This is a genomic window from Nitrospirillum amazonense, assembly GCF_029594735.1.
GTDB lineage: Bacteria > Pseudomonadota > Alphaproteobacteria > Azospirillales > Azospirillaceae > Nitrospirillum > Nitrospirillum amazonense.
Genome location: NZ_JARPAF010000002.1, coordinates 676,009 through 769,044, shown reverse-complemented (window position 1 = coordinate 769,044; position 93,036 = coordinate 676,009). Strand labels below are relative to the sequence as shown.

At 69.7% G+C, this 93,036-nt stretch carries 90 protein-coding genes (1 of these 90 only partly in view); 51 read left to right on the top strand and 39 right to left on the bottom strand.

Translation table 11 applies throughout. The annotated features are described in order from the left end of the window. The 3 genes from P5F91_RS09730 to P5F91_RS09720 all read left to right on the top strand — a co-directional run. Positions 1-312 (top strand): electron transfer flavoprotein subunit beta/FixA family protein (locus P5F91_RS09730; protein ID WP_422394461.1); only part of this gene is annotated, 312 nt, incomplete at its 5' end. 2 nt (positions 313-314) lie between these two features. Continuing rightward, positions 315-1,262, top strand: coding sequence for an electron transfer flavoprotein subunit alpha/FixB family protein (locus tag P5F91_RS09725; RefSeq protein WP_277907103.1), 948 nt, complete (start codon positions 315-317; stop codon positions 1,260-1,262). A 95-nt stretch (positions 1,263-1,357) separates the two neighbouring features. Then, positions 1,358-2,230 carry a 3-hydroxybutyryl-CoA dehydrogenase gene (locus P5F91_RS09720; RefSeq protein ID WP_145610478.1) on the top strand — a complete coding sequence of 291 codons (873 nt, stop codon included), beginning with the start codon at positions 1,358-1,360 and terminating at the stop codon, positions 2,228-2,230. Between the two features lie 69 nt (positions 2,231-2,299). Here the strand turns inward: P5F91_RS09720 and P5F91_RS09715 are convergent, their stop codons facing one another. Beyond that, a complete protein-coding gene (locus P5F91_RS09715; protein WP_246134364.1) occupies positions 2,300-2,839 on the bottom strand; it encodes a TlpA family protein disulfide reductase in 540 nt (179 codons plus the stop codon). A 99-nt stretch (positions 2,840-2,938) separates the two neighbouring features. Here P5F91_RS09715 and argH point away from each other — a divergent pair, with 99 nt between their 5' ends. Genes argH through P5F91_RS09695 form a run of 4 tightly spaced genes read left to right on the top strand, consistent with a single transcriptional unit; the run spans position 2,939 to position 8,853 of the window. Next, positions 2,939-4,381, top strand: coding sequence for an argininosuccinate lyase (gene argH, locus P5F91_RS09710; protein WP_277907102.1), 1,443 nt, complete (start codon positions 2,939-2,941; stop codon positions 4,379-4,381). Between the two features lie 11 nt (positions 4,382-4,392). After that, the gene (locus tag P5F91_RS09705) at positions 4,393-4,713 is read left to right on the top strand and encodes a hypothetical protein (protein WP_145610481.1); all 321 of its coding nucleotides are present in this window, start codon (positions 4,393-4,395) and stop codon (positions 4,711-4,713) included. A 33-nt stretch (positions 4,714-4,746) separates the two neighbouring features. Beyond that, positions 4,747-6,009, top strand: coding sequence for a diaminopimelate decarboxylase (gene lysA, locus P5F91_RS09700; protein ID WP_277907101.1), 1,263 nt, complete (start codon positions 4,747-4,749; stop codon positions 6,007-6,009). A gap of 57 nt (positions 6,010-6,066) precedes the next feature. Continuing rightward, positions 6,067-8,853, top strand: a complete 2,787-nt coding sequence (locus P5F91_RS09695; RefSeq protein WP_277907100.1) for a TIGR02302 family protein — start codon at positions 6,067-6,069, stop codon at positions 8,851-8,853. Positions 8,854-8,862: 9 nt separating this feature from the next. Here P5F91_RS09695 and P5F91_RS09690 read toward each other — a convergent pair whose 3' ends face one another. After that, complete coding sequence (locus P5F91_RS09690) at positions 8,863-9,654, bottom strand: zinc-ribbon domain-containing protein (protein ID WP_277907099.1); 792 nt, start codon at positions 9,652-9,654, stop codon at positions 8,863-8,865. A gap of 243 nt (positions 9,655-9,897) precedes the next feature. On the opposite strand from P5F91_RS09690, the gene P5F91_RS09685 reads away from it, so the two are divergent. From P5F91_RS09685 to P5F91_RS09665, 5 genes are all read left to right on the top strand, one after another. Then, positions 9,898-10,797: a cell division protein FtsX gene (locus tag P5F91_RS09685; RefSeq protein WP_145610485.1), complete on the top strand. Its 900-nt coding sequence runs from the start codon at positions 9,898-9,900 to the stop codon at positions 10,795-10,797. Next, the gene (locus tag P5F91_RS09680; RefSeq protein ID WP_246134365.1) at positions 10,794-11,444 is read left to right on the top strand and encodes a YdcF family protein; all 651 of its coding nucleotides are present in this window, start codon (positions 10,794-10,796) and stop codon (positions 11,442-11,444) included. The genes P5F91_RS09685 and P5F91_RS09680 overlap by 4 nt, the downstream gene beginning before the upstream one ends. A gap of 105 nt (positions 11,445-11,549) precedes the next feature. Next, positions 11,550-12,326 (top strand): lysophospholipid acyltransferase family protein, encoded by a 777-nt coding sequence (locus P5F91_RS09675; RefSeq protein WP_145610486.1) that lies wholly within the window; start codon positions 11,550-11,552, stop codon positions 12,324-12,326. Between the two features lie 230 nt (positions 12,327-12,556). Then, positions 12,557-14,824: an adenosylcobalamin-dependent ribonucleoside-diphosphate reductase gene (locus P5F91_RS09670; RefSeq protein ID WP_246134409.1), complete on the top strand. Its 2,268-nt coding sequence runs from the start codon at positions 12,557-12,559 to the stop codon at positions 14,822-14,824. Positions 14,825-15,539: 715 nt separating this feature from the next. After that, on the top strand, positions 15,540-16,424 hold the full coding sequence (locus tag P5F91_RS09665; protein WP_145610487.1) for an RNA polymerase factor sigma-32: 885 nt from the start codon (positions 15,540-15,542) through the stop codon (positions 16,422-16,424). A gap of 284 nt (positions 16,425-16,708) precedes the next feature. Here P5F91_RS09665 and P5F91_RS09660 read toward each other — a convergent pair whose 3' ends face one another. The 5 genes from P5F91_RS09660 to P5F91_RS09640 all read right to left on the bottom strand — a co-directional run bounded on the left by P5F91_RS09660 (position 16,709) and on the right by P5F91_RS09640 (position 24,723). Continuing rightward, the gene (locus P5F91_RS09660) at positions 16,709-18,025 is read right to left on the bottom strand and encodes an aminotransferase class V-fold PLP-dependent enzyme (RefSeq protein ID WP_145610488.1); all 1,317 of its coding nucleotides are present in this window, start codon (positions 18,023-18,025) and stop codon (positions 16,709-16,711) included. 73 nt (positions 18,026-18,098) lie between these two features. Continuing rightward, complete coding sequence (locus P5F91_RS09655) at positions 18,099-20,798, bottom strand: TonB-dependent receptor (protein ID WP_277907097.1); 2,700 nt, start codon at positions 20,796-20,798, stop codon at positions 18,099-18,101. Between the two features lie 166 nt (positions 20,799-20,964). Continuing rightward, positions 20,965-21,996, bottom strand: a complete 1,032-nt coding sequence (locus tag P5F91_RS09650) for a FecR family protein (protein WP_186454719.1) — start codon at positions 21,994-21,996, stop codon at positions 20,965-20,967. Positions 21,997-22,021: 25 nt separating this feature from the next. After that, complete coding sequence (locus P5F91_RS09645) at positions 22,022-22,639, bottom strand: RNA polymerase sigma factor (protein ID WP_186454720.1); 618 nt, start codon at positions 22,637-22,639, stop codon at positions 22,022-22,024. A gap of 101 nt (positions 22,640-22,740) precedes the next feature. Further along, positions 22,741-24,723, bottom strand: a complete 1,983-nt coding sequence (locus P5F91_RS09640) for an adenylate/guanylate cyclase domain-containing protein (protein WP_277907096.1) — start codon at positions 24,721-24,723, stop codon at positions 22,741-22,743. 580 nt (positions 24,724-25,303) lie between these two features. Here P5F91_RS09640 and P5F91_RS09635 point away from each other — a divergent pair. After that, positions 25,304-26,272, top strand: coding sequence for a thermonuclease family protein (locus P5F91_RS09635; RefSeq protein WP_277907095.1), 969 nt, complete (start codon positions 25,304-25,306; stop codon positions 26,270-26,272). 47 nt (positions 26,273-26,319) lie between these two features. On the opposite strand, the gene P5F91_RS09630 is transcribed toward P5F91_RS09635, so the two are convergent. Beyond that, complete coding sequence (locus tag P5F91_RS09630) at positions 26,320-26,730, bottom strand: group III truncated hemoglobin (protein WP_145610494.1); 411 nt, start codon at positions 26,728-26,730, stop codon at positions 26,320-26,322. Between the two features lie 121 nt (positions 26,731-26,851). Between P5F91_RS09630 and pip the strand changes: the two genes are divergently transcribed. Continuing rightward, a complete protein-coding gene (gene pip, locus P5F91_RS09625) occupies positions 26,852-27,799 on the top strand; it encodes a prolyl aminopeptidase (protein ID WP_277907094.1) in 948 nt (315 codons plus the stop codon). A 35-nt stretch (positions 27,800-27,834) separates the two neighbouring features. Here the strand turns inward: pip and P5F91_RS09620 are convergent, their stop codons facing one another. Then, positions 27,835-28,086: a DUF1674 domain-containing protein gene (locus P5F91_RS09620; RefSeq protein ID WP_422394460.1), complete on the bottom strand. Its 252-nt coding sequence runs from the start codon at positions 28,084-28,086 to the stop codon at positions 27,835-27,837. Between the two features lie 148 nt (positions 28,087-28,234). Here P5F91_RS09620 and P5F91_RS09615 point away from each other — a divergent pair, with 148 nt between their 5' ends. The 6 genes from P5F91_RS09615 (at position 28,235) to P5F91_RS09590 (ending at position 35,878) form a co-directional block, all read left to right on the top strand. Next, entirely contained in the window at positions 28,235-29,551 is a 1,317-nt protein-coding gene (locus P5F91_RS09615) for an RsmB/NOP family class I SAM-dependent RNA methyltransferase (RefSeq protein ID WP_145610496.1), read from the top strand. Between the two features lie 43 nt (positions 29,552-29,594). Continuing rightward, positions 29,595-30,275 carry a ribulose-phosphate 3-epimerase gene (gene rpe / locus P5F91_RS09610; RefSeq protein ID WP_277907093.1) on the top strand — a complete coding sequence of 227 codons (681 nt, stop codon included), beginning with the start codon at positions 29,595-29,597 and terminating at the stop codon, positions 30,273-30,275. A 15-nt stretch (positions 30,276-30,290) separates the two neighbouring features. After that, on the top strand, positions 30,291-31,943 hold the full coding sequence (locus P5F91_RS09605; RefSeq protein WP_277907092.1) for a heparinase II/III family protein: 1,653 nt from the start codon (positions 30,291-30,293) through the stop codon (positions 31,941-31,943). Positions 31,944-32,028: 85 nt separating this feature from the next. Then, complete coding sequence (gene purH, locus P5F91_RS09600; protein WP_145610498.1) at positions 32,029-33,615, top strand: bifunctional phosphoribosylaminoimidazolecarboxamide formyltransferase/IMP cyclohydrolase; 1,587 nt, start codon at positions 32,029-32,031, stop codon at positions 33,613-33,615. Between the two features lie 165 nt (positions 33,616-33,780). Next, entirely contained in the window at positions 33,781-35,529 is a 1,749-nt protein-coding gene (locus P5F91_RS09595; RefSeq protein WP_277907091.1) for a sensor histidine kinase, read from the top strand. A 70-nt stretch (positions 35,530-35,599) separates the two neighbouring features. Then, entirely contained in the window at positions 35,600-35,878 is a 279-nt protein-coding gene (locus P5F91_RS09590; protein ID WP_145610500.1) for a type II toxin-antitoxin system ParD family antitoxin, read from the top strand. A gap of 166 nt (positions 35,879-36,044) precedes the next feature. Here P5F91_RS09590 and lepA read toward each other — a convergent pair whose 3' ends face one another. Then, complete coding sequence (gene lepA, locus P5F91_RS09585) at positions 36,045-37,847, bottom strand: translation elongation factor 4 (protein ID WP_145610501.1); 1,803 nt, start codon at positions 37,845-37,847, stop codon at positions 36,045-36,047. A gap of 95 nt (positions 37,848-37,942) precedes the next feature. Beyond that, positions 37,943-38,614, bottom strand: coding sequence for a haloacid dehalogenase type II (locus tag P5F91_RS09580; RefSeq protein WP_277907090.1), 672 nt, complete (start codon positions 38,612-38,614; stop codon positions 37,943-37,945). A 166-nt stretch (positions 38,615-38,780) separates the two neighbouring features. Between P5F91_RS09580 and P5F91_RS09575 the strand changes: the two genes are divergently transcribed. Then, positions 38,781-39,503, top strand: a complete 723-nt coding sequence (locus P5F91_RS09575; protein ID WP_277907089.1) for a DUF1223 domain-containing protein — start codon at positions 38,781-38,783, stop codon at positions 39,501-39,503. A gap of 7 nt (positions 39,504-39,510) precedes the next feature. On the opposite strand, the gene P5F91_RS09570 is transcribed toward P5F91_RS09575, so the two are convergent. The 5 genes from P5F91_RS09570 to rpmI all read right to left on the bottom strand — a co-directional run bounded on the left by P5F91_RS09570 (position 39,511) and on the right by rpmI (position 45,772). Beyond that, the gene (locus P5F91_RS09570) at positions 39,511-41,199 is read right to left on the bottom strand and encodes a methyl-accepting chemotaxis protein (RefSeq protein WP_145610504.1); all 1,689 of its coding nucleotides are present in this window, start codon (positions 41,197-41,199) and stop codon (positions 39,511-39,513) included. A 200-nt stretch (positions 41,200-41,399) separates the two neighbouring features. After that, positions 41,400-43,793: a phenylalanine--tRNA ligase subunit beta gene (gene pheT / locus P5F91_RS09565; protein ID WP_277907088.1), complete on the bottom strand. Its 2,394-nt coding sequence runs from the start codon at positions 43,791-43,793 to the stop codon at positions 41,400-41,402. A 76-nt stretch (positions 43,794-43,869) separates the two neighbouring features. Further along, on the bottom strand, positions 43,870-44,946 hold the full coding sequence (pheS, locus tag P5F91_RS09560; protein WP_186455789.1) for a phenylalanine--tRNA ligase subunit alpha: 1,077 nt from the start codon (positions 44,944-44,946) through the stop codon (positions 43,870-43,872). 249 nt (positions 44,947-45,195) lie between these two features. Beyond that, complete coding sequence (gene rplT / locus P5F91_RS09555; protein WP_040843389.1) at positions 45,196-45,558, bottom strand: 50S ribosomal protein L20; 363 nt, start codon at positions 45,556-45,558, stop codon at positions 45,196-45,198. 13 nt (positions 45,559-45,571) lie between these two features. Beyond that, positions 45,572-45,772, bottom strand: coding sequence for a 50S ribosomal protein L35 (gene rpmI, locus P5F91_RS09550; RefSeq protein WP_004271784.1), 201 nt, complete (start codon positions 45,770-45,772; stop codon positions 45,572-45,574). 268 nt (positions 45,773-46,040) lie between these two features. On the opposite strand from rpmI, the gene P5F91_RS09545 reads away from it, so the two are divergent. Together P5F91_RS09545 and P5F91_RS09540 are read left to right on the top strand one after the other, a co-directional pair. Next, complete coding sequence (locus P5F91_RS09545) at positions 46,041-46,496, top strand: DUF488 domain-containing protein (RefSeq protein ID WP_145610506.1); 456 nt, start codon at positions 46,041-46,043, stop codon at positions 46,494-46,496. A gap of 216 nt (positions 46,497-46,712) precedes the next feature. After that, positions 46,713-48,467 (top strand): potassium/proton antiporter, encoded by a 1,755-nt coding sequence (locus tag P5F91_RS09540; protein ID WP_277907087.1) that lies wholly within the window; start codon positions 46,713-46,715, stop codon positions 48,465-48,467. 48 nt (positions 48,468-48,515) lie between these two features. Here the strand turns inward: P5F91_RS09540 and P5F91_RS09535 are convergent, their stop codons facing one another. Together P5F91_RS09535 and P5F91_RS09530 are read right to left on the bottom strand one after the other, a co-directional pair. Then, positions 48,516-49,097, bottom strand: a complete 582-nt coding sequence (locus tag P5F91_RS09535; protein WP_322954632.1) for an ActR/PrrA/RegA family redox response regulator transcription factor — start codon at positions 49,095-49,097, stop codon at positions 48,516-48,518. 250 nt (positions 49,098-49,347) lie between these two features. Continuing rightward, entirely contained in the window at positions 49,348-50,724 is a 1,377-nt protein-coding gene (locus P5F91_RS09530; RefSeq protein WP_277907086.1) for an ActS/PrrB/RegB family redox-sensitive histidine kinase, read from the bottom strand. Between the two features lie 197 nt (positions 50,725-50,921). On the opposite strand from P5F91_RS09530, the gene P5F91_RS09525 reads away from it, so the two are divergent. Continuing rightward, positions 50,922-51,314, top strand: a complete 393-nt coding sequence (locus P5F91_RS09525) for a hypothetical protein (RefSeq protein ID WP_277907085.1) — start codon at positions 50,922-50,924, stop codon at positions 51,312-51,314. 103 nt (positions 51,315-51,417) lie between these two features. Here P5F91_RS09525 and cobT read toward each other — a convergent pair whose 3' ends face one another. Next, a complete protein-coding gene (gene cobT, locus P5F91_RS09520; RefSeq protein WP_277907084.1) occupies positions 51,418-52,455 on the bottom strand; it encodes a nicotinate-nucleotide--dimethylbenzimidazole phosphoribosyltransferase in 1,038 nt (345 codons plus the stop codon). Between the two features lie 84 nt (positions 52,456-52,539). On the opposite strand from cobT, the gene cobS reads away from it, so the two are divergent. The 3 genes from cobS (at position 52,540) to P5F91_RS09505 (ending at position 54,909) form a co-directional block, all read left to right on the top strand. Then, on the top strand, positions 52,540-53,355 hold the full coding sequence (gene cobS / locus P5F91_RS09515; RefSeq protein WP_145610511.1) for an adenosylcobinamide-GDP ribazoletransferase: 816 nt from the start codon (positions 52,540-52,542) through the stop codon (positions 53,353-53,355). A 47-nt stretch (positions 53,356-53,402) separates the two neighbouring features. Then, positions 53,403-54,020, top strand: coding sequence for a histidine phosphatase family protein (locus tag P5F91_RS09510; protein WP_277907083.1), 618 nt, complete (start codon positions 53,403-53,405; stop codon positions 54,018-54,020). Positions 54,021-54,222: 202 nt separating this feature from the next. Further along, the gene (locus tag P5F91_RS09505) at positions 54,223-54,909 is read left to right on the top strand and encodes a lipid-binding SYLF domain-containing protein (protein WP_145610513.1); all 687 of its coding nucleotides are present in this window, start codon (positions 54,223-54,225) and stop codon (positions 54,907-54,909) included. A gap of 46 nt (positions 54,910-54,955) precedes the next feature. Here the strand turns inward: P5F91_RS09505 and P5F91_RS09500 are convergent, their stop codons facing one another. Genes P5F91_RS09500 through hemC form a run of 5 tightly spaced genes read right to left on the bottom strand, consistent with a single transcriptional unit; the run spans position 54,956 to position 60,997 of the window. Then, positions 54,956-55,936 carry a cobalamin biosynthesis protein CobD/CbiB gene (locus tag P5F91_RS09500; protein WP_145610514.1) on the bottom strand — a complete coding sequence of 327 codons (981 nt, stop codon included), beginning with the start codon at positions 55,934-55,936 and terminating at the stop codon, positions 54,956-54,958. Next, entirely contained in the window at positions 55,933-57,417 is a 1,485-nt protein-coding gene (locus P5F91_RS09495; protein WP_277907082.1) for a heme biosynthesis protein HemY, read from the bottom strand. Before P5F91_RS09495 ends, P5F91_RS09500 begins: the two co-directional genes overlap by 4 nt. Continuing rightward, complete coding sequence (locus tag P5F91_RS09490) at positions 57,414-59,267, bottom strand: COG4223 family protein (RefSeq protein WP_277907081.1); 1,854 nt, start codon at positions 59,265-59,267, stop codon at positions 57,414-57,416. Before P5F91_RS09490 ends, P5F91_RS09495 begins: the two co-directional genes overlap by 4 nt. A 17-nt stretch (positions 59,268-59,284) precedes the next feature. Next, positions 59,285-60,016: a uroporphyrinogen-III synthase gene (locus P5F91_RS09485; protein ID WP_145610517.1), complete on the bottom strand. Its 732-nt coding sequence runs from the start codon at positions 60,014-60,016 to the stop codon at positions 59,285-59,287. Positions 60,017-60,037: 21 nt separating this feature from the next. Then, entirely contained in the window at positions 60,038-60,997 is a 960-nt protein-coding gene (hemC, locus tag P5F91_RS09480) for a hydroxymethylbilane synthase (protein ID WP_277907080.1), read from the bottom strand. 126 nt (positions 60,998-61,123) lie between these two features. On the opposite strand from hemC, the gene tsaD reads away from it, so the two are divergent. Continuing rightward, entirely contained in the window at positions 61,124-62,194 is a 1,071-nt protein-coding gene (tsaD, locus tag P5F91_RS09475) for a tRNA (adenosine(37)-N6)-threonylcarbamoyltransferase complex transferase subunit TsaD (protein ID WP_145610519.1), read from the top strand. A 59-nt stretch (positions 62,195-62,253) separates the two neighbouring features. On the opposite strand, the gene P5F91_RS09470 is transcribed toward tsaD, so the two are convergent. Continuing rightward, a complete protein-coding gene (locus P5F91_RS09470) occupies positions 62,254-63,636 on the bottom strand; it encodes a metal-dependent hydrolase family protein (RefSeq protein WP_145610520.1) in 1,383 nt (460 codons plus the stop codon). Positions 63,637-63,814: 178 nt separating this feature from the next. On the opposite strand from P5F91_RS09470, the gene P5F91_RS09465 reads away from it, so the two are divergent. The 4 genes from P5F91_RS09465 (at position 63,815) to P5F91_RS09450 (ending at position 66,033) form a co-directional block, all read left to right on the top strand. After that, a complete protein-coding gene (locus P5F91_RS09465; protein WP_422394459.1) occupies positions 63,815-64,807 on the top strand; it encodes an NAD(P)H-dependent glycerol-3-phosphate dehydrogenase in 993 nt (330 codons plus the stop codon). A gap of 22 nt (positions 64,808-64,829) precedes the next feature. Further along, entirely contained in the window at positions 64,830-65,114 is a 285-nt protein-coding gene (locus P5F91_RS09460) for a YciI family protein (RefSeq protein WP_145610522.1), read from the top strand. A gap of 168 nt (positions 65,115-65,282) precedes the next feature. Beyond that, a complete protein-coding gene (locus tag P5F91_RS09455) occupies positions 65,283-65,696 on the top strand; it encodes an EVE domain-containing protein (RefSeq protein ID WP_145610523.1) in 414 nt (137 codons plus the stop codon). Continuing rightward, positions 65,689-66,033, top strand: coding sequence for a Rieske (2Fe-2S) protein (locus P5F91_RS09450; protein ID WP_277907079.1), 345 nt, complete (start codon positions 65,689-65,691; stop codon positions 66,031-66,033). The genes P5F91_RS09455 and P5F91_RS09450 overlap by 8 nt, the downstream gene beginning before the upstream one ends. Here the strand turns inward: P5F91_RS09450 and P5F91_RS09445 are convergent, their stop codons facing one another. After that, positions 66,034-66,930, bottom strand: a complete 897-nt coding sequence (locus P5F91_RS09445) for a LysR family transcriptional regulator (protein WP_277907078.1) — start codon at positions 66,928-66,930, stop codon at positions 66,034-66,036. Positions 66,931-67,072: 142 nt separating this feature from the next. On the opposite strand from P5F91_RS09445, the gene P5F91_RS09440 reads away from it, so the two are divergent. Further along, positions 67,073-67,546: an SRPBCC family protein gene (locus P5F91_RS09440; RefSeq protein WP_277907077.1), complete on the top strand. Its 474-nt coding sequence runs from the start codon at positions 67,073-67,075 to the stop codon at positions 67,544-67,546. Between the two features lie 64 nt (positions 67,547-67,610). Next, positions 67,611-68,270: an NAD(P)-dependent oxidoreductase gene (locus P5F91_RS09435; RefSeq protein WP_277907076.1), complete on the top strand. Its 660-nt coding sequence runs from the start codon at positions 67,611-67,613 to the stop codon at positions 68,268-68,270. A gap of 16 nt (positions 68,271-68,286) precedes the next feature. Here the strand turns inward: P5F91_RS09435 and P5F91_RS09430 are convergent, their stop codons facing one another. After that, the gene (locus tag P5F91_RS09430) at positions 68,287-68,610 is read right to left on the bottom strand and encodes a hypothetical protein (RefSeq protein ID WP_145610528.1); all 324 of its coding nucleotides are present in this window, start codon (positions 68,608-68,610) and stop codon (positions 68,287-68,289) included. 460 nt (positions 68,611-69,070) lie between these two features. Between P5F91_RS09430 and acs the strand changes: the two genes are divergently transcribed. Next, positions 69,071-71,011 carry an acetate--CoA ligase gene (gene acs, locus P5F91_RS09425; RefSeq protein WP_145610529.1) on the top strand — a complete coding sequence of 647 codons (1,941 nt, stop codon included), beginning with the start codon at positions 69,071-69,073 and terminating at the stop codon, positions 71,009-71,011. A 226-nt stretch (positions 71,012-71,237) separates the two neighbouring features. On the opposite strand, the gene P5F91_RS09420 is transcribed toward acs, so the two are convergent. The 5 genes from P5F91_RS09420 to P5F91_RS09400 form a co-directional block, all read right to left on the bottom strand. Next, a complete protein-coding gene (locus tag P5F91_RS09420) occupies positions 71,238-71,756 on the bottom strand; it encodes an MmcB family DNA repair protein (RefSeq protein WP_244411051.1) in 519 nt (172 codons plus the stop codon). Between the two features lie 5 nt (positions 71,757-71,761). Beyond that, positions 71,762-72,301, bottom strand: coding sequence for a hypothetical protein (locus tag P5F91_RS09415; RefSeq protein WP_145610530.1), 540 nt, complete (start codon positions 72,299-72,301; stop codon positions 71,762-71,764). Continuing rightward, positions 72,301-72,852: a hypothetical protein gene (locus P5F91_RS09410; protein ID WP_145610531.1), complete on the bottom strand. Its 552-nt coding sequence runs from the start codon at positions 72,850-72,852 to the stop codon at positions 72,301-72,303. Before P5F91_RS09410 ends, P5F91_RS09415 begins: the two co-directional genes overlap by 1 nt. Before the next feature lie 188 nt (positions 72,853-73,040). Continuing rightward, entirely contained in the window at positions 73,041-73,379 is a 339-nt protein-coding gene (locus tag P5F91_RS09405; RefSeq protein ID WP_145610532.1) for a hypothetical protein, read from the bottom strand. A gap of 214 nt (positions 73,380-73,593) precedes the next feature. Beyond that, a complete protein-coding gene (locus P5F91_RS09400) occupies positions 73,594-73,779 on the bottom strand; it encodes a zinc-finger domain-containing protein (RefSeq protein WP_040848315.1) in 186 nt (61 codons plus the stop codon). A 266-nt stretch (positions 73,780-74,045) separates the two neighbouring features. On the opposite strand from P5F91_RS09400, the gene P5F91_RS09395 reads away from it, so the two are divergent. The 5 genes from P5F91_RS09395 to P5F91_RS09375 all read left to right on the top strand — a co-directional run bounded on the left by P5F91_RS09395 (position 74,046) and on the right by P5F91_RS09375 (position 78,477). Continuing rightward, positions 74,046-75,053 (top strand): ABC transporter ATP-binding protein, encoded by a 1,008-nt coding sequence (locus tag P5F91_RS09395; protein WP_277907075.1) that lies wholly within the window; start codon positions 74,046-74,048, stop codon positions 75,051-75,053. Then, positions 75,040-76,104: an alpha/beta hydrolase gene (locus P5F91_RS09390; RefSeq protein ID WP_277907074.1), complete on the top strand. Its 1,065-nt coding sequence runs from the start codon at positions 75,040-75,042 to the stop codon at positions 76,102-76,104. Before P5F91_RS09395 ends, P5F91_RS09390 begins: the two co-directional genes overlap by 14 nt. Then, positions 76,101-76,952, top strand: coding sequence for a ChbG/HpnK family deacetylase (locus P5F91_RS09385; protein ID WP_277907073.1), 852 nt, complete (start codon positions 76,101-76,103; stop codon positions 76,950-76,952). Before P5F91_RS09390 ends, P5F91_RS09385 begins: the two co-directional genes overlap by 4 nt. A gap of 78 nt (positions 76,953-77,030) precedes the next feature. Next, positions 77,031-77,885: a TrmH family RNA methyltransferase gene (locus P5F91_RS09380; protein ID WP_145610536.1), complete on the top strand. Its 855-nt coding sequence runs from the start codon at positions 77,031-77,033 to the stop codon at positions 77,883-77,885. 1 nt (position 77,886) lies between these two features. Beyond that, positions 77,887-78,477, top strand: coding sequence for an rRNA large subunit pseudouridine synthase E (locus P5F91_RS09375; RefSeq protein WP_145610537.1), 591 nt, complete (start codon positions 77,887-77,889; stop codon positions 78,475-78,477). Here the strand turns inward: P5F91_RS09375 and P5F91_RS09370 are convergent. From P5F91_RS09370 to P5F91_RS09355, 4 genes are all read right to left on the bottom strand, one after another. Further along, a complete protein-coding gene (locus P5F91_RS09370) occupies positions 78,452-79,492 on the bottom strand; it encodes an OmpA/MotB family protein (RefSeq protein ID WP_145610538.1) in 1,041 nt (346 codons plus the stop codon). The two genes, P5F91_RS09375 and P5F91_RS09370, sit on opposite strands and share 26 nt — an antisense overlap. Then, positions 79,482-80,369: a motility protein A gene (locus P5F91_RS09365; RefSeq protein ID WP_246134368.1), complete on the bottom strand. Its 888-nt coding sequence runs from the start codon at positions 80,367-80,369 to the stop codon at positions 79,482-79,484. The genes P5F91_RS09370 and P5F91_RS09365 overlap by 11 nt, the downstream gene beginning before the upstream one ends. Before the next feature lie 195 nt (positions 80,370-80,564). Beyond that, positions 80,565-81,041 carry a spore coat protein U domain-containing protein gene (locus P5F91_RS09360; protein ID WP_186454722.1) on the bottom strand — a complete coding sequence of 159 codons (477 nt, stop codon included), beginning with the start codon at positions 81,039-81,041 and terminating at the stop codon, positions 80,565-80,567. A gap of 326 nt (positions 81,042-81,367) precedes the next feature. After that, entirely contained in the window at positions 81,368-81,829 is a 462-nt protein-coding gene (locus P5F91_RS09355) for a Csu type fimbrial protein (RefSeq protein ID WP_145610539.1), read from the bottom strand. 445 nt (positions 81,830-82,274) lie between these two features. On the opposite strand from P5F91_RS09355, the gene P5F91_RS09350 reads away from it, so the two are divergent. From P5F91_RS09350 to P5F91_RS09320, 7 genes are all read left to right on the top strand, one after another. After that, complete coding sequence (locus P5F91_RS09350; protein ID WP_004272313.1) at positions 82,275-82,664, top strand: response regulator; 390 nt, start codon at positions 82,275-82,277, stop codon at positions 82,662-82,664. A gap of 5 nt (positions 82,665-82,669) precedes the next feature. Further along, positions 82,670-83,509, top strand: coding sequence for a protein phosphatase CheZ (locus tag P5F91_RS09345; RefSeq protein ID WP_145610540.1), 840 nt, complete (start codon positions 82,670-82,672; stop codon positions 83,507-83,509). A gap of 212 nt (positions 83,510-83,721) precedes the next feature. Then, the gene (gene cdd, locus P5F91_RS09340; RefSeq protein ID WP_145610541.1) at positions 83,722-84,186 is read left to right on the top strand and encodes a cytidine deaminase; all 465 of its coding nucleotides are present in this window, start codon (positions 83,722-83,724) and stop codon (positions 84,184-84,186) included. A 12-nt stretch (positions 84,187-84,198) separates the two neighbouring features. Next, positions 84,199-85,008, top strand: a complete 810-nt coding sequence (gene deoC / locus P5F91_RS09335) for a deoxyribose-phosphate aldolase (RefSeq protein WP_145610542.1) — start codon at positions 84,199-84,201, stop codon at positions 85,006-85,008. Positions 85,009-85,076: 68 nt separating this feature from the next. Beyond that, positions 85,077-86,399 carry a thymidine phosphorylase gene (deoA, locus tag P5F91_RS09330; protein ID WP_145610543.1) on the top strand — a complete coding sequence of 441 codons (1,323 nt, stop codon included), beginning with the start codon at positions 85,077-85,079 and terminating at the stop codon, positions 86,397-86,399. A 318-nt stretch (positions 86,400-86,717) separates the two neighbouring features. Further along, positions 86,718-87,704, top strand: a complete 987-nt coding sequence (locus P5F91_RS09325) for a response regulator (protein WP_145610544.1) — start codon at positions 86,718-86,720, stop codon at positions 87,702-87,704. 122 nt (positions 87,705-87,826) lie between these two features. Continuing rightward, positions 87,827-88,969 (top strand): cation diffusion facilitator family transporter, encoded by a 1,143-nt coding sequence (locus P5F91_RS09320; RefSeq protein ID WP_277907072.1) that lies wholly within the window; start codon positions 87,827-87,829, stop codon positions 88,967-88,969. Between the two features lie 123 nt (positions 88,970-89,092). On the opposite strand, the gene P5F91_RS09315 is transcribed toward P5F91_RS09320, so the two are convergent. From P5F91_RS09315 to P5F91_RS09305, 3 genes are all read right to left on the bottom strand, one after another. After that, positions 89,093-89,467 carry a hypothetical protein gene (locus P5F91_RS09315; protein WP_277907071.1) on the bottom strand — a complete coding sequence of 125 codons (375 nt, stop codon included), beginning with the start codon at positions 89,465-89,467 and terminating at the stop codon, positions 89,093-89,095. Positions 89,468-89,548: 81 nt separating this feature from the next. After that, a complete protein-coding gene (locus P5F91_RS09310; protein WP_145610547.1) occupies positions 89,549-90,319 on the bottom strand; it encodes a methyltransferase domain-containing protein in 771 nt (256 codons plus the stop codon). A gap of 31 nt (positions 90,320-90,350) precedes the next feature. Continuing rightward, complete coding sequence (locus P5F91_RS09305; protein ID WP_277907070.1) at positions 90,351-91,037, bottom strand: TVP38/TMEM64 family protein; 687 nt, start codon at positions 91,035-91,037, stop codon at positions 90,351-90,353. Positions 91,038-91,247: 210 nt separating this feature from the next. Here P5F91_RS09305 and rpmH point away from each other — a divergent pair, with 210 nt between their 5' ends. From rpmH to yidC, 4 genes are all read left to right on the top strand, one after another. Then, positions 91,248-91,382: a 50S ribosomal protein L34 gene (gene rpmH, locus P5F91_RS09300; RefSeq protein ID WP_044558639.1), complete on the top strand. Its 135-nt coding sequence runs from the start codon at positions 91,248-91,250 to the stop codon at positions 91,380-91,382. 9 nt (positions 91,383-91,391) lie between these two features. Further along, positions 91,392-91,838: a ribonuclease P protein component gene (rnpA, locus tag P5F91_RS09295; protein ID WP_145610549.1), complete on the top strand. Its 447-nt coding sequence runs from the start codon at positions 91,392-91,394 to the stop codon at positions 91,836-91,838. Further along, positions 91,835-92,146, top strand: a complete 312-nt coding sequence (yidD, locus tag P5F91_RS09290) for a membrane protein insertion efficiency factor YidD (RefSeq protein WP_145610550.1) — start codon at positions 91,835-91,837, stop codon at positions 92,144-92,146. The genes rnpA and yidD overlap by 4 nt, the downstream gene beginning before the upstream one ends. Before the next feature lie 67 nt (positions 92,147-92,213). Next, on the top strand, positions 92,214-93,036 hold the start of the coding sequence (gene yidC / locus P5F91_RS09285) for a membrane protein insertase YidC (RefSeq protein WP_145610551.1). 905 nt of this gene lie beyond the right edge of the window; the window shows 823 of its 1,728 coding nt (coding positions 1-823); its start codon is at positions 92,214-92,216; its stop codon lies off the right edge, out of view.

Sequence of the window (93,036 nt, the reverse complement as noted above, 5' to 3'; positions counted from 1 at the left end):
GTGCCGGCGGAAGGGACCGTTGCCGTGACGCGTGAGATCGACGGCGGTCTGGAGACGGTGGATCTGAAGCTGCCGGCGGTGGTGACCACCGACCTGCGTCTGAACGAGCCGCGCTACGCCTCGCTGCCCAACATCATGAAGGCCAAGAAGAAACCGCTGGAGACGGTGGACGCCGCCAGCCTGGGTGTGGACCTGACGCCGCGGCTGAAGACGCTGAAGGTGGCGGAGCCACCAAAGCGGGCCGGCGGGGTGAAGGTGGGCTCCGTCCAGGAGCTGGTGGCCAAGCTGAAGACCGAAGCGCGGGTGATCTGACCATGACGACTCTTGTTATCGCTGAGCCCTCGGTCGAGGGCGTGAAGGCCCCGACGCTGACCACCCTGGGTGCCGCCGCCAAGCTGGGCGGCGACGTGCATGTGCTGGTGCTGGGGCAGGGTGTGGGCGCCGTGGCCGAGGCGACGGCCCAGGTCGCCGGTGTGGCCAAGGTGCTGACGGCGGATGCCGCCGAGCTGGCCCACGGCCTGGCGGAGAACGTGGCCCCGCTGGTGGTGGGGCTGGTGAAGGCCGGCGGCTACAGCCACGTGCTGGCCCCCAGCACCACCTTCGGCAAGAACGTGGCGCCGCGCATCGCGGCCTTGCTGGACGTGGCGCAGATCAGCGACATCACCGGGGTGGAAAGCCCCGACACCTTCACCCGGCCCATCTACGCCGGCAACGCCATCGCCACCGTGCAGTCCAGCGACCCGGTGAAGGTGGCGACGGTGCGCGGCACGGCGTTCGAGGCGGTGGCCGCCACCGGCGGCAGCGCCAGTGTCGAGGCCGCGGCCGGCGCCGCTGACGCCGGCCTGTCCAAGTTCGTGAGCCAGGAGGTGTCGAAGTCCGAACGGCCGGAGCTGACCAGCGCCCGGGTGATCGTCTCGGGCGGCCGGGGCATGCAGTCGGGCGACAACTTCCCCCTGCTGGAGGCCCTGGCCGACAAGCTGGGGGCCGCCGTGGGTGCGTCGCGCGCGGCGGTGGACGCCGGCTTCGTGCCCAACGACTACCAGGTCGGGCAGACGGGCAAGATCGTGGCGCCGGAGCTGTACATCGCCGTGGGCATCTCGGGCGCCATCCAGCACCTGGCCGGCATGAAGGACAGCAAGGTCATCGTCGCCATCAACAAGGACGAAGAGGCGCCGATCTTCCAGATCGCCGACTACGGCCTGGTCGCCGACCTGTTCAAGGCTGTGCCGGAATTGACCGAGGAACTGGGCAAGGCGGGCTGACCCAAGCCCGTTCAACACCCTACTCTATCTCTTGTTAAGGGTCCCCCGGCAGTATCGGGGGACCCCGCCAGGGTGGCCTTGCAAGGACAGACACCATGATACGCACGATCGGCATCATCGGTTCGGGGCAGATGGGCACGGGCATCGCCCACGTGACATCGCTGTCCGGCCATACGGTCCGGCTGATGGACACCAGCCCGGAGTCGCTCTCTCGAGCCATGCAAGCCCTTGAGAAGAACCTCGACCGTCAAGTCTCAAAGGGCAAGATCACCGAGCTGGAAAAGGATGAGGCCCTGGCCCGCATCTCCACCGGCACGGAGATGTCGACGCTGGTCGACTGCGATCTGGTGATTGAGGCCGCCACCGAGAACGAGGACATCAAGCGCGGCATCTTCAAGGACCTGGTGCCGCACCTGAAGGCCGACGCGCTGGTGGCCACCAACACCTCGTCCATCTCCATCACGCGCCTCGCGGCCTGCACCGACCGGCCGCACAAGTTCATCGGCATGCACTTCATGAACCCGGTGCCGGTGATGCAGCTGGTGGAGATCATCCGGGGCATTGCCACGGACGAGGAGACCTATCAGGCCATCCGCGAACTGACGTTCAAGCTGGGCAAGACCCCCGCCGTGTCGGAGGACTTCCCCGCCTTCATTGTCAACCGCGTGCTGCAGCCCATGATCAACGAGGCGGTCTACACCCTGTATGAGGGCGTGGGCTCGGTCGAGGCCATCGATACTGCCATGAAGCTGGGCGCCAACCACCCCATGGGCCCGCTGGAACTGGCGGACTTCATCGGCCTGGACACCTGCCTGTCGGTGATGCAGGTGCTGTACGAGGGCCTGGCCGACAGCAAGTACCGGCCCTGCCCGCTGCTGGTGAAGTATGTCGAGGCGGGCTGGCTGGGCCGCAAGGTGGGCCGCGGCTTCTACGACTATTCCGGCGACACGCCCCGGCCTACCCGTTAAGGGGCCCGACGCACCGAGTCCACTTCAACAAAAAACCCGCCGCCCCCTTCGCAAGGGAGGCGGGTTTTTTTATTTCTTATAAAACTTGATCAGGGCCTGCGCCTCGGGGGAATTCCAATCAGCGTCGCCTTCCAGGCGGCCGATCTCGCGTCCCTCGGCATCGATCAGCAGGGTGGTGGGCAAGCCGCGCGGCTTCAGCACCGACATGGCCGTGCTCTTGGGGTCCAGCCAGGTCGCCAGGTGGGTGATGCCGTGGTTCTGGATGAAGGGCGTCACCACCCGGGCGCCGCCCCGGTCCAGCGACAGGGCCACCACCTCGAAGCCCCCCTTGCCGCCGGAGGTGTCGCCCAGGGCGCCCTGGAGCTTGTCCAGCGACGGCAGTTCCTGGACGCAGGGGGCGCACCAGGTGGCCCACAGGTTCAGCAGGACCAGGTGGCCCTTGAGGTCCGACAGGTGGATGCCGCTGCCGTCGGGGCGGGTCAGTGCCAGATCGGGAACCTGGGGATGGTCCGGCGTTTCGGTGAAGGGGGTAATGCCGCCCTTCAGCGCGGGGGCCGCATTACCGGCCGCGCATGCCGCACCAGCGCAGAAAACGACCGACGCGACCACGCCAATCCTTGCGAGAAACCGCAAAATCGCCATTCTTGCCATCACCCTCGTTCACCGGGCCCCTACGCCGGCCCCGCTACAATTGGTCCCCGACCCCCGATGACGTCAACTCCCGCGACCCCGGAAACCGCCACGCCCGACCAGAATGCCGCAGCAGGCGGCGCTGTAAACGAGCTGTGGGGCGGCCGCTTCAGCCGTGGCCCGTCGGAGATCATGGAGCGCATCAACGTGTCCATCGGCTTCGACAAGAAGCTGTGGGCGCAGGACATCGCCGGGTCCAAGGCGCACGCCACCATGCTGGCGGCCCAGGGCATCATCACCCAGGACGACGCCGACGCCATCCTGAAGGGCCTGGATCAGGTGGCCGAGGAGATCCGCAACGGTCGCTTCGTCTTCAAGACGGAGCATGAGGACATCCATATGAACGTGGAGTCCCGCCTGAAGGAACTGATCGGTGAGCCCGCCGGCCGCCTGCACACCGCACGCTCCCGCAACGACCAGGTGGCCACCGACTTCAAGCTGTGGGTGCGCGGCGCCCTGCAGCGCCTGGACGGCGACATGAAGGCCCTGCAGGCCGCCCTGATCGATCAGGCCGAGCGCAACGTCGACACCATCATGCCGGGCTTCACCCACCTGCAGACGGCCCAGCCGGTGACCTTCGGCCACCATCTGCTGGCCTATGTGGAGATGCTGGGCCGCGACCGCGCCCGGGTGCGCGACGCCATCGCCCGCCTGAACGAATGCCCGCTGGGCAGTGCCGCCCTGGCCGGCACCCCCTATCCCATCGACCGGGCCGCCACCGCCGCCGCCCTGGGCTTCGACCGGCCCACGGCCAATTCGCTGGACGCCGTGTCCGATCGCGATTTCGCCCTGGACTATCTGGCCACCGCCAGCATCTGCGCCATGCACCTGTCGCGCCTGGCGGAGGAGATCGTGCTGTGGTGCACGACCCAGTTCCGCTTCATCCGCCTGTCGGACGCCTTCACCAGCGGCAGCTCCATCATGCCGCAGAAGAAGAACCCGGATGCGGCCGAGCTGGTGCGCGCCAAGTGCGGCCGGGTCATCGGCGCCCTGTCGGGCCTGCTGGTGGTCATGAAGGGCCTGCCGCTGGCCTATTCCAAGGACATGCAGGAAGACAAGGAGCCGGTGTTCGAGGCCGACGACACGCTGGCCCTCTGTTTGGCCGCCACCACCGGCATGATCCAGGACATGACGCCCGACCCGGCCGCCATGCGCCGCGCGGTGGAAGCGGGCTTCCCCACCGCCACCGACCTGGCCGACTGGCTGGTGCGCCGCCTGGGCCTGCCTTTCCGCGAGGCGCACCATGTCACCGGCCGCATCGTCCGGCTGGCCGAGGAACGGGCCTGCGGCCTGTCAGACGTGCCACTGGATGTCATGCGCGGCGTGGACGCCCGCATCACCGAGGAGGTCTATGCCGTGCTGAGCCTGGAAGCCTCCGTCGCCAGCCGCACCAGCTTCGGCGGGACGGCCCCAGAACGCGTGCGCGCGGCCGTGGCCGCCGCGCGGGAACGGTTCCTGTGAGGGTAAGCCATATGAAAAAGGTTCTGCTGATCGCCGGTCTGACCGCCACCGCCCTGGCGCTGTCGGGCTGCGGCAAGATCGCCCACACCCTGGACACGCCGGATGGCGAGGATCATCCCCTGAACTTCTACCCCAGCCCCAAGCTGGACCCGCAGCCCAACGTGAAAGAGGCGCTGCCCAGCTCGGCCGACCAGCCGGCCGGGTCGCCCGCCACCATTCAGCCCGGCACGCCCTATGGGGTCATGCCGGACAGCCCCGTCATCACCAACAGCGGGCCGATGATGGGCGGCACCACCACCCCCTCCACCTCCGGTTCCTCAACGCCCCAGTAAAGGGCCCCAGCAGACGCGACGGTTTGGATTTCGATGGCCTTCTCCTATGTTTCCGGCGTGCTGACCGCCGACGGCGTTCCCCTGGACCGGTTGGCCGAGGCCGTCGGCACCCCCGTCTATGTCTATGCCGCCAGCCGCCTGCGGGCCAATTACCAGGCCTACGCCCGGGCCTTCGCCCGTGATCCGGTGGACGTCTGCTTCGCCCTGAAGGCCAATTCCAACCAATCCATCATCAGCCTGTTCGCCCGCCTCGGCGCCGGCGCCGACGTGGTGTCGGAAGGGGAGATGCGCCGCGCGCTGGCCGCTGGCGTGCCGCCGGAAAAGGTGGTGTTCTCCGGCGTGGGCAAGACGCGGGACGAGTTGGCGGCGGCGCTGGTGGCCGGCATCCACCAGATCAACGTGGAAAGCCTGCCGGAGCTGGAGGCCCTGTCGGCCGTGGCGACGGAACTGGGCCGCACCGCCCCCGTGGCCCTGCGCATCAATCCGGACGTGGACGCCGGCACCCATGGCAAGATCGCCACGGGCCGCAAGGAGGATAAGTTCGGCATCGACCTGGGCCACGCCGTGGCGGCCTATGCCAAGGCCAGCAGCCTGCCCGGCCTGGCGCCCAAGGGTTATGCCGTCCACATCGGGTCGCAGCTGCTGAACATCAGCCCCTACGACGACGCCTACGGCCACCTGTCGGACCTGGTGATCGCCACCCGCGAAGCCGGCCTGAAGATCGAAAGGCTGGACCTGGGCGGCGGCCTAGGCGTGCCCTACAAGGGCGAGGCGGCGCCGGACCACGACGCCTATGCCGCCATTGTGCGCAAGCGCCTGGGCAATCTGGGATGCCGCCTGACGCTGGAGCCCGGCCGGTCCCTGGTGGGCGACGCCGGCGTGCTGCTGGCCCGGGTCATCTACGTGAAGGAAGGGCTGCACCGCCGCTTCCTGATCGTGGACGCGGCCATGAACGACCTCATGCGCCCCACGCTGTACGACGCCTATCACGGCATCCGCCCGGTACTGGAACCAGCCGCCGGCGCCCCGCTTTCCCCCATGGACGTGGTGGGGCCGATCTGCGAGACGGGCGACACCTTCGCCCGCCAGCGGGAGCTGCCGCCGGTGGGCCAGGGCGAACTGGTGGCCTTCATGACCGCCGGGGCCTACGGCGCCGCCATGTCGTCCACCTACAACTCCCGCCCCCTGGTGGCGGAGGTGCTGGTGGATGAAGGGCAGTGGGCGGTTATCCGCCGCCGCCAGACGTTCGAGGAAATGCTGGCCCTGGACGTGGCGCCGCAATGGCGCCACGTTTAAGGCGCAGGGCATAGGGCCCACCCAAGGGCACACGGCAGCCGAGAGGGCACCGACGGCATGGCTGAGAGGGCACTCACCTCCCGCAAGGATGGGCGACGGGCATCCGCCGCAGCCGTGCCCGCGCCCACGGGCATTGTCGTGCCCCTGCCCCACCGCGCGCGCCTTCCTCTGGTCCCGCCGCCGCTGAAGCCCTGGCGCCGCCCCTTGCGCGCCGCCTGGCTGTCGCTGGCGGCGGAGCGGGTGGGCCTGCGGCTCTGGCCCCTGCCCGGCTTGCTGATGCTGGGCCTGGCGCTGGCCTGGTCCGGCGCCCTGCCCCACCTGCCGCCCTGGGCCCACGGCCTGGCGCTGGCCGCCTTCGCCGCAGCATTCATCGCCCTGCTGGTCCGCCGCCTGCGTGGTTTGCGCCTGCCTGACCGCGACGCGGTGTTCCGCCGGCTGGAGCGGGACAACACCCTGCGCCACCGCCCTTTCGACCTGCTGATCGACACGCCCGTGAACCAGGGAGGGGGAGCCCAGGGGGGGGTGGACCAGACCAGCCCCGCCGCCACCCTGTGGGCCGCCGCGCAGGATCGCGCGCGCCGCGCCCTGGCGGGGGTGCGCGCCGGCTGGCCCGCCCTGGATCTGCCCAACCGCGATCCCTGGGCCTTGCGGCATATCGCCGTGCTGCTGCTGGCCATCGCCGCCGTCATGGCCTGGGGCGATTGGCGCCCCAGGCTGATCGAGGCGCTGGATCCGGGGTTCGAGGCGCCGCCCGCCGGCGCCGAGGCCGACCTGGACGTCTGGATCACCCCCCCGGAATCGACCGGCCTGCCGCCGCAGTTCCTGACGCGCCGGGGCAAGGCCGGCCCGGCGGAGGGCGGGGGCGCGGTTTCCGTGCCGGCGGGCGCCACCGTCACCGCCCGCCTGGGTCCCCACCACCGCGCGCCCGAGCTGTCGCTGGATGAGGACGCGCTGGCCCTGGACCCGGCCGCCACCGGCGGCTTCCAGGCCAGCCGCACCGTCACCAAGGGGCGACGCATCACCGTCACCGACCGGGGCCGCACCCTGGGCAGCTGGCCCATCCGCATCGTCGCCGACGACCCGCCGGCCATCGCCTTCCGCGAAAAGCCCAGCGCCACCGAGCGCTATGCCCTGCGCCTGGACTATACCGCCGCCGACGACTACGGCATCGCCAGCGTCACCGCCACCGTGACCCCCACCACGCGCGCGGAAGGCACGACGGTGGAACCGCTGGTCCTGACCCTGCCCGTGCCCGCCCGGCCCAGCCGCGAGGCGTCCGCCGCCGGCACGCCCGTCGTCGCCAACGCCAGCGGCTATTTCGACCTGACGGCCAGCCCCTGGGCGGGGCAGCCCGTAACCATCCAGCTGACGGCCACCGACACCGCCGGCCAGAGGGCGACCAGCGACACCCAGACCATCACCCTGCCGGAACGGGTGTTCAACAACCCCACGGCCAAGGCCGTCATCGCCCAGCGCCGCGCCCTGCTGGACCAGGGGGAGGAGGCGCGCAAGCCCGCCGCCAACGCCCTGCTGGGCCTGGCGGGCGAGCTGGACGGCTATGCCGGCGATCCCACCGTGTTCATGGCGCTGTACGCCGCCGCCCGGCACTTGGGCCTGAACGATGACGGGCGGTCGCTGACCGACGTGGCCGATCTGCTGTGGGACACGGCGCTGAAGATCGAGGACGGCAGCCTGGCCTCGGCGGAGACGGAACTGCGCGACGCCCGCCAGCGCCTAGCCGACGCCCTGGACCGCAACGCGCCGGAAGCGGAAATCCGCCGTGACCTGGACGCGCTGAAGTCGGCGCTGAACCGCTACATGCAGGCGCTGGCGGAAAAGAGCGACCAGCAGCAGGGCCAGAACGGCGCCCCGCCGCCGGATGACCAGAACGCCCAGACCATCGACATGGGCCAGATGATGGAACAGCTGGAGCAGATGGCCCAGACCGGCGCCCGCGACGCCGCGCGCAAGATGCTGGACCAGATGCAGGATCTGATGGAGAGCGTCCAGACCGGCCCGCGGAAGCCACCGACGGAGGCCGAGCAGCAGCAGATGCGCCAGAACCTGCAGATGCTGGAAAAGCTGCAGGACCTGGCCAAGCGCCAGCGCGAGCTGATGGACCAGACCTTCCGCCAGGGCGACCGGGGTGAACCGGAAGACAGCCCGCCGCAACCCAGCACCCGGGGCGACGGTCCCAACCGCTCCGCCCCCAACCGCCAGGGCGCCGCCCCCCGCCAGCCCCAGCGCGACCCCTCGGCCGAGGCAACGGCCCGCGACCTGGCCAAGCAGCAGGACGCCCTGCGCCGCGAGCTGCAGGCCCTGATGCAACAGCAGGGGCAGCAGGCCGGCCAGCAGTCGGATGAGGGACAGCCGGATGGCCAACAGGGCCAGGACCAGCCTGGCGGGCAGCAGAACGGCAACGGTGGCGGCAACGGCCCCGGCCAGGCGCCTTCCCCCCTGGACAAGGCCGATCGCGCCATGGGCCAGGCCGGCCGCGCCCTGTCGGAAGGATCACCGGAGGACGCGGTGGAGGCCCAGGGCCGGGCGCTGGAGGCCCTGCAGGACGGGCTGAAAGGCATGGCGCAGCAGATGGCCCGCCAGATGGGCCGGGGCACCCGCGTGGCCCCCCGCAATGCCACCAACGGCCGCGGCCAGAACACCGACCCCCTTGGCCGCCAGATGACGGGCCAGGGCGCCACCAGCACCGACAGCGTCAAGATCCCCGACCACGGCGACCTGCAGCGCGCCCGCGAGATCCTGGAAGAGCTGCGCCGCCGTGCTAGCGAGGCCGGCCGCCCCAAGGAAGAATTGGATTACATCGACCGCCTGCTGAAGCGGTTCTGAGAAATCACCTCAGTTCGGCAGCACGAATTCCGGGCGAATCTGCGCGGCCTGGCCGCCCTTTTCCACGATGTTGCCGTGGTAGACGGTCTTCTCGCCGGGGAACAGGCGGCGGGCCTTGGGCTGCATGCGCCAGCGCTGGAAAGGCTTGCCGTCGGCGCCGAGGGCGGAGGCCATGAGGTCGGGCACGTCGCGCTGGCGGTCGGACTTGTTCTGCACGGTGATGTCGACGAACAGCATGGACGTGCCCTCCACGTCGCGGAATTCCGTCTTGCTGTCCACCATCTCCAGCCCTGTGCCGGGCGGTTCGACGCCGAAGCCGAAGGCGTCGTACAGGCGGGCGGCGGCGGGCCAGGCGTCGACCACGGCGTCGCGTTCGACCGCCAGGCCGGTGATGCCGCCGGCGATGACCACGGCCAGGACGCCCCAGCGCACGGCAGCGAACAGGCGCCGCGGCTTTTCCTCCGGCTCCGGAATCGCCATCGTGGATGAGGGCTGGCGCAGACGGCCCAGCGACAGCGGTGCCGGGGCCGGCGCCTCGTCCTCCGCCATGGTCAGGGTGTCGTAGGCCGTCTCCCGCTCCATGGCTGCGGCCAGGTCGGCGAAGGAGGAGGACGACGGGGCGGACGACATCCAGTCGTCATCGTCATCCGCCGGCGGCGCGGCCACCGCCGGCCGGCCGGCCGTTTCCGGCACCTGATGCCAGACGGAACCGCAGGCGCTGCAGCGCACGCGCCGACCCCGCCCCAGCAAGGCGTCGTCGACCCGGAAGCGCGTGGCGCAGGACGGGCAGGTTGTTATCATGGGAGGCAGGGCCAGGCCGAAATCCTTAAGAGGCGCCTTAGACTTAAACGAAAAGGTCGGGGATGCGCAAGGTGGGCCCCGGCCCTGGCCCCGACGGCGAAACGGCCTATCCCGTTCTGGCAGGCGCGCTGATGCCGCAGCCCCGGCGCCGCCCGGCCGACGCGCTGGACGCCCGCCACCCCGCCGTGCCATCACTAGGACCGATACCATCCCCTGGTCCATTCCCTTGGAGAGGCAGTCCCCATGAGCCGGCGCGGCCCCGCCGTCCTGTCCCTACGCCGCGATGCCACGGGCCGTTTCCTGCCCTGGCTGATCGCCCTGATGGTCTTCCTGTCCACCCTGGCGGTGGCGGCGGCGCAACTGCTGTCCGGATGGGCGCAGCGCTGGGACAGCGGCCTGGACGGCAGCCTGACCATCCAGGTCAGCCCGGTGGGGGATGTGAAAAAGGGCGACGGCACCCCCGCCCCGCTGGATGAGCGGGTGCAGATGGTGCTGCACGCGCTGGGTGGCGTGCCCGGCATCATCAACGCCCGCCCCGTGCCCATGGCCGACGCCGCCCGCCTGGTGGAGCCCTGGCTGGGCGACGGTGCCCTGCTGCAGGACCTGCCCCTGCCCGCCCTGATCGACGTCACCGCCGGCCCGGCCGTCGACGTCACCGCCCTGCGCCAGCGCCTGGCCGCCGCCGTGCCCGGCACATCGGTGGAGGAGCCGGGCGTGTGGCTGCGCGACCTGCGCCGTCTGGCCCGCCTGGTGGAGGCCGTGGCCCTGGTCATCGTGGCCCTGATCGGCGGGGCCGCCGTGGCCGTGGTGGTGTTCGCCGCCAAGGCCGGCCTGGCGATGCACCAGGACGAGGTCGACCTGCTGCACGTCATGGGCGCCACCGACAGCCACGTGGCCGGCCAGTTCCAGCGCCACATCCTGCGCCTGTCGCTGACCGGCGGCGTGGGCGGCACGGCCGTGGCACTGGTCACCCTGGCCGTGCTGTCGCTGCTGTCCCGTACCGTGGAAGGCACGTTGCTGCCGCCCCTGACGCTCGCCCCCCTGCAATGGCTGGTGCTGGCCGCCGTGCCGGTGGCGGCCGGCGCCTTGGCTGCCATCAGCGCGCGGCTGACGGTGCTGCGCGCGCTGGAGCGGCTACCGTGAGCTTGCCGGGGGCGCCCCTGCCACAGGCTGAACCGTCCGCCCTGGCGGGACCTGGCGCCCTGCTGTGGGCGCGCATGCGCCGCCTGACGGGCCTGGGGGCCGCCTTGGGCGCACTGTGGCTGGCGGGGCTGCTCACTTTCGCCGCCCACATCCCCCGCGCCCCGGAGGAAGAGACCGCGGCCACCGACGCCATCGTCGTGCTGACGGGGGGCAGCGAGCGGCTGGAGGCGGGGTTCGACCTGCTGGCCGCCGGCCGGGCGCGGAAACTGTTCATCTCGGGCGTCTATCGGGGGGTGGACGTACGGGCCCTGCTGCGCATGTCGCAGGCGACGCCCTCGGCCCTGGAATGCTGCGTGGTGCTGGGCTACAGCGCCGACGACACGGTGGGCAACGCGGCGGAGACGGCACGGTGGATGCAGGCGGAAGGCTTCCATTCCCTGCGCCTGGTCACGGCCAACTATCACATGCCGCGCAGCCTGGTGGAGTTCCGTCACGCCCTGCCCGACGCCCGCATCGTGCCCCACGCGGTGCAGCCGCCCAACGTGCGCCTGGATGGCTGGTGGCACTGGCGCGGCACCGCCGGCCTGATCGTCAGCGAATACGACAAGTACCTGGTGGCCTTCCTGCGCCACGCCCTGGGCCTCTGACCCCCTTTCGAAGCCTGGGCCCTCAAAGCTTGGGGGAGAGTGGACAGGCCGGCCCGCAGGCACTATCCCTGCACCCATCAACCCTGGTCATGACGGTTACGGGCGATGCTGGTTTTGCGATCCCTGGTCTTCAACATCGTCTTCTACATCTGGACGATGCTCTGGTGCTTCGGCCTGCTGTGGACCCTGGTGGTGCCCCACCGCACCATGATCTGGGCCATCCGCGGCTACATGCGCACCCTGAACTTCTGGGAACGCACCATCATCGGCCTGAAGTACGAGGTGCGCGGGCTGGAGCACCTGCCTAAGACCGGCGCGTTCCTGGTGGGGGCCAAGCACCAGTCGATGTGGGAAACGATGAAGCTGCACCTGCTGATGGACGATCCCGCCATCGTCCTGAAGAAGGAACTGACCTACATCCCCATCTGGGGCTGGTACGCCGCCAAGGCGCGCATGATCGCCGTGGACCGGGGCAAGCGGGGCGCCGCCATCCAGTCGCTGCTGCGCGGCGCCAGGGAGCGTGTGGCCGAGGGTAGGCCCATCGTCATCTTCCCCCAGGGCACCCGCACCGCCGTGGGCGCCTGGCGGCCCTATAAGATCGGCATCGCCCTGCTGTATGAGGCGCTGGACATCCCGCTTGTGCCCATGGCGCTGAACTCCGGCCTGTTCTGGCCCCGCCATAAGTTCCTGCGCCGCCCCGGCACCATCGTCATCGAGTTCCTGCCCCCCATCCCCCCCGGCCTGTCCAAGGACCAGGCGCTGGCCCGCCTGGAGGCAGTGCTGGAGCCCGCGACCGACCGCCTGGTCATGGCCGCCGGCGGTCCGGCGACAGAGCGTCCGCCCAACGCCCCGCCCCTGGTCGAGGTGCCTGCCGCCGGCTGAACGGGCCTTTCAGCATAAGCTTGGGGCGCGATTGACCGCCCCCGGTCCCCGGCCTACCCTTCACCGGAGCAATCATCCGGGACCGGAGGGTGCGCATGGTCGGGCGTGAAGGTCAGGCGACGACAGTCCCCGGGGCGGACTCTCCCTCCGAGACGCTTGCCGATTCCGAGACGCTGGCCGAATCCGGGACGCTGGCCGACTGGCCGGCCATCTCGGCCCAGGTCTGGGACATGAAGTACCGGTTCAAGCAACCGGACGGCGCCCCCATCGACCAGACCGTGGATGACAGCTGGCGCCGCGTGGCCAAGGCCCTGGCGGAGGCGGAGCGCGACCCCGCCCTGTGGGAACCCCAGTTTTACGAGGCCCTCAGGGACTTCGCCTTCCTGCCGGCCGGCCGCATCCTGGCGGGGGCCGGCACCGGGCGCAGCGTCACCCTGTTCAACTGCTTCGTCATGGGCACGGTGCCCGACGACATGGGCGGCATCTTCGCCGGCCTGCGCGAGGCGGCGCTGACCCTGCAGCAGGGCGGCGGCATCGGCTACGACTTCTCCACCCTCAGGCCCCGGGGGGCGCCGGTGGCCGGCGTGGGGGCGGACGCCTCCGGCCCCATTTCCTTCATGGACGTGTGGGACGCCATGTGCCGCACCATCATGAGCGCCGGCAACCGCCGGGGCGCCATGATGGCCACCCTGCGCTGCGACCACCCGGACATCGAGTCGTTCATCGACGCCAAGCGCGACCCCGGCCGCCTGCGCATGTTCAACCTGTCGGTCCTGGTGACCGACCCCTTCATCACCGCGGTGCGTGAGGACGGCCCCTGGGACCTGGTGTTCGAGGGCAGGGTCTGGCGCACCGTGCGGGCGCGCGATCTGTGGGACCGCATCATGCGGGCCACCTACGACTATGCCGAGCCCGGCGTCATCTTCATCGACCGCATCAACGCCCAGAACAATTTGGGCGGGGTGGAGGTCATCAGCGCCACCAACCCCTGTGGGGAGCAGCCGCTGCCCCCCTATGGCGCCTGCCTGCTGGGCTCCGTCAACCTGGCGGCCCTGGTGGTGGGCGGCTTCACCCCCGACGCGCGGCTGGACCTGGACCGGCTGGCGCGCCTGGTGCCGGTGGCGGTGCGCATGCTGGACAACGCCATCGACGTTTCGCGCTTCCCCCTGCCCGCGCAACGGCAGGAGGCGCAGGCCAAGCGCCGCGTCGGCCTGGGCGTGACCGGGCTGGCCGACGCCCTGATTCTGTGCGGCGTGCGCTATGGCACGCAAAAGGCCGTGGATCTGACGCGGCAGTGGCTGGGGGCGGTGCGCCGGCACGCCTACCGCGCCAGCGCCGGCCTGGCGGCGGAGAAGGGCGCCTTCCCGCTTTATGACCGGGAGCAATACCTGGCCCGTCCCATGATCCGGGGCCTGGACGATGTGACCCGCGCGGCCGTGGAGCGGCACGGCGTGCGCAACGCCCTGCTGACCTCCATCGCACCCACGGGCACCATCTCTCTGCTGGCGGGCAACGTGTCCTCAGGCATCGAACCGGTGTTCACCTGGGAATACGACCGCGCCGTCCTGCAGCCCGACGGCAGCCGCAAGGTCGAGCGGGTGGCGGACTATGCCTACCACCGCTTCCGCCAGACCTTCGGCCCCGGCGCCCCCCTGCCCGACAGCTTCGTCGATGCCGGCAGCCTGCCCCCCGCCGCCCATCTGGTGATGCAGGCGGCGGCGCAAGGCGAGGTCGACAGTTCCATCTCCAAGACCATCAACTGCCCGGCGGATTTGGATTTCGAGACGTTCAAGGACGTCTACCTGCAGGCCTATGACCTGGGCTGCAAGGGCTGCACCACCTACCGCCCCAACGCCATCACCGGGTCGGTGCTGTCAGCACCCGCCGCCGACACCTCACCGCCGCCTGCCCCTCCCACGCCTGTTGCCCCCACACCGGCCCCGGTGCCCGCCGCCAGCGGCGCGGTACCCCTGGACCGGCCGGAGACGCTGGTGGGGGCGACCTACAAGGTGCGCTGGCCGGGCAGCGATCACGCCCTCTACATCACCATCAACGACATCGTGATCGAGGAGCGGCGCCGGCCGTTCGAGGTCTTCATCAACTCCAAGAACATGGAGCACTACGCCTGGACGGTGGCGCTGACCCGCATGATCTCCGCCGTGTTCCGGCGGGGCGGCGACGTCGCCTTCGTGGTGGAGGAGTTGAAGGCCGTGTTCGATCCGCGCGGCGGGCAATGGATGAAGGGCCGCTACGTCCCCTCCCTGCTGGCCGCCATCGGCGAGGTCATCGAGCGCCACATGCTGGAGACCGGATTCCTGATGCGCGCCAGCGGCCTGCCCGCGGTGCACGAGGATACGGCCGGCATGTCCGCCGCAGCGGAAACACGCGCTGAAAACCGGCAACCGCCTGCCCAATGCCCCCGCTGCGGCCAGGCCAGCCTGGTGCATCAGGAGGGATGCGACACCTGCCTGTCCTGCGGCTATTCCCGCTGCGGCTGATCCCCCTGGTCCCTGACGCGGGCCGGCCATTGATCGAAAGAGATAGGGGGCCGGTTCTCCCGTGCCGTCGGCGCATCGCGCCCCTGCCCCGGCCTTTGCCGGAAGGCATAGGCCGCACCTGGGGCGGGACAGCGCCGGGCCACCACGCCCCGCTGCGGCGGCGCGAACTCCTCAACCAAAGGGCGTGCGACACATCGCCCGCCCCCAGGGTTTCCGCCAGCCTGGGCAAGGTTTTGGCGCGGCCAACCGCCTTCCCGCCGCCTGTTAACATGGCACGGCCAAGACCATTCCAATACCAGGGGTCCAATGTTAACAGAAGCGGAAGCTAGGCCGTGCGCCTACGCCCTCCGCCAGGGTGACGAAGGGCCTATTGGCAGGGCCGGCTATCCCCCGAATAAGCCCGGTCGATGGCGCCCGATTATATCAAATTAGAGAAATTAGACCCTTTGGTGGTGGTAATAGCCGCCTAGGACCCGGACCAGCCTAAGGCAAGCTTGGGTTATGCCCTGTGGGTGATCGACTTTTTCCCGCGATATTTCAGTGCCCCAATCGGTCATTACTGTCTCACCGATCCCGCAAATCCACGTGGGGTGTTGACCCGGAGGAATAGGCCACCGGGGCGCCCCATCCGGGACCGACGCTGACGGAAGCCTTGGCGCAATACCAGGGCCGCCCAACAGAGGTCGATGCCGGGACTGCCAAGATGGAGGGGAGCATGGCGCACATTGACGATCCTCAGACCCAAAAGGCGAACCTGTCCTTCATCAAGGCGTCCATGAAGGCGCCGCTGCTGAGCCGGGACCATGAGTTCGAGCTGGCCCGCCGCTGGCAGCAGAAGCGGGACGAGAAGGCGCTGCACGCCCTGGTGTCGTCCCACACCCGCCTGGTGGTGGCCGTGGCCAGCCGCTTCCGCAACTACGGCCTGCCTCTGGGCGACCTGGTGCAGGAGGGCAACCTGGGCCTGATGCAGGCCGCCAGCCGCTTCGAGCCGGAGCGGGAGGTGCGCTTCTCCACCTACGCCGCCTGGTGGATCCGCTCCACCATTCAGGAATTCGTGCTGCGCAACTGGTCCATCGTGCGCACCGGCACCACGGCGGGGCAGAAGTCGCTGTTCTTCAACCTGCGCCGCCTGCGCGCCCGCATCGACAACAACCCCTCCGCCACCTCGCTGACCGCCGAAGGCCGCCGCAGCGTGGCCGAGGAACTGGACGTGAGCGAGCATGAGGTGGAAACCATGGAAATCCGCCTGACCGCCACCGACCAGTCGCTGAACCACCCGCTGAGCGAGGATGGCGGCGAGTGGCAGGACTTCCTGGCCGACGACGGCCCCTCGCCCGAGCAGATCGTCATCGGCCTGAAGGACAGCCGCAGCCGCACCGCCTGGCTGAGCGAGGCCATGGATACCCTGTCGCCCCGTGAGCGCACCATCATCGCCGCCCGCCGTCTGCGCGAGGATGGGGCGACATTGGAGGAGCTGGGCCACACCCTGGGCGTCAGCAAGGAACGCGTGCGCCAGCTGGAGCACCGCGCCATGGGCAAGCTGCGCCAGAGCATCATGCGCCATGTGGGCCGGCCGGAAGAGCTGTTCGTGGAGGCTTGATTTCGGTTGCCTCAAACACCGGCGGGGCATCCGCCCCTTGGCTCATCCTCGCCTTTCAGTCCACTGCGTTCCCCGAAAGGCTCCGGCGGCCGCAGTCGCGGCCTAGTCGCTACGCTCCAATGCTGGCCTCAAACGCCGGCGGGGCATCCGCCCCTTGGCTCATCCTCGCCTTTCAGTCCACTGCGTTCCCCGAAAGGCTCCGGCGGCCGCAGTCGCGGCCTAGTCGCTACGCTCCAGTGCTGGCCACACGCGGCAGCGGTGGCCCGGGGTTTCCTTTGAGCCCCTCAGATTTCCTTCAGCGCCTCCACCAGCCTGGCCATATCGGCCGGCGTGGTGCTGAAGCCTGGGGTTACGCGCAGGCAGGCGCCGCCGGCCAGGCCGGTACGCACCACGGTGAACAGGCCGTGCTTTTCCAGCAAGTGCGCGGCCAGGGCGGTGTTGGCCGCCGGCGTGGTCTGGCCCTTCACCCGGAAGCTGGTCATGCCAGCGCACAGGCGCGGGTCGTCGGGGGTGAGCACCTCGATCTTCGGCAGGTTGCGCGCCGGCAGGGCCCACAGGTCACGCAGATGGCGCAGGCGGGCGCCGATGATGGGCGTGCCCAGGGCCTGGTGGAAGTCCAGCGCGTCGATGGCGGCCATCTGGGCCGCGAAGTTGGCCATGCCGGTGTGCACCCGGCCCAGGATCGGGTCGCGCTCCGATGGTTCCTCGCCCATGAAGGGCTCGATGTCGGCGATGCGGTCCTTGCGGATATAGAGGGCGCCCACGCCTAGGGGAGCGCCGATCCATTTGTGCAGGTTGAACACGGCGAAATCGACGCCGTCGCCGTGCACGTCCACGGGGCCCTGGCCCCAGGCCTGGGCGCTGTCCACCACCACGTCCACGCCCCGCCGGCGGGCCATGGCCACGATCTCGCGCACCGGCTGTCGCAGGCCGTCGCGGTGGCTGAGATGGGTCAGCAGCATCAGCCGTACGGTGGGGTGAGCGGCCAGCGCCTGGTCGTAGGCGTCGATCAGGGTCTGGTACGTCGGCGGGTGGGGCAGGTCGATGCTGATGACCGTGACGCCCCGCCGCCGTTCCAGCCAGGACGCCGCCATGCGGGCGCTGTCATAGTCATGGTCGCTCATCAAGACGGCGTCGCCGGGCTTCAGCCGGGCATAGCCGCCGATGACCGCCTGCAGCGATTCGGTAGCGTTGCGGGTGATGACGATCTCGCCCGCGTCGGCATGCACCATGGCGGCGATGCGCTGGCGCAGCGTCTGGTAATAGCCGACGAAATCCCGGCGCACGAAGGTGGCGCCTTCCTGGTTCACCTTGGCGGTGTAGCGCTCATACGCCGCCTGGATAGCCAGCGGCATCTGGCCGAAGGCACCGTATTCCAGGTTGATGACGCCGGTTTGGAGCCGGGCGGGGTAGGCGGCCGCTACGGCGGCCCAGCCGGCCTCGTCATCCGCCGCGGGCGGGGCAGCGCCGGGGATCAGCGGGCTGGGCAAGGGGCCCGTCATGGGGCCTGTCTGCTGGGCGGACACCGGCACGGCGGGCCCGCTGAGCAAGCCACCGGCGCCGCCGGCCAGGGCGGCTTGGAGCAAGGTGCGTCGACGCATCAAAATCACTCCCTGGGTGCCGCCCCGGATGGGAGGTCGGGACGGCACCCCGAACAGACTCGACAGATACTACTCAGAAGGCGGCGTTGAAGCGGACATAGTAGCGGCCGCCGTAGGTGTCGTACGGGGCGTTGCGCGAATATTCGATGCCGCGGCTGGCCTGGTAGATCGCCTTGGCCGGATAGGTGTCGAAGATGTTCTCGCCCGCCACCTTGACCGCCAAGTTGTCGGTGATGTGGTAGGTCACCGACAGGTCGACGAAGGTGATACCGTCGAAGGTCTGGAAGATATCGCCGGTGGAATTGCCGCTGCTGTCCGTCCAGCCGCCGTAGTAGCGGACGCGCACCTGGTAATCGACGGGGTTGTCGCTGTAGGTCAGGCTGCCGGTGATGTTGTTCTTGGGCAGGCCCTGTTCATACAGCACCTTCTGCGTGGGGTTGGCGTTCAGGCTGCCGCCCGTCACCATGGTCAGGTTGTGGTTGTAGGCCAGCTTCATGTCGATGCGGGCCGTGTCGAACACCGGCTGGGTGTAATCGAGCACCACGTCCAGGCCCTGGGTGCGCGTGTTGAAATCGTTGGTGAACCAATAGACCGAGGTGAAGTTGTCCGCCCCCGGCACGCCCTGGGCCACCAGCTGCGCCTTCTGCGCCGCCGTCAGGTTGATGGTGGGCGAGCTGGAGAAACGGTGGTCCACGTCCACCTGGTAGGCGTCGACCGAGCCCGAGAGGCCCACATCCGTGCGCCACACCGCCCCCAGGCTGTAGTTTCGAGACGTTTCAGGGCTCAGCGGCTTGGCGCCCAGGGCCACCGCCAGCGGGTTGTCGGGTGACAGGCGCCCGCTGGTGAACAGCTGCAGGGTCTTGGTGTCCAACCCCTGCGAGGTGCTGAGGGAGTTGATCTGGCCCGGCGTGGGCGCGCGGAACCCGGTGGAGTAGGAGGCGCGCAGGGCCAGGTCCGGCGTGATCTCATACCGGGTGGAGGCCTTGTAGGTCATCTTGTCGCCGAAGCCGGAATAGGTCTCGTACCGGCCGGCGGCGCCCACGGTCCAGTCCGGCGTCAGCTTGGCCTCCATGTCCAGGTAACCGGCGTAGCTGGTCTGGTACCAGGACCCGGCCTGCAGATTGCTGAAACCGGGGAAGCCGTTGGCACCCGAGGCCAGGCCGGCGGTGGCACCCGGCCCCACCTGGTAAGAGGCCGTGTCGCCCGCCTCCACCGTGTAGATCTCCAGCCGGCGCTCGGCGCCGAAGGCGATGTTCAGCGGCTCATCCAGGCCGGCGTCCAGGCGATAGACGCCGTCGGCGTTCAGGTTGAACTCATCCTGCCGCTGGGTGCCCAGGTTGAAGTTGTAGGGGCTGCTGGGCCCAAGCGAGGCGTTGATGGAATTGTTCAGGAAAAACCGGCTCTCATTCTCGCCGTAGGTGCCGCTCAAATCCCAGTCCAGGTCGGTGCCGACATGACCCCGCGCGCCCCAGGCGGCCTGGTAGTCGGTGTACTTGATGCCTTCCTTGGGCGTGAAGCCATCGGGATAGACGCTGCGCAGGTCCCAGCCGGGAAAGACCTTGGGCGCCAGGCCGTAGACGCTGGCGTTGCTCTTGGGGTCGGGGATGCGCCAGTTGATGTCGTTCATGCCCTCGCCGGTAGCGATGGTCATGAAGCCATAGAGCTCCACGGCGCCCACGGGCAGCAGGCCGTCCACGGCATAGTGGTAGCTGCTCTCGTCCGGTCGGCCCCAACGCTGCACCGGGTTGGCGATGGTCAGCTGCGGGTTGGCGGCCTGGAAGGCCTTGGCATCGTCGCGCTGGTGGGTGCGCGAGGTCAGCGTGCCGTCTGACCACTCGGCCGTGGCCATGAGGTGGCCGCCGTCACCGATCTCGGTCGCGCCCCGCAGGCCGCCATTCCAGGTGGTGCCGTCGCCGGCGTAGTACTGCGAGCCCTGCATGTAGCCGTAGACGCCGGGCCGGTCGTCCAGCTGGATGTTGATGACGCCGGCGATGGCGTCGGACCCGTACTGGGCCGAGGCGCCATCACGCAGCACTTCCACGCGACCGATGGCGAAGTCCGGGATCTGCGCCAGGTCCGGGCCCTGGGCGCCGCGCGTGCCCAGGTAGGCGGTGCGGTGGAAGCGCTTGCCGTTGATCAGCACCAGGGTCTGGTCGGGCGACAGGCCGCGCAAATGGGCCGGGCGGATGAACTGCCCGCCGTCGGAGCTGGGCAGCTTCTGGACGTTGAAACCGGGAATGACCTGGGTCAGGTTCTCCAGCAGCTGGTTGGAGGCACCGTCCTGCAGATCCTTGGCCGACAGCACGTCGACCGGGGTCATGGTGGTGAACCGGGTGCGGCCGCGGTCGCGGGTGCCGGTCACCACCACCTCGTCCAGGCTGCCGCCGGCAGCGTCTGCCACCTGCACCTCCGCCGGGGCGGGCGCCGCCTGGGCCTTGCGCGCGGGGGTGCCGGTGGAAACCGGCGCGGGCGCCAGCTTCAGCACCACGGTGTGGCCATCGTCCGACGCCACCACCAGGGGCGTGCCCTTCAGCAGGCGCGCCAGGGCCTGCTGCCGGTCCAGGTCGCCCTGCAGCGCGGCCGTGGAGATACCGTCCAGCTGGTCGGTGGGCGCCAGAATCTGGATGCCCGCCTGCTGGGCGAACAGCGGGATGGAGCGGACGGCCGGCTGGGCCGCCAGGTCAAAGTGCGCGCTCTGCGCCCAGGCCGGAACCGCCCACCCCATCAACGCCGTACTGCACAGAGCAAAGAAACTGCCATATTTCTTAATCATGACGATCATTCCCCAACAATGATGGGCGATTTGACTGGTCGTTGCCGCCTATCGCACTCATTTCCGCATTCATACTAGGGAGAGATCGGCAGGATTATCTTTCCGCCACTGCGTCATTTAAGTTTAACAGGCAAACTTGAGGCGCTACGAATTGGCCACGGCCGACTCAATCATAGAGAACTATGGAATCGCCCTCTTCCCGATACTTGGCGCTGAAGCCGACGGCCACGGCTCGGGCGAAGCCGTCCAGGTCGGTGGCCTGGAACAGGCCGGAGATATGGCGCTGCGCCAGCCGGTCGCTGGCCAGCACGATGCGCCGGCGGGAATAGCGGGCGAACTGCGCCACCGCCTGAGCCAGCGTCTCGCCCTCAAAGGCCAGGCGCCCTTCCCGCCACATCAGGGCCCGGTCGAGGGCACCCGGCGGCACCGCCTCGAAACTGACCAGGCTGCCGCGCCCGGCACCGCCGGGGCGCACGCTGACCTCCTGCCCACCGCTCACCAGCACGGCGTCCCGCGACCCCAGGTGCAGGGTCCAGTCGCGGCCGGTGACACGGTCCAGCGTTTCCGCCAGGGGCGAGGGCGCGCCTTCAACCGCCAGCTTCCCCGACAGCACGGCCACGGTCATGACACCGTCGCTGTTCAGGCGGGCGCAGCAGGCGCCGCCGGTGGTGGCCAGCTGGGCCAGCGGGCTGCGGACGACAAAGGGACGGTCGGAAACGGGGGCAACATCGAAGAACGCCTCGCCCCGCTCCAGGTACAGCAACCGCCGGCCGGCGGTATAGGCCAGAGTGACGGACGAGTTGGTGTTCAGCGTCAGGGTGGAGCCGTCATCCAGCGGAATGTGCCGCACCTCGCCCACGGCGGAGCTGTAGGTCTGCCGGGCCGCCGGCTGGCGTATCCCTGCCCCCAGCGCCGCCAGGCCGGCCACGCTGGCGGCGCCCGCCAGCAGGCGGCGGCGGCTGTGGAGGGGTGCGCGGTCGCGGGGGACTGCGGCCTCTCCGACCAGGGCGGGCGCCAGGTCCCGCCGGCTCAGCAGCAGGGCGCGGGCGCGGGCCAGCGCGCCAAGATGGCGGGGGTCGGCGGCCAGCCAGGCGTCAAGCTCCCCCCGTTCATCGGCGGTCAGGACGCGTGCGTCCATCCGGGCCACCCAGGCGGCGGCGGCCAGGTCGATCGCCCCGGCGGTTTGTCTTACGCTCACGCTCATCAGGTCCCTTGCCAACCGATCACCGTTCGCCCCGGCCGAAGCGCTCCGACAGCAACTTCAGGCCCCGGGTGATGTGCTTTTCCACGGTGTTTTCCGACAGGCGCATCCGCCGCGCGATCTCCTGCTGCGGCAGGCCTTCCACCCGGCGCATGACGAAGGCGCGGCGGGTCTGGCGCGGCAGATCGGCGATGGCGTCCTGGATCAGGCGCAGTTCCTGGCGGGCCGATGTCACCTCTTCCGGCGAGGGGGCATCCACCACCGCCTCCAGCGTCGACAGGTCGGCCACGGCGGCGATGGGCACCACGCGCGACTGACGCACCAGGCGCAGCACCACGGAATAGGCGGTCTGGAAGGCGTAGGCGCGCGGGTTCTCGATCCCGGCGACACAGGCCTTGGCCACCAGGATGGCATAGGTTTCCTGCACCACGTCATCGGCATCGAAGCCCAGGAAGGACTTCGACCGCAGCCAAGCCCTGAGCCCGTGCTCATGCGGCAGGATGTGGGTGGCCAGCCACCGCGCCCTCTCATCGCTGAAGGGGGCGTCGCTATGGGGCACGTCGCTGTAGGGCGCGCGTTGCGGCCCGTCCTGCGGCCGGGTGATCGCGTCGTGTCGATCCTGCACGGGGGCGTCATCCACTGGAGGTGCATCCCTCAACGGCCGCCTCGGGGTGGGGCGGCGCCGGGATACTAGGGGGTGGATGCGCCGGCGGGGGACTTTCCCCCACCCGTCATAAAAATTTAAGACGGGGTGGTGGCAGGCAGTTGGGGGCAGACCGGCTCCAAGCCCGGTTCGCCGATGGTCTGGCCCGTGGGCCCAACGGGGTCGCGGGGACCGTGTACGCCGTCGGCCAGCTGCCAAACCCGTACCTGGCCGGTGCGCCCGCGCAGGCTGAACTCGCCCACGTCGGTCATGGGCACGCCGCAGTCGGCAGCGGCATCCACCGTGTCGGCGCTGGCCAGCACGATGCAGGCGGCGGCCGGGTCGGCCAGGTCGGCGCCCAGCGCCTCCAGCCGGGCGGCGGCGTTCACCGTATCGCCCACGATGGTGTAGTTGATGCGGCTGCTGGTGCCGATGTTGCCCACGACCACCGGGCCGGAATGGATGCCGACGCGCAGGCGGATGGCGGGCCGGCCCTGGGTCACCGCCTCGTCATAGCTCTGGCGGATGCAGCGGTTGATGGCGGCGGCGGCGCGCAGGGCGCGCGCCGCATGGTCCGCCTGCTCGTCCGGCGCGCCCCAGAAGGCCATGACGGCGTCACCGATGAACTTGTCCACCGTGCCGCCCTCGGCCTCGATGCAGGCGGACAACAGGGTGAAATGCTCGTTCAGCAGCGAGGCGGTCTGCGCCGGGGTCATGTTCTGGGCCAGGGTGCTGAAGCCCTTGATGTCGGTGAACATGACGGTGACGTCACGCTCCTCGGACAAGATCGAGCCGGCGTGATCGCCCCGGCGGATGAGGCGCAGCACCAAGGCCTTGGGCACGTAGGACTCGAACCAGCGCAGGCCGGTCAGCATGGTGTTGAAGGCGGCGGCCGCGTCCGATAGTTCGCGCAGGCGGCTGTCCGGCAGGTAGGGCACGGCGTGGAAGTCCAGGTCGCGCAGCGAGGACGCCGCGTGCGACAGGCCCCGGATCTGCCGGCTGATGGTCTTGCCCAGGATCAGGCTGAGGGCGACCGAGACCAGCAGGATGGCGACGCCGCCCAGGCCGAACCAGCGGACGCGGCGGATTTCCTGGTCCACCTCGCGCTGCGGCAGCGCCATGACCAGGGTCCAGTTCTGGGCGCCGTAGCCGCTGAGGTCGCGCAGCAGGTAGACGTAGTCGACGTCGCCGACGCTGGCTTGGCGGAAGTCCAGGTCGCGCAGCTTGCCGCCCATGCCGTTGCGGGCCACCACGCGGCCGGGGGGCTGGCGCTGCCAGATGCCGGCGGCCACGGGATCGCCCAGGTCGGACAGCGTGGGCAGGGGCGGGTTGCGACCGGCCAGGTTGAAGGTGCGGCCAATCAGGGCCGGATGGGCCAGCACGTGGTCGGCATCGAACAGGATGAAGGCGGTAACGCCCTGGCTGCTGTCCAGTTCGCCCAGGAAGCCCGACAGGTCGGCGAAGCTGACGCCCACCAGGACGGCGCCCAGGAACTTGCCGCTCTTGGACCGCACCGGCGCGCGCACGGTGAGGAAGCTGGTGCCCTCCTCCTCCGACCATACGGGGTCCACCCAGCGGGCGACGGGCGCCGCCTTCATTTCCTGCATCAGGAGATCGCTGTTGGGCGGCGGCGGCATGGTGATGACCTCGGCGTCGTTGGGGCCCGTGCGGCGCGCCACGGTCCAGTGGCCGTCGGCCGACAGGAAGCTGACGGCTGTGATCTGGGGCGAGGCCGCCAGGGCCGAGCGCAGGTTCTGGCCCAGCCGCGTCTCATCGCTGGTGTCGATCTCCCCCCGCTGGATGGACGCCACCAGGAATTCCGCCTGATATTGCGCCGGGTCCAACTGGGCGCGCACCCGCACCGTCATCCCGTCCATGGCCAGGATGACCTTGTCGGTCAGAAGCGCCGCAGTGTTGCGGGTGGAGGTGCTGAAGCCCAGGATCAGAACGCTGGCTACCGCCACCAGGACCAGCGTGCCGAAACCCAGCAGCAGCGCGGTAGCGATGGAGACTCGCACGGCGGACCGTCGGATGGGACATCCCCCCGCCGGGCTTTCCAGGGCCTGTGTCGTTTCGCTCATGGCCGCACGGTAGCCGTCGGGCGGGCCGACGGCAACTGCGGCAAGCGTGCAGGCCCCCTGCCACCGGTATGGGCCTAATTCCTACTTAGCATATTGCATAGTGCAAACAGGGCGCTGTGATGGGGCGCATATTGCATTAAGCAATACATAATGCATCGATTTGCTGGAGCCCTGCGCCAAGAGTGGATCCCGCACCAGGGCACGCCCTCGGCCAAAATGGCCGGAAAAGGCCAATAAACAGTTAACGCGACGCCGCGCCGCACCCTGGCCCACACTTTGCTAAGGTTGGCATGTCTCGCAGAACAACCCCGATAAGGGACCGCAGACGGTGGAACCGACGGAATTTGCCTACTCAGCGTTTTCGGCTTCGCGTCCCTGACAGCCCAGGGTCGAGGCGACCCTGGAGAGGCAGGAACACCTGACGCCCCATCACCGGCATACGCGGCCGTGCCATCAATCGGTTCTGGCAGAACGCGTAAACTATCCAACGGCGCGGATCCAGGTGGTCCGCGCCGTCTCTTTTCTTCGCATTCCCCGTGCCGTATCGTCATCGCGCCCTGGTTGCCGGAGGCCCACCGCGATGCACGCTTGGCGACTCGCCCTGTTGCCACTGCTGATCCTGACGGCGGCCCTCCAGCCGGCCGAGGCCCGGACGCATCGGGCCCACCATAAGCCACACAAGGAACGCACGGCGAAGGGCACCCACGGCCTTATCCCCGCCGGCAACGGCGTGGTCATCGGCGTGCTCAGCGGCGACACCGTCACCCTGCGCGACGGCCGGGTCGTTCGCCTGGCCGGCATCCTGGCCCCCAAGGTGGGGTCACCCAAAGCCGCGCGCACCGCCCAGGCCGGCAGTTCGCAGGACGAGAATGCCGGCCGCCCCCCCTGGCCCCTGGCGGAGGAGTCGCGGCATGCGCTGGAGGAACTGGTGCTGAACCGCACGGTCAAGCTGATGCTGGGCGGGGTGGACCATGACCGCTACGGCCGCATCCTGGCCCACCTGATGGTACGCGACGGGCGCCGCCTGGTGTGGGTGCAGGATGCCCTGCTGCGCCAGGGGTGGGCGGAACTGGCGCCCCACCCCGACGCGCCCAAGGGCCTGGCCGCCCTGCGCCGGGCGGAGGACCACGCCCGCGAAGGCAAGCTGGGCCTGTGGGCCGACGGCTTCTACGCCGTGCGCGACCCCGACACGGCCTTCCGGGCCCAGGGCCGCTACGCCGTCGTCACCGGCCGCGTGCTGGACGCGGCCGACGCCCGCGAGCGCGTCTACCTCAACTTCGGCGCCGACCGGCGCACCGACTTCACGGTGGAGATCGACCGCCGTGACATGGCCGCCTTCCGGGCCCGCCACCTGAGCCCGCTGGACCTGAAGGACCGACTGGTGGAGGTGCGCGGCTGGGTGGAGGAGCACAACGGCCCCATGATCCGCGTCACCAACCCCGACCAGATCATCACCACCGACGGCCGTTGGCCCCATCGCCGCCCGGTCCGGGGCCAGAAGGAAGACAAGGACGGGAGCGACGCGGCGCCGGCCGCATCGGATCCCTAAGCGACGGAGGATGCCCGCGACGCCCTCGTCATGGCCAACGCCAGCCCCTAGGGCAGATAGGCGCCGGCGTCATCGCCCCGGGCTACCGCCAGGCCCATCTGCAGACTGCGGCCGATGCGGGCGCTGACCTCCGCCAGGCGGTCCGCCGCCTCCGCCGTGAACAGGCCCCGAGCCGTCTCCTGGAAAAGGGCCAGCCAGCGGCGGAAGTGATCCGGCCCGATCAGGGGCAGACCCGCGTGCACCACCATGGGCCGGCCCTCGTAACGGCCGGTGGATAGCAGGACGGAGGACCAGAAATCCACAATGCGCATGCGGTGGCGGTCCCACGCCTCCTCGGTGGTGCCGACGGCGCCCTCGAAGACCGGACCCAGCAGCGCATCCTGGCGCGCCCGGTCGTAGAAGGCCCGCACCAGGACGGCCAGCGACTCTTCCGTGAAGGCGGCAAATGGTTGTGACATCGCTGTAAAAACTCCCGCGAAACAGGCTGGGCGGAACCGGCCGGGCTTGGTTGGGTTTGCGCTGGGGGCCGGCCTTGGCCTACACTTCGGCCTTAATTCGAGCAATCTGGTGTACAGACCCATGGCGCGCGGCGACCTCTTCCCACCCCTGGAACCCTACCGGACGGGCACGCTGGCCGTCAGCGGCCTGCACACCATCTACTGGGAGGAAGCCGGCAACCCCGATGGCGCGCCCGTGGTCTTCCTGCATGGCGGCCCCGGTGCCGGCGCCTCGCCCACGCACCGCCGCTTCTTCGACCCCCGGCGTTACCGCATCGTCATCCTGGACCAGCGCGGCGCCGGCCGGTCCACCCCGCTGGGTGAAATCCGCGAGAATGGTATTCCAGATCTCATTTCGGATCTGGAACAATTGCGGGCGGTGCTGGAGATCGACCGCTGGCTGGTGTTCGGCGGCTCCTGGGGGTCAACCCTGGCGCTGGCTTACGCCCAGGCCCATCCGGAACGGGTGAAGGGCCTGGTGCTGCGCGGCATCTTCCTGATGCGCCAGCAGGAGATCGACTGGTTCCTTTACGACATGCGCACCTTCTTCCCCGAGGCCTGGTCCACCTTCGTGGCCCACATCCCGGTGAATGAGCGGGGCGACCTGCTGGAGGCGTACTACCGCCGCCTGACCTCCGCCGATCCACAGACCCGCATGGCCGCCGCCCGGGTGTGGAGCGTGTACGAGGGCGCCTGCTCCACCCTGCTGCCCAGCCCGGAACTGGTGTCGGCGTCGGGCGAGGACAACCACGCCCTGGGCCTGGCGCGCATGGAGGCGCACTACTTCCGCAACAACAAGCTGTCGCCGGAAGCGGCGTTGCTGGAGAACATCGACCGCATCCGGCACATCCCGGCCATCATCGTCCAGGGCCGCTACGACGTGGTCTGCCCCATCCGCACGGCGGATGAGCTGCACCGCGCCTGGCCCGAGGCCGACTACATCGTCGTGCCGGACGCGGGCCACAGCGCCATGGAGCCGGGCATCCGCTCCGCCTTGGTGCAGGCGACGGAGCGGTTCAAGACCCTCTGAAACCCCAGGGGCGTACCGGCGGGGGCGCCACCGGTTTAGAAATCGCTGCACCGGCCCTTGCGTTCCCAGTCGCCGTAGCGGGTGGGTTCGGGGCCGGTGGGGCCACCGATCTCGCGCACGGGTTCGGGTTTCGCGGCCTCGGCCTTGATGGCTTCGGCCTTAACGGTTTCGGGGGCGGGTTCGGGCGCCGATGCCGCGGGGGCCCCGTGGGGGACCACGTGCGCTTTGAAGATGGGTGCCTTGGGCTCGGGCAAAGGGGGCTCTGGCAGGGGGGGCAGCTTGCTCATGGCACTATAATTGGCCCCGGCGCGCGCCACCGCCAAGGGCTTTTGCCGGGGGCCAGACCTTCCCGTCCGAATCCATGCCGGAAACGGGGGGCGGGTGGCCGAAAGGGGCCGGTGACAGCGGGCCCGTTCCGGGGTACACCCCGCCCCCATGAATACCGAAACGCTGGCCGCCCGCCGGGTGGTCCTGGATCTCTTGGAAAGCGTGCTGCGCCGCCGCGTGCCGCTGGATGACGCGCTGGACCAGCACCGGGGCCTGCCCGGCCTGGAGCCGCGCGACCGCGCCTTCGTCCGCCTGCTGACCGCCACCGTCATCCGCCGCCTGGGCCAGATCGACGCCGTGGTCCTGTCGCTGCTGGCCCGGCCGGATCTGCCCAAGGCCGGCGTGCTGGACATCCTGCGCGTTTCCGCCGCCCAGCTGCTGTTCCTGGGCACCCCCGCCCACGCCGCCGTGGACACGGGCGTGGAACTGGCCGTGGCCAAGGGCCTGGCCGGCATGAAGGGTCTGATCAACGCCGTGCTGCGCCGCCTGGCGCGCGAGGGCGCCGACCTGCTGGCCGCCCAGGACGCCGGCCGCCTGAACACGCCCGACTGGCTGTGGCTGGCCTGGCGCCAGCACTACGGCACCGGCCACACCCGCGCCATCGTCGATGCCCACCTGGTGGAGGCGCCGCTGGACATCACGGTGAAGGGCGACCCGCACGCCTGGGCGGAAAGGCTGGAGGCGACGGTGCTGCCCAACGGCACCCTGCGCCGCGCCGCCGGCGGGTCGGTCACCGAGCTCCCGGGCTTCAATGAGGGCGCCTGGTGGGTGCAGGACGCCGCCGCCGCCCTGCCCGCCCGCCTGCTGGGCGACGTCGCCGGCCTGACCGTCATCGACCTGTGCGCCGCCCCGGGCGGCAAGACGGCCCAGCTGGCCGCCGCCGGCGCCAAGGTGACGGCGGTCGACCGCTCCGCCCCCCGGCTGGACCGCCTGTCGCGCAATATGGAACGCCTGGGCCTGTCGGTCGCCACGGCGGTGGCCGACGCCACCAAGTGGCAGCCGGACGCACCGGTCGATGCCGTGCTGTTGGACGCGCCGTGCAGCGCCACCGGCACCATCCGCCGCCACCCCGACGTGGCGCGGCTGAAGACGCCGGAAGACGTGGGCCGCCTGTCGGGCGTGCAGCGCCGCCTGTTGGACCGCGCCATCGACATGGTGAAGCCGGGCGGCCTGGTGGTCTACTGCACCTGCTCCCTCCAGCCGGAGGAAGGCGAGGAGCAGTTGTCCAAGCTGCTGTCGCGCCGCCTGGACGTGATGGTGGAACCCATCATCCCGGTGGATCTGGCTTATGGCGCGGAGGCCGATGTGGAGGCACTGGCCCCCCTGGTAACCGACAGCGGCGACGTGCGCACCACGCCCGGCCACTGGGCGGGGTTGGGCGGCCTCGACGGATTTTTCATGACCCGCCTGCGCCGCACCGCCTAGCGGTTGGCAAAGCAGCCCTTAGTTGATAGGAACCATAGTCACCATGCAGCAGCCGGTACGCATCGCCCCCTCCATCCTGTCGGCCGACTTCGCCAACCTGGGCGCGGAGGTGCGGGCCGTGGACGCTGCCGGTGCCGACTATATCCACATTGACGTCATGGACGGGCATTTCGTGCCCAACCTGACCATCGGCCCGATGGTGGTGCAGGCCCTGCGCCCGCATTCGGCCAAGGTGTTCGACGTGCACCTGATGATTTCGCCGGTGGATAATTTCGTCGCCGCCTTCGCCAAGGCCGGCGCCGACATCATCACCGTGCACCCCGAGGCCGGCGCCCACACCCACCGCACGCTGCAGCTGATCCGCAGCCTGGGCAAGAAGGCCGGCGTGGCGCTGAACCCGGCGACGCCCATCTCGGTCCTGGATTACATCATGGATGACGTCGACATGATCCTGGTCATGTCGGTCAACCCCGGCTTTGGCGGCCAGTCCTTCATCAACAGCCAGAAGGACAAGATCAGGGCCATCCGCCAGCGCATCGACGCCGTGACCGCCGGCACGTCCCGTGTCATCGACCTTGAGGTCGACGGCGGCATCAACGTCGAGATGGCGCCCGTGGCGATATCCGCCGGCGCGGACGTGCTGGTGGCCGGCACCGCCACCTTCCAGGGTGGGCCGGAGGCCTACGCCGACAACATCCGCCGCCTGCGCGGCCCGCTGGTCTAAGGGATCGAACGGCGCATGGCCCGTGTCACTTCCGGCATGAGACGGTTCCGCGCCGGCCCCGGCGCGCTGGTCTACCGGACGCCGCTGTACGGCGTGCTGCTGAAAAGCCGCGCGCCCCAGGCGCTGGGCGTGGTGCCGGCCGACCCGTGGCCGGGTGACCCCCGCCAGGGTGAGGCGCTGCTGGCCGGCCGTTTCGCCTTCGCGGGTGAGGAGCGCCAGGCCGATCTGCCGCCCTGGCTGGATCTCTCCGCCGGATCCGCCTGGCTGACAGCCCTGCACGGCTTCGACTGGCTGCGCCACCTGAAAGCCGCCGGGGGCGACGCCGCGCGCCGCCAGGCCCGCGTGCTGGTCACCAGCTGGCTGGACGGCTTCTCCTCCTGGCATGCCGTCGCCTGGGCGCCGGAGGTGACGGCCCAGCGCATCGTCGCCTGGATTGGCGCCCACGACTTCTTCCTGGCCAGCGCCGACGACGGCCTGCGCGCCCGTGTCTTCGACAGCCTGGCCCGCCAGATCCGCCACCTGGCCCGTCTGGTGCCCGGCCGCCTGCGGGGCGTAGATCTGATCCTGGGCATCAAAGGCCTGGTCTACGGCGGCTTCTGCCTGCCGGGCCGGGGCCGTACGGCCCAGCGCGCCCTGTGGCTGCTGAACCGCGAGCTGACCCGCCAGGTCATGCCCGACGGCGGCCATGTGCAGCGCAGCCCCTCGCTACAGCTGCAGGTGCTGCGCCACCTGATCGACATCCGGGGCGTGTTGCGCGCCGCGCGGGCCGACATGCCCGACGCCGTGCAGCACTCCATCGACCGCCTGACGCCCACCCTGCGCTTCTTTCGCCATGGCGACGGCGGCCTGGCCCTGTTCAATGGTGGCTGGGCGGAAGACCCCACCTTCATCGACACGGTGTTGAGTCAGGCCGACGCCCGCGGCCGGCCCTTGCGCTCCGCCCCCCATGTGGGGTTCGAGCGGCTGGCGGCTGGCCGCGCCTGCGTGCTGTTCGATGCCGGCGCACCGCCGCCGTCCGGTCTGGACGCTCGGGCGCACGCCGGCAGCCTGTCGTTCGAGATGAGCGTGGGGCGCGAGCGGCTGATCGTCAACTGCGGCAGCCACCCATCCGAAACCGGCGCCTGGCGCGGGGCCTTGGCCTCCACCGCCGCCCACTCCACCCTGGTGGTGGCCGACACCAACTCCGCCTCCGTGCGCGAGGATGGCGGCCTGGGTCGCCGCCCGCATCCGGTGGAGGCCAAGCGGCGCGAGACGGGCGGCGCCGTCCTGGTTGAGGCGGCGCACGACGGCTATCGCGACGGCTTCGGCCTGATCCACCACCGGCGCCTGTACCTGGCCGAGAACGGCGAGGATCTGCGCGGCGAGGACAAGCTGGAAGGCGGGTCCGGCGGGCAGTCCTACACTCTGCGCTTCCACCTGCATCCGGGCGTGCACGCCAGCCTGTCCCAGGGCGGCGACGGCGTGCTGCTGCGCCTGCCGTCGGGCGCCGGCTGGCGCCTGCGCCTGTCGGGCGGCACGGTGGGGCTGGAGGAAAGCGTCTATCTGGGCGACGGGCCCGAGCCGCGCGGCACCCTGCAGGTGACCGTGCGCGGCACGACCGCCCCCGGCGGCGCCACCGTGAAGTGGGCCCTGCGCCGCGAGAAGAAGGCCGAGGGCGCCGACCCCTGAGCCACCATGACCCCAAGTTTCCCTTGAAGCCCGGCGTTTGCCGGGCTTTCTCATTCCCAAATCCCACCGAAGCCGGATTGCCATCATGACCAGCCCCGATCTCGTTCCCCTGCGCCGCGCCCTCATCTCCGTGTCCGACAAGACCGGCCTGATCGAGCTGGGCCAGGCCCTGGCCGCGCGCGGCGTGCACATCCTGTCCACCGGCGGTTCCGCTCAGCGCCTGGCCGAGGCCGGCGTGCCCGTGACCGAGGTGGGCGACCACACCGGCTTCCCCGAGATGATGGACGGCCGGGTGAAGACCCTGCACCCGCGCATCCACGGCGGCATCCTGGCCCGCCGCGATGACGAGGGGCACGTGGCCGCCATGAACACCCACGATATCCCCGGCATCGACCTGGTGGTGGTGAACCTCTATCCCTTCGAGGCCACGGTGGCGAAGGGCGCCGACTTCGAAACCTGCATCGAGAACATCGACATCGGCGGCCCCAGCCTGATCCGGGGTGCGGCCAAGAACCACGACTTCGTGGCGGTGGTGACCGACCCGTCCGACTACGCCCCGCTGCTGGCCGAGCTGGCGGCCCATGACGGCCAGACCACCCTGGACCTGCGCCGCCGCCTGGCGGCCAAGGCCTATGCCCGCACCGGCGCCTATGACGCCGCCATCGGCGCCTGGTTCGCCAACCGCCTGGGCCAGACCTGGCCGGAGAGCGTCACCGTGTCCGGCACCCTGCGCCAGACCCTGCGCTATGGCGAGAACCCGCACCAGACGGCCGCCTTCTATGTGACGGGGGAGCGCCGCCCCGGCATTGCCACCGCCACCCAGCTGCAGGGCAAGGAGCTGTCGTACAACAACCTGAACGACACCGACGCGGCCTTCGAGCTGGTGGCCGAGTTCGACCGCCCGGCCATCGCCATCATCAAGCACGCCAACCCCTGCGGTGTGGCCGAGGGTGATGACCTACCCACCGCCTACGCCCGTGCCCTGGCCTGCGACCCCGTGTCCGCCTTCGGCGGCATCATCGCCGCCAACCGCACCCTGGACGCCGTGACCGCCGAGGCCATATCCCGCCTGTTCGCCGAAGTGGTGATTGCCCCCGACGCGGATGAGGCCGCCCGTGCCGTGCTGGCAGGCAAGAAGAACCTGCGCGTGCTGCTGACCGGCGACCTACCCAATCCGGCTCAGGCCGGCACCCTGATCAAGACCGTCGCCGGCGGCTTCCTGGCGCAGAGCCGGGATGACGGCCGCATCCTGCCGGCCAACCTGAAGGTGGTGACCAAGCGCGGCCCCACCCCGAAGGAGCTGGCCGACCTGCTGTTCGCCTTCCGCGTGGGCAAGCATGTGAAGTCCAACGCCATCGTCTATGCCAAGGACCTGGCCACGGTGGGTATCGGCGCCGGCCAGATGAGCCGAGTCGACAGCAGCCGCATCGCGGCCATCAAAAGCCGGGAGGCGGCGGAGGCCGCCGGCCTGGCCGAGCCGGGCACCAAGGGCAGCGTGGTGGCGTCCGACGCCTTCTTCCCCTTCGCCGACGGCCTGATCGCGGCGGCGGAAGCCGGCGTCACGGCCGTCATCCAGCCCGGCGGCTCCATGCGTGACCAGGAAGTGATCGACGCTGCGGACGAGCGTGGTCTGGCCATGGTATTTACCGGCATGCGTCATTTCCGTCACTGACGGCGGCAGGGACAGGGGGATAGTTCCGTATCAGGAGACCATCCCCCTTTCCACCCCGCCCCATCCTTGAAGGGCGGGTGTTCAGGGATGGCGATGACCGATGGGGGAAGCCCAGGCCCGCGAAGCATGCGGTAACCTGGGCCAAGTAGGACCAGGGCAGCCCATATGAACGCCTCCGCGCCAGACCACGCTGCTTCGGCCGGCGCCTCTCTCCCTGATCTTCTGGCTGGCGGCGTCCCGGCCCCGGATGGCACCGTTCATTCCGACGCGGCCATCGTTCCCTTGATCCCGTCCGCCGGTCGCCCCGTGGCGGCCCTGTTGGTCATGAGCCTGGTGCTGACCCTGCTGGTCTTCGCCTGGGCCGCCTGGGACCACCACCGCCGCGTCTGGGACGATGCCCGTGAGCAGGTGGTGGACGTGACCCATGTGCTGGAAGAGCATGCGGGCAAGATCTTCAGCATCCACGCCACCAGCCTGCGCTACGTCGAGCGGCTGGTGGAGGACGCTGGCTGGAAGAATATCGCCGGCGACAGCCGCTTTTACGACCGCCTGCGGGAAATCTGGCAGGCCTCTCCCGAGCTGGAGAGCGTGTGGGTGGTGGATACCAGCGGCATCATCCGCGTGAACACGGTGCAGTGGCCCACACCGGCGCTGGACGTCAGCGACCGGGAGTATTTCCGCGCCCAGCTGAAGCCGGGCGCCGGGATCTTCATCGGGCAGCAGTTGCGCGGCCGCATCTCCGGCGCGGCCTTCCTCCCAATCAGCCAGCGTATGGAAACGCGGGACGGCCGTTTCAACGGCGTGGCCCAACTGTCGCTGAAGCCGGACTATTTCATCGCCTTCTACCGGTCGCTGTTCTCGGCCGATCCCAAGACCATGATGCTGGTGCGCGAGGATGGTGCGGTACTGCTGCGCGAGCCCGCCCCCGCCGACGACCTGCAGCAGGGCTTTTATCCAGAGCTGCTCAAGACGCCGGAGGACGCCACCGGCACCTTCATCCTGACCTCCCCCATCGATGGGGTGCGGCGGCTGTACGCCCGGCGCAAGGTTCCCAACCTGCCGCTGTTCGTCCTCTATGGCATCGACACGGCCAGCATCGCCAAGGAATGGGAAGACAGGGCCCTGGTCTACGCCGCCGTGGCCGTTCCGGCCTCGCTGGCGCTGATGCTGGTGGCCTGGATCGCCATCCGCCGCTCCCGCGACCTGGCCCGCGCCGACCGGATCCTGCGCCATGCCAACACCCTGCTGGAAGCGCGGGTGGCCGACCGCACCCGGCACCTGGACCGCGCGCTGGCGGAGCGCGAGATGCTGCTGCGCGACACCCACCACCGGGTGAAGAACAATCTGCAGGTCGTCTCCAGCCTGCTGCAGCTTCAGGCCGGCATGAATCCGGCGCTGCGCCCCGCCCTGGGCGACGCCCTGCGCCGCATCCACGCCATGGGCATCCTGCATGAGCAGCTGCACCGCGCGTCGGATGTCGACGTGGTCCAACTGGACCGGGTGATCACCGCCCTGGCGCGCGAGATCGACAACATCCACCAGGGCGAGGGGCACGCAGCGGGCGGGCTGCGCCGCGTGTCCGTGGTGCTGGACCTCACGCCACTGGAAAGTGACCTGACGGCGTCCGTGCCCGTGACCCTGGTGCTGAACGAGGTGCTGTCCAACGCCTTCAAGCACGCCTACCCCGAAGGCCGCGCCGGCACCCTGGCCGTGACCCTGCGGCGGGAGGGCACTGAGGGTGTGCTGACCGTCGCCGACGATGGCGTGGGCATGCCGGACACCGCCGCCGGCACCGGCCGCAAGAGCCTGGGCCTGCTGCTGATCGACGCCTTCACCCGCCAGCTGCGCGGCCGTTTCCTTTACGAGGCGACCACGCCGGGCACACGGTTCACCCTGCGGTTCCCGCTGGGGTGAATCCGAGATTGGCATAGTATGCCAATCGGCGTTAGGCTTTGGATCTTGAATTCTTCGCCAGGGGATGCCGATGCCAACGCGCAACGTGGTGCTGACCGATCACCATGAACAAGTCATCGAGCACTTGGTGCGATCTGGCCGTTACCAGAACGCCAGCGAGGTCCTTCGTGCCGGCCTGAGACTCATCGAACGAGAGGAAGCACAACATGAGGCCAAGCTGAAGGCGTTGCGGGAGGCGGCGGAAGCCGGCCACCGCGAGCTGGATGAAGGGCGGTTCGATGAGGTTACGGACGGTGACTTGGAAGAATACATAGCTGTGCTTGGCAGAGAAGCCGCTGGCGGGCACTGACGGCATGCTGCTCTACCGGCTGGAACCTGGCGTGGTTGGAATTGTGCGTGTTCTTCACGATGCCATGGACGTGGAACAGCATGTTCCATGGGACGACAGCCCCTGAAACCAGAACCGGCCGCCCCGATGGACGGCCGGCGCAATACCCGGTGTTTTGGGGGGCGGATCAGCCGTCACCCATCTTGAGGGCGGCAATGAAGGCGCTCTGCGGGATTTCGACTTCGCCGAATTGCCGCATGCGCTTCTTGCCTTCCTTCTGCTTGTCCAGCAGCTTGCGCTTGCGGCTGATGTCGCCGCCATAGCACTTGGCCAGCACGTCCTTGCGCATGGCGCTGATGGTCTCGCGGGCGATGACGCGGCTGCCGATGGCGGCCTGCACGGCGATCTTGAACAGCTGACGCGGAATCAGCTCCTTCAGCCGCTCACACAGCAGGCGCCCGCGATGCTCGGCCTGGCTGCGGTGGACGATGGTGGACAGGGCGTCCACCGGTTCCGCGTTCACCAGGATGGACATCTTGACCAGGTCGCCGGTCTCGTACCCGTCCATCTGGTAGTCGAAGCTGGCATAGCCGCGGCTGATGGACTTCAGCCTGTCATAGAAGTCGAACACCACCTCGTTCAGCGGCAGCTTGTAGACCAGCATGGCGCGACCGCCGACATAGGTCAGGTCGATCTGCTGGCCGCGCCGCTCGGTGCACAGCGCCAGGATGCCGCCCAGATATTCGTCGGGCAGCATGATGGTGGCGCGAATCCACGGCTCATCGATGTGGTCGATGCGAATGGGATCCGGCATGTCGGCCGGGTTGTGCATGTCGATGACCGACTTGTCGGTCATGTGGACCTTGTAGATGACGCTGGGCGCCGTCGTGATCAGGTCCAGGTTGAACTCGCGCTCCAGCCGCTCCTGGATGATCTCCAGGTGCAGCAACCCCAGGAAGCCGCAGCGGAAGCCGAAGCCCAGGGCGGCCGACGTCTCCGCCTCGAACTGGAAGCTGGCGTCGTTCAGGGCCAGCTTGCCCAGGCTTTCGCGCAAATGCTCGAACTCCGCCGCGTCGGTCGGGAACAGGCCGCAGAACACCACCGGCACGCTGGGCTTGAAGCCTTCCAGCGGCTCGGCGGCCGGGCGGCGCTCTTCGGTGATGGTGTCGCCAACCTTGGTTTCGCGGATGTCCTTGATGCCGGCGGTGATGAAGCCCATCTCGCCCGGCCCCAGGCGGCCGGACTGCACGGCCTTGGGCGTGAAGTGGCCGACGCGGTCGGCTTCCTTCGTGGCCCCGGTGGCCATCATGCGGATCTTCTGGCCCACCTTAAGCTCGCCATCGACCACGCGCACCAGGATGACCACGCCCAGGTAGGGGTCGTACCAGCTGTCGACCACCAGGGCCTTCAGCGGCGCCTCCAGGTCGCCCTTGGGCGGCGGCAGGCGGGTGACGATGGCCTCCAGCACGTCCTTGATGTTCAGGCCGGTCTTGGCCGAGATCATGACGGCGTTGCTGGCGTCCAGGCCGATCACATCCTCGATCTGCTGCTTGATGCGGTCGGGTTCGGCCGCCGGCAGGTCGATCTTGTTCAGGACCGGGACGATCTCATGGTTGTGGTCGATGGCCTGGTAGACGTTGGCCAGCGTCTGCGCCTCCACCCCTTGCGAGGCGTCGACCACCAGCAGCGATCCTTCGCACGCGGCCAGCGAGCGCGAGACCTCATAGGCGAAGTCCACGTGGCCGGGCGTGTCCATCAGGTTCAGCTGATAGGTCCGCCCGTCATCGGCCTTGTAGTTCAGGCGCACGGTCTGCGCCTTGATGGTGATGCCGCGCTCGCGCTCGATATCCATGCTGTCGAGCACCTGCTCGCGCATCTCGCGGGCGTCCAGGCCGCCGCAATACTGGATCAGGCGATCGGCCAGGGTCGACTTGCCGTGGTCGATGTGGGCGATGATGGAGAAATTGCGGATGTGCGAAAGGTCGGTCATGACGGGCCGGTCTGGAAAAATTCCCGCGACCATAGGATGCCCGGCGTTCCGGCGCAACCGCGGGGTTGGCGGGGCGTTCATGTGCGGCCTGGGGACTAAGGCGCAATGGCCGCCGCCAGGTCCCGCAAGTCGGTGACGGTCACCGTGGGCGCCAAGCCCCAGGGGTCGAACAGCGCCTCGGATGACCGCCGCACCCAGGCGGCGCGCCAGCCGGCGGAAAGGGCGCCGATGACGTCGAAAGGGTTGCTGGAAACCAGCCAGGTCTCCGCGTCCGTGGCGCCGGCCGCCCCCAGGAAGTGGCTGTACACGGCCGGGTCGGGCTTGAACGACCGCACGTCGTCCGTGCTGATGACCCCCAGGAACAGATCGGCGATCCCGGCAGCGTCCAGCAGGGTGCGCACCGCGGCTTTGGTGCCGTTGGAGAAGGCGTAGAGGCGGAAGCCGGCCGCACGCAAGCGGGCCAGCCCATCCGCCACATCGGGGAAGGCCGGCAAGGTGCGGTAGGCGTCCAGCAGGGCCGTCCGCTGGTCCGGTCTCAGCGGCGTTTTATATAGGGTGCAGGTGTGGTCCAGGGCCTGGGCTGTGCAGACGCTGAAGGGCACGTAGTTCTGCATCAGGGCGCGGCGGAAGGCGTATTCCAGCTGCCGCTCACGCCATGTGCGGGAGAACTCCGCCGCGCGGTCGCCCACCATGCCCTTCAGCATGGCCACCAGCCCATGGGTGTCGATCAGCGTGCCGTAGACATCAAAGGCCAGCGTCACCGCCATCGGTCCCTCCCCCATTCGGCATTGGTGCAGACTGTGTCCCGACTGGAACGCATGGTCCAGGCCGGAAGCGGCGGCCGTTCGCCGCGCCGCCCTGGCGGGGCCACCAGGCACTTCCCACATTGGGGGACATCACGCTCGCGGCGTGGACAAGGGAGGGGACGAAAGAATGCGTCGTACCGGCTTGCTTTTCCTGGCATTCAGCCTGGGCCTCCCGATCTCGACGCCCGCGCTGGCGGCGGGACCGGTGGTGGTGGAATTGTTCACGTCGCAGGGTTGCTCCTCCTGCCCGCCCGCCGATGCCTTCCTCACCGACCTGGCGCAGGACCGCCGGGACGTGCTGCCCCTGGCTTTCCACGTGACTTATTGGAATGGCCTGGGCTGGCGGGATCCCTATTCATTCGAGGCCGCCACGGCGCGACAGCGGTGGTATGCGCGTAGCCTGGGCGGCGGCCAGGTCTACACGCCGGAGATGGTGGTGAATGGCGAACGCGCCTTCGTCGGTTCCGACCGTGCGCGGGGCTTGGCCGAAATCGCCGACGCCACGCGGCGGGAAGCGGCGCCGGTCGGCTTGCAGGTCGCGCGCGGGGAAGACGGCCTGGTCATTTCCGTTGGCGCGGGCAAGGGACAGCAGGGTGACATCCTGGTGGTGGGGTATGACCCGCAACACCGCACCCCCATCGGGCGGGGCGAGAACAGCGGCCGCACCCTGCTGGAATCCAATATCGTCCGGTCGCTCACCCCAGCCGGGCAATGGCGGGGAGACGCGGTGGAGGTCCGCCAGCCTTTGCCGGCGGGGGAACGTGTCGCGGTCCTGCTGCAGGCACCGGATGGCCGCATCCTGTCCGCCGCCATCCTGAACCAAGCGCCAGGGGATCGGACGCCGGGGTGAGCGGGGCTCAGCCCGCGCGCACCTTGGTCAGGAAGCCCGCCACCTGGTGGCGCAGATGATCGGACTGGCTGACCAGATCTTGGGCGGCGTGCAGCACATCCACGGCCATTGTGCCGGTCTCACTGGCGGCGCGGGTCACCTGGCCGATGGTGCTGGACACGTCGGAGGTGCCGGCGGCGGCCTGGGCCACGCTGCTGGCGATCTCGTTGGTGGCGGCACCCTGCTGCTCCACCGCCGCGGCGATGGTGGTGACGATGTCGCTGATGCGGCCGATGGTGCCGCTGACACCGTGGATGGCGCCGGCGGCACTGCCGGCGACGGCCTGGATCTCGCCGATCTGGGCGCTGATCTCTTCCGTCGCCTTGGCAGTCTGCGTCGCCAGGGTCTTCACCTCGGACGCCACGACAGCAAAACCTTTCCCGGCCTCACCCGCCCGCGCCGCCTCGATGGTGGCGTTCAGGGCCAGCAGGTTGGTCTGGCTGGCGATATCGCTGATCAGGCGCACCACGTCGCCGATCTTGCGCGCCGCCTCCACCAGGCCGCTCACGGTGTGGTTGCTGCGCTCCGCCTCCACCACGGCGTTCTGGGCGATCTGGGAGGACTCCTCCACCCGCCGGCCGATCTCCTGGATGCTGGCGGACAGCTGCTCCGCCGCCGCCGCCACGGTGTTGACGTTGCCGGCCGCGGCCTCCGCCGCGCCGGCGACCGCCAGCGTCTGGTGGTTGGTCTGCTCGGCAATGGCCGACAGGCCCTTGGCGTTGCCCTGCATGCGGTCGGCGGCACCGGCCACCCCTTCCACCACCTGGTTCATGCTGGCCTCGAACTCGTCGGCCAGTTGGGCCAGCGCGGCAAGGCGTTCGGCCTGCGCCTGGGCCTTCATCGTCTCCTGCTCATGGCGCAGGGTATCGGCCTCCACCATGGTGCGCTGGAAGATGCGCAGCGCCCGCACGGTGGCGCCGATCTCATCCCGCCGGTCGGTCGCCCGCACCTCCACGGTCTGGTCGCCGTCGGCCAGGGCCGTCATGGTGTCGACGATGCGCTTCAGCGGGCGGGACACGCTGGCCCAGGCGATCCACAGCGCCAGCGCCATGATCAGCACGGCGCCCGACAGGCCGGCCGCCAGCGTCACCCAGTAGGTGCGTTCGTTGCGGGCCTTGGCGGCGGCCTCGCCCTTGCTCAAATTCTCGTCCACCGCCTTGGTGATGACGGTCAGCCGGTCCAGCAGCTTGGACAGGCGGATGTCGAACTCATCGGTCAGGGTGGACGCGCCGGCCTTGGTGTTGCCGGCCAGCATCTGTTCGCGCGCCTCTTCCGCGAACTTCATCATGGCCTTGAACTCGTCCCGGGCCATGGCCAGGTCGTCCTTGGAGCCTGGGTTCAGGCGGGCGACACTATCCAGGTATTTTGCGAGGTCGCTGGCCTGCTGCCCGATCTCATCCTTCATGCTGTCGATGATGAACTTGTCAGTCTCCGCCAGCATCATGTAGCTGATGCGGCCGATGTTGGCGGCGGCGCCATTGGCCCGGTCGATGGCCTTCAGGGCCTCCGCCTCGCCGCGCAGCAGGTGCTGGTACTGGGCCGCACCCGTGTTCATCTGCGACAGGGTGTAGAGGGAGGTGCCGAGCGTCACCAGCCCCATCAGGATCAGGGGCAGCAGCAGCTTCTGGATGATGGGCAGATCCCGGAAAAACTTCATGCCGTCTGTCCTCCCCCAACGGGTGACACCCATAAGCGCAGGCGTCAGTTTCCGCTTTTTATCTTTCGAAAGATAGTAAGAGACGGGGGTACGGGCGGTGCAAGAGGTTAAAGTAGTCTAAAATTCACAATAAGTTGGTTAAAAGGAAAGGCGCCCCCTGAAAGCCAAGGGGCGCCTACTGCAAGCGTGCGACCTCTGTGTCAGCCGCGCAACACGGCACCCGTCGCTTTGGTGACGGCGGCGACGACTTTGGCGGCCACGGCCTCGATTTCCGCATCCGTCAGGGTCTTGTCCACCGGTTGCAAAGTGACCGACAGGGCGATGGACTTGAAGCCGGTTTCGACTCCGGGCCCCTGGTAGACGTCGAACAGCTGCACGCCGGTGATCAGGGCCTTGTCGGCCCCCTTGGCGGCACGGACCAGGCGATCCGCCTCCACGCCGGCCTCCACCACAAAGGCGAAGTCGCGGCTGATGGGCTGGAAGGCCGACAGCTCCAGCTTCGGTTTCTCCGTCCCGCCCTTCTTCTTCGGTTGCGGGATCAGGTCCAGGAACACCTCGAACGCCACCAGCGGGCCGGTCAGGTCCAGGGCCTCCAGCACCGCCGGGTGCAGCTCGCCGAAGCGGGCCAGCACGGTGGGGCCCAGCCGCAGGCAGCCGGAGCGGCCCGGGTGGTACCAGCCGGGCGCGTCGGTGGAGACGACCAGGTTGGCGGTGGGGGCGCCGGCGGCCTCCAGCGCCGCGATGGCGTCGGCCTTGGCGTCATAGGCGTCCACGGGGCGGGTGCCCTTGGCCCAGTGGCGGGCTACGGCCAGGCCGGCGCGCACACCGGCGGCGATCAGGTCCTGGCCCTTCTCGCTGCCGTCGCGGAAGGCGGGGCCCACCTCGAACAACGCCAGGTCGGCATAGCCGCGCGCGGCGTTGCGGCCGGCGGCGGCCGCCAGGTTGGCCAGCACGGAGGGGCGCATGACGGCCAGGTCGGCGCTGATGGGGTTCAGCAGGGCCAGCTCGTCCGGCGCCCCGCCGAACAGCTTGGCCGCCTCGGGCGCCAGGAAGGACCAGGTGATGGCCTCCAGCATGCCCCGGCTGGCCAGCAGGCGGCGCACGGTGGCGGTGCGGCGCTGCTTGGGCGTGACGGCGACCTTGGGCAGGCCCTCGTCACGCGGCAGGCTGGTGGTGGGGATGGCGTCGAAGCCGTGGATGCGCAGCACCTCTTCCACCAGGTCGGCCTCGCCCTGCACGTCGGCGCGCCAGGACGGCGGCACGGCCTGGATCAGGCCGTCCTTCCGGCTGGTCTCGAAGCCCAGGGCGGTCAGGATGCGCACCTGGTCGGCTTCCGGAACGTCCACGCCGCCCAGATGGGCCACGCGGGCCGGCCGCAGGGTCAAAGGGCGGCGCCAGGCGGGCTCGGCACCGGCCACGAAGACCTCGCCGGCCTCACCGCCACAGAGTTCCAGCACCAGGCGGGTGGCCTGTTCGATGCCGCTGACGACGCTGGCCGGGTCCACGCCGCGCTCGAAGCGATAGCGGGCGTCGCTGTCGATCTGCAGGGCGCGTCCGGTCTCCGCCACCTTGGCGGGCTCGAACAGCGCCGCCTCGATGATGACGTCCGTGGTCGTCTCCGACACGCCGGTGCTCTCGCCGCCCATGACACCGCCCAGGGACAGCACGGCGCCGCTGGCATCGGCGATGACGGTCAGGCCGGCGGGCAGGGTGTATTCCTTGCCGTTCAGGGCCAGCAGGGTTTCACCCGCCTTGCTCTCGCGCACGGTCAGGTCGCCCTGGACCTTGGCGGCGTCGAAGACGTGCAGGGGGCGCACCTGGTCCAGGGTCATGAGGTTGGTGATGTCCACCAGGGCCGAGATGGGGCGCAGGCCGACGGCGGTCAGCTTGTCCTGCAGCCACTGCGGGCTGGGCCCGTTGCGCACGCCGCGCACCACGCGGGCGGCGAACTGCGGGCAGGCCGCCGTTTCCAGCGTCACCTTCACCGGCGCGGGGAAGACGCCGGGCACGGGCGCGGTGTTCAGGGGCTTCAACGTGCCGACGCCGGCGGCGGCGAGATCGCGGGCAATGCCATAGACACCGGCGCAGTCCACGCGGTCTGGCGTCAGCGAGATCTCGATGACAGCGTCGTCCAGCTTGCGCCAGGCGGCGAAGCTGGCACCCACCGGTGCCTCCTCCGGCAACTCGATGATGCCGTTGTGCTCATCCGACAGGTTCAGCTCGCGCTCGGAGCACAGCATGCCCCGGCTTTCCACGCCGCGGATGGCGCCGACCTTCAGCGTGTCGCCCGTGGCCGGGATCACGGCGCCGGGGCTGGCGAACACCACGGTGATGCCGGTGCGGCAGTTGGGGGCACCGCACACCACCTGGATGGGCTCGCCCGCGCCGGTGTCGACCATGGCGACGCGGAGCTTGTCGGCGTTGGGATGCTTTTCCGCCGACAGCACCTTGGCGATGACGAAGGGGGCCAGGGCCTTGCCCTGATCCTCCACGCCCTCGACCTCCAGGCCCAGGGATGTGAGCTTGTCGGTGATGACGTCCAGGGGGGCGTCGGTTTCAAGGTGCTGCTTCAGCCAGGAAAGGGTGAACTTCATCGCTACCTGCCGTTCTTCGGGTGGGGCGCCTGGCGTCTTGAGGCCGGCTGCCGCTCTTACGTCTTGTGAGGGTGAATTACCGCGTGAGGCCTTGGGCCAGGCTGGGCACATCCAGCGGCACGAAGCCGTAGTGCTTCAGCCAGCGCAGGTCGGCCTCGAAGAAGGTGCGCAGGTCGGGGATGCCGTACTTCAGCATGGCCACGCGCTCGATGCCCATGCCGAAGGCGAAGCCTTGCCAGCGGGTGCTGTCGATGCCGCAATTCTCCAGCACCTTGGGGTGGACCATGCCGCAGCCCAGGATCTCCAGCCAATCGCCATAGTTGCCCAGCTTCAGCTCGCCGCCCTTGCGCGAGCAGCCGATGTCCACCTCCGCCGACGGTTCGGTGAAGGGGAAGAAGCTGGGGCGGAAGCGCAGCGGCAGGTCGTCCACCTGGAAAAAGGCACGGCAGAACTCCAGCAGCGTGCCCTTCAGATGGCCCATGTGGATGTTCTCGCCGATCACCAGGCCTTCGATCTGGTGGAACATGGGCGTGTGGGTCTGGTCGTAGTCGGACCGGTAGGTGCGGCCGGGCGCGATGATGCGGATGGGCGGTTCCCCCGCCAGCATGGTGCGGATCTGCACCGGGCTGGTATGGGTGCGCAGCACGCGGGTGCCCCCGTCCGGCCCGTTGGGCAGGTAGAAGGTGTCGTGCATCTGGCGCGCCGGATGCTCCGGCGGGATGTTCAGGGCGGTGAAGTTGTTGAAGTCGGTCTCGATGTCCGGCCCCTCCGCCACGGTGAAGCCCATGTCGGCGAAGATGGCGATCATCTCCTCCACCGTCTGGCTGATGGGGTGGACGCGGCCTTCGACCTCGGGCCGGGCCGGCAGGCTGACGTCGATGCGCTCCGCCTCCAGCCGCTGGGCCAGGGCTTCCGCCTTCAGCACCTGGCGGCGGGCGTCCAGCGCCTGGCTGATCTCTTCCTTCACGGCGTTCAGGGCCTGGCCGCGTTCCCGCCGCTCATCCGGCGTCAGCGATCCCATGTCCTTCATCAGGCCGGTGATGCGGCCCTTCTTGCCCAGGGCGTCCACCCGCACCTCTTCCAGGGCGGCCAGGTCGGGGGCGGCGGCAGCGGCGGCCAGCAGGTCGGCCTTGAGGCTGTCGAGGATGTTCATCGCGACGATCCGTCTTCTCGGTGGGCAATAGGGCAATCTTGGGGGCGGATACTACCAACGGCGCGGAGCTTTGGCCCGTGCCGTTGTGGCCGGCGACCGCCGGCCCCGCAGCGAGTACCGCAGGGCGCAGTGAGGAAGCCAAGCCGGCGGATGCCGGCGCCCGGCGCTTGAGGGAGCACAAAACAAAAAAGGGGAGCGGGCCCGCCGGGCCTGCTCCCCTTCTTATCAGCACCGTTGATCCGGGTAGGATCAAGCGGCCTTGAGAGCGGCCTGGGCTTGATCGACCAGGACCTTAAACGCCTCCGGCTCGCGCGCGGCGATGTCGGCGAGGACCTTGCGGTCAACGTCGATGGCGGCGCGCTTCAGGCCGTGCATGAACTGGCTGTAGGTCAGGCCGTGGATGCGGGCACCGGCGTTGATGCGCTGGATCCACAGGGCGCGGAAGTTACGCTTCTTGGCGCGACGGTCGCGGTAGGCGTAACGCAGCGCCTTCTCGACCTTCTCGATCGCGATACGGAAGCAGTTGTTGGAACGACCCCGGTAGCCCTTGGCCAGCTTCAGGATCTTCTTGTGACGGGCGTGGGTGGTCACGCCCCGCTTAACGCGAGCCATGGTTCAGCCCTCCTTACGGTACCCGGATGAAATTCTTGGTGATGATGATACCGTCCTGCTTGGACAGGGTCATCATGCCGCGGGCGTTCCGCTTCATCTTCTGCGGACGCTTGCGCATGCCGTGGCGCTTGCCGGCGGCCTGGGCGCGAACGAGACCGGAGGCGGTCAGCTTGAACCGCTTCTTCGTCCCGCTGTGATTCTTCAGCTTGGGCATTTTGATTCCTCACGAAAGAATAACCGCCCCGAAGGACGGCGGTGGATTCATTTGAGCGGGTGGGCATGCCCTGGACCTTTCGGTCCGGCCTCGCCGCCAAAATGAAGGGCGGTTTGTACACGGGGGCAGGGCATATGGCAAGGGCTGAGCGCGGCAGAATGACTCATTTCCAGGCACATCCGCCCCTTGCCGGACACAGGGCTGGGGCCCACTTCTGGACAACCCCTAACGCCAATCATCGACTTCCCTGCCTAGGAGGCGCCCGCCCATGCCCGAGCTTTACACCATAGGGTATGAAAAGGCGGGCCAGCCGGCGCTGGTGGAGCGCCTGGCGCGGGCCGGCGTGCGCACGCTGATCGACGTGCGGGAACTGCCATTGTCGCGCCGCGCCGGCTTTTCCAAGGGCCCGCTGTCGGCCGCCCTGCGCCAGGCCGGCATCGAGTATGTGCACCTGAAGGCGCTGGGCACGCCCAAGGAGGGGCGCTTGGCCGGCCGCGCCGGCAACCAGCCACTGTTCTGGTCCATCGTGGACCAGGCCCTGGCGCGGCCCGAAGCGCAATACGAACTGGGCGTGGCGGCCGCCACGGCGCTGAACCAGGGGCCGGCCTGCCTGTTGTGCCTGGAGGATGATCCGCACATCTGCCATCGCTCCCGCGTCGCGGCCGACATGGCCGCGGGCTGGGGCTTCGACGTCCATCACCTGTCGGTGGACGCCGCCTTTTAGCCCGTCAAGGATCCGCCGCCCCCAAATTTGCCAGCCGGCGCCGCACGGCGGACACAATGGACGGCGAGAAGAACCAAGTGGCCGGCGGATGGGACCCCTGAAGGGGACGCTGGCCCAACGGACAGCTAGTCCAAGGGCTTGGGGCTGGGGTAAGCCTCAGGCGGTTCGGGTCAACGGGGCGCCGGAAGCGGCCGCCCGGGGGGAGCAAGTCGGCCAGTGCATCACGTCGACACCATCATCTTCGCACTCGGGTCGCTGCTGATGCTGGCCATCCTGGCCGGCCGCGCCTCCTCCCGCATCGGCGCGCCCCTGCTGCTGGTGTTCCTGGCGCTGGGAATCGCCGTCGACAAGCTGGCCAACTTCCAGTTCAACGACTACCGCCTGGCCTCGTTGGTCGGGTCCATCGCCATCGCCGTCATCCTGTTCGACGGCGGCCTGCGTACGCCCAAGGCGGTGTTCAAGGTGGCGCGCTGGCCGGCCTTGGTGCTGTCCACCGCCGGCGTGCTGGTCACGGCCGGCGTCACCTGCGTGGTGGCGCGCTGGCTGTTGGGTGTGGGCTGGGCCCAGGGCTTCCTGATCGGCAGCATCGTCGCCTCCACCGACGCGGCGGCCGTGTTCCTGCTGCTGCATCAGCGGGGCCTGCGCCTGCGCCCCCGCGTCTCGGCCCTGCTGGAGGTGGAGTCGGGCCTGAACGACCCCATGGCTGTGTTCCTGACCCTCCTGTCCATTCATGCGGTGCAGGGGGCCGGCTTCGGCTGGGCGCAACTGGGCCAGTTCGCGCTGGAGATGGGTGGCGGCGGCATCATCGGTGTCGCCGGCGGCTTCGCCCTGTCGGCCATCATCAACCGGCTGGAACTGTCGGCCGGCCTCTACCCCATCCTGGCGCTGGCCGGCACGCTGTTCATCTTCGGCGCCACCCAGACCATCGGCGCCTCCGGCTTCCTGGCCGTCTATCTGGCCGGCTTCATCATGGGCAACCGCCGGGTCAAGGCGCGGCAGATCATCGAGCGTTTCCACGACGGGCTAGCTTGGCTGAGCCAGATTTCCCTGTTCCTCATGCTGGGCGTGCTGGTCTCGCCCGACACGCTGGTCCGCGTGGCGCTGCCGGCCCTGGTGGTGGCCGTGGCCCTGATCCTGGTGGCGCGGCCCCTGGCCGTCACCCTGTGCCTCTCCTTCTTCGGCTTCGCCTGGAATGAGAGGCTGTTCATCTCCTGGGTCGGCCTGCGCGGTGCGGTGCCTATCTTCCTGGGCCTGCTGCCGGTGCTGTCCGGATTGCCGGGAGCCGAAACCTATTTCGGCATCGCCTTCGCCGTGGTGCTGCTGTCCCTGCTGGCCCAGGGCTGGACCATCGGCCCGGCTGCGCGCCTGCTGGACGTGGAAATCCCGGCCGATCCCGAACCGCCCGGCCGCGCCGACATCGACCTGCCGGTGGACGGACCGCAGCAGCTGGCCATGCTGACCGTGGCGCCGGAGAGCGAGGCGGCGGTGCGCGGCCTGGGCCGGCTGGTGGTGCCGGAATCCGTGCGCGTGCTGGCCATGATCCGCGAGGGCCATCCCGTGGCGCCGGAGGAGGTGCGCGTGCTCTACCCCGGCGACGCCGTGCTGGTGCTGGGCGAACCGGCTGCCCTGACCGCCATGGAACGCCTGTTCGGCCGTCGCGACCACGGCCGCCGCGCCGCCGGGCTGGGCGATTTCCAGGTCAAGGGCGACACGCCGCTCGCCACCGTGGCCGGCCTCTACGGTTTCGAGGCGCCGGGCGTCGACGGCGACATCGCCATCGGCGAGCACCTGGCCCGCCGCCTGGGCCGCCGCGCCTCGGTCGGCGTGCGCCTGAAGGTGGGCGAGGTCGCGCTGATCGTGGCGTCGATGGACGAGAACCGGGTGACCGAGGTCGGCATCGACCTGACGCCCAATGAACGCCCCTGGACGCGCCTGCGCCAGGGCCTGAAAGGGCTCAGGCGCAGCGCCTGAGCCCTTTTCAACCAGGACCCAAACCGGCCCCTTTGGAGCTAACCGCGATCAGGTTCTGGGCGCGTGCTTGTTCAGGATGCGCTGCAGGGTGCGGCGGTGCATCTTCAGGCGGCGCGCGGTTTCCGAGACGTTGCGGTCGCACTGCTCGAACACCCGCTGGATGTGTTCCCAGCGGACGCGGTCGGCCGACATGGGGTGTTCCGGCGGCGGCGGCAGGGGGCCGTCGGTCAGCAAGGCGGCCTCGACCGCGTCAGCGTCCGCAGGCTTGGGCAGGTAGTCGACGGCGCCGGCCTTCACGGCCGCCACGGCGGTGGCGATGTTGCCGTAGCCGGTCAGCATGACGATGCGCGCCTCGGGCCGGGCGTCGCGCAGGGCCTTCACCACGTCCAGGCCGCTGCCGTCCGCCAGGCGCAGGTCGACCACGGCGTAGCGGGGGGCCGCTTCCTGCGCCACGTCCACGCCCAAGGCCACGCTGTCCACCGCCACCACGTCGAAGCCGCGCTTTTCCAGCGCGCGGGCCAGGCGGATGCGGAAAGGGGCATCGTCGTCCACCACCAGCAGGCTGCGCGACGCGTCCCCGGTGAAGCCGAGGCGCATGGGATCGATCACGTCACCGGTCTCAACGTTCATTCTCGAAAACCCCTTATTTTCCGGCCATGCTGCAGGACGGTTGCAAACTTACCAACGACCTTACTACGTCGTGTTTGGACGCTTCCGTGCGATTCCGACACGCGGCAAAAGGACGCCCCGTCTTGGCCGGAGAGATGGACACGAGATTATGTCCATCCAAGGGCGGCAATACGCGATTGTCCACCATACGAAGGTTTCCCATTCTTTTGCGCAGGTCCGCCGGCGCGCTGCCTCGTCTTGCGCGGCCCCGTCACTGGGCCGCCGGCAGCGGGCCGCTCCAGTTCACGGTGACATGGGCGCCGGCGCCCACGGGCGTGCTGCCCGGCCGACCGTTGGCGTAGGAGACGACGGCGCCGGTGCGTTCCAGCAGGATCTGGGCGATGAACAGGCCCAGCCCCATGGTGCCGCCGCCACCGGCGCGCACCGGCACCTGCTCCAGCCGCTCATCCCGGTCGGAAACATAGGGTTCGCCCAGGCGTTCCAGCAGGCTGACGGGGAAGCCGGGGCCGTCGTCGGCCACGGTCAGCACCAGGGCGGAGGGATCGCAATGCAGGGTCACGTCCACCCGGGTGGTGGCGAACTGCATGGCGTTCTGAAGGATGTTGCCCAGGCCGTGCTGCAGTTCGGGCGACAGCGGCAGGGGGGAGGCCGCGCCCTCCTCCGCCCCGGTCACGGTGATTTCCAGCGCCACGTCCGCCCGGCGGTGGGGGGCAGCCACGGCCTCGATCACCTGCACGGGGCCCAGGGGGGCGTAGGGCTCCATCTCCCCCTCCGCGTCCGGGCGGCGGGCCAGGTCGGCCAGGATGACGCGGCAGCGGTCCGACTGGCTCTGCAGAAGCTGGATATCCTCCACCCAGGGGCTGTCGGGCGGCATGTCGCGGGCCAGTTCCTTGGCCACCACGGCGATGGTGCCCAGCGGGCTGCCCAGCTCATGCGCCGCCGCCGCCGCCAGCGCGCCCAGGGCGGAGGCCTTCTGCGCCCGGGCCAATGACACCTGGCTGGCGATCAGGGCCTGCGACAGGTCGCGGCCGGACTGCGCCACCTTGTAGACGTAGGTGGCGATGAAGATGGCAGACAGGGTCAGGGCCGCCCAGATGCCGCCCAGATAGATGGGCGACAGAGTGACGCCGTTGCTGGCCGGCCAGGACAGGGGCATGGCCAGGGCCCAGACCAGGGTGAGGCAGGCGGTGGTCAGCGTGGTCAGCCCCGTGACCAGCCGGCGTCCCAGCATGCTGGCCCCCACCATCAAGGGCGCCAGCACCAGCACGGCGAAGGGATTTTCCAACCCGCCGGTCAGCATCAGCAGCACGGTCAGCTGCACCGTGTCATAGCCCAGGAACAGCACCGCGCCCCGTTCGGTCAGGAAGGGGCTGCGCCGGCGCCGGGCGATGGCGTAGAGGTTGATCAGCAGCGACACCGCCGTCACCGCCAGGGCGGGCAGCAGGGGGATGTCGATGCCGACCAGGTCTTCCACCGTCAGCAGGGTGACGGTCTGGCCCGCGATGGCGATCCAGCGGATGGTGTTGAGCGTGCGCAGGTTGATGCGGGCGGCGGCCCAGCGTCCCCCCTCCGGCCGCGCGTCGGCCGCACCGTCATCCACCGTTCCTGCCCACGCCTGCCGCGTCATCGACCTGATCGTCCTGGGTGAAGATTAGCCTGGATAGGCCAACGGCAACCATGCCGGGCGTCAAGCTATAGCGCACGGGCCATGGCGTCGCACCTGTCGGCTGTAACAGCGTCTTGCTGCCCCTTGCCCCCGGCCGCGCGGCGTTGATAATTGCGGGAGGATGGCGGCTCATCGCCCCTGCCGGTGGAGAAGGTTCCTTGGACAGCCAGCGCAAATTCGCGGTGCAGAAACCCCAGGGCAAGAAATGGGAAACCCTGGCCCTGGTCGATAATCTGTCGGCCGGCAAGCGGGAGTTCAGCGAAGCGGTGCGCAGCCACGGCCGGGGCTATGTCCGGCTGATCCAGGTGGATTTCGAGAGCGAGGAGGCGCTGTCCAACTACGACTGGCGCCTGGTGGAGCTGCACGACCCCTACAAGGGCACGGGCCGGCCCAAGCCCACGGTGGTGGCGGGATCCGAACGCGCGGCCAAGCCCAAGAAGGGCAAGGGCCCCAGTGAAAAGGTGGCCGTCCCCATCCGCACCTGGATGCTGGCCTGCCTGGTGGCGGTGGCCGTCGGCGTCATGTGGGTGGTGACGTATCACCGGCCGTGAGGGCCGGTTGGTTCGCCCCGGGCGCCTGCGGCCGCAGTCGCGGCCTAGCCCAGTTCCGGCTGGAACTGGGCCTTGGCGCTTCGAGGACGAGCGTAGGAGTGCCTTAATGCGTCGCCCGGCCCTCGCCGCCGCGCGTGGACACGCCAGCCTCGGCGAAGGTGGCCATGCCGGTGTGGCAGGCGACGGCGGCCTGCAGGATGGGCAGGGCCAGGGCGGCGCCGGAGCCTTCGCCCAGACGCATGCCCAGGGTCAGCAGCGGTTCCTGCCCGATAGCGTCCAGCAGGCGGCGGTGGGCCGGCTCGGCCGACAGGTGGCCGACGATGCAATGGTCCAGGGCGCGGGGGTCCAGCTTGTACAGCACGGCGGCGGCGGCGGTGCAGGCGTAGCCGTCCAGCACCACCGGCGTGCGGGCCATGCGGGCCGCCATGATGGCGCCGACGATGGCAGCCAGCTCATAGCCGCCCAGGGCGCGTAGCACATGGAAGGGGTCGGCCAGCAGGTCGGCGTTGGCCGCCACGCCCGCCGCCACCACGGCGGCCTTGCGCGCCATGCCCTCGGCATCCAGGCCGGTGCCGGGGCCCACCCAGTCCTCCGCCGTGCCGCCGAACAGCGCCAGGCACAGGGCAGCGGCGGAGGTGGAATTGCCGATGCCCATCTCCCCCAGGCACAGCACGTCGATGCCGGTTTCCACCGCCATCATGCCGTAGGCCATGGCGCGGGCGCAGGCCTCCTCGCTCATGGCGGGGCCGTGGGTGAAATCGGCGGTGGGGTTGTCCAGGTCCAGCTCATAGACGCGCAGGTCGGCGTCGGCCTGGCCGCACAGCTGGTTCACGGCGGCACCGCCCTGGGTGAAGTTGTGCACCATCTGCGCCGTCACCGCCGACGGATAGGCCGAGACGCCCAACGCCGCCACGCCATGGTTGCCGGCGAACACCGCGACGCGCGGATGCTGCACCCGGGGGGGCGTGCGGCCCTGCCAGGTGGCCAGCCATTCGGTCAGGCTCTCCAGCCGGCCCAGGGCGCCGCGCGGCTTGGTCAGCTGCACCTCGCGCTGCATGACGGTGGTGGCGGCCTCCAGATCCGGGCCCGGCAAGTCGGCCAGGACGCGGCGGAATTCGTCGAAGGAGGGGATGTCGCTCATGATGCTCCGGCCCGATAATGGGACCCGCGATCAGGCGCCGGAGTGGCGCTGGCGGGCGGACGGGACTTCCCGTATACCGGAACCATGACTGATGCAACGGGGCCGCGCCTGGGCGGTGTCTTCGCCGAATTCATAGCCGCCGTGATCTTTTTGACGCGGCTGCCCATCCGTTGGCGCGGGGCCTGGCCCCAGGACCTGGATTCCCGGGCCCTGACCTGGTTTCCCATCGTCGGCACCCTGATCGGCGCCGTGGGTGGCCTGGTCTATTGGGGGCTCAGCAGCGTCAACGTCCCGCCCCTGCTTGCGGCCCTGCTGACGGTGGGCGCCCTGATGGGCCTGACCGGGGCCCTGCATGAGGACGGCCTGGCCGACGTGGCCGACGGTTTCGGCGGCGGGCGAGACCGCGATGCCAAGCTGACCATCATGAAGGACAGCCGGGTGGGCACCTATGGCGCCGCCGCCCTGGTGCTGAGCGTCGCCGCCCGCACCCTGGCCCTGGCGGCCATCGCCAGCCCCCACCACGTGGCCGTGGCCCTGATGGGCGCGCACGCCTATTCCCGCGCCTTCCTTCCGGGCATGAAGCTGTTGTTGCCGGAGGCGCGACTGGTGGGCAACAGCGCCAATGTGGGCAAGCCCAACAGCGCCCGCGCCCTGGCGGCCCTGCTGGCCGGCTTCGTCCTGGCGGCCACCACCCTGAGCAAGCTGCCACTGGACGGCGGCATGACCCGCCTGGCCATCCTGGCGGTGGCGGCCGGCGGCGTCCTGGTCGTGGCCCAGCTGGCCCGGCGCCAGGTGGGCGGCATCACCGGCGACGTGCTGGGGGCGACGGAACAGGTGGTGGAGATCCTGTTCCTGGTGGCCGTGACCGGCGCCCTGGGCGGCTCCGTCGCCATGCCATGACCACGTCCTTCCCCCCCTCGGCACCTCCGCCCTTGGCGACGCCCCCCTTGGCGAAGACGGTGCGGTGGTGGTGGGTGCGCCACGCCCCCCTGGCGCAGCCGCATCAGATCGCCGGACAGGCCGATGTGGAACTGGCCCTGTGGCCGGGCTCCAGCGCCCAGCTGACGGCGGCCCGTCTGCCCACCAGCGCCGTGTGGCTGGCCAGCCCCCTGGGCCGTACGCGGGAGACGGCCGCGCGCCTGGCGGCCCTGGTCCCCGCCGCCCCACCCCAGCCGGCCACCGACCCCCGGCTGATGGAACAGCATTTCGGCGCCTGGCAGGGCCACAGCTACGCCGAACTGGAGGATGCGGGCGACCCGCACCTGGCCCCCTTCTGGACCGATCCGTCCAGCGTCGCCCCGCCCGGTGGGGAAAGCTTCGCCGAGGTGTGCCGCCGCGTGGCCGAGGCGGTGGAGGAATGGAGCGGCCGGCAAACCGGCGACCGCGACATCATCTGCGTCAGCCACGCCGGCCCGGTGCGCGCCGCCATCGCCCAGGCCCTGGCCCTGCCCCCCGCCACGGCCCTGTCGCTGGACGTGGCGCCCCTGTCGCTGACCCGCCTGGACCGCATCGCCACCGCCGATGGCCCCGTCTGGGCCGTGCGCTGGATCAACCGCATCCCCTGACCCAACCTTGCCGCACGGCCGCCTTACTTCGCCTTTAGGGTCACCCCTACGGTGTCGGCGGCTTGGGGCCTAATGAGGCGTGCCCGTCTGGGGGCGCCCGACTGGGCCATGGGCGGCAGCACCCAGATATGGTAGGAATTCTGCCAACAACGTCAAAAGATGGTTCAGCCACGCTGAACCCCGACTAATGAGGATGAGGAAGATGATCGATCGGCGGCAGGTGTTGGCGGGTGCGGCGGCGGGCGTGGCGCTCGCGCTGGGAACCGCGATGCCGGCGCGGGCGGAGGTGACGGAGGCGCAGCTGATGGTGGAGCGCGCGCGGCTGACCGCCATGACCCTGCTGGGCGATCCGCAATACGCCCCGCTGAAGAACCTGCTGGGCCGGGCCAAGGGCGTGCTGATCCTGCCCAACGTCATCCAGGCCGGTTTCTTCCTGGGCGGCGGCGGCGGCACCGGCGTGCTGGTGGCGCGCGGCACCGACGGGTCGTGGAGCGGCCCCGCCTTCTACACCATGGCCGAGGCCAGCTTCGGCCTGCAGTTCGGCGGCCAGCAGGCGCAGATGATGCTGGTGATCATGACCGACAAGGGCCTGAACGCCGTCATGGACCGCAGCGTGAAGCTGGGCGCCGACGCCAAGGTGGCGGTGGGTGAGCTGGGCACCCAGGTCGGCGCCGGCTATGGCGTGGGCGTGGACGCGGACATGTACGTCTACGCCAAGACCAGCGGCCTGTTCGGCGGCTTGGCCGTCGATGGCTCGGTCATCACCCCGCGCAAGGAATGGAACGACATTTTCTACGGCCAGCAGACCACCCCTGAGCAAATCCTGCTGGACCGCGCCTTCTACCGGCCGGAAGCCCAGGCTTTGGCGAGCGTGCTGAGCGGTAGTTGAGGGATACCGGGGTCACCTCGGGCACCCACCGGCGCCTGGGGACCTCTCACGCCCACACCAGCGCCAGCAGCGCGATACACACGGCCAGCAGGCCGGCGGCGGCGGTCAGGGCCACGACGGCGCGCATGTCGCTGGCGTCGACGCGGGCGCGGCCGGTGCCCAGCCAGTCCTCGTAGACCACCATCTCGCCCTCCTTGCGCGGGCCGGCCAGGGCCAGGTTCAGGGCGCGGGCCACGGCGGCCACGGGCAAGGCGGCCGTGCCCTGGACGTGCTGGGTGCGCAGGGCGGCCAAGGCCGTGCCCGGACGGCTGCCGGGCACCATCAGGCAGCCCGCCGCCAGGAACAGCACGGTCAGGCGCGCCGGCACCCAATCCATGACCAGCAGGGCGCGGCGCGCCGGCCGGCCAAAGGCGGCATAGCGGGGTGAGGTGTGGCCCACCGTCGCCGCCACAGTCTCCACCGTCACCCAGATCATCAGGCCCGGCAGGTCGAACAGCGCGAACCAGAACAGCGGCGCCACCAGGCCGCGGCTGACCTGCCCCACCAGTGACTCCATCCCCGCCCGCAGCACGGCGTGACGATCCATGGTCCACACCGGCTTGTGGGTCAGCGGCGCCACCGCCTGACGCAGCGCCTCCTCATCCGCCGCCGTGGCTGCGGCCAGCAGGCCGCGCATGGTGACCAGCAGGCGGCCGAAAAGCAGCGCCCGCGTCACCAGCAGCAGCGACAGCAGCCAAGCCACGCGCAAATGCACGGCGGCGATGGTCAGCACCAGGGCCGCCAGCCCCACCCCACCCGCTAGGACCAGGACCAGCAGGGCGCCGCGCGCCAGGCGCACGCTATCCAGCCGCTCGATCCGGTTCAGGCGCTTGTCGGCCCAGCGCACGGCGCCGGCCAGCTGGCTCTGCGGCGTCGCCAGCCAGCGGTCCACGGCGGGAAAGCCGGCGATGAAGGCGTTCAGCACCAGGGCCAGCGCCAGCAGCAACAGCGATTCCGCCCGGGGCGGGGCGAACGGTAGGGGGATCATGTCCGTCTACCGGGCCTGAGGCTGGCCAGGGTGAACGTCGGCAGCCGGTCCGACAGGCGGCGCAGGCTGCCCTCCTCCGCCCCGCCCGCCGGCGGTTCCGGCGGCGGCAGGAAGCCCAGCGTCTCGGCCGCAGCGCCCTGCGCGCCACCGCCCGGCACGCGCGAGGCCCCTGGTACACGCCAGGCCAGGGTGTCAAAGCCGCCGCAATGGCTGCACAGCGCCCCCCAGGTGGGGTTGACGCCGCCGCAGGCCTGGCACACCCAGGCGGCATCGGGGACGGCCCTGGCCGCCTGGGCCAGGTGGCCGCGCTCCTCCGCACCCTGGCCATGCTCGGCCGTCGCCAGTGCGGCCAGGCGGCGGTAGACGCGGGCGGTGGGCCGCAGGGCCAAGGCGCGGGTCAGGTGACCGCGGGCCAAGCCCCACAGGCGCGCCTCGGTCGCCGCGTCGGCCAGGGCGACGTGGGCCTCCGGCACGTTGGCGTCCAAGGCCACCAGAGCCTCCAGCCGCTTCACCCGGGCCAGCGGGTCGGCGGCGGCGCCAGCCTTCTCTCCGGCGACACCCCAGGCGGCGGCCAGCTCGGGATGGGGCGCCAGCCGCCAGGATTGTTCCAGGGCGCGGGTGGCGGCACGGGCGGACCCGGTGGCCGCCAGCAGGCGCGCGGCCTGCACCGCCGCCGGCACGGACGCGGGCTCCAGATCATGGGCCTTGCGCGCCAACGCCAGCGCCTGGTCCTGGTTGCCGTCGGCCTCCGCCGCGCGGCTGCGTTCCACCAGCAAGGCGGTGCGGTGGCGGCGCAGGGTTTCCACCGGCAGGGCCTTGGCCGCCGTCAGGGCGTCCAGCGTGGCCGCCGCGGCGGTCCAGTCGCCGGCGCGCGCCTGCAGGTCGAACTGGGTTAGCAGGGGCCAGCGCGCCTTGGGCTTCAGGGCCGCCGCCTCCTGCACCAGGCCCAGCGCCCGCTGGGTCTGGCCGGCGGCCAGCGCCTGCAGGGCCAGGCCGCGCACGCCGACGAAGGCCATGTCCGGCTGCTTCAGCGCCGCGCCACGCTCGCGCATGGCTGTGAAATGGCCGGCCGCCGCCGCCTCGTCCCCCGCCAGTTGCGCCGCCTGGGCGGACAGCAACAGGGTCAGCGACGGTTCGCTCAGCAGGCCGTCGGCCTTGGCGGCCAGGCGGCCGGCGCCCGCGCCGTCCCCGCTGGCCACTGCCAGAAAGCCCCGGCCTAGGGCCTGGTATCCCCGCGTGCGCCGGCTGGTGCGGCGCCCCGCGCCGAGGCGCCCGGGGCTGCGCCATACCAGCACGAACAGGCGCACCAGGACGTAGGCCACGACCGCCAGCAGCAGCAGGGCCACGGCCACCACGCCCACCTGGGTCTGGATGATGTAACCCTGCCAATCCAGCCGCAGGGTGCCCGGCCGCTGCGCCACCCAGACCGCCAACGCGATGACCAGGCCCAGGCGCAGCAGGAACCACAGCGTCCGCCTCATGGGTGACCCCCGTCCGCCGGCTGGGATTGCGACGGGCCGCCACCCTCGGCCGGCACCGGCTCGCCCGGCTTGGCCTCCTCGGGCTTCGCCATGTCAGCCTTGCCGGTGTCGGGCGACGGAGCGGGCACGCTTTCGGCTGGCCGTTCCTTAGGCGGAGGCAGGCCGGCCTGCACATCGCTGACGGCACGGCGCGAGAGCCGGTTCATGGCGTCATCGGCGCTCAGCCGCGCCTGGGCATCGCGCAGCCAGGCCTGCACCTCGGGTGCCGCCGCCGACGGGCCGGACAGGGCCGACATTTCCGCCACCGCCGTGCCGATGTCGCCCCGGTCCAAGGCAGCGCCGGCGCGCGACACTACGGCGTCCGGTGCGTTGCCCTCGACGCGCCCGTCCTTGCGGCGGATGGTGACCAGGGCCTTGATGTGGCCCCACAGCTGTTGCAGCCAGTCGGCCCCCTCCGGCACCTGGGCCGCCTGCTGGGCGGCGGTGGCGGCGCGGTCGAAGCCTTCGCGCAGGGCCACAGGGCCGGCCAGTCCGGTGGCCTGGCTTTGCGCCAGCCGATCCAGCGCTTGGCGCAGGGCGTCGTCTTCCGGCGCCAGGCTGCGCACCGCCGACAGCTCCACCCCATAGGGCCGGCCGGACAATAAGGCCGCCTGCAGCTGGTTGGTCGCCACCAGCAGGGCCTGGCCGCGGCCGGCGGCGGCGGTCTGCGCCGCCAGCCGGCCGGACAGTTCCTCCCGCTGCTGTGCCGACTGGGCCAGCGCCTGCTCCAGCGCCCGCTGCCGGTCGGTCAGGCGGTTGAACTGGTCCGTCATCTGCTCCAGCCGGGCGGTCAGGGCCGGGTCGGGGGCGGCCGGTGCCGGGGCACCGTCGGCGTTCACCGCCGGGGCGGCGGCCAGCCTGGCCTTCAGGTCGGCCACCTCCTGCTCCAGCGCCTGCTGGCGCTGGCCGGCGGCGTTCAGACGGCGGACCATCTCGGCCAAGGTCGCCTCCGTCCCCGCCTGCTCCGCCGATTGCGCCGGCTGGGCGGTCCCTGATTGGGCAGCCGGGAGGGCGGCGGGCAGGCCGGCGCGGCTCAGCCACGGGTCCAAGACGCCGGCGCGGTACAGCGACCAGCCACCGGCGCCCAGCGCCGCCAGGGAGATCAACAGAGCGAGGGCCGACACGGCCCCCCCACCCCGGCGCGGCGGCGGGGCGGCTGGCCGAGGCGCATCGCGGCGGATGGCGTCGGGCTTGGGTGCCTCCACACGCGGTGCGTCCGCCCGGGGCGGCTCCGCCATGGGGGCGTCCGTTTTCGGCAATTCCATGCGGGGGCGATTCGCGCGGAAGGTCTCGCCCGGTGGCGCGGGGGGCGGCGGCGGGGGTGGTGGCACGGCATCGTCCGGCCGGGCGCCCAGACGATAGCTGCTGGCGGGGGCCGACGGCTCCCCGTCCAGGGAGGGCTGGCCGGCGAAGGTTACGGGGCCGGGCGATAGGGGTCGATCGTCCGGCCCCGGCAGGGCGATGACCGCAGAAGGAGGTGGGCTGGCGGATGCTTCCGGCGCACCCATCACGGCATCCAGTTCGGTGGCTGTCAGGACCAGCCCCAGGCGCGATGCCGCCGCCTCCAGGTCGGCACGGCGGTTGGGTGGAATATGACCGCGCTTTTTCCAGCCCTGGACCGTGGTCACGGGAATGCCCAGCTTGGCCGCCATGGGCCGGATGCCGCCGAACCGTTCGACGATGGCGTCCACCTGCGGATTGGCGCCCGACTGGACCAAACCGCCTTGTCCCGTACCAGGGGCGGGGCCCATGCCGGGGGTGGGGCCCATGCCGGAGGTGGGGGACGGGGCGTCCGAACCTTCACCGCTCATACGGCGATCCTTTCATCCTAAAAAACGCGTCCGGGCCCGTCGGGCACCAGGGCCAGCAGGTCCAGCAGGGCGGCCTGGTTGGGATGGGCGGCCACGGTCACGTGGCGGAACAGGGAGGCATCCCCCAGGGCGCCCGCCACCGCCGGGCTGAGGCACAGGGCTGAAACGGCGCCGAGATCGGCACGGCCCTGTACCGCAAGGTTAACAAACGTACGCGCCGACCGGGCAGAAAAAAGCAGCACATGGTCAACTGCGCCGGCCACCAACGCGTCACGGATACCGGGTAGCAGGGCATCCGCCGCCACCGCGCGGTACAGGACCAGGCGCTGGGCGGTGAAACCCTGGGCCGCCAAGGCACCGGCGGGATCGCCCGCCATATCGACACCCGCGGCGTGCAGCAGCAGGCCCGCGTCGGGCCGGGTTTCAGCTGCCACCAGGCCAACCAGGTCATCCGCGTCACCGGCGGCAGACCGTACGGTGGTGAAGCCCAGGTCGCGCGCCGCGGCGGCGGTGCGGTCGCCCACCGCGTACAGGGGCCACGTACGGGGGGCGCCCTGCCGGGCCAGGGCCCGTACGCCATTGACGCTGGTGATCAGCACGGCCTGCACCATGTCCAGCGGCGGCAGGGTGGCCGCCACATCCTCCACCGTCATCAGCGGATCGATCAGCACATCATGGCCCAGGGCCGCCACGGCGGCCGCCGTGCGGTCGGCCTCCGGCTGGGGGCGGGTGATGAGGACGGTGGCCATGGGTGCCGTCCGCTGCCGTGGTCAGGAGACGGTGAAGATGCCGGGCGGCAGGCGGTCCTTCAGCTCGGCACCCGCGTCCAGGCCGGCGGCCAGCGCCTCGGCGGCGGCGAAGCGGCGGCTGGTGGTGACGATGGTGCGGCCGTCGGGGCTGAGCGCCATGGCCTCCATGTCCATGCTGCCGTCGGCCAGCACCCGCGCCAGCGCGGCGATGGGGGTGCGGCAGGACCCGTCCAGGGCCGTCAGCACGCCCCGCTCCGCCGTCACCCGCAGGGCGGTCTCGGCGCAGTTCAGCGGCGCCAGCAGGCCGTTGGTCACGGCGTCGGCCACGCGCGTCTCGATGCCGATGGCGCCTTGGGCCACGGCCGGCAGCATGATGTCCGCCTCCAGCACCGCCGTCGCGTGACCGTCCAGGTTCAGGCGGCGCAGGCCGGCCATGGCCAGCAGGGTGGCATCCACCTCGCCCTCCGCCAGCTTGCGCAGGCGGGTCTGCACATTACCGCGCAGGGGCACCACGGTCAGGTCCGGGCGGCGGGCCAGCACCTGCGCCTGGCGCCGCAGGCTGGCGGTGCCGACAACGGCGCCGGCCGGCAATTCCATCAGCGTGGCGCCGTCGCGGCTGAACCAGGCATCGCGCGGATCCTCGCGCGGCAGCAGGCAGGTGATGTCCAGCCCCGCCGGCAGCACCGTGGGCACGTCCTTCATGGAATGGACGGCCAGGTCGATCTCCCCCGCCAGCAGGGCGTCTTCGATCTCCTTGGTGAACAGGCCCTTGCCGCCCGCCTCCGCCAGCGTGCGGTCCAGGATGCGGTCGCCCGTCGTCTTGATGACGACGATCTCGATGGCGCCCGGCAGGGCAAGGTGGGGATGGGCTGCCCCCAGCCGGTCGCGCGTCTCGTGCGCTTGGGCCAGGGCCAAGGGGCTGCCCCTTGTTCCGATACGCAGGGGAGCAATGGAAGTATGATGGGGCGTCGCGGTCGTCATGCTTGTCTGTCTATCCCCCTTTGCGGTTGCGGGAAAGGCCCCGGTCGGTGACAACGGCGCAAATCGTGCCGATTTGATATGGCTTAGGCCCGGCAAACGCCGGCTGGGTGCCGAAGGTTTTGAGTGATGATCGTCCTGGGTATCGAGACCAGTTGTGATGAGACCGCCTGCGCCATCGTCGATGACGCGCGGGGCATCCGCGCCAACGTCGTGCTGTCGCAGCTGGACGAGCATCGCCCTTATGGCGGCGTCGTGCCGGAGGTGGCGGCCCGCGCCCACCTGCATTACCTGGACGGCCTGATCCGCCAGGCGCTGGATGAGGCGCACCTGGATCTGGGCCAAGTGGACGCCATCGCCGCCACCGGCGGGCCCGGCCTGATCGGCGGGGTGATCGTGGGCGTCATGACAGCCAAGGCCATGGCGGCGGCGCGCGGCCTGCCCTTCGTCGCCGTGAACCATCTGGAGGGCCACGCCCTGACGGCGCGCCTGACCGATGACGTGCCCTTTCCCTACCTGCTGCTGCTGGTCTCGGGCGGGCACTGCCAGTTGCTGGAGGTGGAGGGGGTGGGCCAATACCGCCGCCTGGGCACCACCATCGACGACGCGGTGGGCGAGGCCTTCGACAAGACCGCCAAGCTGCTGGGCCTAGGCTATCCCGGCGGTCCGCTGCTGGAAAAGGCGGCGGCTCGCGCCACCAACCCCGGCCGGTTCGAGCTGCCGGCCCCGATGAAGGGGCGGCCGGACTGCGACTTCTCCTTCTCGGGCCTCAAGACCGCCGTGCGCCGGCATGTGGAACAGCTGGGCACGCCGACCGACGCCGACGTGGCGGACCTCGCCGCCGCCTTCCACCATGCCGTGGGCCAGTCGCTGCTGGATCGCTGCGACCGCGCCATCAAGGCCTTCAAGGGTCGGCATCCGGCCAATGAACAAGGAGGGGGCCGGCACCTGGTGGTGGCCGGCGGTGTCGCCGCCAACAAATACTTGCGGGAGCAGTTGGCCAAGCTGGCGGCCAAGCGCGGCCTGATCTTCACCGCCCCGCCTCTGAACCTCTGCACCGACAACGCCGCCATGATCGCCTGGGCGGGGCTGGAACGCTTCCGCCTGGGCCGGACCGACGGCCTGGACTTCGCCCCCCGCCCCCGCTGGCCGCTGGACCCGACCGCGAAGCCGATGAAGTTTGCGGGGGTGAAGGCTTAAGGCCCCCGGCGTGAAAGTCAGGCCGTGACGGTGGGCCGGGCGGCGATGGCCGCCCCACCTCAATGCGCGGTGCTGGTGAACACCTGTTCCGCACCGGCCTTCTTGAAGACGACGCCGCCCTTCATCACGAAGTCGACCTTGCCCATCAGCGTGATGTCCTTGGTCGGGTCGCCGGGGACGGCGACGATGTCGGCGTACTTGCCGGCGGCGACGCTGCCGATGTCCTTGTCCTTCTTCAGCAGGGTGGCGGCGTTGATGGTGGCCATCTGCAGGGCGTACATCGCCGGCATGCCCACCTGGACCAGCAGGGGGAAGTCCTTCCAGTTCTCACCGTGCGGGTAGACACCAGCGTCGGTGCCATAGGCGAACTTCACCCCCGCCTTGTAGGCGTCGCCCACCGTCTTCATCAGCTGCGGGCCAACCAGCAGCGCCTTGGCCTGCACCGCCGGCGGATAGGCGTGGGGGTTGCCCTTGGCCTTCTCCGTCACATAGGTGCCCGTGTAGATGGTGGGCACGTAGTAGGTGCCGTGCTCCTTCATCAGCTTCATGTCCTGGGCGTCCATGAAGGTGCCGTGCTCGATGCTGTCGGCGCCGGCGACGACGGCGCGGCGGATGCCCTCCGCCCCGTGGGCGTGGACGCCGACGATGTAGCCGTACTCATGCGCCGCGGCGACCAGGGCCTTGGTCTCCTCCTCCGTCAGTTGGCTGTTGTCGACGCTGCCCGACAGGTCCAGCACGCCGCCCGTGGTCATGATCTTGATGGTGTCGACGTTCTGCTTGTAATGCTCACGCACCGCCTTCCAGGCGTCGGCCGTGCCGTTGATGATGCTGTCGTGCGCGCCGACGTCGGGCTGCAGGTCCATACGCAGGCCATCGCCGTCGTCGGCATGGCCGCCGGTGGAGCCGATGGCGGGACCGGCCGTGAGGATGCGCGGGCCGGCCACCCAGCCCTTGTTGATCTGGTCGCGCAGGGCCACCGTCTCATAATGGCTGTCGCCCAGGTTGCGCACGGTGGTGAAGCCGCCCAGCAGGGTGCGCTTGGCCCACACCGTGCTGCGCACCACCCAGTCGGCCAGGTTGAAGTGCAGCATGTCGCTGTAGACGGTGGGGGTGAATTCGTTGCTGAGATGGACATGGGCGTCGATCAGGCCCGGCAGGCAGGTCTCCCCCGCCAGTTCAACCACCTCGGCCTCAGGCCGGGTGATATAGCCGGAGACCACCTCGGTGACGCGGTCGCCTTGGATGACCACGCTGCTCTGGCCCAGCATCTTGCCGGCCACCGAGTCAAGCAACGCCGGGCAGTGCAGCACCACCGGCTTGGGCGCCGGGGCGGCGTCCTGGGCGTGCGCGCCCAGTGGGGCCAGCGCGCAACCGGCCAGCAGGGCAAAGGAATAGGCGGCGCGGCGGGCGCGGCCCGCCGTTGTCATCGTACCAACAGCCATTTCGGCATCCCCTTATTCAGAAGCCATGTCCCTGTTTCACCCGCCGGTTCACCGCCCGGTCGGCTGGGCGCCACGGTATCATCGCCTCGGCACCGCCGCCACCGGCCCATTGCGGAAGCCGGCCCATCCGGGGTAAGCCAAGGCCAGCAATCGCTTATGACGTCCGGAGGGGATGGAGATGCAGCGGATCGGTGTCATCGGGGCGGGCGCCTGGGGCACGGCGCTGGCCATGGCCGCCCGCCGGGCCGGGCGTGACGTGGTGCTGTGGGCGCGCGAGCCCGAAGTGGTGGCCGCCATCAATGGCAGCCACGAGAACACCCCCTTCCTGGCCGGCGTGGCGCTGGACCCCGCCATCCGCGCCACTGGCGACCTGGCGGAGGCCGTGCGGGCCGACGCTGTGCTGCTGGTGACGCCGGCGCAGCACATCCGCACCACGACGGCGAAGCTGAAGCCCCTGCTGGCCAGCGGCACACCGGTGGTGCTGTGCGCCAAGGGCATCGAGATCGCCACCGGCAGCCTGATGACCGAGGTGACGGCCGGCGAGTTGCCCGGCACGCCGCTGGCCGTGCTGTCCGGCCCTACTTTCGCCGCCGAGGTGGCGCGGGGCCTGCCCACCGCCGTGACCCTGGCCTGCCGTGACGCGGCCCTGAGCCAGGGCCTGGCCCAGGCCCTGGGCAGCCTGACGTTCCGCCCCTATGCCAGCGACGACCTGGTGGGGGCGGAGATCGGTGGGGCGGTGAAGAACGTGCTGGCCATCGCCTGCGGCATCGTCGCCGGGCGCGCCCTGGGCGACAACGCCCGCGCCGCCCTGATCACCCGCGGACTGGCGGAGATCGCCCGCCTGGGCCAGTCGCTGGGCGCCAGGCCGGAAACCTTCATGGGCCTGTCCGGCCTGGGTGACCTGACGCTGACCTGCGGCAGCCTGCAATCCCGCAACATGTCGCTGGGCCATGCCCTGGGCCAGGGGCAGCCCCTGGCCACCATCCTGGCCGGCCGCAATTCCGTGGCGGAGGGCGTCTACACAGCGGAAGCCGTGGTGCGCCTGGCGGCCCGCCGGGGCGTGGACATGCCCATCTGCCAGGCGGTGGATGCCATCCTGAACCATGGCGCCGACGTCAACGCCACCATCCAATCCCTGTTGTCCCGCCCCCTCAAGCCCGAGGGCGCATAAGCCTTACCGGAGAGCCGTTCCCATGCACTTCGCCATCACCTGCACCGACAAGCCCGGCAACCTGGACCTGCGCCTGGCCACCCGCCCGAAGCACCTGGAATATCTGGATAGCCAGGTGGCCCATATCGTCGTGGCCGGCCCCCTGCTGGACGCCGAGGGCAAGAACCCCGTGGGCAGCCTGTTGGTCGTGGATTTCCCCGACGAAGCTGCCGCCCAGGCCTTCGCCGCCGCCGACCCTTATGCCCAAGCCGGTGTTTTCGAATCCGTAATGATCCAACCCTTCCGCGTCGTTTATCCGAAGGCCTGATCGGCAGCACCGCCACCGCCATCCCAGTTTTTCCCTAGGCCGCGCCCCCGTTTAAATACAAGGGGGCCGCCGGAGATTTACGGGGAGCCGCAGGCGGACTGGAAGTCGAGGATAAGCCAAGCGGTCAGGTGGCCGCGTCCGGCGCCTGAGGGAACAAGGAAACAAGAGATGCCCTACTGGCTGGTGAAGTCGGAACCCTTCAAATATGCGTGGGACAAGTTCGTGGCCGACGGCCGCACCCATTGGGATGGCGTGCGCAATTACCAGGCCGCCAACAACCTGAAGGCCATGAAGGTGGGCGACCGCGCCTTCTTCTATCACTCCAACGAGGGGCTGGAGATCGTGGGCATCGCCGAGGTGGTGCGCGAGGCCTACCCCGACCCGTCGGATGAAAGCGGCCGCTTCGTCATGGTGGATCTGAAGCCGGTGATGCCGGTGAAGACGCCCCTGACGCTGAAGGAGATCAAGGCCGACCCCGAGCTGTCCAGCATGGCCCTGGTGCGCCAGTCGCGCCTGTCCGTCTGCCCCATCACGGATGCGGAGTGGAAGGGCGCCTGCCAACGCATGGGCGTCGATGCCTGACGCCATCCCCTCTCCCCTATGCCATCTGGCGGACATCGCGGATGGCCAGGCCAAGGGGATCACCTGGGGCAGCGGCGGCGCGCGCGAGGAGATCCTGGTGGCGCGGCGGGGCGATCGGGCCTTCGCCTATCACAACCGCTGTCCCCATGTCGGCACCACCCTGGACTGGACGCCCGACCAGTTCATGAGCGCCGACGGCCGCCACCTGCAGTGCGCCACCCATGGCGCCTTGTTCCGGGTGGAGGATGGCCTGTGCATTCACGGCCCCTGCGCCGGCCGCAGCCTGACACCGGTGCGTGTGCGCGTCGAGGACGGCGCCGTCCACCTGGACGGCTGATCAGGCGCCCCCGATATAGGCTGCCAGTTCCTCCGGCGTGCCGGCGGGAAACGCCTCCTTCAAGTAATCCAGGAAGGCGGAGACCCGCGCGCTGAGCAGACGTCGTGAGGGATAGAGCGCCCACAGGGCGATCTCCGGCCCCTCCACATCCCCCCAATGCACCAGCGTGCCGGCGGCCAGGTCGTGGCTCACCAGGGAAATGGGCAGGCGCGCGGCGCCGACGCCCGCCCGGACGGCATCGCGCACCATGACCAGCGATGACAGGCGCAGCACCGGGTCCGCCACGATGGGCGACCGTCCCGCCGGCCCCACGACATCCCAGGTCCCGCCCCCACCGGACGTCCCCCGCGCCACCGCCGGGACCGGGCGGCCGTCCGCCGGCGGGACCAGGCGGGGACTGGCGACGACGACCAGACGGTCGCGCAGGAAGCAGCGTCCGACCAGGCTTTCGTCCGGATCGGGATTCACCCGGATCACCAGGTCGTAGCCTTCCTCCACCATGTCGACGGGCCGGTCCTCCGTCGTGACCTCCAACCGGACGTCGGGGTATTTCAGCGCGAAGCCGGCAGCGATCCTGCCCATGGCGGTCTGCGAGAACAGCAGCGGCGCGCTGACCCGCAAGCGGCCCCGCGGCCGATCCCCGCCCGAGGCGATCGCCGCCGCCGTCTCATCCAGTTCGGTCAGCAGCGCGCCCGTCCGCTGAAACAGGGCCCGCCCCTCCTCCGTCAGCTTCAGAAGCCGGCCGCCACGCTCGAACAGGCGCAGGTTCAGGGCGGCCTCCAGCTCGGCCACGCGGCGGGACAGGGTCGCCTTGGGGCGGCCCGAGGCGCGGGCGGCCCGCCCGAACCCGCCGTGCCGGGCGACAAGGTTGAAATCGGCGAGGGCGAGCAGATCCATCTGTTCCATCTTTGAGACGAGATGTCCAAATCTACCGCCTATCGGCCCAGATATGGATCATTAAATTTGGGGGTGTCTTCAAACGCCAGGCACGGCCCAGCCGAACACCCTGGCAAATCCATTCCGAGCGAGGAGCGCCATCATGATCTATTCGACCGCCACCGTTCCCGTGAACCCGCAGGGCGAGGCCCCGCTGACCCGCGCCCAGGTCTGGAAGGGCCTGGTGCTGAAGGCCCGCGACGCCCGCCTGTTCCTGCCGCCCAACCTCTGCACCCGCTGCGACGTGGTGGAGGAGAGCGCCACGCACATCGTGCGGGAGGCCACCATCGGCGGTGCCAGCCTGCGGGAGATCATCGCCTTCGAGCCTGAGGCCAAGGTCACCTTCTTCCAGGCCACCGGCCCGCGCGAGGGCGCCATCGTCAACGAGCTGGTCGAGGATGCCGACGGCGCGCTTCAGCTCCGCTTCTATTGCTATCTCGGCCTGCGCGGCAAGGAACCGAACGGGGCCGAGGAACAGGCCGAGCAGGCGCAGTTCGACAGCGACCGGGGCTACAAGGCCGCCCTGCTGTCGACGCTGAAGCGGACCCGCGATCTGCTGGCGGAAGGCCGGCTCTGATCGACGCCCCTACCATCCACGCGGGGCGCCGCCCAGCCGGCGTCCCCTTTTCCGAGGCAGCATCATGCAAAATTCCGTAATGGACAGCACCCCGCCCAAGATCCTGGTCCTGGGTGCCACCGGTCCCACCGGCCGTCTGATTGTTCGCCAGGCGATCGCGCAGGGGTATGACGTCACCGTGCTGGCGCGTTCCGCCGAAAAGGCGCGAGGGCTCGACGGGGCGACGCCCGTCCTCGGGGACGCCCGCAATGAGACCGTCCTGCGCCAGGCCCTCAAGGGGCGGGACGCCGTCATCAGCGCGCTGGGCACGCCGGCCAGCCCGTTCCGTGAGGTGACATCCCTTTCGACCGCGACGCGGGCCCTGGTGGACGCGATGAAGGCCGAGGGTGTCAACCGCCTGGTCTGCATCACGGGGATAGGCGCCGGCGACAGCGCCGGGCACGGCGGCTTCCTGTTCGACAGGCTGATCTTCCCGCTGCTGCTGCGCAAGGTCTACGCCGACAAGAACCGGCAGGAGGCCATCGTCAGGGACAGCGGGCTGGACTGGGTTCTCGTCCGTCCGACCATCCTGAACAACCAGCCCAGCCGCGGCGGCGTCCGCGCGCTGACCGACCTGACCGGCGTCCACGGTGGAACCATATCGCGGGCGGATGTCGCGGGCTTCGTCCTGAAGCAGGTGCGCGACGACAGCTGGCGGCGCCGTGCCCCGCTGATCACTTGGTGACGGCGCGCCGGTGCCATTAAGCCGATCGGGTCTTCATGGTGGCGGCGAAGTCCTCGGTCGTGGTGACCATGCGGCGGGCGATCACACCCACCTCGCGCGCCACGTCGGCGACGGTGGGGGCGGACAGCGTATCGGCGGCGTCATTGGCAACCGCCGCCGAGGACGAGCCCCTCTCCGCCGTGGCCAGACCCGAGGTGGTACGGGTCACGGCCGGATGGGACAGCGCGCGCAGCACGCTGTCGATGGCCATGAGGCTGGTACGGCTGCTGATCTGGCTCAGCCGGCCGATCAGATCCGTCGTATCATGTCCCGTACCGTTGTCCCCAACACCCGTGGTCATGGGCATCCCTATCCGCGCAAAGTCCGGGCCGGAAGGTGGCCCGCCCCGAATGACAATAGCCGCATTATGAATAACACAAGATGAACACGGGCGGGAGCCGCGCCGAAGGGGAAAGGACATGGGGGAAAACCATCCTTTCGCGTCACCCTGAATGGTTGGCGGGGTGATCCATGTCATGGACCCACCGTCCCGCCCTGGTTTTTCATGATTCCCAGCCCCGGAAAAGTCGGCAAACCCGTGAATTGCCGTGAATTCGCCGGCGGCCGCAACGGCCCCATGCTTGTGGAATGCGGGGGCAAGAGGGATACTCGGCCCGGCAAGCGATGGCGATCGCCGCGCCAGGCCCGACAGACAGGGCCGGCCAGGGTCCCCCGGTAGGGAGGGGCCAGGCCGGACACGGGTGGCGGCCTCAGCAGGCCCCGGCCGGCGACAACACATCAGGGAAGGAAACCAAGGTCCCATGAGCAACAACACCCTGTTCCCCGTTCCCGACGCGGTGGCGGCAGACGCCTGGGTCGACGCGACCAAGTATCAGCAGATGTACGACCGCTCGATCAGCGATCCGGACGGATTCTGGGGCGAGCATGGCCGCCGGCTGGACTGGATCAAGCCCTACACCAAGGTGAAGAACACCAGCTTCACCGGCGACATCTCCATCCGCTGGTATGAGGACGGGGTGCTGAACGCCTGCGCGAACTGCGTGGATCGCCACCTGCCCGCGCGCGCCGACCAGACCGCCATCCTGTGGGAAGGCGACAGCCCGTCCGAGCACAAGCACATCACCTATTCCGAGCTGTACGACAACGTCACCCGCCTGGCCAACGTGCTGAAGGCGCGCGGCGTCAAGAAGGGCGACCGGGTCACCATCTACCTGCCCATGATCCCGGAGGCGGCCTACGCCATGCTGGCCTGCGCCCGCATCGGCGCCGTTCATTCCGTGGTGTTCGGCGGCTTCTCCCCCGACAGCTTGAAAGACCGGGTGCAGGACTGCGGCAGCACCGTGGTCATCACCGCGGACGAGGGCCTGCGCGGTGGCCGCAAGGTGGGCCTGAAAGTCAACGCCGACCAGGCGCTGAAGGCTTGCCCCGGCGTGGACACCGTCATCGTCGTGCGCCGCACCGGCGGCGCGGTGAACTGGGTCGAGGGCCGGGACATCTGGTACCACGAGGCCCTCGCCGCCGCCTCTCCCGATTGCCCGCCGGAGCCGATGAACGCAGAAGACCCGCTGTTCATCCTTTACACCTCCGGTTCCACCGGCAAGCCCAAGGGCGTGCTGCACACCACCGGCGGCTACCTGGTCTACGCCAGCATGACGCACCAGTACGTCTTCGATTACCACGAGGGCGACGTCTACTGGTGCACGGCGGACGTGGGCTGGGTCACGGGTCACAGCTACATCCTGTACGGGCCCCTGGCCAACGGCGCCGTCACCCTGATGTTCGAAGGCGTGCCCAATTACCCGGACAGCGGCCGGTTCTGGCAGGTCATCGACAAGCACAAGGTCAACATCTTCTACACCGCCCCCACCGCCATCCGGGCATTGATGCGCGAGGGCGAAGGGCCGGTGAAGCGCCATAGCCGCAAGAGCCTGCGCCTGCTGGGCTCGGTGGGTGAACCCATCAACCCCGAGGCCTGGCTGTGGTACCACTCCGTGGTGGGTGATGAGCGCTGCCCCATCGTCGACACCTGGTGGCAGACGGAAACCGGCGGCATCCTGATCACCCCGCTGCCCGGTGCCACCGCCACGAAGCCGGGCTCGGCCACCCTGCCCTTCTTCGGGGTGAAGCCGGTCATCGTCGATAACGAGGGCCACCTGCTGGAAGGGGCGACCGAGGGCAACCTCTGCATCGCCGACAGCTGGCCCGGCCAGATGCGCACCGTGTTCGGCGACCACGAGCGCTTCAAGCAGACCTACTTCTCCACCTTCGCCGGCAAGTATTTCACCGGCGACGGCTGCCGCCGGGACGAGGATGGCTATTACTGGATCACCGGCCGCGTGGACGACGTCATCAACGTTTCCGGCCACCGCCTGGGCACGGCCGAGGTGGAAAGCGCCCTGGTCGCCCATCCCAAGGTGGCCGAGGCCGCCGTGGTGGGCTATCCGCACGACATCAAAGGCCAGGGCATCTACGCCTACGTCACCCTGAACGCCGGGGAAAGCCCGTCGGAGGAGTTGCGCAAGGAACTGGTGGCCTGGGTGCGCAAAGAGATCGGGCCCATCGCCACGCCCGACCTGATCCAGTGGGCGCCGGGCCTGCCCAAGACCCGCTCCGGCAAGATCATGCGCCGCATCCTGCGCAAGATCGCCGCCAACGAGCACGAGGCGCTGGGCGACACCTCCACCCTGGCCGATCCCACCGTGGTCACCGACCTGGTGGATAGCCGCATGAACCGGGGCTGAAGCGCGGAATCATGATGAGGGAAAGGCCGGCCGGGGCGACCTGGCCGGCTTTTTTACGCTTGGAAAGCCACCCCTTGCAGCGGCGTGAGGCCTTGCCTCATGCCGCTGTCGGCCGCGACTGCGGCCGCCGGAGATTTCGGGGAGCGTCAGCGGACTGAAATTCGAGCTGAAATTCGAGGACAAGCCCAGCCCGCGGATGCGGGCGCCCGGCGTCTGAGGGACGGCATCAAAGCGCCGTCGGCCGGGGGTCTTCCACCTGGTGCAGGCGCTGGAAGGCCTGCATGGCGACGCGTAGCAGCAAGGTCTTGCGCCGGGCGGCGTTCAGCTTGACCTCGGGCCCCTGGCGCAGGATTTCGGCGCCGTAGCCATCGGCCACGATCAGCCCGCATTCCTCGGGGATCAGCTCCTGGGGGAAGTCCTCGCCCACGGCGAAGTAGAACCGGTCGCAGAATTCCAGATAGTCGCCCCATTTGTGGTCGGCGCGAAAATCGGCGACGGAGCTTTTGATCTCGATGATGGTGACCGTGCCATCACCGGCCAAGGCCAGGATGTCGGCGCGGCGGTTGTTGGCCAGCGGCACCTCCAGCATCGAGCGCATGCCGTGGTGGACCAGCATGCGGCGCACGCCGCGCGCCAACAGCAGGGCGCGTTCCATGCCCGGCCGGCCGAAGAAGGGCGGCACGGTGGCGGGAATGACGAAGTCGCCTTCATCGCCGGGCGACGAGGGGTCGGACGGCACGGACATGGGATTCAGCCCCGCTTGAAACGCTCCACCTTCTGGACACGATAGCCCAGGCTGGTGGGAAAGCGCTGCTCGGCGCGGAAGCGGGCGTCACGATCGGTGGTGGCGCCGAACAAATAGACCTGCGCCCCCTCGATCATGCCGGCGGCGTCCACGCCATCGGTATTGGCCGCGACGCTGTTCGCGGCCGGAACCACCGTCACCTCCCACAGCCGGCCGTGGACCAGCACCGCCTTGTCCGGCACGATCAAGCGGCGGCGGGGGGCGGACTGCAGTTCCCGCAGCTTGGCATCCGCCTCGGCGCGGGTGGCGCGCAGGGCGGCGACCGCCTCCTCCAAGCCGGCGACCTCGCGGGCGCTGCCCTCGGCCGTGGCCTTGGCCTCGTTGGCGGCGGCGGTGGCGTGGCCCAACTCCTCCTCAAGCCGACCCAAGCGGCGTTCCCGCACGCGGCGATCATCCTCGATGTTGCGCGCCGTCAACGCGAACTGGATCAGGGAATAGAGCAGCAGGATGATGAGGCCGATATTGGCGAGAAGGGCTGCCGACATCAGGAGGCCACCGCCTGCTGGGCGGCACCATCCGGCGCCGGCAGCATGCTGGACAGGATGAAGCCCGCCAACTCGGGAAAGGCTTGGCGGGCCAGGCGCATGGCCTCCGCCTGGTTCTCGGCCCACACCTCCACCACGTGGGGACAGCCGCGCAGATGGCTGTGGGTGGTGGCCGTCTGATTGATGGTCAGCGTCGGGCCCAGGGCCAGGCTGCCGGCGTACAGACGGCGGCCGGTGCCCGGCTCACCCACCTCATGGATCAGTTCGAAATTATCGGCCTGGGCGGCGATCAGCCGGCGCTGCGCTTCCGCCAACTGGTTCTGGATCATGCGCCGCTCCTCCGCCAGGTCGCGGCCCCGGGCCAGGTTCTGGTCGTGCGCCTTCACCGCCTGATCCAAGGCGGTGCGCGTCCTGGCCACCTTGCCCTCAAGTTCCGCCACCGCGTTGCGGGTAGCGTAGAGCAGGGTCTGGCGGAACAGCACCATGGCCACCATGCCGACCGCGCCGAGCAGCGCGATCACGAACAGGCTGATGCTGAATTCCTCAAGCACGACCGCGGCGATCCTTTCGGCGTTCCCATAGAGCCTAGCATTGCCGACAATTTTCCACAAATTGTCGATGGCACCGCCAAGCCGATCCGCCGAGCATAAGAGGCCGGCCGTTCACAAATGGTTATCATCGGTAACGATACAGGTCGACTAGGCCAAAAGCAACCTAGGCGGGAGATTATAGTATTACCTCACGCAGCGCTTTGTGAGAATCCCCGCCCCGCGATCTCCCTCAGGAAGGCGCGGTCCACGGCGGGATAGCGTGAGGGCATCTCCCGCTCGATCGTATCAAGCAGTGTGCGCGCCGCGTCACGGCCGTTGATCTCGGCATACAGCAGGAACCAGGCGGCATAGGTGCGGCCCAGGCCCACGGCGGCCGGGCCGACGGCGACGTCACTGTCCGTCGGCATGACCCAATAGCCCAGGGCGCCGTCGCGGCGCAGCCCAACGAAGGGCAGCTTGGCCAGTGGCAGCCGGGCCGGGGTGCCAGAAGGGGGGGCGGCTTTGGACGGGGGTGGGACGGGGGCCATCGCTTGCCATGACAAGGAATGGTTCAGGCCCCAAGAATTGAGGTGCGGAGCCAGAGAACCTACTTGCCCTGGTATAACGTGGCGAGTCGTGGCCCGCTATCGATGCGGAAGAATAGGTCCCCGCGCCAGGCGGCCGGACAGGGCCGGCGCCCTGGCGCGTGGAAACCGGGCCGGTCGGCCTGACCGGGTGGCGGCCCGACCGGTGGCGGCCGGCTTAGTGGCCGTGGCCGGCGTGGGCCTTGCCGGCCTCGGACAGGACGAAATGGCGGCCGCAATAGGGGCAGTCGATCTTGCCTTCCTTTTCCATGGTCAGATAAACTAGCGGATGGCCCAGGGCGCCGCCCCCGCCATCGCACCCGACGGACGGGGTGTCGACATAGATCGTCTCAATCGGCTGCATGGCCTGCGGCGCTCCATAATAAAGGTCCAGGGCGGGACGAACGTCCCGCCGACGCCGGATCATAGCCAAGCGCGCCGCCGGATCAAGCGTGAGGCGCGGCGCCCGGTTCCCCCTTGGGCGGACCTCCTTGGTGGGGGTGTGACGGCCGTGGTTGACCGTGGTCAAGGCGGGGGTGTACGCCTTTTTGGCCCCGGCTTTCCCGGGCTTTCCCCTTTTTCGGGCCCGCATGTTTCCCGGCCCCGTCATCATGGACCGTCCCGACCCCCATGCCCGACACGCGCGCGCCCGACACCCATCCCGCCCCGTCCGCCTCCGGCGGCAGCCCGCCCGAGCTGGCGATCGAGCTGCGGGGGCTCACCAAGACCTACAAGGCCTCCGGCAAGGCCCCGGCCAAGCTGGCGCTGAAAGGAATCGACCTGGCCATCCCTCGCGGCTCGGTCTATGGCCTGCTGGGCCCTAATGGCGCCGGCAAGTCCACCATGATCAACATCCTGGCGGGCCTGGTGACCAAGAGTGGCGGCACCGCCAAGATCTGGGGCATCGACATCGACCAGGATCCGCGGGCCGCCCGCGCCGCCATCGGCGTGGTGCCCCAGGAACTGAACATGGACCCCTTCTTCACCCCGCGTGAGCTGCTGGACCTGCAGGCTGGCCTGTACGGCGTGCCCAAGCGCGAGCGGCAGACCGACCGCCTGCTGGAAGCGGTGGGCCTAAAGGACAAGGCCAACGCCTACGCCCGCACCCTGTCGGGCGGCATGCGCCGCCGCCTGATGGTGGCCAAGGCCATGGTGCACACCCCGCCGGTGCTGGTGCTGGACGAGCCGACGGCCGGTGTGGACGTGGAACTGCGCCAGTCGCTGTGGGCCCATGTGCGCGAGCTGAACCGCGCCGGCACCACCGTGGTGCTGACCACCCATTACCTGGAAGAGGCGCAGGAGCTGTGCGACAGCATCGCCATCGTCAACCACGGCCAAGTGGTGGCGTGCGACAGCACCGACCGCCTGCTGCGCACCCTGGACCGCAAGGATCTGGTGGCGGTGGTGGACCGGGACCTGACCGAAGTGCCTGGCACGCTGGCCGGCTTCGAGGTCACATTGAAAGGCCGCCAGCTGACGGTGCAGTATCCGCCCAGCCGCGTGAAGGTGGGGGAGGTGCTGAACGCCATCGCCGCCGCCGGCCTGACCATCGTCGACCTCAGCACCAAGGAATCAGACCTGGAGGACATCTTCCTGCAGCTGACTCGCGCGCCCGCCGCCGGCAATGGCGCAGGCTGAGGAAAACGCCCTTTCCCCCACCGCACCGCGCTGGCGCCCCCGCTGGCTGGCGGCGGTAGCACTTGGCCTGTCCGTCACGGCCTGTGCCCCCACCGCCCGGGTGGCCGGGCCGCCGGTGGTCGTCACCCCTCAGCTGACGACGGCGGGGATCACCGCGCGCGACGGCGCCGTCCTGCCCACGCAGTCCTGGCTGCCCGCGGAGGGTCCGCCGCGCGCCGTCATCCTGGCCCTGCACGGCTTCAACGATTACGCCAACTCTTATGACGCCCCCGGCCGCTGGTGGGCGGAGCATGGCGTGGCGACCTACGCCTATGACCAGCGGGGCTTCGGCCGCAACCCCCACCCCGGCGTCTGGGCTGGCAGCGACGTCATGGTGCGCGACATGTGGGACGCCGCCGCCGCCCTGCACGACCGCTATCCCGACACGCCGCTGTTCCTGACGGGGGAAAGCATGGGCGGGGCCGTGCTGATGACAGGCCTGGCGGGGCACACCCTGCCGGCGGGCTTCAAGGGCGTCATCCTGACCGCGCCGGCCGTGTGGTCGCGCGGCACCATGCCCTTTTACCAGCGCTGGGCCCTGGCCATCGCCAACTGGACCGTGCCCTGGCTGAGCCTGACGCCGCCGCGCGGCCTGATCCATGTGCAGGCGTCGGACAACATCCCCATGCTGATCGCCCTGGGCCGCGACCCCCTGGTGGTGAAGGCCACCCGCGTGGACGCGCTGGAGGGCCTGACCGACCTGATGGATGCCGCCATGGATGCCGCCCCGCGCTTCAAGGTGACGTCGCTGGTGATGTACGGCCAGCATGAGGAGCTGATCCCGCGCGAGCCCATGTGCAAGGCCCTGGCCCGGCTGCCGGACACCAGCCAGGGCGGCCCGCGCATCGCCTTCTACCCCACGGCCTGGCATATGATGCTGCGCGACCTGCACGCCCAGATCGTCTGGCAGGACATCCTGGCCTGGGTCACCGACCCGGCCGCCCCCCTGCCCAGCGGCATGGACACCAACCCGGAAATCCCCACGCTGCTGGCCGAGGGGCGCACGCCATGACCGCGACCATTGTTCTGAACGCCGACGACTACGGTTTGTCCCCGGGTGTTTCCCAAGGCATCCTGGCCCTGATCCGCCAGGGGCGCCTGTCGGGCACCAGCTGCATGACCGCCACGCCCTTTTGGCCGCAGCACGCGCCCTGGCTGGCGGAGGTGACGGACCGGGCGGACATCGGCCTGCACCTGACCCTGACGGACCAGGAACCCGCCGCCCCCTGCCCGGCCCTGGCACCCAGTGGCCGCTTCGGCAGCGTGGGCGACCTGATGATGCGGTCCCTGACCGGCCGGCTGATGGACGCTGCATCCCAAGCCGACCTGAAGGCGGAAATCGGGCGCCAGCTGGACCTGTTCGAGGCCCATGCCGGCCGCCCGCCCTCGCACGTCGATGGGCACCAGCATGTGCACCTGCTGCCGGGCGTGCGCGGCCTGGTGCTGGACGCCGTGGCCCGCCGCTACCCCCGCGGCAGCGTCTATGTCCGCGATTGTTCCGAACCGGTGGCCGCCGTGCTGGCGCGCGGGGTGGACAGCGTGAAGGCCTTGATCATCGCCAGCCTGGCGCGGGGGCTGGCCGCCGCCGCCGCCCGGCGCGGCATCCCCACCAACCGGGGCTTTCGCGGCGTCTATGACTTCGGCCCCGGCCGCGATTTCCCGGGGCTGATGGCCAGGTTCCTCGCACCCGCCCAAGACCGGGCCCTGGTCATGGTGCACCCGGCCCTGCCGGACGAGGTGCTGGCCGGGCTGGACCCGGTGGTGGCCAGCCGGCAAGTGGAACAGGCCTATCTGTCGGGCGACGCCTTCGCAGCACTGCTGGACAGGACCGGTGTGCGGCTGGGCCGCCTGCTGGGTTGACACAAAACGGGTTGACCCCGCAAAGCCCCGCGCGCTTCATGCGGCCCCATCACAGCCATTCGCGATCGAGGACCAGGGATGCCGGACCCCCGCAGCGCCAAAGGGCCGTCCAAGGCCGCCCCCAGCAAGCCCGTCCCCGCCGAAGGCGCGGTGGGCGAGAACACCCGGCGCAAGACCTTCCGCATCCTGGGCCTGCCGGCGGTGGCCGCCCTGTTCGCGCGCGACCCCGGCCGGGTGGAGCGGCTGTTCTTCGATGACCGCATGAAGGAAAAGGTGGGCGCCTACTGCGCCGGCCTGGCGCAGGCGCGCAAGGTCTATCGCCTGCTGCCGGCGGAGGAGATGGAGAAGGTGGCGGGCACGCCCCTGCATGGCGGCGTGGTGGCCGTGGCCGCTCCCCGCCCCGTCCTGCCCCTGGATATCGACGAGGCGGCGCGATGGGCGGCGGCGGGCGAGCCGCTGATGATCCTGGACGGCGTGGGCAACCCGCACAACCTGGGCGCCATCGTCCGCACCTGTGCCTTCTTCGGCATCAACCGCCTGGTGCTGTCCGACCACGCCGAGCAGGCCCTACCCTCCGAGGCCGCTTACCGCGTGGCCGAGGGCGGGTTCGAGTATGTGACGCTCCACCAGCTGCCGCGCTTCGCCCAGAGCCTGCGCCACCTGCGCGCCCATTACCGCATCGTCGGCACCGCGCTGGGCGACCATCCCGACCCGGCCGCCGCACTGTCGGCGCCGAACGCCAAGCCCGCCGCCCTGATCCTGGGCAACGAGGAGGTGGGCCTGCCCGCCACCACGCTGCAGGCCTGCCACCAGCTGGTGACCCTGCGGGGCAGCGGCCAGGTGCAGTCGCTGAACGTCTCGGCCACCGCCGCCATCCTGGTGCACGCCCTGGCGACCCCTGGGGCGGCGCCCCCCGGGACCCGGCGGGGCTGATATGCCCCGGCTGATCCTGTTCAACAAACCCTATGACGTGCTGTCGCAGTTCAGCGATGACAGCGGCCGGGCAACGGTGAAGGACTACGTCGACGTACCGGGCGTCTATCCGGCAGGTCGGCTGGACCGGGACAGCGAGGGCCTGCTGGTCCTGAGCGACGACGGCCCCTTCATCCACCGCATCGCCGACCCCAAGCACAAGCTGGCCAAGACCTATTGGGCGCAGGTCGAGGGCGTGCCGGACGAGGCGGCGCTGGCGGCCCTGCGTCGGGGCGTCATGCTGAAGGATGGCCCCACCCTGCCCGCAGGCGCGCGGCTAATGGAGGAACCGGCCGCCCTGTGGCCCCGCGACCCGCCCATCCGCTACCGCGCCGCCATTCCCACCAGCTGGATCGAACTGACCTTGAGGGAAGGGCGCAACCGCCAGGTCCGGCGCATGACGGCCGCGGTGGGTTTCCCCACCTTGCGCCTGGTGCGCTGGTCCGTGGGCGATTGGACGCTGGACGACCTGGCGCCCGGCGCGTGGCGCGACGCGCCATTCCCGGCGGCACCGAAGGCCGCGCCGGTCAGGGCGTCTCGACGATCAAGGTGACGCGCCGGTCGGCGGCGCGGTCATGGTCCGGCGCGTTCGGGTCGGTATTGGCCCCCGGGGGCGACACATGCGGCCGGGTGTCGGCATAACCCACCGCCCGCAGGCGGTTGGCCGGCACGCCGTCGCTGATCAGCATGCGCACCACCGCGGCGGCGCGGGCGGCCGACAGTTCCCAGTTGCTGGGGAAACGGGCGGTACTGATGGCGTTGCTGTCGGTGTGGCCTTCCACCGTCACCATACCCTTCAGCGATTGCAGAACCGGCACCAGGCGCGACAGGATCTGCTGCCCCTCGTCACCCAGGTCGGCGCGGCCGGAGGCGAACAGCACCCGGTCCTTGATCTCGATGGACAGGCCCTTGCCCCGGGGCGTGACCTGCACATCGGGCGGCAGGTCCTGCGCCTCCAGATCCTGGGCCAGGCGCTTGGCCTCCTCCGTCGGTTCCTCCGCCGGGCCAGCCCCAGGTAACGTATCGGGGGGCAGGGCATCCTGGGGCGGGCGCTGCGGCGGGTAGGGAGGTACCTGCGGTAAGGTGGGGCTGGACATGGACGCCGCCGTCGGGTTCTTCGCCATGTCGCGGGCGGGGGCGCCCACCGGATTGGCCGAGACGGCCACGCGGCCGGCGCCCGGCTGATTGTTGTCGGACTTCAGCTTTAGCCGGCCGTTGATGCCCAGGATGGCCACCATGCCCAGGAACACGATCATCAGCAGCGTGACCATGTCCATGTAGCTGATGACCCACTCCTCCGACTCCTCCGCCGGTTCGCCGGGCATGCGGCCAGGGACGGTGCGGTGCTGGGTTGGGCGGCCGCCGCGGGCATGGCCTCGGACATGCCCGCCCGGGCGGCCGGCGGGCTTGGCCGGAACCGGCGGCGGCACGGTGGCGGTGCCCGGCATCACCGGCGGCGGTACGGGAAGGCCGGAGGCATAGACGCGGGCGGTGTGCCGGGGCTTGGGCGGCGGAGGGGGATCGCCGCCACCGCCGGCCCCGCCACCGGACTGGTCACTAGGCGCCACCCCAGTCCTCCTCCCGCGCGTCGCGCAGGTAATGGTCCAGGCTGTCCTGGATGATGGTGGGGGAGCGGCCGAGGTGGGTCAGCACCACTCCCTCCAGCAGCACGTTCATCAGGGCGACCCGGCGGCCGGTGCGCTGTTCCAGCTTGATGGCGATGGGCTTGAACACCAGGTTGGCCAGCACCAGACCATAGAGGGTGGCCAGCATGGCCACCGCCATGCTGCCCCCGATCAGGCCGATATCGCCCTCGCCCAGGTGCTTCAGCATGCCGACCATGCCGGCCAGCGTGCCCAGCAGGCCGAAGGCGGGGGAGAAGGTGGCCAGGGTGCGGAAGAATCGCGACTGCCCGGCCTCCAACTCCATCTGTTTCTGGATGCGCCAGTTCATGACCTGCAGCAGGTCTTCCAAAGGCTGGGCGTCCACCACCATCTGCAGGCCCAGCCGCAGGAAGGGGTGGGCCACGCGCTGGGCCCGTTCGTCGGCCGCCTGGATGCGCTTCTCATGCAGGTGGCGGGCGACCTCCATCAGTTCGGCAACATCGGCGCGGATGCTGTCGCGGTCGCGCACGATGCCGACCAGGGCGCCCAGGGCGGCGCGGATCTCATCCCCGCGGAAGGCCAGCAGCGCCACGCAGACGACGCCGCCCAGCACGATCAGCAGGCCCTCGGGATTGTAGTAGAAATGCCAGTTGCCGCCGGCGGAGACGACGAACCCCAGCAGGGCGACAGTGGCCAGCACACCCGCCAGCGTCGTGCCGATGAAGCGGGAGGTGACGCCCCCCTTGGCGGGTCCCCGATTGCCGGGCCCGCGATTGCCAGACCCGGGCCTGGCGGCCGGTGCGCTGCGCACCGGGCGCGCGCCGCGTTCATTCACAGTCACGCCCTTGCCCCTAATAACAACGGTATAGGTGCCGCCTGCCCCGGCGGTGCTAGCCACACATTAACCGAGTGGCTCCGGCGAAAACACCCCGCTCAGAAGATCAAGGATTTAGGCGGCAAAACGGCAACGGCCCCGCCCGGGAGATCCAGGCGGGGCCGTATGGTCAGCCGAACCGGTGTGGTTGTTGGGGCGGGATCAGCGGCCCTGGATGGTGATAGTGAGGGTGTCGGTGTAGCTGCCGGCGATGGCCTGGGCGTTGGCGGGGACGGTGACGGCGACGGTGGCGGTCTTGTTGAACTGGGCGGAGGAGCGGACGACGTTGACGCTGCTGCCGCTGGACTGGCCGTCGTAGATGGGGGTGTAGCTGATGGGCTGGGCGCCGGTGGCGGAGGACTTCAGGGTGCCGCCGTTGGCGGAGGAGACGCTGATCTGGTAGCCGGCGCCGTCGTTGCAGGTCTCGACGACGCTGCCGACGGTGACGGCGTTGGAGCCGGTGAGGATATTCAGCTGGGTGCCGGCGTCGGTGACGGCGACGGAGCAGGTCTGGGCGACGGTGCTGTTCAGCTGGATGGTGCCGGAGGCGGCGGCCGTGGCGGCGAGGGCGGGGGCGGCGGCCAGGGAGACCGCGGCGACGGTGGTGGCGGCGATCAGGGAGGCGGCGAAGCGGATCATGACGAAGGGTCCTATCGGTTCGGCTGGGCTTGTTGCCCGATTGCTTTGATGTGAGATGTAACAGCAATCGCGGTGCCAGAACCGGGGCCGGGACGGCATTAATCCGTTAACCAATTGACAGCATTGATTTATCTGACTTATCGCCACGAAGGCGGGCCAGGGCACACCGGTACACCGTTGCGCCATGCACCATGCGAAAGGTTAGGAATTCAGCTGAATCAATGCATTAGGATTTGCAGTCCGCCAGATGGCGGACACGCGAAAGGGCGCCCCGGCGTGGGGCGCCCTCTTCCGAACCTTGGTCTGAGGTGACCGTCGCTGGCGGCTTACTTGCCGGCGATGGTGATGGTCAGGGTGTCGGCATAGCTGCCGGCGATGGCCTGGGCATTGGCGGGCACGGTCACGGAGACGTTGGAGGTCTTGTTGAACTGGGCGCTGGAGCGGGTGACGGCGAAGCTGGCGCCGGAGCCGTTGGTGCCGTCGTAGGTGGTGGTGTAGCTGATGGCGCTGGCACCGGTGGCGGACGACTTCAGCGTGCCGTTGTTGGAAGAGGCAACCGTGATGGTGTAGCCGGCGCCGTCGTTGCAGTTCTCGACCACGCTGCCGACGGCGACGTTGCTGGAGCCCGACAGGATGTTCAGGGTGGCACCGGCATCGGTGACGGCCACGGTGCAGGTCTGGGCGACGGAGCTGTTCAGCTGGATGGTGCCCGACGCGCCGGCGGCGGCGAAAGCGGGGGCGGCGGCGAACAGGGCGACAACAGCGGCGGCGGCGGCGATGCGGATCATGATGAGGTTCCTATCGGTTCGGTGGGGGCTTCAGCGGCCCGGTTGGTTCATGCCTGGTTATAAGCACCCGCCGTGCCAGCGGAACGGGGCCGACACCGCACCGTCACTAAAACTCAATGAATTCAATGTATTATTGGAAAATACCTGACCAATGACGGTCATAGGCCTTTTTGCATAGGCCCTTTCCGCCGCCATCAGTTGCTTACCGCATCGCACCCTTGGGATAGGGTCTTTTATTTGTGCATTGCATTACGCAACAACCCCTATATCGCCCGCCTGAGCCTCGCCCGCCGATAGCGGCACTTCTTCTTTCGACGCTCCCCATACGGGTGGGTGATGGGCGAGAACCAAGACTCGTGCTAGGGTCCCGCGGGATATCACGCTCGTAAACACCCCGGTGGGTTCGCCCACCGCATCGCCAAGTACCCTCCGGAGACATGTTCCTATGGCCAAGGCCTCTGCCACCCCCGTCCTCGTTGTCGACGACTACGCCACCATGCGCCGCATCGTGCGCAACCTGCTGACCCAGATCGGCTTCACCCAGATCGAAGAGGCCGCCGATGGCGCGGAGGCCCTGGGCAAGCTGCGCGGTTCCAACGTCGGCCTGGTCATTTCCGACTGGAACATGGAGCCCATGACCGGCCTGCAGCTTCTGAAGGAAGTGCGCGCGGACGTCCGCCTGAAGAGCACGCCCTTCATCATGGTCACCGCCGAATCGAAGACCGAGAACGTCGTTGCCGCCAAGGAAGCCGGCGTCAACAACTACATCGTGAAGCCGTTCAACGCCGAAACGCTGAAAAAGAAGATCGAGAGCGTCCTCGGCACGCTGGAGTAACCCGCATGGGCCAGAAGACGGGTGTGGTTGAAACGGCGGCCATCACGGCCGCCGATTACACGGCCATTGAGGCCGAGCTGCTGAACGATCCGCGGACCCGCGCCTTTCTGGAAAAGCGCGACGCCCACATGCGGAACGTGGGCGCGTCCACCAGCGGGGATTTGCTGGGCATGCTGCGGGCCGAGGTCGGCAAGCTGCAGTCCATGAGCCATCAGCTGAGCGACGGCAGCATCGCCATCGCCGGCCAGCATCCGCATATGCACATGATGCGGCAGGAATTGCGGCAGCTGTCCTCGCATATCGAGCAGACCAAGCAGGAAATCGCCCAGATGGTGCCCAAGGATTCGGCCAACAGCCGCATCCTGGCCGCCACCTCGGAACTGGACGCCATCGTCACCGCCACGGAACGGGCGACCAGCGACATCCTGTCCGCCGCGGAGGCCATCCAGGCCACCACCGAACGTCTGGCCCGCACCGGCCACATCGACGTGATCGAAATCGCCACCGATATCGAAAACCACGTCATGTCCATCCTGCTGGCCTGCAGCTTCCAGGACATCACTGGCCAGCGCACCACCAAGGTGGTGAACACGCTGCGCTATATCGAGCATCGCGTGGCGGCGATGATCGGCATCTGGGGGGTGGAAGGCAACGGCGACCCGATGATGTCCACCAAGCCCGGCGACACCCGCCCGGACGCCCACCTGCTGAATGGCCCGGCCCTGACGGACGTCAGCCAGGACAACATCGACGCCCTGTTCAACGCCGCCGGTGGCGAGGCGCCCAAGCCGGCCAAGCCCGCCGGTCCCAGCAGCCAATCGGACATCGACGCCCTGTTCGATTGAGCCTGTCGCCGCCGGGCGGCACGCCAGCGCCTGAAAGTGGTGAAAGCGGTCCTTCAAAGGCCGCTTTCGCATTTTCGGGCCTTGCGATTTCATCGCCTCGGGCACACCCTGCGACTTGACCATTTGGTCAGGTTATGGCGGTGTCCCCATGCCACTCTGCTGGTACCGCCCTATCCCGCCTTCCGCCCCCGGATCAGGAGACGCCGACGGCCATGACCGCCACCCCGCCCGCCCCGGCCCCCACCCCGGCCCCCACTGCTGCCGTGCCCGAGCTGTTCGCCGCCGCCGCTGCCGCGCGCGGCCATGCCCACGCCCCCTATTCCCGTTTCCTGGTGGGGGCGGCACTGCGCACGCCGGACGGCGCCGTCTTCGCCGGCGGCAACGTGGAAAACGCGGCCTATCCCCAGGGCCAGTGCGCGGAGGCCAGCGCCATCGGCGCCATGGTGGCGGGTGGAAAGAAGCGCATTGCCGAAATCGTGGTCATCGGCGCGCCGGCCGACCCGTCCGCCGACACGTCGGGCCTGTGCACGCCCTGCGGCGGCTGCCGCCAGCGCCTGCGCGAATTCTCCACCCCCGACACCCTGATCCATGTGGCCGGGCCGGAGGGGGTGCGCGCCACCTTCACCATGGACCAGCTGCTGCCCTTCTCCTTCGGGCCGGACAACCTCAGTTTCTAATCTGGTAGCGCCATGACCGATCCCCAGTCGCCAGAAGGACAGGCCCTGGCCCGCCGCGCCCTGCCGCTGCTGGACCTGACGAGCCTGAACGAGGAAGAGGACGAGGCCACGACCGACGCGCTGTGCGCCCGGGCCGTCAGCCCGGCGGGCCGCGTAGCCGCCGTCTGCCTGTGGCCCAGCTTCGTCCCCCAGGCGCGCGCGCGGCTGGCCGGCACCGGCGTGCGCATCGCCACGGTGGTGAACTTCCCCGGCGGCAGCCTGTCACCGGAAAAGGTGGCGGAGCAGACGCTGGCCGCCTTGGCCGACGGCGCCGACGAGATCGACGTGGTCATCCCCTATCACAGCATCATGCACTACCCCAACAGCACCCAGCCGGATGAGGTGCTGGCCGCCACGCGCGAGGCGGCGGGCGATGCCGTCATGAAAGTCATCCTGGAAACCGGCAGCCTGGCCAAGCCCGTCTTCATCGAAAGGGCGGTGGAGATCGCCGTGCGCAACGGCGCCGATTTCCTGAAGACCTCCACCGGCAAGGTGCAGATCGGCGCCACCCTGGGGGCCGCCCGCATCATGCTGGAGGCCTGCCGCGACAGCCTGAAGCCGGACGACGACGGCAATCCTCGCCGGCCCGTGGGCTTCAAGGCCTCCGGCGGCATCCGCGACCTGGATGGGGCGCGGGACTATCTGGCGCTGGCCGACAAGATCTGCGGCCCCGGCTGGGTCAGCCCCGCCACCTTCCGCTTCGGCGCCTCGGGCCTGCTGGACGCCCTGCTGGCAGCCCTGGGCCAGGGCGACGGCCGGTCGGCGACCACCAGCGGGTATTGAACCCCTTTCATCGACCCTTCCCGCGCCGCCCCTCCGGCGGACGCCCCCATATGCGAACGGACCATTCCATGCTTCCCCAAGAAATCATCCGCCAGAAGCGTGACGGCGGCCGCCTGGCCGCTGCGGACATCACCGACTTCGTACGCGGCCTGACCGACGGCCGCGTCACCGAGGGCCAGGCCGCCGCCTTCGCCATGGCCGTCTATTTCCAGGGGCTGGAAATGGAGGAGCGCGTGGCCCTGACCCGCGCCATGACCCAGTCCGGCACGGTGATGGAATGGCGGTCGCAGAACCTGCCGGGCCCCATCCTGGACAAGCATTCCACCGGCGGCGTGGGCGACAAGGTCAGCCTGCTGCTGGCGCCGCTGGTGGCGGCTTGCGGCGGCTTCGTGCCCATGCTGTCCGGCCGGGGCCTGGGCCACACCGGCGGCACCTTCGACAAGATGGAAAGCATCCCCGGCTATGTCGTGCAGCCGGACCTGGAGAGGCTGCGCCAGGTGGTGCGCGAGGTCGGCTGCGCCGTCATCGGCGCCACGTCCGACTTGGCGCCGGCCGACCGCCGCCTCTATTCCATCCGCGACGTGACCGCGACGGTGGAAAGCATTGACCTCATCACCGCCAGCATCCTGTCCAAGAAGCTGGCCGCCGGGCTGGACGGCCTGGTCATGGACGTGAAGTTCGGCAGCGGCGCCTTCATGGCCCAGTACGATGACGCCCAGGCCCTGGCCCGCAGCATCGCCACCGTGGCGCGCGGCGCCGGCCTGCCCACCGTGTCGCTGCTGACCGACATGAATGAGGTGCTGGGCACCACCGCCGGCAATGCGGTGGAGGTGGCGGAGTGCGTGGCCATCCTGAAGGGTGAAGCGCCGGAGGCCCGCCTGTGGGACGTGACGCGGGAGCTGACGGCCGAGCTGGTGCTGCTGGGCGGTCTGGCCGCCGACCTGCCGGAGGCGCGGGCCAAGGTGGACCGGGCCCTGGTCGACGGCAGCGCCGCCGACCGCTTCAGCCGCATGGTGACCGCCCTTGGAGGCCCGTCCGATTTCCTGGAACGGTCGGACACCTACCTGGCGGCGGCACCGGTGGTGCGCGACATCCATGCGGCGGAAGCGGGCATCGTCACCGCCGTGGACACCCGCGCCGTCGGCATCGCCGTGGTGGCCCTGGGCGGCGGCCGCACCCGGCCGCAGGACGGCGTGGACCATCGCGTCGGCTTCACGGGCATCGCCGGCCTGGGCGATCAGGTCGATCCCGCCGGCCGTCCGCTGGCGCGCGTGCACGCCGCCACCGAGGCGGACGCCGATGCCGCCGTCGCGGCTTTGCGCCAGGCCTTCACCCTGGGCGCCGGACCGGCCACGCGCGGCCCCACGGTGACGGAACGCATCCCCGGCTGATCGCCTGACCGATGCCCCGGCCATCATTGGCTAAAGCGGCCGCCGCCCCGTGGCACCCATGTATCAGGGGGCGTGACCGTCCCCTGATTTCAGAACTCGCCGACGAGGAATACCAGCGGGTCTTGGCGGCTTGACGCCACTATCGGGGGCATCCTTTCGGATCCGGCCGCCTGTTCTCGCATTTATTGCATTCTTGACGGTAAACGGCCATGATTCGCCCGCGTCGTTGGGCTGTCGGAATGGCCACCCGCGACTCGCCCCCTGGTCCCCTGAGACGCCGGCCCGCCGGCCCTCGCCGCCTTGAAGTCCGCCGCTCCCATGGCCACCGATCTCAGCAAGATCCAGACCCTGCTGGTTGATGCCGACCTGAACACCCGGCGCATCCTGCGCGCCATGCTGGCCCGCATGGGCATGGACAAGGTGACGGAACACGCCAACCTGACCGACGCCGCCGGCAGCCCGGCCACCATAGACCTGGTCATCCTGGATGCCGACCAGGCTGAGGGAGCCGCCCTGCGCTGGATCCACGCCATCCGCCACGGCCTGACGACGCTGAATCCCTTCGTGGGCGCCATCGTCATGACCTGGAACCCCACCCAGCAGATGATGATCCGCTTCGCCGGTTCCGGCGCGGACGACATCCTGGTGAAGCCCTATTCGCCCAAGCAGGTGCAGGATCGGCTGGTCAACCTGATCGAGAACCGCAAGAAGTTCGTCGTCACCAGCGACTATATCGGGCCGGACCGCCGCCGCAGCCCCCGCGAGGGACAGGTGGTGCAGCTGATCGACGTGCCCAACCCCCTGCGCCTGAAGTGCACGGGGGAGTTCGACCGCGTGAACATCCATGAGCTGACGGCCCACGCCGCCCAGGTCATCGATTCGGAAAAGGTCATCCGCCACGGCTTCCAGGTGGCCTTCCTGGTGGAATTCGCCCTGCCCGGCCTGTCGGTACACCCGCCGGAAAAGCGCGGCGTGGACCACGCCCTGCGGGCGGCCCATGTGCTGGAAGACCTGGAGCGGCGCCTGCCCCCGGGGGATCTGCGCCTGGAGGCCACCACCCACATCCGCCGCATGGAAAACCTGCTGGGCATCCTGAAGACGCGCGGCGCCCTGCCCGCCGACGAGGTGGAGGCGCTGCGCCGCGAGGCCCACGCCCTGATGGGGCTGACCAGCCGGGTGGACGATCCGGAAAAGCGCATGAACGAGGTGCTGGCCGCCGTCGTCGGTTATCGCACCCGGCTGGACCAGCTGACCCTGGCCAAGACCACCGAGGCGGCGGCCTCCGTCGGTGGCGCCGGCGCGTAGCCGCCCTGCGGCCCCTGGAACCCCTGCGGCATAAGCCCGCCGGGACCCAAGCCGGTGGCGCCCCTGGGCCCACCCACGCTATGGTTGCCGCCCGCCCCCATCCCCGAGCCGTCCCCGAACCCATGGCCCCGCACGACCACGACCATCCCAAGTCCGCCCCGGCGCAAGGCCATGACCATGAACATGGCGGACATGAACACGGGCATGACCACGGCTGCACGGGGCATGACCATGGGCACGACCACCACGACCACGGCCCCGGCGGGCATGATCATCACGGCCATGACCATGACAACCATGACGGTCATGACCATGGTCATGACCACGACGGCCACGGTCACGACCACCATGGCCACAGCCATGGGCTGGGCGGCCACCACCACGCCGCCCCGGCCGATGCCGGCACGGCCTTCGCCATCGGCATCGCCCTGAACCTGGCCTATGTCGGGGCGGAGGCATTCTATGGCTTCGTCAGCAACTCGCTGGCCCTGCTGGCCGACGCCGGCCACAATCTGTCCGACGTGCTGGGGCTGGCCGCCAGCTGGGTGGCGGTGATCCTGGCGCGGCGCCGGCCGTCCAGCCGCTACACCTATGGGCTGGGCGGCAGCTCCATCCTGGCGGCGCTGGCCAACGCGGTGGCCCTGCTGCTGGTCACCGGGGGCATCGCCTGGGAAGCCGTGCGCCGTTTCACCGAACCCGAGCCCGCCGCCCCCACCATCATGATGTGGGTCGCGGCCGGCGGCATCCTGGTCAACGGCGGCACGGCCCTGCTGTTCATGCGCGGGTCGGAGCATGACCTGAACCTGCGCGGCGCCTTCCTGCACCTGGCGTCGGACGCCCTGGTCACGCTGGGCGTGGTCATCGCCGGCGCCCTGATCCTGTGGACGGGATGGAATTGGCTGGACCCGGTCATCAGCCTGGTCATCAGCGTGGTCATCGTGCTGGGTACCTGGTCGCTGCTGCGCGAATCGCTGAACCTGGCCCTTGACGCCGTGCCGGCAGGGGTGGACCTTGCCGCCGTGCGCGCCTACCTGACGGCCCTGCCCGGCGTGGCGGAGGTGCACGACCTGCACGTCTGGGCGCTCAGCACCACCGACACGGCCCTGACCGCCCACCTGGTGCGCCCCGACAATCGCGACGGCGACCAGTTGCTGGCGCAAGTCTGCCGCGAGCTGAAAACCCGTTTCCGCTTCAACCACGCCACCGTCCAGGTGGAAACCGGCCACGGCGAACCCTGCGCGCTGGCCCCGGACAGCGTGGTGTAAGCGGCAGCGCAACGACCCAGGACGCGACTGCGTCCGCCGCAGGCTTCCGGGAAGCGAAGCGGACCGGAAACCGAGGACAGCCAAGGGCAGGACGGCCCGCCGACGCCTGAGGCAACGGAAAAACTAATCCTCATTCTTATGGCACGACGCCTTGGTCGTGCCGCCAGCCTCGCACAGCATACCGGTGGAGGATCGGAAGTTGCCGCCGGCCACGCGCCGCATGCTGACGCCGTTGCTGAACTGCACCCAGCTGCCGGCCCCCCAATGGGCGGTGATGCCGTTGGAGAAGGACAGGTTGCCATCGGGCTGGCGGGAGACCACCACGCCGTTGTCGTAGTGGATGAGGCCCTTTTCCTCCGTCGCCGACAGGCCGTTGGTGCATTCCACCACCACCGAGGCCGCCACCGGGGCCGCCGCCGCACCCTTCTGCTCGCAGAAGAACGGGGTCTTGCCGCCGGTCAGAACCAGGGCGTAGACGGCGACCTCAAGGACGGTCATGGGGCCTCTTGCGGGAAGAAAGGAAATGGATGCGCTATTTTCCGCCCATCGCCGTTTCCCGTCAATTTCAGCCCGTTAAATTCAGGAAGCCCGGGTGGCCACGATGAACAGCCGGCGGAAGGGGAACAGGGTGCGGCCGTCGGCGCGGCGCGGGTAGGCGGCGGCCAGGGCGGCGCGGTAGCGCTCCGTGAAATCCGCCAGTTCCGCCCCCTGCAGCGTTTCCAGCACCGGCAGCATGGCGGTGGCCTTGGTCCATTCCAGGACGGGGTCGGGGCCATCGAGAACGTGCAGGTACTCTGTCTCCCACACATCCACGTGGGCGGCGATGGGGGCCAGCCAGTCGTAATACTGGGCGGGGTCGTGCACCGGCGCCTCGCGCAGCTTGCCCGCCAGCGCCGCCGCCCAAGGCCCATCCTCCGCCACCTGGCGCAGCAGGGTGTGGGAGGGGGAGGCGAAGTTGCGCGGCATCTGCACCGCCATCACCCCGCCGGGCGCGACACCCCTGAGCAGCCGGGGAAACAGGGTCCCGTGCCCCTCCACCCACTGCAGGGCGGCGTTGGAAAACAGCACATCCACCGGCGCCTTGGGGTTCCAGTGGCGGATGTCGCCCAGTTCCCAGGCGACACGGGCGTCCAGCAGCGCGGCGCGGCCCAGCATGGCGGATGAGCTGTCGATGCCCGCCACCTCCGCCGCCGACCAGCGGTTGGCCAGCGCCATGGTCAGCTTGCCCGCACCGCAGCCCAAATCCACCACGGTGGCGGGCTTGCACGGCGGCAAGGCCGCGATGAGGTCATGCCCCGGGCGGGCACGCGCCGCCTCGAACAATCCATATTGCGCGGGATCCCAGGCCATCGGCGGTTCCTCCTTCTTCTTGGTGCCTCTCTTATAAGTGGGGCTTAATCGCCGAAACGCGACTCACCGGATCACGACTCAGCCCCCGCCGCCAATGGCGAATCGCCACCGGCACCAGGGCCAGCAGCACCAGCAGGACCAGGGGGCCGCCCACGTCGGGCCGCAGCACCAGCCCCAGGCCCGGCCGCTCCCCCGCCGCCAGCAGCGCCGGCAGCCGCGCGCCCAGCAAGGCATAGAGGAATTGCGGGGGGTAGGCGCCCAGGCCGGTGCCGATGATGAAGATGGGGACTGGCATGCGAATCGCCGCCGCCAGCACGTTGATGGCGGAAAACGGCATGATCGGCAGCAGGCGCAGCACCAGGATGACGGCCCAGGGCCGGTCCGCAACCGGCCGCAGCCAGCCAGGAAGCCGCCCCGCCACCCCACCCACGCCGGCCCGGCGCAGGGCCAGGAAGACCAAGGTGCCGCCAAGGGTGCCGCCCGCCACGGAGAGCAGCGCACCCAGGCCGGCGCCGAAGGCGTAGCCCGCCGCCAGGCTCACCACCGTGGCCGCCGGCAGGGACAAGGCCGCCACCCCCAACGCCACGCCGAACACCGCCGCCGCGGCCCAGGCGGGATGGCCGGCGACCAGGGCGGAGAGATCGCCCAAGCGCCCGGTCAGAGCCTCCACCGTCAACCAGTGGTGCCCGCCGGCCGCCAACACCACAATAAGCCCCACCAGCAAAAGGCCAAGGGGCCCCAGCCGCCCTGTCCAAGACACCAGCGGGCGGGCTGGACGGTCGGCGCCAGAGCTTTCATAATCCTCGGACGCCCTCTCCACAGGCAATGCGGCCATCCTTTCGACGTGGAACAGGCGCATTGACTCTGCGCCGGGCCGCCACTATACAACGCCCTTCCATTTTCCAGTTTTATATCCGGAGTATCAGTCGTGAAGCGTACGTTCCAGCCGAGCAAGCTCGTGCGTGCCCGCCGCCATGGCTTCCGCGCCCGCATGGCGACCCCCGGCGGTCGCAAGGTGCTGGCCCGCCGTCGCGCCCAGGGCCGCAAGCGTCTCTCCGCCTAAGGCAGGGAGATGGCGCCCCGGCGCATAGCCGTGGTGGGGCGCCTCTTGAAACGGTCGGAGTTTCTGGCCGTTGCCGGGGCGCGCCGTAAATGGGCAACCCCCGGCCTGATTTTGCAAGCCCGTGCCCACGACGATCGCCAGCGGCCAGCCGCCGGCGACGTTTTGGTGCGCGTGGGCTTCACCGCCAGCAAGAAGGTCGGCAACGCCGTCAAGCGCAACCGCGCCCGGCGACGCCTCCGCGCCGCCGTCCGTGCCGTGCTGGCCCTTCATGGCAAGCCCAACACCGATTTCGTCGTCATCGCGCGCAGCGAAACCGTGACCCGGCGCTACGCCGACCTGTTGGCTGACCTGACCCTGGCCTTGAAAAAGCTGGGCGCCTGGACCGAGGGCGCCCGGGCTTTCGCCGTGTCCGCAGGCCAGCCAGCCTCGCCGGACGCCGGCCCGGCGGCGTCATGAGCCCCCTGGCCCGGCTCCTGCGCTTGCCCATCCATCTCTACCGGCTGTTGCTGGCGCCCCTGCTGGGCCCACGCTGCCGGTTCGAGCCCAGCTGTTCGGCCTACGCGCTGGAGGCGTTGGCGGTGCACGGCGGGCTGAAGGGCGGCTGGCTGGCGGTGCGGCGCATCGCCCGCTGCCATCCCTGGAGTGACGGGGGACTGGATCCGGTGCCGCCAGCGGACCATATGCCGCCCAAATCATCGCATTTCCGGCGTCATTCGCCTGACATTCAATGCTGCCATATGGACGGGGGACGCGCGGCCCGTTAGGGTCCTGCCGCCGTTTGTTTCCAGAGTTGCCGCCGTGGCCGGCCCGGGTCGTGTGGGAAGTGAATACATGAGCGATCAGAAGAACCTGTTCATCACCATCGGCCTGTCGGCCGCCATCCTGCTGGGCTTCCACTTCTTCTATGAGGCGCCGCGCCAGCGCGCCCTGCAGGAGGCGAAAGCCAGGCAGGAAGCGGCGCAAGCCCTGGCCGCCCCACCAGCCCCCGGGGCCGCCCCCACGGGCGCGCCCGGCGCCGTCGCCTCCGGCGGCGTGGCCGACGCCCTGCGCGACCGCGCCACGGTGCTGGGCGAAGGGCAGCGCATCACCATCCGCACCCCCCGCCTGGCCGGCAGCCTGAACCTGCGCGGCGGCCGCTTCGACGACCTCAGCCTGCAGGACTACCGCGAGACGGTGGACAAGAGCAGCCCGGCCGTCACCCTGCTGTCGCCCAGCGGCGCCCCCGGCGCCTTCTTCGCCGAATACGGCTGGACCGCCAACGGCGCCGCCGTCCCGGGCCCCACCACCGAGTGGCAGGCCGCCGACCAGGGTGATCTGACGCCCGAGCATCCCATCACCCTGCGTTGGGACAACGGCCAGGGCCTGACGTTCGAGCGCACGGTGGCCGTCGACGCCAATTACATGTTCAGCATCACCCAGAAGGTGACGAACAACGGCGCCGCCGCCGTCACCCTTTACCCCTACGCCCGCATCGCGCGGGCCAGCCACCCGACGCTGGTCGGTTCCTACATGCTGCACGAGGGCCCCATCGGCCTGATGGACGGCACGCTGAAGGAGATCAGCTACAAGGATGTGGCGGGCGAAACCTCCAAGTCCTTCGACACCAAGGGCGGCTGGCTGGGCATCACCGACAAGTACTGGCTGGTCAGCCTGG

What these genes read in the sequence shown, in the direction of transcription:
- P5F91_RS09430 (WP_145610528.1), bottom strand. Translation starts at nt 68,610, where the DNA reads ATGACCACGGGTGTTGGGGACAACGGTACGGGACATGATACGACGGAT.
- P5F91_RS09655 (WP_277907097.1), bottom strand. Translation starts at nt 20,798, where the DNA reads ATGATTAAGAAATATGGCAGTTTCTTTGCTCTGTGCAGTACGGCGTTG.
- rpe (WP_277907093.1), top strand. Translation starts at nt 29,595, where the DNA reads ATGCAGCAGCCGGTACGCATCGCCCCCTCCATCCTGTCGGCCGACTTC.
- P5F91_RS09640 (WP_277907096.1), bottom strand. Translation starts at nt 24,723, where the DNA reads ATGAGCGAAACGACACAGGCCCTGGAAAGCCCGGCGGGGGGATGTCCC.
- P5F91_RS09670 (WP_246134409.1), top strand. Translation starts at nt 12,557, where the DNA reads ATGAAGTACCGGTTCAAGCAACCGGACGGCGCCCCCATCGACCAGACC.
- P5F91_RS09490 (WP_277907081.1), bottom strand. Translation starts at nt 59,267, where the DNA reads ATGAGCGGTGAAGGTTCGGACGCCCCGTCCCCCACCTCCGGCATGGGC.
- deoC (WP_145610542.1), top strand. Translation starts at nt 84,199, where the DNA reads ATGACCGATCCCCAGTCGCCAGAAGGACAGGCCCTGGCCCGCCGCGCC.
- P5F91_RS09690 (WP_277907099.1), bottom strand. Translation starts at nt 9,654, where the DNA reads ATGATAACAACCTGCCCGTCCTGCGCCACGCGCTTCCGGGTCGACGAC.
- cobT (WP_277907084.1), bottom strand. Translation starts at nt 52,455, where the DNA reads ATGAGCGACATCCCCTCCTTCGACGAATTCCGCCGCGTCCTGGCCGAC.
- P5F91_RS09470 (WP_145610520.1), bottom strand. Translation starts at nt 63,636, where the DNA reads ATGGCTGTTGGTACGATGACAACGGCGGGCCGCGCCCGCCGCGCCGCC.
- P5F91_RS09320 (WP_277907072.1), top strand. Translation starts at nt 87,827, where the DNA reads ATGGCCCCGCACGACCACGACCATCCCAAGTCCGCCCCGGCGCAAGGC.
- rpmI (WP_004271784.1), bottom strand. Translation starts at nt 45,772, where the DNA reads ATGCCCAAGCTGAAGAATCACAGCGGGACGAAGAAGCGGTTCAAGCTG.
- P5F91_RS09440 (WP_277907077.1), top strand. Translation starts at nt 67,073, where the DNA reads ATGATCTATTCGACCGCCACCGTTCCCGTGAACCCGCAGGGCGAGGCC.
- pheS (WP_186455789.1), bottom strand. Translation starts at nt 44,946, where the DNA reads ATGAACATCCTCGACAGCCTCAAGGCCGACCTGCTGGCCGCCGCTGCC.
- P5F91_RS09570 (WP_145610504.1), bottom strand. Translation starts at nt 41,199, where the DNA reads ATGAAGTTTTTCCGGGATCTGCCCATCATCCAGAAGCTGCTGCTGCCC.
- P5F91_RS09460 (WP_145610522.1), top strand. Translation starts at nt 64,830, where the DNA reads ATGCACTTCGCCATCACCTGCACCGACAAGCCCGGCAACCTGGACCTG.
- pheT (WP_277907088.1), bottom strand. Translation starts at nt 43,793, where the DNA reads ATGAAGTTCACCCTTTCCTGGCTGAAGCAGCACCTTGAAACCGACGCC.
- P5F91_RS09605 (WP_277907092.1), top strand. Translation starts at nt 30,291, where the DNA reads ATGGCCCGTGTCACTTCCGGCATGAGACGGTTCCGCGCCGGCCCCGGC.
- P5F91_RS09390 (WP_277907074.1), top strand. Translation starts at nt 75,040, where the DNA reads ATGGCGCAGGCTGAGGAAAACGCCCTTTCCCCCACCGCACCGCGCTGG.
- P5F91_RS09325 (WP_145610544.1), top strand. Translation starts at nt 86,718, where the DNA reads ATGGCCACCGATCTCAGCAAGATCCAGACCCTGCTGGTTGATGCCGAC.
- P5F91_RS09350 (WP_004272313.1), top strand. Translation starts at nt 82,275, where the DNA reads ATGGCCAAGGCCTCTGCCACCCCCGTCCTCGTTGTCGACGACTACGCC.
- rplT (WP_040843389.1), bottom strand. Translation starts at nt 45,558, where the DNA reads ATGGCTCGCGTTAAGCGGGGCGTGACCACCCACGCCCGTCACAAGAAG.
- P5F91_RS09405 (WP_145610532.1), bottom strand. Translation starts at nt 73,379, where the DNA reads ATGGCCCCCGTCCCACCCCCGTCCAAAGCCGCCCCCCCTTCTGGCACC.
- purH (WP_145610498.1), top strand. Translation starts at nt 32,029, where the DNA reads ATGACCAGCCCCGATCTCGTTCCCCTGCGCCGCGCCCTCATCTCCGTG.
- P5F91_RS09665 (WP_145610487.1), top strand. Translation starts at nt 15,540, where the DNA reads ATGGCGCACATTGACGATCCTCAGACCCAAAAGGCGAACCTGTCCTTC.
- P5F91_RS09445 (WP_277907078.1), bottom strand. Translation starts at nt 66,930, where the DNA reads ATGGATCTGCTCGCCCTCGCCGATTTCAACCTTGTCGCCCGGCACGGC.
- P5F91_RS09355 (WP_145610539.1), bottom strand. Translation starts at nt 81,829, where the DNA reads ATGATCCGCATCGCCGCCGCCGCCGCTGTTGTCGCCCTGTTCGCCGCC.
- P5F91_RS09590 (WP_145610500.1), top strand. Translation starts at nt 35,600, where the DNA reads ATGCCAACGCGCAACGTGGTGCTGACCGATCACCATGAACAAGTCATC.
- P5F91_RS09495 (WP_277907082.1), bottom strand. Translation starts at nt 57,417, where the DNA reads ATGAGGCGGACGCTGTGGTTCCTGCTGCGCCTGGGCCTGGTCATCGCG.
- P5F91_RS09400 (WP_040848315.1), bottom strand. Translation starts at nt 73,779, where the DNA reads ATGCAGCCGATTGAGACGATCTATGTCGACACCCCGTCCGTCGGGTGC.
- yidD (WP_145610550.1), top strand. Translation starts at nt 91,835, where the DNA reads ATGAGCCCCCTGGCCCGGCTCCTGCGCTTGCCCATCCATCTCTACCGG.
- P5F91_RS09635 (WP_277907095.1), top strand. Translation starts at nt 25,304, where the DNA reads ATGCACGCTTGGCGACTCGCCCTGTTGCCACTGCTGATCCTGACGGCG.
- P5F91_RS09580 (WP_277907090.1), bottom strand. Translation starts at nt 38,614, where the DNA reads ATGGCGGTGACGCTGGCCTTTGATGTCTACGGCACGCTGATCGACACC.
- P5F91_RS09380 (WP_145610536.1), top strand. Translation starts at nt 77,031, where the DNA reads ATGCCGGACCCCCGCAGCGCCAAAGGGCCGTCCAAGGCCGCCCCCAGC.
- cobS (WP_145610511.1), top strand. Translation starts at nt 52,540, where the DNA reads ATGACTGATGCAACGGGGCCGCGCCTGGGCGGTGTCTTCGCCGAATTC.
- P5F91_RS09695 (WP_277907100.1), top strand. Translation starts at nt 6,067, where the DNA reads ATGGCTGAGAGGGCACTCACCTCCCGCAAGGATGGGCGACGGGCATCC.
- P5F91_RS09675 (WP_145610486.1), top strand. Translation starts at nt 11,550, where the DNA reads ATGCTGGTTTTGCGATCCCTGGTCTTCAACATCGTCTTCTACATCTGG.
- P5F91_RS09465 (WP_422394459.1), top strand. Translation starts at nt 63,815, where the DNA reads ATGCAGCGGATCGGTGTCATCGGGGCGGGCGCCTGGGGCACGGCGCTG.
- P5F91_RS09685 (WP_145610485.1), top strand. Translation starts at nt 9,898, where the DNA reads ATGAGCCGGCGCGGCCCCGCCGTCCTGTCCCTACGCCGCGATGCCACG.
- P5F91_RS09420 (WP_244411051.1), bottom strand. Translation starts at nt 71,756, where the DNA reads ATGTCCGTGCCGTCCGACCCCTCGTCGCCCGGCGATGAAGGCGACTTC.
- lepA (WP_145610501.1), bottom strand. Translation starts at nt 37,847, where the DNA reads ATGACCGACCTTTCGCACATCCGCAATTTCTCCATCATCGCCCACATC.
- P5F91_RS09615 (WP_145610496.1), top strand. Translation starts at nt 28,235, where the DNA reads ATGAATACCGAAACGCTGGCCGCCCGCCGGGTGGTCCTGGATCTCTTG.
- P5F91_RS09395 (WP_277907075.1), top strand. Translation starts at nt 74,046, where the DNA reads ATGCCCGACACGCGCGCGCCCGACACCCATCCCGCCCCGTCCGCCTCC.
- cdd (WP_145610541.1), top strand. Translation starts at nt 83,722, where the DNA reads ATGACCGCCACCCCGCCCGCCCCGGCCCCCACCCCGGCCCCCACTGCT.
- P5F91_RS09415 (WP_145610530.1), bottom strand. Translation starts at nt 72,301, where the DNA reads ATGTCGGCAGCCCTTCTCGCCAATATCGGCCTCATCATCCTGCTGCTC.
- P5F91_RS09705 (WP_145610481.1), top strand. Translation starts at nt 4,393, where the DNA reads ATGAAAAAGGTTCTGCTGATCGCCGGTCTGACCGCCACCGCCCTGGCG.
- deoA (WP_145610543.1), top strand. Translation starts at nt 85,077, where the DNA reads ATGCTTCCCCAAGAAATCATCCGCCAGAAGCGTGACGGCGGCCGCCTG.
- P5F91_RS09435 (WP_277907076.1), top strand. Translation starts at nt 67,611, where the DNA reads ATGCAAAATTCCGTAATGGACAGCACCCCGCCCAAGATCCTGGTCCTG.
- P5F91_RS09535 (WP_322954632.1), bottom strand. Translation starts at nt 49,097, where the DNA reads ATGAACGTTGAGACCGGTGACGTGATCGATCCCATGCGCCTCGGCTTC.
- P5F91_RS09500 (WP_145610514.1), bottom strand. Translation starts at nt 55,936, where the DNA reads ATGATCCCCCTACCGTTCGCCCCGCCCCGGGCGGAATCGCTGTTGCTG.
- P5F91_RS09545 (WP_145610506.1), top strand. Translation starts at nt 46,041, where the DNA reads ATGCCCGAGCTTTACACCATAGGGTATGAAAAGGCGGGCCAGCCGGCG.
- hemC (WP_277907080.1), bottom strand. Translation starts at nt 60,997, where the DNA reads ATGACGACCGCGACGCCCCATCATACTTCCATTGCTCCCCTGCGTATC.
- P5F91_RS09360 (WP_186454722.1), bottom strand. Translation starts at nt 81,041, where the DNA reads ATGATCCGCTTCGCCGCCTCCCTGATCGCCGCCACCACCGTCGCCGCG.
- acs (WP_145610529.1), top strand. Translation starts at nt 69,071, where the DNA reads ATGAGCAACAACACCCTGTTCCCCGTTCCCGACGCGGTGGCGGCAGAC.
- P5F91_RS09630 (WP_145610494.1), bottom strand. Translation starts at nt 26,730, where the DNA reads ATGTCACAACCATTTGCCGCCTTCACGGAAGAGTCGCTGGCCGTCCTG.
- P5F91_RS09505 (WP_145610513.1), top strand. Translation starts at nt 54,223, where the DNA reads ATGATCGATCGGCGGCAGGTGTTGGCGGGTGCGGCGGCGGGCGTGGCG.
- tsaD (WP_145610519.1), top strand. Translation starts at nt 61,124, where the DNA reads ATGATCGTCCTGGGTATCGAGACCAGTTGTGATGAGACCGCCTGCGCC.
- P5F91_RS09660 (WP_145610488.1), bottom strand. Translation starts at nt 18,025, where the DNA reads ATGCGTCGACGCACCTTGCTCCAAGCCGCCCTGGCCGGCGGCGCCGGT.
- argH (WP_277907102.1), top strand. Translation starts at nt 2,939, where the DNA reads ATGACGTCAACTCCCGCGACCCCGGAAACCGCCACGCCCGACCAGAAT.
- P5F91_RS09345 (WP_145610540.1), top strand. Translation starts at nt 82,670, where the DNA reads ATGGGCCAGAAGACGGGTGTGGTTGAAACGGCGGCCATCACGGCCGCC.
- pip (WP_277907094.1), top strand. Translation starts at nt 26,852, where the DNA reads ATGGCGCGCGGCGACCTCTTCCCACCCCTGGAACCCTACCGGACGGGC.
- P5F91_RS09575 (WP_277907089.1), top strand. Translation starts at nt 38,781, where the DNA reads ATGCGTCGTACCGGCTTGCTTTTCCTGGCATTCAGCCTGGGCCTCCCG.
- P5F91_RS09620 (WP_422394460.1), bottom strand. Translation starts at nt 28,086, where the DNA reads ATGAGCAAGCTGCCCCCCCTGCCAGAGCCCCCTTTGCCCGAGCCCAAG.
- P5F91_RS09315 (WP_277907071.1), bottom strand. Translation starts at nt 89,467, where the DNA reads ATGACCGTCCTTGAGGTCGCCGTCTACGCCCTGGTTCTGACCGGCGGC.
- lysA (WP_277907101.1), top strand. Translation starts at nt 4,747, where the DNA reads ATGGCCTTCTCCTATGTTTCCGGCGTGCTGACCGCCGACGGCGTTCCC.
- P5F91_RS09725 (WP_277907103.1), top strand. Translation starts at nt 315, where the DNA reads ATGACGACTCTTGTTATCGCTGAGCCCTCGGTCGAGGGCGTGAAGGCC.
- P5F91_RS09455 (WP_145610523.1), top strand. Translation starts at nt 65,283, where the DNA reads ATGCCCTACTGGCTGGTGAAGTCGGAACCCTTCAAATATGCGTGGGAC.
- P5F91_RS09385 (WP_277907073.1), top strand. Translation starts at nt 76,101, where the DNA reads ATGACCGCGACCATTGTTCTGAACGCCGACGACTACGGTTTGTCCCCG.
- P5F91_RS09310 (WP_145610547.1), bottom strand. Translation starts at nt 90,319, where the DNA reads ATGGCCTGGGATCCCGCGCAATATGGATTGTTCGAGGCGGCGCGTGCC.
- P5F91_RS09375 (WP_145610537.1), top strand. Translation starts at nt 77,887, where the DNA reads ATGCCCCGGCTGATCCTGTTCAACAAACCCTATGACGTGCTGTCGCAG.
- P5F91_RS09530 (WP_277907086.1), bottom strand. Translation starts at nt 50,724, where the DNA reads ATGACGCGGCAGGCGTGGGCAGGAACGGTGGATGACGGTGCGGCCGAC.
- P5F91_RS09450 (WP_277907079.1), top strand. Translation starts at nt 65,689, where the DNA reads ATGCCTGACGCCATCCCCTCTCCCCTATGCCATCTGGCGGACATCGCG.
- P5F91_RS09595 (WP_277907091.1), top strand. Translation starts at nt 33,781, where the DNA reads ATGAACGCCTCCGCGCCAGACCACGCTGCTTCGGCCGGCGCCTCTCTC.
- P5F91_RS09485 (WP_145610517.1), bottom strand. Translation starts at nt 60,016, where the DNA reads ATGGCCACCGTCCTCATCACCCGCCCCCAGCCGGAGGCCGACCGCACG.
- rnpA (WP_145610549.1), top strand. Translation starts at nt 91,392, where the DNA reads ATGGCGCCCCGGCGCATAGCCGTGGTGGGGCGCCTCTTGAAACGGTCG.
- P5F91_RS09720 (WP_145610478.1), top strand. Translation starts at nt 1,358, where the DNA reads ATGATACGCACGATCGGCATCATCGGTTCGGGGCAGATGGGCACGGGC.